The sequence below is a fragment of the Butyrivibrio sp. ob235 genome (assembly GCF_900109475.1).
In the GTDB taxonomy this organism is placed as follows: Bacteria; Bacillota; Clostridia; order Lachnospirales; family Lachnospiraceae; genus Butyrivibrio.
In genome coordinates this window covers 1-115,343 of the sequence record NZ_FOBE01000004.1, presented here as the reverse complement: position 1 = coordinate 115,343, position 115,343 = coordinate 1, and the positions used below count along the sequence as shown (strand labels likewise).

Below are 115,343 nucleotides of genomic sequence, written 5' to 3'. Positions count from 1 at the left end.
CTCATATAAAAAAAAGAGAAGTAATTGTGAACAGGGGTCTGTCAAGTAGATAGGCCAAATAAACAAAATAAGTCAAGAGAAAAGGTGATCACTTCATTAGAGGTGGTCACCTTTTTAGATGCTGAAATCATATAGATTTGGAAATGGTGACAGTTTGAACTGTCACTATAATCCTTGGTCTGCTTAATGACTACTTTATCTGTCATGGAATGCCAGTCAACCCTGCGCTATGCGCACCGCGAAGCGGCTGCAGGGTTGACAGACATTCCATGGCAGATATTCTGTAGTCAAGCAGATCAAGGATATTTGTGCGCTTGGCGCACTTTATTCAAGGCCAGTAGCCTCTTGATTCATTTCTATTCTTTTGTTAAGCTGCCCATTTAGCTTTATACTTCTGGATACGCTTATTCTCAGGAATGGGATAATCAGTAGGCTTATCTGTAAGCATTGCTTCATTACGTACCTGGGCAGGCGTCTTTCCACCGAATCTTTCCTGTGGCCTTTCGTTGGTATAATAGTACATGTATTTCTCTATGGCATTCCTTAGTGAAGTTTCATCAGTTATATCAAACATGCAGTACATTTCAGTCTTGATGATGCCCCAGAATCCTTCAGTCGGTCCATTATCTATGCAGTGTCCTACTCGAGACATTGACTGTTCCATTCCTTGTTCTTGTAACTTCATTTTAAAGACTTTACTGGTGTACTGAAATCCACGATCCGAGTGAAAAAGTGGGGCGGCATCAGGATTTTCAGCTATTGCTTTGTCAAACGTTTTAAATACGAGTGCATTATCATTTCTTGTACTGATAACATAAGATACCGGCGTTCTGTCATAAAGATCAAGGATGGCACTCAGATACAGCTTCTTATTAGCTTCAGGGATCTTAAACTCAGTAACATCAGTTGTCCATTTTTCATTAGGTTTGTTTGCGTGAAAGTCTCTTTTGAGCGTGTTCTCTGCAACAGTTTCTGGAGTTGAAGGTTCATACTGCTTTCTTTTCGCACGAATAATCGCATGAACTCCAATAGCCTTCATGATCCTGTGTATGCGCTTAACTTTATAATCAGTCCCATTGAAGTGGTTAATCCAGAGAGTCATCCGTCTGTATCCAAGGATATGACCAAAGCGATCATCGTATTCTCTGATAAGCTCAGCAATTCTATGGTCTTCCAATTCTTGTTCTGGAACTTCTCTGTGAAACCATTTGTAATAAGCTGCGTGTGATACACCCAGCGTCTTACACATCCATTTTATACTCCAATGTTTATCATTAGAATAAGCCTGTATAGCTAAATATTTACATTCAAATCGAGTCTTACCGAGCCTCACATCCCTTCTAATTCTCTCACTTTTTTTAACAGTTCTACTGTCATGTCCCTTTCCTGAAGTTGTCGCTTTAGTCTTAGGTTCTCACGGCGTAAGCGCTCCAATTCATCAACTTCATCATCTGTTTTATGATGACCGCGTCTATCAACAAGCGCATCTTCTCCATCTGCGTCATACTTTCTTACCCAGCTATAAACCTGTGTATAAGAAACATCATACAAAGAAGCAGTGCCTTTATAATCGCGATTGTGCTCTATGCAGTACTTGACGATTTCTTTACGTTCCTCGATAGTGGTTTTTCTTCTAGCCTCTGCCATATAGACCTCCCGCTTAGGATCATAGTCCTTAAGCTCTCTATTGGCATTATACTCTGAAATCCATCTTCGGAGTACACTCTCACTAGATATCCCAAACTTTGCAACACACACATTTACACTTAACTCACCTTTTATAACTGTATCTACACAAGATGTTTTAAAATCTTTGCTATACCGCTTGTTTCCAGCCCCTTTAGTAAATGCGTCTGCTCCATAATTACGGTAAGCAGCCACCCATCTTATAAGTGTGGCTTGAGCTATATCGTTAGCATGGGCAATTGAATCATATGAGCCCATTCCGCTAAGGTATTCATTTACTCTATCAATCATCCATTCTACGGAATGTTTCCTTTTAGCCATAAAAAATCCCCCTAAAGGAGACTTTGGTTATTTCCATTGTCTACTTTAGGGGAATCATATCATTGTTAGCTTACTTCCCTTTTTTATTCATTAGCATTTTTCGATCACTAATATAGCTCTTTATAATATTATTTTAAAAAAACAAATTATATATTATTAGTTTATTATTCAGTAAATGGATTTGTTGTATCTGTAATAATCGGCTTTACATATCCATCTACTTCTGTTACCTCAATCTTGTACCATTTTTCAGGACTGATCTCATGCAGGTAATAGGTTCCGAGACTGAGCTTACCGATATAGAATGCACCGCCATCTCCCGATTTGCGCTTCTGCATCGTTCCGAGCGCTCCGTTGCCTGACTGATATTTCTTAAGTTCCTCAAGACTCGACGCTATCACGGTCTTATCGGGTCTAAGTATCTCAAACTCTTTACCACTTAGAGGATACTGCTCACCATCAACTTTCTTAAGAAGAAGCTTTCCTCTCTTCAGGTTGATGTTGATTATTCCGTACTTTGCAACATCCAAAGTAGTGTCTGCAGTGTCTTCATCGATCATCCTCTGGATAACGAAAGTCTCCTCGGAATTCTCATATCCCTTAAGAAGTTTAACATTATCATTACCTACTGTAATTCTGTATACATACTTGTCATGATACTTGTACTTCTCACCTTCCTTCAGGTCGGGATCTGCACCCTTCGGCATATCCTTATCAAGATAGTAATCTGCCTCGTAGTCCTTAGGCGCTGCTGTCTCAACCATGTAGTAAGTACCTACAGGAACACTGAATATTACATTAGCCTTCTTGTCCTCGGTGGAAGTTGGTATAGCTTCACCGATTGATACAACTTCATCGGTTGTTACATCCTTATCTCCATCCTTGATTGTAATATTCTCGTAGGCTTTTCCGTTGCCGGCAAGTACATCGGCAAACGTATTATTATCACCGGTCTTGGCAGTATCATAAATCTTGAATTTTGCTCCGGCTATTACCTTTCCGTCTCCGTCGATCTTCTTGAAGAATACCTCTTCGGTTCCACCGTTGATAACCTTGATGTAATTTGTGATGACCTTATCGTTTTCATAGTCAACACGCTTCCAGTCCTTATCGCAAGGTTCAATCTTTCCGTAAGCAGGCTTAACCTTGACATCATCCTTCTTCAAAGTAATCTTGCTGTTATCGTCAATTGTGATCTTGAACTGCGGCGGATTTACGTAATCCTGGTAACCTACATAGCCTTCAGGAATTGTCTCCTTGATGACATAAGTTTTAACTTTATTTTCCTTAGCGGAAGCTGCCATGGTGATATCAAGCAAGCCGTCCTTGTCTGTCTTAGCCTCGTTAACCACTGTAGCATCATTCTCAAAGAAAATCGTATACTTTCCATCATCAAGCTTATAAAGTTTTAGCTGGTCCTCCTTACCATCTCCGTCAACTTCAAATACCCTGAACTCAACATTAGCCATTGTCTTTTCAGAGCCATCATCGTTCTTTTGGTTTCCGTCGACCTTCTTGATGCTTAGTATCGAGCCCGGTGCATAAGTGTTGAACAGATTGTTCGCTACGCTTGTTTCCGGATTAAATTCAACATCAGGTGTATGCGGCGATGTCGAGATGGTATCTGTTTCAGGATCCCAGTCCTTAAGCTTCTCATCATCAGCATTACCTGTTCCGGTCTTGTTGTGCTGAAGCTTAATTCCATAGCTTACCTTCTTTACTTCATCAGTGAAGTTGTAATTCTTCTCTGTTAATGTAAAGGTGTGATCCTTCTCATACTCATCGAAAGCTACTACCCAGGTGAGTTTTACCAGCTTATTGCCATCAGCATCAGTGGAGTCGTTTCGCCTGATATAACCGAATATATTCGAATAAGCTCCAAGTTCTCCTTCAGACACCCTGGCCACATCTTTGCCCGTATCATCTTTCCTGGTTCTGTCGTACAAGGCAAGCTTAACAACATGATTTTTATTTTGATTGTCATCAAGTCTGATATAGAAGCACTTATTATTATCATTTGTAAGCTTTTGACCTATTGTTTTCAGGCTATCATTATTATCGTAGCTATTCTTGGCATTATCCATGATACCTTCTATAGCATTAATAGTTGCCGGCTCTTTGAAGGTTTTTGTTATGGTAATATAGCTCTCTTTTTTGGTCAGCTTTCCATCGATATGGAATCCAATCTCATCACTGGACTGATACTTAACAAAATACCAGCGAAGCGTGTAGTTATCAGGTGTGAGCTCATCAAATGGTATGTAGTTGTCAGCATCAGCATCTGCCTTACTCAGATATATTTTTTGCTGTTTATTTCTAAGAATACTAAGTGCTTTCTCATCCGATGGCAGATATGGAACCGACCATTTATGTATCTCATTATTTCTTAAGGTAGTCGGATTTGGATCGTAGTTATTGGTTCCTCTTACATCCGAAGACAATCTCGGCGCAAGTTGATGGAACTTATTCTCCATGTATCCGTCATCCGTATATCCATCACCATATAGTTCATATCTGATGGCATTATCGGTCTTTAATACCTCTCTCTCTGTCGACAGATCCCTGTCTGAATACGGTGCAATCATCCAATATTTCACGTTTGGATTAGTAGGTGATTTGAACTCATCCGGATACTGAATGCTTCCATCGGGATTTACACCATGCATAATGGTTCCGCCCACATGAACAGCATACTGATTCAGTTCCTCACTGATAGCAACAAGTTCGTCCGCGTCAGTATATGTATTATCCGGAACATCCGCAATCCTTATGATTGAGAAGCTGACATTAGCCATTGTTCCATTCTGGAACTCATATACCCACTGCGCGGTAAGTGTGACTACGCCTTCATCATTCATATATTTTTCAAGACTGATTGTATCTCCGGGCTTTATAATATCGCCGTTATCTGCCTGCCAATATTTAAACTCATACGTGCGATAATTATCATTACCAGCGGTCTTCAGCCTTTGATACATGTGATATAATCTGGAATCACTCTCAGTGGTATTTCTTATATCACGAACTTTATAGTTATGAGTTTCCGCTTCACCGATAATCATCTCAGTATTATCAGGGATTGCATTGCCGCTATCATCAACTGCAGCCATAGGCAACTCATTAATTCTGTTACCGTTAGCATCAATCAGATATCCATAGTTAGTCTGGGCATGCGGAATCACATATTCAACGATTACGGTATCGGGATCATACTCCCATAACGCCTCGAAATCGAAGACATTTTCCGTCCTTGCGGAAATATCAACTGTATCGCCCGGATTATATATTGTTCCGGTTGCGGTATCTCTCCAGCCCTTGAAGATATACGCATGGGTATACTTCTCGCCCTTGGAGATATACTTAGTAACCTTGGGCTCCTTTAATACAATACTGTCTCCCTGGAACACAATTGTCTCAACAGGCGGCAACTTGTCCGCAGTTCCTTTATCCCCGGGATCCTGGTTATAAATGTAGTGAACTGTTTTCATAGGTTGCGCGGAAGAAATATAATGCCACGAAAGAATATCTTCAATACTTGTACTTGTTTCATAATATGGCTTGTCTCTATTACTTGCATTAAATCTCAGACACTGATCCGTAATGGTTGTACTTAGTATTCTATAGGTTCTCGTAGTCGGAAGTCCCTCTGTACCAATCACCAGTCGAGGTGCCATTACTAAAGCTTCCGGTGCGTCTGATAAAGAAACATTACCGTTCTTAATTGAAAGATATTTTGTACTTCCACCTACGTTACAGGAAATATAATGTTGCAGTAACTGCCCTTCAACTTTCTCAAAATGCCAAACCGTAAGCACCTCATTTGGATCATTGATAGTTGTTGCTGTAGATGTTGTTTGCTTAAATGGCGGATCTGATATATTTATTCCTTTAAGTGCACCAGCTTTATACGGAGATACTTCTCCAAGCAAAGCTCTATAAAACTCGTTACCAGTCTCTCTTTTGGTGAAGATAATAAAATCACCATTTAAGCTGATATCATCTACCAGCAAAAATCTAGCCTCTTGAGAGTCAAATGCTGCACTGGCATTAATAGACGCTTTGTTTACTGCCGCTGCCTGTAAAATATTATGTCCAAGATAATTATTGTTAGTATCCTTAATCAAATGATAAGACCCCATATCACTAACAATAAAAGTTGATGCTGCTGTCGTATCATTCACAATACTTAGTGTTTTATCAGCATTCACAGCAAAATACTTATTTCCATTATGTATATAATATCCACTACCGGAAGAAGTAAATGTCCATCTTGAAACATATGACTTATAATTAGGAACTGATTGCTGATATCGCTTTTCATTAGTTCCTCCGTTATAATTGGTTAAATACCATCCATCATAAGTAATTACATAGAATTCCTTTCCATCCAATGCCTTATCAACGTTGTCAATAACATTCGTTGACAGTATCAGCTGGGCATTAGTCGAAGTCGCACCAGTCTCCGTCATGTTGAATGAACTACTTGAATATCCCATAAAGTTGGTAGCGGTCTGCGCATTACCAATAATGTGATATGTTCCCATATCACCTACTACAAACGCATCAGCTGATGCTTCCGTTGTAGTTATTCCCAGTGCAGCTGTCGTACCTGTAAGGTAATTGCTTCCCTGATGGATAAGGTATCCACCCTTAGCGTCATTAAATGTAAATGTCCACGGTGCTGCCGCAAAAGGATTATCTGTTCCGTTTGTAGTTGTATCTAAGTACTTTTCACCTCTTGAGATATAATACGTCTTTCCATCATATGTCTTATCTATGAAGTCTGCTCCGTCAGCTGTTTCCGATACAATCAGCTGATTATCCGCAATAACACCACCCGTATATCGTCTTGCAAATCCGTCGGTGGCATTATATCCCAAGAAGTCTCCTGTGATTTCTGCAACATAATGATATGTTCCCATATCACATGCAGTAAATACGGCAGCATCGTCACTGTTAGTGGTTATAATCCACTTATTTGGATCAGCCGGATCCTTTCCGATATAGTTTGTATCCTTACGGATTTTATATCCGTTTCTTACAAATAAGAACTCCCAACTTGTGGCATCAGAAGCGGTCGCAGTACTTCCAAGAGATGTTCCGTCAATCTTAAGGTAGTTACTTCCGCTTGAATCTCTTATGAAATATGCGTCACCATTTATACCGGAATCGGAAACATCTTCTGCCTCATTAAGAAGAAGGTCATTTCTTCCACCAAGAGAAGTATAGCCGGTTATAGTATTAAAATCGCTTGTTGCTGCTGTATAACCAATATATTTCTGGGCATCTGTGCTGTTTGCCTTGCAAATCCAGTGGCAATTGCCCATATCACTTGCTGTAAATACAGTTGCACCGCTCTTATCTGTAATGCCCCACGCTGTGCCAACTACTCCGATATAGTTATCACCATAATGAATGTGATACCCATCTGCATAAGTTGTAAATTCCCATGGAGTTACATTATCTTTATTTGTATCGCTGGTCAGAGTAGTTCCGGTACGTGAAAGGAACTGTGTATTTGCTCCGTCATAAAATGAAATGTAGTACTTCTTATTTGCAAGCGAAGCATCGAAAGCATCCCACTCTATTTCAACCATTGTATAGACTGAGAAACCATCGGTATTAAACTCAATAACATTTTCATTTACACTTGAATCTACAACCTTGGTCTCATCACCAAAGTGAACGATTCTTATTTCTTCATTTTCCCGGCAAACCTCATCCTGCATCAGCTGGATTGAAACTTTGACATCCTTGCTGGGCTGATATGTATCTCCGCTCTCCGGATCCACAAAGGAGATATCAAATACTCTTGCAAGCTTTATGAGCTCACTGCCGGCTTCTGCTGCCTGCGCACTCTCCTCCACATATCCTGCATATTCTTCTGTATCACTTTTAACTTCAGACACCACAAGTTCTGCATTCGCAGGAATTCCGGATGCATTATCATAGTCCACAGTGATTGTGTAAACATTGTCATCTGTGGTATAGACTTTCTTCTGCTGAATCGGCTGTACGATAACATAGACAGAGAATCCGTCAGTCTCAAAACTGAGCGAATCTGCCGCGTCGTTGGAGGCCGGGTTATCGGACACTATTCCTTCCTCGATAGCCTCATTTGTCACCGTGGTTTCAATAAGCTCAGGCTCATCGTCAGTCATGTGAACCGCTGTTATCTGGTCATCCACAAACAGCTCATTATTCTGATAAAGCTGCTCTGTTTTAATCTCCAGGGTTACAGGTGCCTGAGGCTGAATCTCCTCGCCGTCCTTTACAATTGCGATATCCAGTGCTCGCACGCTTGCGACATCTTCAGTCGTAATTTCCATCGCCTCTGTCGCATCATTAACAAGCTGAGCATAGTCGTAATCCTCGCTATCCTCCGCGATATCTATAACCTCAAGTTCAGCGCCTTCAGGAATCTTTGCATCCTTTCCGAATGAGATACTGATTCCCTTATCCTCATTAACAAGAACGCCTTCAACGCTTTCGTCTTCTTCCTCTTCTATTTCCGTTTTGATTTCTCCGGAATTCGTCAGTGCCTCTTCAGCATTGGGGTCCGATTTCTCTGTATTATCAGGAATAATATCACTGACAACTTCTTCAGGATTTACAGCCATCTCCTCTGTACTTTGAGCGTTCTCCTCAGCAGCCGGATTCTCCTCGGGAGTAACTGCCTCTGCTGCTTCTGCTTCACCTGCATTTTCGCTGCTTCCGTTTTCTTCTGCGGGCGCCTGTTCCTCTGTGTTTTCTGCGCTTTCTGACTGCGTACTTTCAGCCTCGGCCGGTGCCGCTTCATTCTCTTCTACTGAAGCTTCGGTAGAGCCGCTCTCCTCAGGTGTCTCGGCAGCTTCCTCGTTTGAAGGAGCTGCTTCTTCAGTAGATTCTGTTCCGCCGGCTGTGTTCTGCTCAGCTGTGTTCTGTTCAGCTGTGTTCTGTTCAGCTGTGTTCTGTTCGGTACTTTCCTGTGTTGTTTCTTCCTTCTCCGTTTCAGGAATAGGTTCGGTAATCACAGCCTCGGCAAGAGTTCTTATCAGATTGCTATTACTGATATCGCTTGCCATTGCCTTTATCTTTGCAAAGGGATCAATATGTCCCTTAGGACGCTCTGCTATACTGGTTCCTGAATTTATAACAAGCTGCTCAACTATAGGCCAGTCTCCGTAATGACTGTCTGTATAGAAAAGTTCATTGGATGTAATGTTACTGAGCTGGGACGTAAACTTCATTGTGTAAATTGCAGGCTGAAGTTCCATCTCATATCTGTGAGTCTTCTCACCTCTTGCTATCGTCAGGTCAGAACGGGGTATCATGAATTTGTTGTATTCATACTCACCGTTTGCACTGTCGTCAAGAATCTCGTCATCTATTGCTTTTGTCTTATCCTTGTCATCCTTCTCTGTTCCGCCTATACCCTTGAGATATTTTCCGTCTGTAGTAGGATTTATTATTTCAAAATAGTGATTGGAAACAGCTCCACCACCGCCACTTCCGATAAAGCCGCCTGCGGTTCCTTCATTTTCAAAGAATACCTGACAAGCCGCATAACAATTTGCTATGTTTCCGCCGTCAGCACTGCCTGCAAATCCACCTACAGTAGCTGCTGATACAGAACAGGTTGTATAACTGTTCTGTATTGTAGCTCCGCTTGATGTACCGACAAAACCACCTGCGGAAGATGCTCCTATTACATTAACTCTTCCTCTGGTATTTGCTGCCGTGCTCTTATCATATTTTCCTGCCTGTCCGTTACTGTCTGTAATGGTATGTCCACCGGACTGACACATATTGATGGATGCGCCGGATCCTGCTTTACCGATAAGTCCGCCGGTATTTCCTGATGCTGCTCTTACATAAAGTGCAGCTGAGCATCCGATCAAAGTACCGCCTTCCATCTCACCGATAAGACCACCGACGTTCTGACTTCCCGTAATCTCATACGTCGAATCATCAAATCCTGCTGTGGTTGCACGGGCAGAGTCTCCGCCTGTAGTACTCAATTCTCCGTTATAGGCAAGTACATTTCTGATTTCTCCGCCGCCGGATACTTTTCCTGCAAGTGCTCCTGCATTTCCTGCAGAATCAACAACAATATTCTTAATGACGCAGCCGTCAACCGAGGTGCCGGTCATTTCACCCACAAGTCCTGCGGTACTGCCGGTACCTGTAACCTTCTTTGCTACAGCATCCGAGAAAGTGTTATATACAAAAATATTTTTTACGGTGGAATTTTCAAGCTTGCCGGCAAGCATACCGGTAGCCTGATTTCCAACAGTGTTTTTAATGTCAAAATCAGTCAAAATGAGATTGGCTACAGTCAGATGCGGCTGCACACCGAAAAGACCGATATTCCTGTTGCTCCCTATAAGAGCATAGGACGAATCGGAAGTATCTATTCGAAGTCCCTTAATAAAATGATATTTGCTTTCTTCATTCTCTACCTGGCCATTTTCCTTCTCGGGATCTTCGGCCTTGATGCTGTTTGCATCACCAAGAGGAACTGCTTCCTCCGGGTCATCGAATCTGAGACCGTTAAAGGATACCAGCTCTTCATTGTTAATCGGAGTAAAGTTCCTAACCTTGTCTTTAGAGAGATTTTCCTCTTCATCCCACTCAATATCCTCAAGAAGGACTGCTGCTATTTCTCCGCCTGTTCCCTCACCTGCTGCCATATTTGCCTTAACATGTGAGAACTCATAGTCAAGGTTCTGAAGATGGCGGGGGTATACAATTTCTGCTACAGAGATTCCGTTTTTGACATCAAAATCAGCAAAGAGGCTGTTCTCCGGCGCTGATATAGCACTGGCTCCTCTCACGTTTTCCGAATATTTTGCACTGCCGTCTCCGGAATCCCAAACCTTTACGGACAGAGTGATATCGTCACCGGGTGTAATGCTTGATCCAAGCTTTCCGCCTGTTCCACCTGCCTTGATATCCTTGAACTGGAGCTTTTTATCAAGGGAATCAAGTTTTACATATCCTATAAGGGCATATCTTCCATTATTATCAGTAGCTGCACCAAAGCAGGTTGCCGGGATAGTGGTTCTTATATCGGAAGTTGTAATAACAATTCCTGTCTTACCGTCAGTCTCCAGGAAGTTGCTGTCCTCATCCTGGGCATAGTTCTGCCAGAAAATCTCGTTTGCAGAGATATCTATATCTTCACTCTCACTCTTTTCACCGCTAAGTGATACTTTAAATGAGAGATTCTCTATCGCTCTTCTTGTCTTCTCATCAGCGGATATCTTTATAACTCCGAGAAGCTCTCGTCTGTTAAGGATCCATGCTCCTACCCTGAGGCCGCTCTTCGCCGCTGCTCCGGCTCCGTTGTTAGCACCTTCGGAGTAGTAGCCTACATATGAATTGTAAGCAGCTATTCTGTCCTCGGGTGTTCCGCGCAACGGCGCGCTTGCACTCTGACAGGTCAGGGAAGCAAGATCTGTTCCTGCCTTTTCGAGATTTTCACTCAGAATAACCGCATAAATATCAAGGCTTACGGGGTCATACTCAATTATCCAGTAATCAGAGCCAAGCTCAACTTCCAGTGTTCTGTCATTTGTGAAAAGCGCCTTGGCTGCACTGTCTTCGTCGGAAGTAATATATGCAAAGGTTCCATCTTCATTTGTGAACCTTCTTGCACTGTAAAGGGTCTCAACAACTGCTTTTGTTACTTCCTCACCATCATCATTCTCGGTGACTTCCGTCTTATTCTCTGTTACGAACAGTTCCATCATCCGGCTCTCAGCGGCATAATAAACAGCCTCAGCTCTTTTATCAAGGTGAGACTGTCTCATATTTCTTATAATCCTGATCCCGGCCACAACGCCAAATGCAACAAGCGCAAGCAGAATAGCAACTACTATCAGCAACTCTGCAACTGTGAATCCTTTTGATTTGTTTCTTCCACGTAAAATATTTCTAGTTGACCCAACTTTTTTCATAAACAACTAACTCCCCGATCGTTATATTTTTTATCCTTTCAGACTTAATTTTCTATTGTAAAAATATTACCTTTTACCGTGTATCTTCCTGTCGCAAGTTCTTTCCCCGTTTTATCGGATACTGCTATCGAATAGCTGAATGTCCCTGCTTCTTCGCTACCTTCACTGTAATCTATGTTAAAACTGCTTACATACAATCCGTTCGCATATTCAAAAGGCGTTCCGCCTTGGCTTCCAACTATCGGATAATAGTTCTTTCCGGTTTTTGCATTTTTCAGGCATAACGTTGTACCTTCAAGTCCCAGTGTGCATCTGCCGCCCAGGCGTGCGCTTCCGTCAATAAAAGAGACTTCCCCGCCCTCAACAATGACATCACTTGCTACTGTCAGTTCGGATCTTACAAAATCTGCCAGCGTAGAAACTATCATCTGAGCCTTGGATCTGTTGGTGCTTTGAATATAATGCTTACTTGCAAGACTTATGGATTCAGCCACAAGCTGCGTAGCCAGGAGCAGAATAATAATGGCAAGGAGCATTTCCAAAATAGAAAATCCGCCACTGCTCCCTTTTATCCTTTTTCTGTAAAGTTGTCTTAACTTTAATTGTACAGTCTTCATAGTGTGTTTGGCTAGTCTATACTAAAACCTGTTACTGTAACCACATTGTTACTATTACCTTCAGTATATACCGAATTCTCTGCAGACTCCTTATTTGCCCTGGTTGCAGCCACAATTGCACCCGGCAGCATTATAAGTGCCAGCACTCCTATAAGAAGTGCAAACAGCGTTTCTATAAGCGTTTCACCGCTTTTTGACTTAATCCTTTTTCTTAGTTTTAGGAACATCTTTAACCTCAACCATTATCCGTACCGGTTACATACATACCATCCTTCGACCAGGATACGTAGGTTATTCTCTTGGTCTTTCCCTTATTCTTTCTACCCGGTATTTCCTGTTTCACAGTCTGAGCCGATCCCGGAATTGTAAGTGTAAGCGGATAGTCCGCTTTATCGGAATCCACCCATACATCCACTGTTATGGTGTAGGAATCATCCATGGTCATCTGTCCGGAAAGGCTTCCCATATCATCAAGACCTGAATATGAAAAGCTTATATTTCTTGTAACTGAATCACTTCCACCGGTTATGCTGTCCGCCATCTGTTTAACAGCATCCCCGAAGCTTCCTTCGAGTCCGGTCAGTTCTGAATCTTTTCCCTCTTTTTTTGTATAAGCCGCGTCTTCCTTCATGCAGCCCTGAACAAGCGCTATCGCCTGAGTTGTAGCAAGATAGGCCTTTTCCTCATACCTTTCGGCGTCGGTTCGTTTTGCATTAAGAATTGACGCATTTACAATCGCGATCGATACAAACGTAACAATAATAAAAATTAACAGTGCGATTATCATCGAAGCACCGCGTGTATTTAGTTTTTCGCGGATCTTCCTGTTAGTTGTCATTAGCATCCTCCGGCAACTCCTTGTCGGGAGTACCGCCCTGCAACGTCTCATAGAAAGTTCCTGTCAGGTTGACATCCACATCCTGATCCTGAACCGTAAGTTCTCTTTCCACAGGTGATACAACAATGCCTCCCACAAGGCATCTTATCTCGCTCTCTTCAAGAGCCTTAACTACTTCCTGTGCCTGCGCATAATTTCTTGCTGTAAACTTCATGACGAACTCTCTTCTGATGAGATCGCCTTCCCTGGTAAGATTAGTGAAATTCACAGAGTAATCTGTTGTATTGCCAAGAATCTTATGCAGAAAATCAATTTCCGACTTGCCTGCATTATAGCTTGGCATATAACCTGTCAAAGCTCCGCCGCCCGCATCATATTCTTCTGCCATGGCTTTTATCTTTTCGACTCTTGCCTTGGTAGCTACGAGCTCGGTTTCAAGAGCCTGCTGTTCAACCCTGGCGGAATGGATTCCATTCTCGATAGGAGTGAATACAAACAGGTAATACAACGCTCCCACAATTACCAGTACAAGTATCACAAGAAGCGTCTTTTCATTTTTGGTGAAGTCTTTATTAAGTATGTTCACTTTCAATTCTCCTCTTCAGAAGATCCTTTTGTAAGATGCACCTTTATCTGTGCCGTCACACCGGCATCTGTTTTAACTCCATCCGTTTCTTCAGTCAGTGTCTTCGCAGATACTACAGAACAGCTCTCAACTATATCCTCTTCTTCCATAACTGTCGTAAGTTTGCTTACACTGTCCAAATCATTTGCTAAGAGATCAATCGTAAGTGTCTCTGACGAGAGATCCATGAACTTAACCTTCATTCCCTGACTGCCTATCAGGTCTATAAGCTTAAGTGTGTCGACTCTGCTGACCCTGCTCTTTTCCTCATCACTCATCTGATCCCAGCTGTAATGATAGTACTCCTGTGTCAGTTGCTCCGACTCCTTGATAAATTTGCTCTGCTCATTAATCTGCTGCTGTAGTTCGTTTGCTCTCTCCCTCTCATTTGCGAGAGTATTAAGTCTGTCAACAAAACCGAATTTTCCTATGAGCAAAGCTGCCACTAAGATTGCTGCAATTGTCCCGAAAACAGCCTTGAGATTTGTCTTCTTTTTCTGTCCCGCAGATGCCAGATTGCTGTTTGTGGCAACTCCTAATGCATCACTTAGAAGCACTCCGACTGACCCGTAAGTAACATTGATTTCTTTCTCTTTATTGTAATTGGGATAAAGCTCATCCATTGTAACAACGGTTTTATCGAGTCGCTCCTTGAGCATTTCCACAAGCGGCTCTGTCATTGCTCCCGTTCCGCAAAGGACAATATCCTTAAGTCTCGAAGTCATATCGGACATTTCATAGAAATTCAGTCCCTTAAGAATTTCAATCGAAATATCCTTGTATGCATTTACTGCTGATGGAAGCTTGTCGCAATCCTGATACCGACTTCTTAAGTAGGTTATCGCAAGATGGGTATCCACGTTCAACTCATCGGCAATTGCGCGGATAACCTGATCTTCACCGACATCTATGAAGTGCGAAAGCTTAAACTCTCCGTTTTTGAATATCATCATTCGTATAGCTCTTCTTCCTATATCCATGAAGCAGCGCTCTTTTTTAATCTCTTCTTCATTTCCAAGGGCACCGATCAGTGCTTCATATACAGAGGTTTCGGGAAGTGCCTTAACAAGTTTAAGTCCCGCCTGTTTAAGGGTTTCACGTATATTTGCAAGCGAATTAACCGGGACCGCATAAGCAAGCAAATTTATGGTGTTTTCATCATTGCTGGCGCTTTCTCTTTTTACATAATCAAACACGTACTGATTGAGTTCTCCCTGTATGAGGTCCTTGAACTCAAAAGGCACGTTGAATCTCAGCTGATCATCTGCAATCTTCGGCATCGTGATATTTTTTACAAAAATATCGGAATCCGGAATTACATAAGCAGCCGTTTTGCACTTAATGCCTTTTTCCTTTATCTGCTCTCTCAAAAAATCCGCAAAGAGATTCTGGGAAATTATTTTAGTACCTTCAACAATATTGTCAGGTATCTCTTCCCACTCCGATTTACGTACTATTCCGCCCTTCATAAGCGTCAGAGCAAGTCTACCGTGTGTTACACTTATTCCCAATACTCCGTCATTCTTTGGCATTTTTTTACCCTCTCATATTAGTTTAAAATACCAGGCTGCTACTAAGTCTCCGAATAACAAAACAATGTATGCTGCTACTGCTATCGCCGGCCCCAGCGGAAACTCCTTTGAGGAACCTGGCATTAGCTTCTTTCTTATCAGTGCAAAAACTATTCCCAAAACACAGGATAATATAAGCAGTTCATATGAACGGACAGGTCCCATATATAACCCGAGGAGTGCAAATAATTTAATGTCACCGCCTCCAAGACTTTCCCGTCCAATAAGCTTATCTACAAGGATGCTCATTATGAGCATCAAAGCTCCGAAAATAAGTCCCGTAAGAATCCTTATTCCAAGCGTATATAAATCGATTCTTCCGGTAATAATTTTTATCACGGAAAAGATTACCCAGCTTACAGCTGCCGAAAGAATCAGTAAATTCGGTATTTCCAGAGATTCTATATCAGTGATCGCCATTGCAAAAAGCAGACCCACCAATATCCAGCTTTCGGCAAATAGTACGGGATCCCTCTTCATAAAAATGTACAGGACCACCGACAGTACCATAAAGGCCATCTCGGTCAGGGGATATCTGATCGATATCTTCTGTTTGCAGTATCTGCATTTACCACCGCTTATCACATAGCTGAATACCGGAATGAGATCTATGGCTTCGAGCTGATGGTAACAGCTCATGCAATGACTTCTGCCTGTCACAAAATCTTCATTCCTGACTATGCGCATGGCCATGCAGTTTAGGAAGGAACCAAACAACAGCCCAAATAAGGCTACGCATATTGTGTAGTAAAGTTCCACTTTTTTACATCCCCTGATACATGCTGAACATCGCCAAATAAATTGCAATTACAATAAAGCCTGCAACAATTGCTATAAATATCAAAAGCGCCGGTTCAAGCATTGCTATGGCTTTTGTAACTGCCTGTTCAAGTTCACTGTCGTAATAGGCAGCAACGATGTCCATGGTGTGCTTCATCTCTCCGGTCTCTTCACCGACTCCCACCATGTCAGTCAGAATATCTGGCATTACCTGCGTCTCTCTCATCGAATCGACAACGGTTCGTCCCTCTTCTATCTTCGAAACCATTCCGGCAACTTTTTCCTTATATACTTCATTGGTCATAACCCTTGAAGTAATACTGACTGCCTTTGTCATCGGAAGTCCGGATCCGATCATGGTAGCCATTGTATTGGCAAACAGGCTTGCTGCGTTCAGCTCTGCTATATTTCCGAAAACCGGAAGCTTTAGCTGGAGCTTTGAAATATTCATCGCACCTGCCGGAGTCTTTTTATACATAACATAGCCAACTATGATTATGCCGATAATTGCAGCAATAATAAGAATATTCCTGCTGAAAAAATTGGATATTCCGATCAGCATTCTGGTCGGAAGAGGGAGCTGTCCCCCTATCTCATCAAAGATTGCCGTAAATGTCGGAACAACCTTTACCATGAGGATTATTACAACTACAATCGCAACCAGGAGCACAAACATGGGATAAGTCATAGCACTTCTAACCTTAGCCCCCATCTTTGTCTGCTTATCGAAATGTTTAAAAATCGACTCAAAAGCTCCTGCCAGATCTCCGGCTTCCTCACCTGCCTTGATTGTTTCGCAGAATGTCGGAGGAAGTGCTCCCTCTCCGTGATCATCGAAAGAGGATGACAACGCACGTCCGGCCTCCACATCCTCAAAAACATTCATAAGAAGTCTTTTCAGGAATTTGTTCGTGGTCTTATCGCCGATAAGCTTTACCGCTCTGGCAATCGGAATTCCCGCAGTAAGGATTGTGGCAAACTGACTGCACATCAGGGTGAATGCTTTAGGGTCGATTTTTGACCCACCTATGTCCGCATTTAGAAAAGCAGGCATTTTAAGACTGCTCCCCTGAACCTCTTTTACGGAAAGCACCGCTTTATACTGTTGTCTGATCTTGGCTGTTGCTTCAAGCTGGTCTATGGCTTCGAGCATTCCAGTGACCTTTTCGCCTGAAGTAGAGAGCGCTGTGTATTTGTAGCTGTTCATGAGTCCCCCTGTTACATCATGTTCCTACTTACAAAATCCTTGTTAACTGCATAATGCAAAGCATTCTCTCTGGATATAAGTCCATTTCTTACAAGCATTACTATGGACTGATCCATAGTCTGTCCGCCGATTTCCGCACTTGTTGCTACAGCATTGGCAATCTGCGGTGTATTTCCGGTTCTGATAAGATTCCTTATCGCATCCGTTACTATCATATATTCTGCAGCCAGTGCCCTTCCGCCATCTTTTTTCTGAATGAGCTGCTGGGTAAGTACTGCCTGAAGAACCATTGATAACTGCAATCTGATCTGCTGCTGCGCTGCTTCCGGGAATACCTGCACCATTCTGTCTATAGAATCTGCCGCACTTCCTGTATGAAGTGTTCCGAATACAAGATGTCCGGTCTCAGCTGCTGTAATAGCAGTCTCGATGGTATCCCTGTCACGCATCTCACCGATAAGAATTACGTTGGGGTCTTCACGAAGGGAAGCTCTAAGTCCCATCGCAAAGCTCTGTGTATCTTTTCCGACTTCGCGCTGATTGATTGCGCAAAGATCAGGTGTATACATGTACTCTACAGGATCTTCCAGAGTTACGATGTGTCGTTTGTAATGATGATTGATGTTGTCCAATATAGCTGCAAGTGTTGTTGATTTACCGGATCCGGTCTCACCGGTTACAAGCACTATTCCTTTATGGAGCTTTGGCAGATCAAGAACGCCTATGGGAAGTCCCAATGTGGATAGCTCCGGAATACGTTCAGCCAGAATTCTAAGCGCCAGTGAAGGAACTCCCTGTTGCTTGAACAAATGAAGTCTGCATCTGCTGTCAGCAAAAGTATCCGCTGCATCAAGCTCACCGGTCTCCATCAGTTCGTTAAAAGCTTCATCCGTCTTTGCAAGCTGCTTGGCGAGACTGATACATTCTTCCTTAGTTACGGGCATATCCTCCATGTTTTCGAGGTCACCGCTTTTTCTGTACTTTGGCGGAAGGCCACAGATAATATGAATATCGGATGCACCTTCGGCTTTAGCTTTTGCTACTAATTCATCAATACTTCTCATATTAAATCCTCAATCGCTTTCATTAGTCACTCTCATAACTTCATAGGCTGTGGTTACGCCCTCGAGCACCAGCTTAATGCCGGCCTCCTTAAGTGATACGAAATCACTGCCTTCCTTCTTAAGTTCCTGTTCAATGGCAGAGCGTCCTGCCTTTTTATAGATCAGGTCTCTGATTTCGGGGGTTACCATCATGATTTCAAATATGGCAATTCGTCCCGAATAGCCGGTATTGAAGCAGTGCTGACAACCTCTTCCGAATTTAAACTTTGTTCCGGGCTGAATCTTTATTCCGAGCTTGTCAATCTCATCCTGCTGGGGTTCGTATTCCTCTGCGCAGTAGGGACATACTCTCCTGACAAGTCTCTGCGAGATTACACCTCGAAGTGTTGCTGAAATAAGATAAGGTTCTACACCAATATCCTCAAGTCTGTCAATTGCACCAATTGCGTCATTGGTGTGAATTGTACTCATAACAAAACGTCCGGTAAGCGCTGCTCTAAGGCATATCTCTGCTGTCTCTCCGTCACGTATCTCACCTACTGATACGATATCCGGGTCCTGACGGAGAATCGCTCTAAGACCGTTTGCGAAAGTCATGTTCGTCTTTGTATTAACCTGTACCTGATTCAATCCGTCAAGGTTATACTCGATAGGATCCTCAAGCGTTACCAGATTGACATCCCTGGTGTTAAGCTCATTGAGCATAGCGTACATGGTTGTTGTCTTACCTGAACCGGTAGGACCTACGAGAAGCATTACACCATTCTTGTAGTGAATGAGCTTTTCGTATTTCTCCATGTCATCCGCACGAAGTCCCAGCATTTCCTTATCAATTTCGGTATTGGATTTATCAAGAAGACGACATACTATTTTTTCACCCCAGGCGATAGGAAGGGTAGATACACGCATGTCGATACTCTTACCGAGAACACTTACCGCAAAACGTCCGTCCTGCGGAATTCTCTTCTCTGCAACATCCATACCGGACATTGTCTTGATACGGGCAATTACTGCAGCAGTGATATCCTTCGGAACCTTAAGAATGTCCCTCAGAACACCGTCGATACGCATACGAACGTCCATATCCTGTTCTCTTGGTTCAAAATGGATATCTGATGCGTGCTCAGAAACGGCACGCTCTATAATAGAATTAACCAGCCTTATTGTAGGCGCACTATCACCATCTCCGCTGATAGTATTCGATGTTATTACGAAATCAAAATTGGAGAGCGAGGTATCGGCAGCCTTTTCCGATTCATTAAGTCCAAGCTCCTTTTTATAATCGGCAATGGCCTGTTTCGCATTCTCATTGCCATACAGCGTATTTATTGCACGCTCCACCGCCACATTTGTGGCAATAAGCGGAACAATCTTAAGATTAGAGGCTTTTCTGACCTCATCAAGCGCATAGAAATTCAGGGGATCATCCATTGCTACCAAAAGTGAATCCCCCTGCTGACGAACAGGAACCAAGTGATTTTGCTTGGCAGTATTTTTCTGCACAAGCTTAGTAAGTTCCTGGGGTATATTAACCTTGGCAAGGTCTATATAATCAACCTCCAGCTGAACGGCAAGCGTTTTTGCCATGTCCTCCGGAGACACAATTCTGTTATTTATAAGGACTTCGCCAAGCTTTTCATGGGTTTGCTTCTGCATATCAAGAGCAAACTGCAATTCCTTGTCGTTAATCAGACCACGCTCTATAAGCAGGTCACCTATTCTCTTCTTTGGCATGTTTCCCCCTACATAGAAACCGGTTCACATCGTTTACGGAGTTACCCATTTTGACGAAACGGTCTCATCATTGCCTATAGTTATCAGCAGATACTTACCCCTGTTCTTTTTTGAGGATCCGTATGGCTCTACTGTGCTTTTTGCCATTGTCGGATCTACAAAGGTTTTGTTTTCCGCATCATACACCACTTGTGTGATGAGATCATTTTGCATATATTCGAGACGCGCCTCGTGCTCAGCTGTAATAACCAGCTGTTCATCCACATCCTCAAGTGCGCTTTCGGTACTACGGCCGAGCTTTATAAAAACGATTATTGCTATCAGACAGACAGCAATAACAGCGACCAGCACCACCATTCTCGATATTCCTCTTTGATTTTTAATTATATCCATATAAAAATACCTTTAATCTATGGAAATCCTAAAAACACAAAGCTTATGTTATGCCTTTATATTCAAAATGATTATGTGAATTTAATTAATAGACACTTCACCATCAGCACCGCATGAAACGGACCAACTTCCCGAAGTCTTCGCGCCGGGAGCAGTAATGCCGCTTGGCCATGCAATGTCTGACTGCCAGCCGTCTTTTTTCTGCTGTACAGGCATAGTTTTTGCAGCTACAGGATTTCCCGTCTCGAGATACTCAGCGACGACCTCTGCATAAAGAGCTCTTATATTCGCTGCATCCGTAGCTTCTCTTGCTTTCTCCAGCTGATTGGTAAATGTAGGAATTGCGATTGCAACCAGAACTGCTATAATAGCAACTACAATCAGAAGTTCAGCTAGTGTGAATCCCTTTCTCTGTCTAAGTCTCTCCCTCATCTGTCTAATCATTTCAGTTCTCCTTCTCATAAGTGGATAAAACAATGAAATAATATTTCAGTATAATTATTTTACGCCTATGCATTCCCCGATTCAAGAAAACTTGGGCTTATTTTTCTAAAAATCCTATAAATTCTCGAAATTGTTTAGCAAAAAAGTATAATTATTCTCATTCTCATAAATTTTAATAAGTATATTTATGCATAAAAAATCCGGCAGCCGCTTAACCGGCTGCCGGAACTTTTTCTTCTAAAAGTTATGTCTGATGAAGTATTACTGAGCTGCTTTTCTTGCATCGAGCATAGGCTGATACTTTTCTGTATCAAAAGCTACAAGATCGTCAAATCCAAGACCTGTCAGCTGGTTGACCATCTCATCCCACTGTGCATCGAAATCAGCATCATCCTTTGCGAATACCATTCTCCAGGAAGAATCCTTGATAACATCGCCGCACTGCTTACGGATAAGGCTGATGTCTGTAGTATCGATTGCAAGAGCGATATTGATTGAAGGAACTACTGTCATCATACCATTGTTCTTGAGATACTCAACATCGTCAGCTGCGCCAAACTTCTCTGACCACTCCTTGGTTGTCTTTGTCTGGTTCATCTCGATTGTTGTTGACCACATATCAGAAGCATAAGGCTCGCCTGTCTCAGGGTTAACATCACAGGATGCTACGATCCACTGGTTGATCTGGTTGTTACCGTCGTTCCAGTTTCCGCCGCCCATTTCCTCGGGAACGAGTACTTCTGCTGAGAATCTGTTAAGACCATCCTCTGTAAGTGTGTACTTGCCATCTTCGATTGTGTAAGTAAGACCTTCTGTACCTGCATGCTGGATCTGAACACCCTCGGGTGAAGCATACCAGTCAAGGAACTCCATAAGTCTGTCAAAGTTCTCGTCAGAAACCTGAGAACCTACGCAGAGAACACGTCCATCACCATAGTAGGTGTCAGATGCCTGGTAAAGGTTTGTGTCTGCTACAGGAATCTCAACATAGTTGGTTCCCTCTTCGCCTCTTGCAGGGCTGTTCCAGAAGCCATACTGCCAGCTGTACCAGTAGAGGTAAACTCTCTTATCCTGCATCTTGGAAACGATTGAGTTCCAGTCCTGAGTTGCGGAATCAGGATCAACAAGTCCCATCTGATTTGCCTGATAGAAGAACTTAAGCATCTTGTAGTAAGCGCCATCCTTATCTGTGATAGGAGCTATGCTGTTGTCTGTACCGATAAGTACGGAACCGTTAACTTCCTGTCCATACCACTTTGTAAGCTGAGCAACGTTCTCCATGTACTGAGAATCCCAATCCTTCCACATGCTGATTGCATATGCGGGATCGCCGTTCTCGTTTGTCGGATGAGCATCCTGGATCTTCTTTAAGCAATCAAGAAGGTCATCAAGATTCTTAAGCTCGGGAGCACCAACTTCGTTGTACATATCCCATCCCATACGAGGGTAAGAATAAACGTGAAGCTGCTTGTAATCTGTAGGTCCATTGTTGTTCATTTCAAGCGGGATACAATAAATCTTGGATCCGTCGCCAACCTGTGAGTTGAAGTCTTTGATCTGCTTCTCATACTTCATAAGGTTAGGATACTTTGAAAGTGCATCTGTAAGGTCATGGATAAGTCCTGACTCTACGCACTCTGCTGCATCTGCGTTATCAAGAATGATGAGATCACCAAGTGCTCCAGCTGCACATCTTGTCTGATAAAGAGCAGCTCCGTCACCTGATACCTGAGGTGCGATGATGTTAAGATCCATGTTGAACTTGTCCTTAACGATCTTGCCGTACCATCCGGGCTGAACACCCTGGAAGTTAGCTGCTACATTGTAGAAGTCTACAGTGTAGGTCTCGTCATGGTTTGCTGCGGGAGCTGCTTCAGCAGTATCGCCTGCCTCTGTGCTCTCACCTGCATCAGTAGCCTCAGCAGCGTCTGAGCCGCCTGCTTCTGTGCTTGTCTCTGCGCCGCCTGCACTGCCGGTATCTGTGCTACCGCCTGTGCTTCCACCGCCGCATCCGGCGAGCATACTTACTGTAAGCATTGCAGTAAGTGCCAGAGATGAAAGTTTTTTCAGTTTCATAATTTTTTCCTCCTTCACTTTTTTCATAAAGTTTTATCTATACCCCCATGGGAGATATTTTCGAAACCCTCATCCGTCAGCTTCGCTGACACCTTCTCCCAAAGGGAGAAGGCATATTACATTAGCCCTTCACAGCTCCTATCATAATTCCCTTTACAAAGTATTTCTGGAAGATCGGGTATACGAGCATGATCGGAAGTACTACGATAACTGTAATTGTCATACGCACACTGGTTGTGGTCTGTGCAGTAGCTGCAGCAGCTGCAAGTGATGCTGTACTCGATGTGCTCTGAGCCAGCGATGCAAGTGAGCTCGCCTGATTCAGGTACTGATAGAGCACAAACTGCAAAGGATACAGCTTGGTATCTGTCATAAGGAGCAGGGTATCCTGGAATGCGTTCCACTGACTTACTGCAGAGAAAATCGCAACCGTTGCCATAATGGGCTTGATTACAGGAATAATGACTCTGAAGAATACCGTGAGCACTCCTGCGCCATCCATCTCAGCTGCTTCCTGAAGTTCCTTCGGAACCGACTCAACAAAGGTCTTTGTAAGAATCAGATTAAAGGGCGATACAATCGCGGGAAGGATGTATCCGAGGAAGTTATTTGTAAGGTGCATCTGCTTCATAACAAGGTACCAGGGTATGATACCTGCATTGAAATACATAGTAGCAACCACAAATCTGTACCAGAATTTTCTGGCCCACATTTTTTCCTGGGTGAACATAAATCCCAGAAAAGCAGAAGCAAAAACAGTAAGGCCGGTACCGAGAACTGTTCTCATAAGCGAAATCTTGAAAGCCTGAGGCAGTCCTTCAATTCTGAATGCGGATATGTAGTTGTGGAAGTGAATGCTCTGTGGAAGGAAAAGTACATCACCTCTCGCACTTATATCATTCGCACTTATTGTATTGATTACGATGTAGTAAAAAGGATACAGGCAAAGGAATGCAGCTATTGCAAAAATTATGTAGCATACAATCTCTACCGCTCTGTCTCCGGCACTTACATGCATCTTACTCTTCTGCTGAGGAATTTCTTTCTTTTTATCTGTCATCTTATTCACCAATCCTGTCATTGTATGTGTGATAGCCATCTTCCACCTCCGATCACAGGATGCTCTCGCCGCGAATTGTCTTGGAAGCTCTGTTAACTATGAAAAGAAGCACAAGGCTGACAAGACTCTTCAGCATACTGATTGCAACCGATACGGAGTAGCCACCACTACCCATTGCCATGTTATACACGTACAGGTCGAGAACCTGGATGTAATCCTTGTTAAATGCGTTCTGGAATACGTAGTACTGCTCCATTCCGTTATTCAGGAAGTTTGCAACGTTCAGAACCAGAAGAACAAAGTATGTCGGTAACAGACTCGGGATTGTAATATGCCAGATAATCTGCATTCTGGTCGCACCATCAACTCTTGCGGCCTGAATCATCTCATCGTCAATACTTGAAATCGCTGCGATGTACATAATTGCCGCCCAGCCCAGGTTTTTCCAGGTAAGCCATAACCACTGCGTGAACCACACATGCTCTGATGACTGAAGGAAAAGTATCGGAGTACTGATGACACCCATTTTCATAAGAAGGGAATTCATCATACCTGTACTGTTAAATAATGAAAATGCGATGGAATATACCATAACCCAGCTGACAAAGTTAGGAAGTGTTGTGACTGTCTGTACAAACTTTCTGAACTTCACGCCCCTGATCTCATTGAGAAATACTGCGAACAGCATGGGGAGCCAGCTTGTTCCGAGCGTAAGTCCGCTCATTGCAAAGGTATTTTTCAGAACCTGAATGATCTGTTTGATCTTTACATCACTGCTTACAAGAGATTTAAACCACTTAAAGCCTACAAACGCACTGTTTGCCAAAGTCTTCGGCGGTTTGTAATCATAGAATGCGTAGAGCCATCCATACAGCGGGTAATAACAAAAGAGCATAACCAGCACTATAAACGGCAGCACCATCAAAAATAACTTTAATGAATAAGCTTTTTTCTTAGTCAACTTGCACCTCCACCCAAATCATCTTCTACATACAGATTTTCTTATTTCCATCGAACACGGTATCCTTACAACCTTAGGCTCCGCAGGTAATTCTTCAGGCTGATCATTCTCAAGCATATCTATCAGCAAATCTGCGCTTATCCTTCCTATCTCCGCAAGCGGGAGTGTCGTAGTTGTAAGCGGCGGATAGAAGTATTCCGAAATACTCTCGTTATCAAAACCGGCAACTGCAATCTCTTTTCCTATCTGAAGTCCGCACTCGATAAGATAATCATAAATTCCACCGGTCATCTTATCTGAAATACCAAAAAATGCTGTCACTCCCTGAGGAAGAAGTGTCTTAGCACCCTCGTACCCCGACTCTCTGCTCCAATCTCCGTAATACACAAGATTAGGATCAAAGAGAATGCCGTTTTCAAAAAGTGCTCTCTGATATCCCAAAAGTCTCTGAGCTGTGTGTATATTCTCAGCCCTTCCTCCAACGAATCCGATGCGCTTATGTCCGTTCTTTACAAGGTAAGATGTTACTTCATAGGCGCTTTTCTCATCCTCGATAACCACCGACGGGATTGCCGGTGAATTCGACAGTGAGTAGCACATGACTGTAGGAAGATTAAAATTTTCGTTGTAAAAATTGATAATTCTTGTATGTCCCGCAAGGTAAATCACGCCTTCAGCCCTGGCCGAAAGAACATCCTGCAACACCGGATCCAGAACAGAATGATAATCTTTATCCTGGTCATACCAGGTATCCTGCCATCTGTCATAGAGACGAAGGTTATGAACGTATACATGGTAATCATGTTTTTCACACTGTTCCATTATGCTCTCAATTATCGGGGGAGACGTGAACTGTGCTATATCCTCGGTAACAATCGAGATTATTTTCGTACGATTGGTCCGGAGTCCTTTTGCCATGTAGTTTGGTTTATAACCTGTTTCCTCGATAACCTGTAAGATACGCTTCCTGGTTGCTTCACTCGTCTTCGCTTTACCGTTTATAACATTTGATACCGTGGCCGCCGAAACATTGCATATTTCTGCGACTTCTTTGAGAGTTACCATTTGAGCTCCAGTCAATATTGTTTGGGTTATTTGACGAAAACTTTTTAAGTAAATCGTTTAACTACAGGATAATTTTATTAACTTTTTTAACTTATGTCAACTACAACATTTGGTAATATGTATAAAATTATTGCTCTTTTTCATAATTTGTTGTGCATATTATTGACAATCCGCTCTGTTAATCGTAACATGAAAAAAATTAAGTTTAACGTTTAATCAAACACATTATTGGAGGAAAAAGGAATGATTTATTATGTTGACGCATCCGCTTTCCGCGACGGCGATGGAAGCGAAAAAAGGCCCTTCAGACATATAAACGATGCAGCAAAGATTGCTGTAGCAGGAGATGAGATACTTGTCAAACCCGGTATCTACAGAGAGCAGGTCATCCCTCAGAACAAAGGAGAAAAGGATGCCCGGATTACTTATCGCTCCACCGAGCCTCTGGGAGCAGTGATCACCGGTGCTGAACCGCTTACAGGCTGGAAGAAGGTAAAGGGAAATGTCTGGAGCGCAAGAATAAATAATGCTATTTTCGGGAACTATAACCCCTATATAGAGAGGGTTTACGGGGACTGGTATTTTTCACCGAAGATCCGTCATACAGGCTCCATTTTCCTTAATGACGTAATGATGCACGAGACAGACTCTCTAAAGGAGTGCGAGAAAGCCGAAGCCAATCCCTTTGCCTGGAATCAGGAGGAGGCATCATTTCTCTGGTACACAGAGCAGGATGGCGATGATACAGTTATCTATGCCAATTTTCATAAGCTTGATCCCAATAAGGAAAAGACTGAAATCGTTGTAAGAAGAAACTGCTTCATGCCTGACAAAAATCATGTGGATTATATAACCGTCAGCGGATTTAATATCAACAAAGCAGCTACCACCTGGGCTCCGCCTGCAGCTTACCAGGATGGTATGATAGGCCCTCACTGGAGTAAGGGCTGGATAATCGAGGATTGCGAGATCTGGGGAAGCAGATGCTGCGGTATCTCTCTCGGAAAATATCTCGATCCCGAAAACGACATGTACTTCACCAAGAATCATGTAAAGAGTCCCACTCAGATGGAGCGCGACGCCGTTTGCCGCGGTCAGTTCCACGGATGGCTCAAGGAAAAAATCGGTCACCATATCATAAGACGCTGCCACATTCACCACTGCGAACAGACCGGTATCGTCGGTCGTATGGGTGGAGTATTCTCCATCATCGAGGATTGCCACATCCACCACGTATGCAATTCACAGCAGCTTGGTGGTGCGGAAACCGCAGGAATAAAGCTCCATGCTGCCATCGATGTGACTATAAGGCGAAACCATATCCACAATTGTATTATGGGTGTTTGGCTTGACTGGCAGGCTCAGGGTGCCAGAGTAACCCAGAACCTCATGCATGACAACTGCCGTCCGGAAGGTCTTGAGCAGGCTCCCGGTGCCATGTTCAACACAGATGTGTTTATTGAGGTGGGTCACGGTCCTACTCTTATTGATAACAATATCCTCCTCTCACCAGTTGCCATAACAATTCCGAGTGAAGGTATTGCTGTAATCCACAATCTGATACTTGGCGGCTTTTCACTTATTAACTCAGGTGTGGACAGTATTGTTTCAGGGCAGAGAGAGCCTCGCTACACACCTTACCACATCCGTCACCGCACCGAGGTTGCCGGCTTCATGACGATTCTCCACGGCGATGACAGAATTTACAACAACATCTTCCTGCAGCAGTACAAGATTCATGATAAAAAGAAGACCGCTGCGGATGCCGACTACGAGGCAGTTGGAACAGCACCTTTTGATATCTTCCCCACCTATGAGGACTGGATGGATCAGTTTGATTTTGAGAAACACCCCGACATGGGCGGACTTGCAGAAGCGCACTTTGGCCATCTTCCTGTTTGGATTGACGGCAACGCATACTTCGGTGGCGCCAATGTTTACAAGAAGGAAAAGAATAAGCTGGTAGATAAAAAGTCCAAAGTGTCCGTTTCAGTAGTGGAGAAAAAGGGCAGCTGGTATATTAAGTCAGACCTCTTCGGAAAGCTCGGAGATTTCTCCTGCAATATTCTTACTACCGAAGCACTCGGAAAAGCTTTTGAGCCTGAACAGTACTTTGAGAATCCGGACGGAAGCCCAATCACCTTCGACAAGGATTACTTCGGAGCACACAGAGACCCTGCTGCGATTCCGGGTCCCTTCGCAGAATTTGAAGGGAAAGAAATTAAGGTATTCTAATGTCTTCCCCTCATCCGGCGCTTCGCGCCACCTTCCCCCCAAGGGGAAGGCGAGGAAATTATTGCTCCCCAAGGAGAATGCGAGAAAAATATTGCCTTCCCCCTCTGGGGAAGGTGTCAGCGAAGCTGACGGATGAGGGTTTAAAAGAGGCTGCCACACCTGTGACAGCCTCTTTTTTAAATCCATCAATTATATCTTTGTCTATACAGCTAAATGCAGTAATTGGGTTGCAATTGTGAAGTATGCAAGAAGTGAGATCGCATCCACAATTGTTGTGATCATAGGTGACGCCATTACTGCGGGGTCGAAGCCAAGCTTGTCTGCACACATAGGAAGAAGACAACCTATACTCTTTGCAATAATTACTACAATAACAAGTGTCAGGCAGACAACTGCAGCTACAGGGATTGCAAGTCTGTCTATGACAAGTAGCTTAACAAAGTTTGCAACTGAAAGCGTAACGCCGCAAAGTACCGCAACTCTTGCTTCCTTCCACCAAACCTTGAAGAGGTCCGCAAATTCTATCTCTCCAAGCGACAAGCTACGAATAATTGATACGCTCGCCTGCGAACCGGCGTTACCGCCCGTATCCATCAGCATAGGGATATATGCTGTAAGTACCACATAAGCGGATAACGCATCCGAGAACTTTGTAATTATAGCTCCCGTGAAGGTTGCACTTATCATCAAAAACAGAAGCCATGGCATTCTGTTTTTATATACATCCAAAATACCGATACGCGAATATGGCTTATCGGAAGGGATGATAGCTGCCATCTTCTCGATATCCTCGGTAGCCTCTTCTTCAATGATGTCGACAACGTCATCGATGGTGATGATACCGATCATTCTGTTCTCGTTATCAACCACGGGCATCACTGTGAAGTCGTACTTCTTGAACATGTTGGCAGCTTCTTCCTGGTCAGTCATAGTGTTAATACTAATGACATGGGTATTCATGATGTCACCGATTTTTTCATCGCCGTCCTTAATGAGCAGATAGCGAAGGGCTACGGTACCGACCAGTATCCTCTGATTTGTAACAACGTAACAGGTATTTACTGTCTCTGAATCAAGACCGATTTTCTTAATTCTGGCAATAGCCTGTTCAACCGTCATGTATTCCTTGAGGTCAACATACTCCACTGTCATTATGGAGCCCGCGGAATCCTCAGGGTATCTGAGCAGATGGTTTATATCCGCTCTTGTATCAGGTCTTGCGTTCGCAAGAATCTTCTTTACAATACTTGCAGGCATCTCTTCCAAAAGGTCTGTCGCATCATCGGCCATCAGGTTATCGATGATGTTGCCGGCTTCCTTATCGGACAGAGATTGAATAATGTACTGCTGATCCTCAATTTCGAGGTTGGCAAATACGTCCGCAGCCATGTCCTTTGGCAGGATGCGGAACATTTTTAATGAGTCTTCATTTTCCATGTCGTCCATGATAGCAGCGATATCCGCAGTATTCATCTCAGCAAAAGTCTGACGAAGCTTGGTATACTGCTTGCTCTCAAGGAGTTCACGGATTACGTCAATGATTGTATTTTCTTCCATGGGAATCTCCTTTCGGTGTGGTTTTTATTAAGTTTGTACTTCGAGGCAGAGGATTATCGCTACTTACATGTTTAATCTTCTTCATAAAACCACCACCTTTCCTTTGGAGATTTCCCGAATTTGCGGGATTTGTCTTTAAGAAACTTTTAGAACAACCTTTAGTTTATCACATTTTCATCAAAAATTGATATGCCTTATATAAAAAAACATAAAATCGCATCTTTCTTTACCCCTCATCCGGCGCTACGCGCCACCTTCCCCCAAAAAGGGGAAGGCAATATTATTTCTAGATAAACAGGCGCCCCGGACATATATGTGGATTTAAACCGATTCTTGCGTTCTTTGCAATGAGGTTTAAAAACACATATATGTCCGGGGCGCCGTACTCATTCGATTATTACATGGATTCGTGGCAAGTTCTGTTAATTACGTCCATCTGCTGCTCACGAGTGAGGTCGATGAACTTAACTGCGTAACCTGATACACGGATTGTGAAGTTAGCATACTCAGGCTTTTCAGGATGCTCCATAGCGTCCTTGAGCTTCTCAACACCAAATACGTTAACGTTGAGGTGGTGTGCTCCCTGATCGAAGTAACCGTCCATTACGTTTACAAGTCTGTCCGCACGCTCATCGTCGTCGTGACCAAGTGCACCGGGATTGATGGTCTGTGTATTTGAGATACCATCAAGCGCATACTCGTAAGGAAGCTTTGCTACTGAGTTAAGTGAAGCAAGGAGTCCGCTCTGCTCTGCGCCGTAAGCCGGGTTAGCACCGGGTGCAAAAGGAGCAAATGCAGGTCTTCCATCCGGAAGAGCACCTGTAGCCTTACCGTAAACAACGTTTGAAGTAATTGTAAGGATAGATGTTGTAGGCTCTGAGTTTCTGTATGTGTGGTTCTTCTTAACCTTCTTGAGGAAAGTCTTGAGGAGCCATACAGCGATCTCGTCTGCTCTCTCATCGTCGTTACCGTACTTCGGGAAATCTCCCTCGATCTTGTAATCTACAACAAGACCTGACTCATCTCTTACAGTCTTAACCTTTGCATACTTGATAGCGCAAAGTGAGTCAACTACGTGTGAGAAGCCTGCGATACCTGTAGCGAATGTACGACGTACATCTGTATCGATAAGAGCCATCTCAGCTGCTTCATAATAGTACTTATCATGCATATACTGGATAAGATTGAGGATATTTACATAGAGGCTTGCAAGCCAATCCATCATCTTATCGTACTTCTTCATAACCTCATCATAATCAAGGTACTCAGATGTGATAGGTGCATATTCAGGACCTACCTGCATGTGGTTACCCTGCTTGTCAAGGAACTTCTCATCCTTACCGCCGTTGATAGCGTAAAGAAGACACTTAGCAAGGTTAGCTCTTGCTCCGAAGAACTGCATCTCCTTACCTGTCTGAGTAGCTGATACACAGCAGCAAATGCTGTAATCATCACCCCATACAGGGCGCATAACATCATCGTTCTCGTACTGGATAGAAGATGTTGTAACTGAAATCTTAGCAGCATACTTCTTGAAGTTCTTGGGAAGTCTGCTTGAATAGAGAACTGTAAGGTTGGGCTCAGGTGAAGGTCCCATGTTCTCAAGTGTGTGAAGGAATCTGTAGTCGTTCTTTGTAACCATGTGACGACCGTCCATTCCCAGTCCGCCAACCTCAAGTGTTGCCCAAACCGGATCTCCTGAGAAGAGCTGGTTGTAGCTGGGGATACGAGCAAACTTAACCATACGGCACTTCATAACAAGATGGTCGATAAGCTCCTGAGCCTCAGACTCAGTAAGTGTACCCTCCTTAAGGTCTCTCTCAATATAAATATCAAGGAATGTAGAAACACGTCCAACTGACATTGCAGCACCGTTCTGTGTCTTGATAGCTGCAAGGTATCCGAAGTATAGCCACTGAACTGCTTCTCTTGCATTGTTAGCAGGCTGTGAAATATCGAATCCGTAAACAGCTGCCATCTCCTTCATTCCGCGAAGAGCTCTCATTTGCTCTGCGATCTCTTCTCTCTGACGGATAACATCATCAGTCATAACGCCGCATCCGCAAAGTGAGAAGTCTTCCTTCTTCTGCTCGATAAGGAAGTCGATACCGTAAAGTGCCACTCTTCTGTAGTCACCGACGATACGTCCGCGGCCGTATGTATCCGGAAGTCCTGTAACGATGTGGCTGTGACGAGCTGCCATCATCTCAGGTGTATATGCATCAAAAACTGCCTGATTGTGTGTCTTGTGATACTCAGTAAAAATCTTGTGGAATTTCTCATTTACCTTGAAGCCATAGGTATCAGCAGCCTGCTCAGCCATTTTGATACCGCCGTAAGGCATGAATGCTCTCTTAAGAGGCTTGTCAGTCTGAAGACCTACAACAGTCTCAAGATCCTTCATGGACTCGTCGATATAGCCGGGGCCATATGCTGTAAGACCTGATACAACCTCTGTCTCGCACTCGAGAACGCCGCCATTAGCACGCTCCTCTTTCTGCAATTCCTGAAGTCTGCCCCAGAGCTTATCTGTAGCCTCTGTAGCGTCAGCAAGGAAGCTCTCGTCTCCCTCATACATTGTATAGTTATTCTGGATAAAGTCTCTTAAGTTAACTTCGTCAGTCCACTTATTGCCTTTAAATCCTCTCCACTGTTCTCTCATAATATCTGCTCCTCTCTTTCTTGAAAACCGATACCACCCTCGAAATCTATTGCAAGTTGCAAAAGCAACATAATAGGAAAGAATTGCATGCCAAAATCAAAACCACTATATATTGTGTATTATAAATCATAAACCACAATATGTATATTTAAACTTTGACACCCGATTGGTATTTTTACACATACCGTTATATATTTCAACCTAAAACCGCGAAAAAAAGCCAAAGTTGATAACTTTTGTCAACTTTGGCAATTTTTTAACATATATTGTATTTCTATTGTGTATTTTTATCCCCTCATCCGGCGCTTCGCGCCACCTGTCTCCGCTCCGCTCCGGTCCGCGCAAAGCCGACGTCCCCCGGACGTCGTGCGCCCCCAAGGGGAAGGCGTAGATCATTCTCTTAGAATTCTAACCGCGTTCTCGACACGATCGGGGCTTGGCGCTTCCACGCCTTCAAGCTGATAAGGGATTCCCAGTTCTTCCCATTTATACTGTCCAAGAGAATGGTACGGAAGAACATCTACTCTCTTAACATTTGTAAGCGTATCAAGGAATTCTCTCGTTCTTTTCAGATAATCGTCATTATCCGTGATTCCCGGAACAAGCACATGTCTTATCCAGACAGGCTTACCTGTTTCCGAGAGATATCTTAGGCATTCAAGAATATTCTCATTTGGTTTTCCCGTGAGTTTTATATGCTCTTCATTATCTATGTGCTTGATATCCACCAGGAGAAGATCGGTATACTCCAAGAGCTCCTTGAACTTCGAAAAAAATGGTTCCTCTTTGGTAAACGGCTGCGCAGCAGTATCAATGCAGGTATTTATTCCTCTTGCCTTTGCCTCTTTGAAAAGCTCCAGAAGAAAATCCAGCTGTAAAAGCGGCTCACCTCCACTGACTGTGATTCCGCCCTCATCTCCCCAGTAACCTTTATAGCGCTCAGCTTTATCCAGGATTTCAGTTGCCGTCCTCAGATCATTGGATTCCGGATTCCAGGTGTCCGCATTATGGCAATACTTACATCTAAGATTGCAGCCTTTTAAAAATATGATAAAACGAACCCCCGGTCCATCAACTGAACCGAAGGTTTCTATTGAATGAATTCGTCCTTGTGTCATTACTTCTTCCAGTCTTCAACTTGAGCGCTGAGCCACTCTGCAAACTTATCCACTCCCTCACCTGTCTTGGCGCAGATAGGAATAATCTCAGCCTTAGGATTTCTCATGTGAATGTATTCCTTACATTTCTCAAGATCAAAATCAAAGTAAGGAGCAACATCGATCTTGTTAATAAGAACAACGTCGCAGATGCTGAACATAAGAGGATACTTGAGGGGCTTGTCGTGACCTTCCGGAACAGAAAGGATCATCGCATTCTTGGAAGCTCCTGTATCAAACTCTGCAGGACATACAAGATTTCCTACATTCTCTAAGATAGCCAGATCAACATCTCCCTCTACAAGGGCATCAAGGCCCTGTCTTGTCATATCAGCATCAAGATGGCACATACCGCCTGTGTGGAGCTGAATTGCTTTTACTCCGGTCTCTGCAATCTTCTTGGTATCAACATCGGAATCGATATCAGCTTCCATAACACCGATTTTATACTTGTCCTTAAGTGCATTGATTGTTGCCTTGAGAGTTGTGGTCTTTCCCGATCCCGGTGAAGACATAAGGTTCAAAAGGAAAATCCCTTTATCCTTAAGCTCTTTTCTAAGGAGATCGGCTCTCTCATCATTACTTTCAAACACGCTTCTTTTTAATTCAATAATTCTTGTACTCATTTTTATTCCTTTTATTCCTTTTCTTCTTTTACATCGTCTTCATTAACTTTTTCTTCTTTTGACTTCTCTTCTTTCGACTTCTTCGATTTTTCTTTCTTATCTTTTTTATCCTTGGATTTACTCTTATCTTTTCCGGATTCTTTGTCCTTTGACTTCTCTTTGTCCTTGGGCTTGCCGGACAGCTTATCCTTAACCTTTTCGGACAGCTTATCCTTCTTCTTGACGCCTGCTGCCGCAAGAGCCTCATCTATGATCTCTTCGTCCTCAGACTTCATGATATCCACAAGTACTGCATGGTTTTCAGCGAACGAAGGATCTATTTCATCCTCATCCTCGAAGCCCTTCTTCATAGCGGGAAGTCTGTACTTTCTCTCATATAGATCAACGGCTTTCTCAAATTCCTGATTCTTCTCTTCCTTGAGGTGTTCGATATACTCATGCGTATCAAACATTCCCTCGCTGACTTCAAGGAGACATACGGCAATATTACTGCAGTGATCCGCAATACGCTCATAGTCCGTACCCAGCTCGGACAAACTAAAGCCCATATCTATAGTACACTTTCCTTTGCGAAGACGTCTTACATGTCTCCTCTTAACTTCCATATTCAGTCCGTCAATTACCTCCTCAAGAGGCTCAACCGACTGTGCAAGCTTGAGATCCTGATTCTGGAAAGATGTAAAGGACAGGTCAACAATCTCCCTTACAGCATTGGAGAATATCCTGATCTCCTCGCTGGCCTTTGATGAAAAATGTTCCTTCTTTTCATTCATATTGCGGGCTATCTGCGCAATATTTAAAGTATGATCGCTTATTCTCTCAAAATCCGTTATGCAGTGAAGAATAATGGACAGAAGCCTTGAATCCATCTCGGCCAGATGGTGGTTATTTATCTGCATAAGATATGTACCAAGCTGATCCTCATAGCGGTCAACCTTTTCCTCAAGTCGTCTGACCTCATCCGCAACCTCAGGGTTGTAGTTCTCAAGAAGCGGTATAGCTTTTTCCAGACCCTCTCTCGCAAATTCTGCCATATCCATGGCAACCTGCTTACTCTGCTCCAATGCAAAGGGCGGATTCGTAAGGAATCGGGGATCCAACTTGGTGATTCCCTGCATCTCCTCCTGCTCCTCTCTCTCCTTGTCATCTATCGGAATAGAGGCATATGCCATCTTCACGAGAAGTCCTGCGAACGGAAGCATAAGCGGAGTAGCTACCAGGTTGATCAGCGTATGAATAGAAGCTATTCCAACCATGCCCGCTGTGCGATCCATAAACGCAAAGTGAACAAACGAATGAATAATATAGAAAATAATCATGAAGGAACCGGCTTTTATGATGTTGAAATACAAATGCATAAGAGCCGTTCTCTTACCGTTCTTGTTAGCTCCCAGTGATGACAGAATAGCTGTGATACAGGTTCCCACTTCCGCACCTACTACAACGGGAAGAGCCACGCTGTACGGAATATGCACCGACGCGGCGAGAGCCTGCATGATACCGATGGTCCCGGCGGAGCTTTGAATTACCATAGTAAAAAATACACCGACCAAAAATCCGATGAAAGGATTGCTGAAAGTCATGAGTACACTCTGGAATCCCGCATTATTTTTAAGCGGAGAAACAGCATCGGACATCATGCTCATTCCGAACATCAGCACAGAAAAGCCGATGAGAACAAGACCTATGTTGTTCTTCTTATCGCTCTTGGAAAACATATAAAGAACGATACCGATAATAGCCAAAAACGGTGTAAACGATGTGGGTTTTAACAGATTGATAAGAAAGTTATCACTGCTTATGGCATTCAAGCTGAGCAGCCATGCCGTAAATGTTGTACCAAGATTCGCACCGAGTATAACATTAACCGCTTCCTTAAGTGTCATGATTCCGGAGTTAACGAGACCGACAACCATAACCGTTGAAGCTGATGAAGACTGAACCAGTGCAGTGACTCCCACACCAAACAGATATGCAATGACAGGATGGCTTGTCACCTTACTGAGGGCCGCCTCAAGTTTACCGCCGGCCGCCTTGGTGAGCCCACCGCTCATTACATTCATACCATACATAAACAGAGCCAGTCCTCCGAGCAGCCCTGCAATTAACGAAAACAAATCCATAGAACTCATCCATACCTCCTACACATCCTGGGTACTACGTAATTTTTTATCCCTTTTCTTCAAATGTATGGTAACTGAAAAAAATTCAAATAGCAAGCACCATTCTTATATATTTACCAAACTGAGCCCTTGACGGAGCCACTTTTACCCCATCATGGTACTCCTCCCCATATATGTTCTCTTCTATATCAACCTCTTCTTTTTTCTCAAAGCCGAGCTTTTCGCAAAGATGTATGGAAACCAGATTTTCAGCCTTCACAAAAGCAATTATCCTTTCAAACAAAAGAACTTCCCTTCCGTATTTCAGGATTGCCTCGCACACTTCATAAGCATAGCCCTGCCTCTGATAATCCGTACCAATAAGGAAGCCCAGCTCCACGTCGTCAAAGCCGTTCCTGACACTGAAACCCGCTCTGCCTATTATTTTGCCGTCTTCCTTTCTGACAACAGTCCAGGTTCCGAATCCCAATAGGCCGTATACCTTTTCTATATAATCCGCCTGATATTTCTTTTCGTCCTCGGGATTTTTGAAAAGTCCCTCCATATATCTTGTCATCTCCGGATCGGCATATATCTCATAAAAGGCGTCCACATCCTCAACTGTGGTCTCCCTGATTATGCATCTCTTCGTTTCGAGTATTGTCCACGGAATACGCGCATATCTCTGATAGGCCTTCTCATAGGAATCAAAGCCGACTTCATCAATATCCGTAAACACATATTTTAAGCCCGGAAAACCTTCACCGGGATTCTCCTCATGCTGCAAACCCACAACATAGGCTCCGCTTCCAAGGAGTATCTCCGAGAGTTCCGAGGAATCCGACAAAAACAGGATATCCTTAAGGGAATGCTCTGAATCGTTTTCCATTATTCCGAGAAGAAGCCCCTCCTTTGTCATTATCTCAGGCTCAGGATATACTATCTGGCAGCGAATCCCCTCACCCTCAAGATAATCAGCGGCGCCTCTTATCTTCTCGCTTATACTTACATCTGTATGATATTTTAAGCAAAAAATGATTTCCCTAAGCAACTTTTCTATACCTCATCTATATTGTATAATTAATCGCACATTTCTACCACGAAAAACCAAAAAGGAGAGAAAAATGGCTGATACAAAAAATCCTATCGTAACTATTACCATGAAAGGCGGCGATGTGATCAAAGCCGAGCTTTATCCTGAAATTGCCCCCAACACAGTAAATAATTTCATTTCACTTATTAACCACAATTTCTATGATGGTGTTATCTTCCACCGCGTGATCAAAGGTTTCATGCTTCAGGGCGGAGATCCCGAAGGAACAGGTATGGGCGGCCCGGGTTACTCTATCAAGGGTGAATTTTCACAGAACGGCTTTAAGAATGATCTTCTTCATACAGAAGGTGTTCTTTCCATGGCGCGTACACAGATACCTGATTCCGCAGGCTCACAGTTTTTTATCATGCACAAGAACGCTCCTCACCTGGACGGCGCATATGCTGCATTCGGAAAAGTTATCGAGGGAATGGATGTCGTAAACAAGATTGCCGAGACCGAGACTGACTGGATGGACAGACCTACAACAGATCAGGTTATGGAAAAAGTAACAGTTGAAACCTTTGGTGTGGATTATCCTGAACCGGAGACATTATAAAGACCCCATAAAAGGGAGGAAGCCAAGGAAACTTTTGTTTCCTTGGCTTATTATGAAAAAGTTATTTTTTAATTGGTATTGCCTTTCTTCATCTGACATCTTTAGTATACATAAAAGAAATGTCCAAGAAATAATCTGGCGTTAATAGTCTTTAAACGTTTTATGAACAAAAAATGAACGGGCAAATTCCTTACCCGTTCACAGAACCAATCACTAATTCTTATTTGGCACCATGATTTTCAGTGCCTTATTCTCATTTTTAATATCAACATAGGTATGCTCTCCGCCAAACTCACCATCTCTTGTCCAGGCTATACTCTCCTTGGATTCCAAGACAAGATGGCTCGTCTTAAAGCAGTACATCTGCTCCGTATCTATATCACGATTTAACAGCGCCGCCATGAGATTACTCATATCAAGCATATTGTCGGGGAATTTTACCAGAGTAACTTCGAAAACGCCATCATCAAGCTTTATATGCTTCCCGGTAATATCCTTAAATCCTCCTACCGAAATGGAATTGGTCACCATTCCGAATACAAAATCATCCTCTATGACCATGTCATCCGCCGTAACCTTCATATGATATGAACGGATCTCCGAAAGCCTTTTGGCCCCCTCAAATATATACGCCATATGTCCGAGAACATTTTTTATATCCTGTTTGGTTAAATAGGATACATCCGTAAATAATCCAAACGCAGCTATGTACACAAAAGTATCACCATTCATAACTCCGATATCACAGGCATATTCCCTACCGGTGACAATTGCCTCGGCAGATGCATGCATAGCAGCCGGAATCCCAAGGCTCATTGCAAAATCGTTTGTCGATCCTGCAGGAACATATCCTATGGGCACACGAGTCTTAGACATCCACATGCCGCTGACAACTTCATCGAGCGTGCCGTCTCCTCCGCTGCAGGTAACAATGTCAAATCCCCTATCTCTGTTTTTAACAGCCTCTATAGCGTCACCCTGCTCCTGCGTAGGATGAACCGTCACTTCGTATCCGGCCTTTGCAAATATATCAATTATGTCCAGCAGATTACTTCTGATACGCTCTTTGCCTGCTTTGGGATTGTAGACAAAAAGCATCTTTTTTTTGTTCATACTGCCTCCACTTATGTTTATAAGTAAACCCCGATTACTTTCATTATAATGAATGTAACCGGGGCTTTCCATAGGATTCAAACAATATTATCTTATGAGAGCTGTAAATTTCCCATAAGGAAACTTTCCATTCCTGCAACTGCATCTGCCTCATCAGAGCCATCAGCAATCACTGTAACCTCTTCACCTGAATTAAGGTTAAGTGTCATCATGCCCATGATACTCTTGGCATTCACCTTCTTGGACTGTGCCTCGATGTGAAGTGTGCTGTCGTAGCGGCTTGCAAGCTGAACCAACTCGGCAACGGGACGTGCCTCAAGTCCACCCGGAAGCTTGATCTCGATAGATTTTGTTGTCATAATTTCCTCCTCTTAACTGCAAAGAACGCAGCTTCGCTCAGCCTCGTATTTTCTCCGCGAGTTCGCTGAGCTTTCTTAGCCTGTGATTAACCCCGGATTTGCCTACCGGCGGATCCAGATATTTTCCAAGCTCTAACAATGTTGCATCAGGATATTGCAGCCTGACCCTGGCCATATCTTCGAGTCCCTTGGGAAGATTCTCAAATCCGTAATGGTCTCTCAAAAACAATATATCCGCGGTCTGTCTCGATGCTGCATTGACTGTTTTTGTGATATTGGCCGTCTCGCAATTAACCCTTCTGTTTATGGAGTTGCGCATCTCTTTAACTATACGCTCGTTTTCCATATTCATGAGACTTACGGGAGCCTCCATAACATTAAGGAGATCTACTATAGCAGTACTCTCTTTAATATATACGACATAGTATTTTTTGCGCATGACAATTCGCGCCTCTATGTCAAAGCTCTCTATCATCTCTTTTAAGTCATCCGCCATTCTCTCGGATGTACATACAAACTCGAGATGGTATGATTTACTCGGATCACTTACTGAACCAATACACAAAAAAGTGTCTCTTAAAAATGCTCTCTTACAACAGGATTGTCTAACCAGTCTGTGACTGATTCCATCATCTGCTGTCCTGATTTTTCCTGTATCATCTATAAGATGAATGGACTTAAGAATTGATGAAATCTCCTCTGTTCCGCTAAGAACAGGCAGGTAAACCTTGCCTCCTGCATGCTCCTCGGGCATTTTATCAAGCACGCTAGCCTCTATATTAAATGCTTTTTTTAGGATTGTAAAGAACTTTCTCGACTGCGCCGCAGCATCTGACTGCAAAAACACAGTGTACATGCCGCTTTCCGAGCACCGTATCAAACCGGAGCCCAAAACAATCGCCGCCAGTTCAGAAAGCTGACAATGCCTCGATGTCGCTATCTGCTTTGCAAGTTCATTTTTAACATCACCGGAAAATGACATCCATATCACCTTGCATGCTTCAAATCTCTGTGATAAATCTTTACCCCGAAATTCTCCGCTTCTTTTAATCTCTCATATATTTCATTTGCTATTGTAACAGATCGGTGCTGACCACCGGTACATCCGATGGCAACCACCAGCTGATATTTTCCCTCATTAATATAACCGGGAACAAGGAATTCCAGCATATCCTTCAGTTTTTCAAGAAACTGTTCGCACTCCGGAAAGCTCTTAACATAGTCCTGAACAGGCTTATCATTTCCTGTAAGATGCTTTAATTCATCAATATAAAACGGATTGGGCAAAAATCTAACATCAAATACCAGATCGGCATCCGATGGAATTCCGTGCTTAAATCCAAAGGACAATACCGTCAAAATCAGGTTACCGCGCTTTTCATTTGCAACGAACAGCCTGTCCATTTCCGTCTTGAATTCACGGGTAAGCAGCTGAGAAGTGTCTATAATATAATCTGCCTGCGAACGAAGCTTCTTAAGAAGCTCCCTCTCCTTCTTGATACCATCTTCAATTCTTCCTTCAGGAGAGAGCGGGTGCCTTCTTCTTGATTCTTTGTATCTCTTTACTAAAACCGCATCCGAGCACTCCAGGAAAAGCACCTCCACAGGAAGTCCTCTTTCCCTGAGTTCTTCAATAACTCTCGGAGCATCCTCAAACCTCTGGCCGGATCTTACATCCAGACCAACTGCAACCTTCGTGATCTCGCTGTCTGGCTGCGTTATCAGCTCTGAAAATTTCTCAAACAGTGCCGGAGGCAGATTGTCTACACAGTAGAACCCCGCATCCTCAAGCATATGTATAGCTGTAGATTTTCCTCCCCCGCTCATTCCCGTTACGATTACAATTCTCATGCCTTAAATTCTCCCAAAAGTATTACCTCCGGAGATAGTTCAACTCCGAAAGACTCCATTACCTTTTTTCTGACGTCGCATATAAGCTTATATACATCATCCGAAGTAGCATCACCGGTATTTATCACAAACCCGCTATGCTTCTCGGAGACCTGTGCTCCCCCTACACTGTAGCCCTTAAGTCCGGCATCCTCTATAAGTTTTCCCGCAAAGTATCCCTCAGGTCTCTTAAATGTTGATCCTGCACTTGGATACTCCAGCGGCTGCTTGGAGACACGCCTGTTCTTAAGATCCTCCATCAGAGCTTCAATATCTGCTCTGTTTCCTTTTTCAAGTTCAATAAGTGCATCGGTTATAACGCAATTAATTCTCTTAAATACACTTGTCCTGTAATCAAACTCGAGCTCATCACGGCTAAAAATTTTCTCGGTACCATCCTCCATAATAGCAGTTACAGAGCGGACAACCTGCTTCATCTCACCGCCATAAGCTCCGGCATTCATCACAAGTGCACCGCCGATAGAACCCGGTATACCGTGAGCAAATTCAAAGCCTTTAAGTTCTTTATCTCTGGCAAGATTAGCAACAGCTACATTAAGTGCTGCCGCTCCTGCTCTTATAACAGTGTCACTCTCGGGAACAACTTCCGCAAACTCTCCCTCCAGAGACAAGATTATTCCTCTGTATCCTTCATCAGAAACAAGGAGATTGCTTCCGTTTCCGAGAATATAATAGTCCTTGGAAAAGGTCAGCCCTTCCTCATGAAAAAGCTTTATCAGCTTTGAAAGAGCCTCTTTTGTTCCTACCTTTACAAAATAATCGGCAGGCCCACCCGTGCGAAACGTGGTGTGCCTGCTCATAATCTCATTTTTTATAATGTTTTGCTTCGGGATAATCTCCGAAAGTTTTACATCCAAATCAATTTTCATTTTTTGAAACCGAATCCAAAACCAGTTTAGCTGCTCCGAAGATTCCCGCATCATTTCCAAGCTTTGCAAGAGCAAACTTTGTTCTCTTTGCGCCGGGGAATACATACTTCTCAAATGAAGGACGAACAAGATCAAAAAGAACGTCTCCTGCCTTTGAAACTCCGCCGCCAAAAACGATGATCTCAGGATTGATAGTGGATGCTATCATTGCAAGACCTTTTCCGAGATATTCGCCATAGCGTGTAATTGCTTCATTAGCAAGCTTATCTCCCTTCTTTGCTGCATCGAAGATGTCCTTGCACATGAAGTCTGTACCGCGAAGAACACACTCCTCATCGCTCTCTTCAAGTAATCTATTCATGAGAAGAACTGCGCCTGTCGCACTTGCATACTGCTCAAGACAGCCTTTATGTCCGCATCCGCATACTAGAGTCTCATCGTCATTGATATGAATATGACCGATTTCTCCGCCGGCACCAGTAGCACCGTTAAAGATCTTGCCGTTGTGGATGATTCCTCCGCCTACACCTGTTCCGAGTGTAACCATGAGCATATCCTTGTAGCCCTGGCCGCCGCCCATCCAGTATTCTCCGAGTGCAGCTACATTGGCATCATTACCGCACTTAACGGGAATCTTAACAAGATCGTGAAGCTCATCCTTCATATTGAACTCACTCCAGCCAAGATTAACTGCCTTGAAGATTGTTCCGTCATCGCCGAAGGGTCCGGGTGCACCTGCTCCTACTCCGACTACCTGTGAATCCTTTATTCCTCTCTCGGTCATCTTATTTCTGATTGCCTCAGCGATATCCGGGAGAACATTTTTTCCCTCGTCCTCTGTTCTTGTAGGAATCTCCCACACTTCGATCTTGTGACCGTCCATATCAAGGAGTCCTATTTTTACGGTAGTTCCGCCTATATCAACTCCGAATATATATCTTTCTACTAAACTTGATGTCTGGTTTTCCATTAACACTACTTCCTTTTTATTATTCTTAATTATTTTCTATGTTTCAATCGTCGTCATCATGACCCTTGGTGAGCGAATTCTGCACTCTGTTATAAAGCTCCTGAGCAGCATTGTAGCCCATCATCTTCTGTCTGTGGTTAACTGCTGCGGACTCACAGATAATCGCAAGGTTTCTGCCGGGACGAATCGGAATTCTGTGACAAACTATCTTGTTTCCAAGATACTCTGTATATTCCTCTTCAAGACCAAGTCTGTCGTATTCCTTGTCCTTATCCCACTCCTCAAGCTTGATAACAAGGTCAATGTTCTGTGTGTCGCGGACGCTGGATACACCGAAAAGTGTCTTTACATCCACGATTCCGATTCCTCGAAGCTCAATAAAATGCCTCGTGATATCGGGAGCTGTTCCTATAAGTGTCACATCACTTACCTTACGCAGTTCCACCACGTCATCGGACACAAGTCTGTGACCTCTCTTAATAAGCTCAAGCGCAGCCTCGGATTTACCGATTCCACTTTCACCTGTTATAAGAACGCCTACGCCGTAAACATCAACCAGAACTCCGTGGATGGAAATGCAGGGAGCAAGCTCCACATTAAGCCATCTGATGATCTCAGCCATGAATGATGATGTAGGCTTTTTAGTTACCATTATCGGAACCTTCTCCTCAAGCGCCATCTTTACGAACATCGGATCCGGTATCAGATTTCTGCAGAAAACGACACACGGAATGTCAAAGGATAAAAATTCGCGATATACCCGCTCCTTATCTTCTGCGGGAATGGATTCCATATATGAATATTCTACGAATCCTATAACCTGAAGTCTTGTAGCCTCAAAATGCTCAAAGTAGCCTGCGAGCTGCAGAGCCGGTCTGTTGATATCGGGCTGATGAATTCGAATCTTGGAAACATCGAGCTCCGGGGTGAGGTTTTCAAGCTCCATCTTTTTAATGACAGTTTTTAGCTTTACCGTTGCCATGAGATACCCCCTTTTAACTTACCACAGTTTAGCACACCCACTGGGCTTTTACAATTATTTCATGCCTCCCCGCATCCTTAAGAATGGAAGAAATCATATATCTGTTTCGCGGCATTTTCAGGAATTTCCGGAACCTGCTTAAGCGTCTCTATATCTGCATTTCTGATATCTTCTATGGATTTAAAATGGCGCATAAGAGCTTTTCTTCTGGCAGGACCCACTCCGGGAATCTCATCCAGGGAGCTCTTTACCTGAGATTTACTGCGAAGAGAACGATGGTACTCTATTGCAAATCTGTGTGCTTCATCCTGAATTCTTGTTATGAGCTTAAAGCCCTCCGAACGTCTGTCTATCGGAAGCTCTTCATTATTGAAATAAAGTCCTCTGGTCCTGTGGTTGTCATCCTTAACCATTCCGCACACCGGAATAGTAATTCCCAGTTCTTCAAGAACCTGCAGGCAGATATTTACCTGGCCTCTTCCACCATCCATCAAAATAAGATCGGGAAACTTTGTAAAGCTGCCGTATCTCGCATCTATCTCGCGCACTTCAAGCTCGTGCTTTTCCTCTAGGCCATGCATAAGTCTTCTGGTGAGTACTTCCTTCATGCATGCATAGTCATCCGGGCCTGTGACGGATTTAATCCTGAACTTCCTGTAATCACTGCGCTTTGGTTTTCCCTTCTCATAGACAACCATCGATCCGACATTGGCAAAACCGCTGATATTGGAGATATCGTAGGCCTCCATTCTGATAATTCCATTGATCCCCAGAAGTTTTTCTATCTCTTTTACAGCTCCTATTGTTCTGCCTTCTTCGCGCTTTAGTCTCTCCTTGTCCTTACTCAGAATCAGCTCTGCATTTTGAGCTGCAAGCTCCATCAGCTTTTCCTTCTGCCCTCTCTCCGGGACACTCAGATAAACCCTGCTTCCTTTTCTCTGGGTGAGCCACTTTTCAATTACTTCCATGTCCTCTATGGCTTCGGGGAGCATGAGCTCTCTTGGAATAAAAGGCGTTCCGGCATAGAACTGTTTTACAAAATTCAGCAATATCTCATTTGTGGGATTCTCGGACACATGCGTCATGTAGAAATGCTCTCTTCCGATAAGCCTTCCGTCTCGGACAAAAAAGACCTGCACCACAGCATCATTCTCATCTGCTGCAATGGCCAGTATATCCTTGTCCTCCATGGCTGAATCAGTCATCTTCTGCTTCTGTGCCACCTGTTTTACACTGGTAAGAAGATCCCTGTAGGTTGCTGCTTTCTCGAAATTCAGCTCCTCCGCCGCTGCCTCCATCTTCTCAGTCAGATCCCTGATTATAGGGGTATAATTTCCTTCCAAAAAGTCCAAAGCACCGCGTATCCTCTCAGCATATTCTTCCTTCGAGATTTTTCCGTCGCATGGCGCAGAGCATCTGTTCATATGATAGTTAAGGCAGGGTCTGTCCAGACCTATGTCTCTTGGCAGAACTCTGTTGCAGGTTCTGAGGCCGTATATCTTGTTTATCAGCTCAATGGTGTCCTTAACTGCTGCCGCACTGGTAAACGGACCGTAATACTTGGACTTATCCTTCTTCATAAGTCTGGAGAATAAGATTCTGGGAAAGTCCTCGGAAACAGTGACCTTTATGTAGGGATAGGTCTTGTCATCCTTCAGCATCGTGTTGTATCTGGGGCAATTTTCCTTGATCAGATTATTCTCAAGGACAAGCGCTTCCAGCTCCGAATCAGTGACGATATACTCAAAGCGAGCAATCTGCTGGACCATGCGGTCAATCTGCGGCCCGCGGCCCACGATTTTCCTGAAGTAGGAGCGCACCCGGTTATTGAGATTCACTGCCTTCCCAACATACATTATCGTGTCATTCTGATCACGCATTATATAAACCCCCGGCTGTTTCGGGAGCTTTTTCAGTTCTTCCTGTACATTAAATTTCTCTTCCATAATTACATCTTATCAAAAAGGCTGCCGCTACGCGACAGCCCTCTGGGTTCTTACAAACATTTTCGTCTTTTCACGAAAATTCTTAGTTCTGATTATCAAAATTGTCAGGCATATGTGAGAAGCGTCCACCACCTGTAGGTGTATCCTCATTCTCTTCCTTCTTCTCAGGCTGAGCGGCATAGGATGCTCCGCCCGGGCCATATGTAGGCTGGCCGTATGTAGGAAGTCCGAAAGATGTCGTGCTCTGCTGCGACTGACCATTGGTAGCGTCTTGAGGCTGCTGCCAGTTTATATATCCCTGCTGGGGCTGTGGCTGCTGCTCAGAAGTAACAGGAACGGGTTCCGGCTCCTTCTCTGCAGAAACAGACTCCTTCTTCTCCTTCTCCTTGATCGGAACATTCTCTCCAACCGCTGCGGATTCGGGGCGTGTAGCATAGATTCTTCCGTGCTTTGCCTCCTCCATCTCTTCCTCGGTGGGTTCGGGAATATTCTCTACCTCGCGATAGATCTTCATGAATTCCTTACCGGTGATGGTCTCTTTCTCTATAAGGAACTGTGCGATCTTATCCATGGTATCAATGTGATCTCGAATGATCTGCTTTGCCTTTTCGTAACAGTCGGCAAGAAGCTTTTTCACCTCTTCGTCAACTTCATACTCTGTCTGCGGGCTGCAGTTGAGCACTCTGTTTCCGTCGAGGTATCTGTTCTGTATTGATTCAAGCTGCATGAGTCCGAACTTATCACTCATACCGAACATTGTTATCATACTTCTGGCCATTGAGGTAGCTTTCTCAATATCATTCTCAGCACCTGTTGTAACTGTGTTGAAAATAACTTCCTCAGCCGCACGTCCACCGAGAGAAACAATGATATCATCAATGATCTCATCCTTGGTCTCGAGGTATTTCTCATCCTCCGGAACCTGCATTACATATCCGAGTGCACCCATAGTTCTGGGAACAATTGTGATCTTCTGAACAGGCTCAGTATTCTTCTGAACCGCACTGATAAGGGCATGTCCAACCTCATGATAGGAGACGATTTTTCTCTCCTCCTTACTGAGGATTCTGTCCTTTTTCTCTTTTCCTACAAGTACCTGCTCAACGGCCTCCATAAGATCCTGCTGGCAAACATACTCTCTGTGCGCCTTAACCGCATTTATGGCTGCCTCGTTGATCATGTTAGCGAGATCCGAACCTACCGCACCGCTGGTAGCCAGAGCGATTCCCTTAAGATCAACGGTCTCATCCATTTTAACGTCCTTGGAATGAACCTTAAGGATCTCTTCACGGCCCTTAAGATCAGGCTTATCAACGATGATTCGTCTGTCGAAACGTCCGGGACGAAGAAGCGCTTTATCAAGAATCTCAGGTCTGTTTGTAGCTCCGAGAACGAGGACACCCTTTGAAGAATCAAAACCATCCATCTCTGAAAGCAGCTGGTTCAGTGTCTGCTCACGCTCTTCATTTCCGCCGCCGTACTTACTGTCACGGCTTCTTCCGATAGCATCAATCTCATCTATGAAAATAATACAAGGCGCATTTTTGCTGGCCTCTGCGAAAAGTTCACGAACACGGCTCGCACCGACACCGACATACAGCTCAATAAAGTCAGATCCTGCAAGTGAATAAAAAGGAACGTGTGCCTCACCCGCAACCGCTTTGGCAAGAAGTGTCTTACCTGTTCCGGGAGGTCCTACCAAAAGAGCACCTTTCGGAAGCTTCGCGCCGATCTTAACGTATCTGCCGGGATTATGAAGGAAGTCAACGACCTCAACAAGAGATTCTTTTGCTTCATCCTCGCCCGCTACATCCTTGAAAGTAACTCCTGTCTCACGCTGCATGTAAACCTTAGCGTTGTTTTTACCGATACCGAGCGGACCGCCGCCCTTCGACATGCGTCTGAACACAAATGAAAGAATCAGCCACATGAGCAAAATCGGAAGAACATAATAAACGGCAAAGGAGATGATCGCACTCGAAGAATCCGGAATCTCACTGCTTACCGGAATTCCTGCATCAAGAAGTCTCTTCGTAAGTGTGGAATCATCCTCGGCTTTACCCGTATAATATGTCAAAACCGTGGTCGAACCGGAGAAGGGATTGAACTTAAGCTCATCAGAACTTACCTTGGGGATAATGTTGATGCGGTCACTCTCGATCACTACGCTCTCAACCTTCTTATCCTCGATCATCTGAATAAACTCGGAATAAGTTACTTCTTTATTACTGGAACCTGTAACCGCGCGCATGAAATATGTCATGAAAAGCACTGACACAAGCGCAGCAACAACCAGCAGTAATATATTTTGTTTCTTGGGACCGCCTTCTCCGCCTGCCCCATTATTGTTATTATAATTGTTATCCATTGCTTACCTCTTAATCTCGTTTCGTGGTTCCTATCGTTCTATTATAAGTATAACAGATGCATAAATCAATTTATAAATTCATAGCTGAAATAAAACTCTCTCCGAAGGTATCTGTACCTGCCAATGAAATCTCACTCGAACGGGCTGCAATATCAGTGATCTTTTTTTGATAATCACAATCTCCGAGCGCCTTTATACAGCCCTTTAGCGAAGTGTTACCTACGCACTCTGTTATGTTTTTATTTATAAATCCCTCCGGTAACATCTTTAGTGCTTTTATCATATCAATATCAAGATGTTCACTGAATCCTCCGGCAATATATACCTTATCCACATCTGCGGAAGTAATGCCATGTTCCGAAAGCAGGGTATCTATCCCGCTTCTTATCGCAGCCTTTGCAAGCTGCAGAGCACGAATATCATTCTGCGGAAAAGAAATCGTCTTTTTTTCATCCTTATATAATATAAAACCTTCTTCGAAATATTCATCCGCCAGAAGACCTGTTTCATCGACGATATCGCATCTTCTGAGTTCGGATACAAGTTCAAGTACTCCGCTTCCGCAGATTCCGAGAGGTTCTGTATTTTCTATCGTCCTGTAATCCGCGGTTTTTTTCTCTTTATCAATCTTTACATGCTCTATGGCTCCCGAAACTCCGGCCATACCGCAGGATATACCGCCTCCCTCAAACACCGGACCTGCTGCCGTCGAGCAGACAGTTATTTTTTTGGAGTCCGCAACTGCCATCTCTCCGTTTGTTCCAAGATCAATAAGCATATAGGTTTTACCCTCAGGTATCTTATAAAAATCAAGGGCATACATACCGGATACGATATCCGCTCCAACAAAAGCAGATATACCTGGCATTATTCTGCATTCGGTTTCATCATAAATATCTTTCTCTTCGAATGTGACTCCAAGTACCTCAGAAAAGCTCATCTCCGGATATGAAAGTCTTACGGGTTTATAGGGAGAAATTCCCAAACCCTCACAGGAATCCCCCACCAGTAAATGAAGCATGGTAGTATTCCCGGCAATCACGACCTCCTTTAAGGCTACATTTTTAAGAAGTCCCTTCAAATCATCCGTTACCAGCTTTCTCAAAACATCAGCATTGCCCTCATTTGCCGCCTTGATCCTGCTTATAACATCGGCGCCGTAACTTCTTTGATGATTCATGGTTACTGCCTTCTTTATGATGTCATTCCCGTCCTTTGGCGATATGATTGCTGCTGCAATCGTTGTGGTACCGATATCTATGGCTGCAACAAAGTTTCCGGACGAAAGATCCTCGCACTTATCCTCTCTGCTCTCCTCCTTTATACTGAAAGCCTTATCTTCTTTTGCAGCGGAAAGATCAGTCTCAATCTCAGCATCCTCTGTAATTACAGCTCTGCAAGCCAGTCTCCAGCCACTTTTTATCTCATCCTCACTAAAAAACGAGCTGTCAGCTGAAGTCGCCCTGGGGGCACCGCTGACAAACCTCACCTTGCACTTTCCGCATCTTCCCATACCTGCGCAGACCATAGGAATATCCATATTTTCGCGCTTAAATAGCTCGGAGAGTAGCGTCCCTCTGCTGATATTGTATGTTTTTCCATTGTATAACAGTTTCATATGTTCTTTCATCGCTGCAATTGGCAACTTAACCCCATTTAATTTGTACATCTTATTTTATAATTATATCTTAATTGTGGTATAATTTTTATCAGTATTCAATAATGGTCTGACAAAAAAGACCACAATATAAAAAGGTAAAACTTAATTTAAAAGGAGGAAATTTTTGTATGGGTATTTTACAAGCTGGAGTCGGAGCTGCTTCAAGTGTTCTCGCTGATTCCTGGAGAGACTATTTCTATTGTGATGCTATTCCTGCTGACACACTTGCCGTTAAGGGCGTTAAGCGTACCGGCAGAGGAAGCTCCAACACCAAGGGTAATGATAACATCATTTCCAACGGTTCAATAATAGCAGTTGCTGACGGGCAGTGCATGATTCTCGTTGATCAGGGAAAAGTAACTGAAATCTGCGCTGAGCCCGGTGAGTTCGTATATGATGTAAGCACAGAGCCTTCTCTCTTCTACGGAAGCCTCTCTTCCAATATCAAGGAAACCTTTAAAAAGATCGGTAAACGTATCAGTTTCGGCGGAGATGCCGCAAACGACCAGCGCATTTACTATATTAATACCAAGGATATCATCGGCAACAAGTACGGTACCGCTAATCCGGTTCCTTTCCGTGTTGTAGATAAAAACATCGGCCTCGACGTTGATATCTCCATCCGTTGCCATGGTGAATACAGTTACAAGATCGTAGATCCCATTCTCTTCTATACCAATCTCTGCGGAAACTTCACAGGAGAGTACAAGAGAGAGAATATCGAATCTCAGCTTAAGAGTGAGCTTCTCACAGCTCTTCAGCCCGCATTTGCAAAGATTTCAGAGACAGGCGTTCGTTACAGTGCTCTTCCCGGACACACCACAGAGATCGCTGATGCACTGAACGAAGTTCTTTCAGCTAAATGGGGCGACACTTACGGAATCAGAATTTCCACATTCGGTATCAACTCCGTAAACGCTTCTGAAGAAGATGAAAAGATGATCAAAGAGCTTCAGAAGAATGCTGTTCTTTCAAATCCCAACATGGCAGCCGCTACTCTTGTAGGCGCACAGGCACAGGCTATGCAGGATGCCGCTAAGAACACATCAACAGGTCCTATGATGGCATTTGCAGGAATGAACATGGCACAGCAGGCAGGCGGCGCAAACGCAGCCGGACTCTTCGCTATGGGGCAGCAGGCACAGCCTGCACAGGCAGCTCCTCAGATGCAGCCTCAGAGCCAGGGTGGTTGGACATGCGCATGCGGAACCGTTAACAACGGCAATTTCTGCTCAAATTGCGGTAAGCCCAAGCCCAGCGCAGACTGGACATGCTCATGCGGAACTGTTAACAGCGGAAAATTCTGTTCAAATTGTGGTCAGCCCAGACCATAATTATCGGCAGAAATAATAGTTTAGGAAATTATCTATGGGATTAACCGAATATGAATGCCCCTCGTGCGGAGGGGTAATGAATTTTGATGCCGGCAGTCAGATGCTGCTTTGTCCTTATTGCGACACCAAAATAAAGGTTAGTGATTACAAAGCCCCCAGACAGGAGGAACAGGACAAAGATGCAAAAGCAGACAGCAATGAATGGCTTTCGGAAGGCACAGAATGGAAACCCGGCGAAACCGATGGTATGGTGGTGTATTCCTGTCAGTCCTGCGGAGGTGAGATAGTCGCCTCTGAGACTGAAGGATCCCTCACCTGCCCTTTTTGCAGTAACAATGTTGTTGTAAAAGAAAAGTTCGCCGGTGACCTTCGCCCCAACTATGTCATCCCGTTTAAGAAAAGCAAGCAGGACGCCATGGACAGCTATGCCGGCTATGTTAAAGGAAAATTGCTTTTACCCAGGGTTTTCTTTGCGCAGAATCATATAGACAAAATTCGCGGAATTTATATTCCGTACTGGCTTTATGATGCAAAGATAGATGCTGACTACAGATTCGAAGCAACAAAGGTCAGAACCTGGAGTGACAGTGACTACAATTACACGGAAACCAGCTTTTACGAGGTTGACAGATCCGGTCACGAAGAATTCAGTCATGTACCCCATGACGCTTCAAAAGAGATGCCCGATGATCTTATGGAATCCATCGAACCCTTCAACTTTTCCGAGGCGGTTCCCTTCAACAGCGGATATCTTGCAGGATTTCTTGCAAACAGATACGACGTTGATGTAGAGGAAACCAAGACGCACATCGTGAATCGTATGGAGAACACGGTTGAAAACGATATCAGAAATACCGTAACCGGCTATTCATCAGTAACACCCATTACCAGAAACAAACAGGTGCGCAGTCTTTCACACAAATATGCGCTCTATCCGGTATGGCTGTTAAACACTTCCTGGAACGGAAACAACTATCTGTTCGCAATGAACGGTCAGAGCGGTAAATTTGTCGGCAACCTTCCTGTAAGTAAGGGACGAGCTGCCGTACTCTATATCCTTTCAGCGCTTGGATTTACACTTATTTCCATAATCATCTGTCTCATCATTATCAGCTAATAATACATTAAGGGATAGGAATATGAATCATAAAAAACAACTGAATATTATTACGGCCATGCTGATATGCTTCATTCTGGCATTGCCTGTCATCCTGTCGTTTAATGTTAAGGCCGGCACCGAGGGTCTTGTGGATCCCGTTTATACGGTAGACGGATCACTTTTCCCTGTAGTCGATGCCGCCGATCTGCTGACGGATGACGAAGAGAACGCTCTGGCAACTCATATCTATCAGGTGGAAAACGAGTATAATTCCGCCATTGTCATTGTTACCGTAGACAGTCTCGGAAGCCGCGATGTAGAGGCCTATGCCGACGATTTTTACGATTATAACGGCTATGGCATTGGAGAAAAACACGACGGAATTCTCTTCCTGATTGATATAACCTCCAGACAATGGCATATTACAACAACCGGCTCTGCAATACAGGTGTACTCGGATTCAGATCAGGAAGACCTTATTGATGCCTGCAAGAGCGATTTATCGGCAGGAAATTATTACTCCTCCTTCGATAAATTTATCTCTGCTTGCAGCAGAAAGCTTCAGGATGATATTGACTCCCACACCTTCACAGCAGGGAAACTCGGAATCTGTATTCTTGCAGGTCTTTTACTTGCACTGATTCCGCTTTTCATATTTATTGCGCAGCTCCACACGGTTCACAGAGAAACCGGAGCTTCGAATTATTCACAAAATGGTCTGTCCCTAACCGGACACCACGACAGATTTATAAGAAAAACTCTGTCAAAGCATGCTAAGCCAAAGGATACCGGCGGTTCTTCAACCCATACAGGTTCTTCGGGAACAAGCCACGGCGGAAGCAGCGGAAGCTTTTAAAAATCCTCGGACCTCATCCATCACTCGGATGAGGTCTTTTTACTTCTTCTGGTAATACAAAATTCAGAAATATAACTGTTTTTTTATAAAAGACTGCTTTTTTTATTGATATACTTATTATCAGGAGAGAGCTATGCGACTTCGCGATTATTTACATATAAACGTGTGGCTGCTGCCCATTTTGCTGGTAATAATACCGGTAATTTTAATTCTTTTTGGCAGCTCATTTATGACCACGCCAAACACCTATCATATGACCACCCTGGAAGACGGATGGTCTGTAAAGCATGGAAATTTTCATGCAGATGATGCATCTCTTGAAGATCTGAATATAGGAGATTCCCAAAAGGGCGATGTTGTAATCCTAAGTACAAAAATGCCTTCGGAGTCGGTGCCATCAGCCTGTATCATGTTCAGGACAATCCTTTCCGTAGTTACTGTATACATAGATAATGAAGTAATCTATACCTATGGAAACGAATATTTTGATTCCGGTCGGCTCCTCCCCAAGCACTTTAATTTTGTTCCAATTAAAAATCCGCAACAATATGCCGGAAAAACTCTGACAATCAGACTCGATGTCACAGAAGATGATGCATTCTCCGGTCTTTCACCGGTCTACTACGGAAACAGATTTGAGCTCGAGCGGCACTTATTGCAGAAAAAGCGCCTCCCTCTGTTCATAGGCGGTTTCCAGCTAGTCTTTGCTTTTCTTTTACTGACACTTTCCTCGTATCTGTATATGTACCACGGACATGATCTGTCACTAATCTTCACTTCACTGATAGCATTTTTCCTTGGTGCCTACAACCTTGCTTTTAACGACCTGTTTTGCTTCCTTTCGGATTATGAAGCCTTCTTCAATTTTCTTGAGTATTTTTCGCTGTACTCAATACCTTTTGCTATTATCGCATTTCTTATCTCATCACATCCCAGCCTTAACAATAATTTAAATAAGATCCTCATAGCGATAAATGCTCTATTCCCGATTATTACCACCGTTTTGCATGTCTGCGGAATTATCCATATTAACATTTTTGTGCCCACACTTCATGTCCTGGCCATATTAGAAACTGTAGTAGAGCTCCCTCAAATTATATCCGATGTTATAAGGCATTATCAGGAACGAAGGAACAGTCCGGAATACGTCGGTATGACTTCAGACAGCATCCTTATACTCGGTCTTGCCCTTTTCATAGTATGCTCGGTAATTGATATCATAAAATACAATGTGCTCAAATTCCTTTTGGCCGGCGGCGAAGCTTACGCTGATATAAACTTCATGACAATCGGTGCACTGTGCTTTGTTCTTTGTCTGTTTGTATTCTATTTCTATCATGGAATTGAGCATATAAACTCCGTCTACATGAAGGAACACCTTGAAGGTCTGGCCTATACAGACTCTCTCACAGGACTCATGAACCGTGCAAAATGCATGCAGTACATGGCCTCGGTACAGGGAAAATTCGCCATTATTTCGATCGATATGGATAATTTGAAACCGGTCAATGACACACTGGGACATCAGGAGGGTGACCGAATGTTAAAGACCTTCGCAGACATCATGAAGCAGGCTTTTTCCGGTGCAGCTTTGATAGGGAGAACCGGCGGTGATGAATTCCTTGTGGCAGTAGAGAATCCCGAGGAAGGAATATGCGAAAAAATGATAAATGACCTGTGTGAAAGACTTAATGCTTTCAACAGTCATGAAACAAACCTTAATCTGTCCGCATCCTGTGGTTTCGCCTACAGCCGTGAAGTTCAGGGAAGCGATGCAGGTGACGTTTTTGTGCTTGCCGATAATCGCATGTATGAAGAAAAAGACAAGCATCATTCTTCCAAGATCGGAAGATTTGTAAATGACATAATGGGCAATACACCCTCGAAGGAAGGAGGTGTACCTGCAGATGATTAAACGAATCAAATTCCTTATAATTGCACTTCTTACCTTCCTGCTTCTTGTAACTATATGCCACTTTTTATTCTATCCGGCTAATGCAGGAAAGATATACACATTTGATAAAGAATGGTCTGTTGAATTTAACGAAGAAAGCTTCGAGAATATCACTCTTTACGATATCCCGAAGGCTCTTAACTATGCATCAAAAAAGGGAGATACCATTGTTCTCTCAAGGACCATTCCCGAGAGCAGTTCCTTCGATTTTCCTACGTTGATGTTCCTCTCAAGATATTCTGCATTTGACCTGTTTATTGATAATGAACTCGTCCATTCCGAATATAAAGATTTGCTGAAAAACGGGGATTACATTGGCTGCAGTTACCACGTTGTTCCTGTTCCGGAAAAGGATCATCCTATGGAGCTGCGGCTCGTCCTCTATGTTGAAGAAGACAGCTTCTATAATTTTTTCTTGCCGCCTGTATACGGCGATTATCACGATGTCATGCGCTCCTACATATTCCATAATATGTTCCCTCTTGCTTCGGGAATTTTCCTGATTATTTTTGGTGCTGCTTTTCTGATTATCACCTTAAGTTTTTACAAAACTCTGCCCAATATTCTCTCCCAGCTCTTTGCATCAGTCCTGTTTATTAATCTGGGATTATGGCTCTTGGGTTACTTCAGGCTGATCGACTTTTTCATCGACACCAAAAGCAAAGCGACCGAAATCGAGTATGTCTCTCTTTATCTTATGGTGCCTCTTACTTACCTTATTGTCGGCTGCATCCAACAGCACTACCGCGATTGGATATTTATGGTAGTGTCCTGCACCAGTTCCCTCATTTGCCTTGGACTAATTGCACTCCATTTTACTGGTGTCATGCATATGAATCGTACGTTACCGTATTTTCAGTGCATATCCATAATATGTTCCTTCTTCATGCTTATCATCTTCTTTAAAGATTTTAAGCAAAAAAAGCTTGCGCCTGCCGAGGTAATACAGTTACTCGGTCTTTCTGTTTTTGCTCTGTCATACATAATCAACTATTCCGCTTTTTCTCTGGAAATAAGGAATATTGTTCCCTCATCATTCCTGACAACACGCATGATTCCAATGGCAGGACTGATATTCGTTTTCGCAAACCTCATTAACTATTTCATTTACTTGTCGGAATCCTTCGCCATGAGAAAAGAGTATGCGTCTCTGACACACCTTGCTTATGCAGACGGACTGACAGATCTTCCAAACAGATCACGCTATGATAAGTATCTGGAAGATTTGGACAAAAGCGATGACGACTACTGCATAGTAAGTCTTGATCTTAACGGCCTTAAGGAAATTAACGATAGCGACGGACATGCCGCAGGAGATAAATATTTATTGGAATTCTCTCAGGTTCTTAAACAGTGTTTTGATGACAAAGCTTTCATCGCCAGGATAGGTGGCGATGAGTTTGTGGCAATTCTCAAAAAGGAACATTTTGATGAAGTGGATACTCTTTTAACAAGGCTTAAAGACGCGCTTGAGGTGAAAAATGTTCTGTATCCCGGCTACAGAAGAAGCGTAGCTTCCGGTTATGCCTTCAGCACTGAAGTGGAGCAGAAAAACTCTCACAGTGTTTATCTGCTTGCCGATAAGCGAATGTATGAAAACAAAAAGCTCATGCACGCAAAGCTCGGCATAGTTGCAAGGATATAGATTATTTACAGAGCATCTCCTCAAGCTCTGCCTGTGCCTCAGAAAGCCCTTCGTCTATATCTTTCTCCCCGTTTATGATAAGCTCCATCTTATTTCCGAGTATTGTATAAAATTCGGTCCACTCTTCCATATCAGGTCTGTAAACACCGTTTTCAAGAGCAGCACAGACCGCTTTTAGCGGAGGATTATCTGCCAGAATCTTCTCATCAGTAAGGCATGAGTATCTGCAGGGAACGCCTCCGTATTCTATTGTACTTTTTTGCACTTGAGGGTCCATCAGATACTTAACAAGCTTCACTGCCAATTCCTTATTTTGGCTATTTACAGGAACACCTATGGTCCATATACCATATACATTTGCATTATACCCTTCAGAGTCACTGAACGCTTTTCCCGTAAGTGCAATGTAGTCAGATGCTGATCTCTTTGTAGGCGTATACCACCCCGGCCAGCCTACCGCCATAGTAGCTGCTCCGTTGTCGATCGCCATTATAAGGTCATCTCTGCTTTCCGATTTTCCTGTAGCAATCAGCTGCATATAAAAATTGAGCGCTTTCTTGAATTCCTCTGTATTTACCGTGGGCTTGTTATTTTCATCAACAACCCACCCGCCGTAGGATCTGAGAATCGGGAGAAAATCCACCACATAATTGTTCTCGGAATCGCCCCTGTACATGAACCCCAGGTTCCCTTTATCCTGTGAAGCCTTGCACACCTGATATATCTCTTCAAGGGATGAAAGTTGTTCAACATTATATCCCGCTTTCTCCACGTTATATTTATTGAAAAGAAGAACGGTCACATTGCCGTAAAAAGGCGCAACATATATATCATTTCCATCGTAGCAGATAGTCGTGGTAGCTTTTATAATGTCATCGTCCAGTTCATATCCTTCTTTGGAAAGGTTTAACAGTAATGAATTTGCGGTCATCTCTGCCTTCCAGGATCCGTCTATCATACAAAGATCATATTGCCCTTCAGTCTTCGATGCATTTTCAAGAATACCTTTGTGAAGCTCTTCTTCTCCAAGTTCCAGCACATCACAAATAACCTGGTTCTCTTCTTCAAACTGAACAAGGCAGGATTTTATCGCATCGGAGTAAATACCGGCTCTTAGCGCCAATGTTATATGAGGCGCCTTCTCCGGATCCACTCCCGATACTTTTTGATTATTCTGCTGTTTCCCGCAGGACATCGCACATATAAGCACCATGACTGTCAGTATAGCGGAAAGCATTCTCTTCCACTTCATACACCTATACTCCCCTTTCTGGCGTTGGGATATCTCTCCATTTTAAGATTGACATCCTCCATACAGGAATCAATTTTACTCATCGGTATATTACAAAAAATGTTTACAAGATTCTCATCAAGCTGTGTACCGGCTGCTAATCGAAGTTCGGATGTAGCTTCAGCGTAGGGCAAAGTAGCTTTGTACAAGCGATTCATTGTCATGGCAGAATAAGCATCTGCCACCGCAATCATTCTGGCTCCGAGGGGAATCTGTTCCCCTGTCAGCTGGTGATAGCCCTTACCATCAATTCTTTCATGATGATACAGAATGTAGGAAAGAGTTTTCCCCATCCCGGGCACATCCTTTAACATATTTACTCCTATATCAGGATGCTTCTTTACTATCTCCCACTCATTTTGTCCAAGCTTCCCCGCATGTTCCATTATCGAATCAGGTATGCCATTTTTACCTATATCCAAAAGAAGCGACGCATAGTGAAGGTCAATCTGGCTGACCTGTAATCTGTATCTGAAGGGCATAAATTCATATAATACCATCGTCAGATTATGCACATGGAGAGAATGTCCGTCGAGATTAGGATTTCCCGCTTCAATAATTCCAACCAGTATCTCAAGAATTGCTGCCGTGCGCTTTTTCCTGGTATAGTTTTCATGCAGAGTAATTGCTGTGAGCATTAGCAGTATTATTATGAAAAATATCAGCAGGTTGATCTCATTTGAATTCATAATCTACCTCCCTGCCTTTATTCTTCTGCGTCCATAAAACGTATCTGATTTTTTCCTGCCCGCTTGGATTCATACAGGGCCTCGTCAGCACGCTTATAAGCAACATCTATGTCTCTGTCATTTTCTGTTATCTCGGTCACCCCAAGAGATGCATGTATTCCGTGAAGATCTCCTACTTCTACACTGTTAAGTGATCTGAGCATATTTTGAAGAAGCTCCGTAACTTCCTCTCTGTTCTTCTTCCCTCTTATAAACACTATAAATTCATCACCGCCAAGCCTTCCGGGAAAACTGATTCCTTCCTTCAAAACCTTTTCCTGAAAAGTCCACTTCTTTGTCATATCCACTCCGAGGCCCTCGATAATTGTCTGTCCCGCTATCTGGATAGCCTTATCGCCCATCTGGTGCCCAAGTTTATCATTTATCTGTTTGAACTCGTCGAGGTCGAGAAGACATATTGCAATATATTCATCATGTGGATTTGAAAGGATATTTCCTGCAAGGGAGAAGAAACGTCCTCTGTTTAACAAAGACGTAAGCGCGTCAAAACTTGATTTTATCTCCAGCTCGCGCTGAATCTGTATATTTTTCTGCATCGTGACAAACTGCTGCATTCTGGTCCTCTGAAAGGCAAAGTGCAGCACGATTGAAAGTGAAACAAAAATGATTACATTATATAAATCCTGCTCTGCGATGGAAATAGCTTTGATTTTAAAAGAACAATATAGAAAACATCCGCAGCACAATGCTATGCCTGCCAATGTCCTTAGCATGGTGGAAATGAAAGAAAAAGACAATACAACCAGCATGACCATGAAAAGTGTAGCTGCCATGTATGGCTGATCAATTGATATTTGAATGGAATAGGCCATCCATATAAGCATATTTACGACTACCAGAACCGTCACTCTTCCGGTAGTTGGTTTCGCTCCATAGGTCTTGCACACCACAAAAAATACAGCTGAAACAACTGCATAAGCGATATATAGTCTCATCTCGCTCTGGTTTACGCTGAAGATATCAAACGCCGAGAATATAATACACAGCACGTTCACTATAAAGAACCATATATTCAGAATCATCACATGTTTTCTATTGGTTCCGTTTATAAGCTCTGTGCATTCCTCTTTAGTTTCTTTATCGTAACCGTAATGATTTATACTTTGTGCTCTCATGCTCCAATCCTCATTATTGAAATCGCATAGCATGCCACAATACGTATATTATTACTGTAACAGATAAATCTAATAATTATCTAAAGATAGCATTATATTTATATGATAAGCTTTTTCACAGCGCTCAGTAATTCTTCATCCTTCATGGGAATCTGCATTCCGAATAAGTCCGGCTTCTCCGGTTCTATAAGACCTCTTTCAATTACCTGTGCAACAGCATTAGCACAGATGCGGCAATCATAGATATCCTTTAGTTTCTTGGCCTTATCCCAGTCAACATCCTTTATATTAAGTGAATCCCTCATCATGGCGTGCAATATCAGAGCCGCTTTTTTCTTTGTGACAGGTTGCATCAGCATCTCTTCTGAATTATCCGCCATCATATGCTTCCAAAAAGCGGCTGTATCGCCATGGTATTCTTCTGTTAAATAATCTATGAATGCTTCAGTCGTCATTTTACCTATTTAATCAGCCTTTAGGAGTCACAACAATCGTAACCTGGTCACAGGCTTTAAGTCCGTCTACTTTAAATACACCTGTGTCATTCTCGGTTTCTTCTCCTGTCCAAATATCTTTTACAAGATATTTATCTGCTGATTTTATCCTATCTCCCAGGAACTTTTGAATTTCCTTATGGGTAATACTGTAAGAGTCCTTCTTATCTTCCTCGCTGACATTTACAAAGGTTATTGCAAATCTGTCCCCGCTAAGCGGTTTAACAAGAATATCCACACGGTTTATATCGCGAATATATTCCTTGTCAGGACACTCCTTCGCCAGAGTTGAAAATACCCTCTTTGCCTGAACTCCGAGAGAGTCCTGATTAATTGCAATAGCATCGTCATTGGCGATTATGTTATAGATCCAGTCACCTTTTTGTACTCTTCTAAGATCAAGTCCCAGCATAAGAGGCGAATTCATCATGCACCACAGTGTCATATGTGTTCTGCACTGAATCTCATCAAGTCCGTCCATGCCTATCATCAGCATATCGGGATCGTTCCAGCCCTTATCAAGACCTGCGAACTCATCCATTATGACTGCCTTGTTATACTGCGTCGTCACACTTGGAGTATAATCATCCTTCCAGTCGCCGTGCCCGGGATCTCCATCACTTCCTACCCGGAATGTTATATCATTCAGGATTCTCCAGCTGTCACATACTTTGTAAGCCCAGTTCTGCGGATGACTCTTACCCCATTCGCAGGCAGAATAGATGATATCGTGTCCGGGAGCAGCTTCATTAAGTGCCTTCAGGATTCTGGAATATGAATTAAGAGTGTTTTCCTGTCTTCTGTGATTCATAATCCTGATATGATTAATACCATCACCAAGCTTGACTGTAACAGGCTCACTCCAGATGAATTCCTTATCTGCAGCCTCTTTATTTTCTTCCCCGTCCAGATCCGGCATATTGTTATCCACGGGATTATTTCTGTTATCGGGATCATTCAAATTCTTATCAGAGAGCTCCGCATCAAGTCCCTTGGTAAGAAAATCGTCATAATAATACTCATCCCCTACCGCAAGCTGAAGCCAGTCACCACGCCCCTCCTCTTTTGAGGATCTGTATTCCACTAAGATCTGGTATTCATTATTATCTGTCTTATTATCAGCAGAGGGCTCATAATCAAAAATGAGTTCACTGCTTCTAACTCCCACGGGAGAAGCATCAGGTCCCGTTCCATCGAAGGTTCCGAGCCCCGTCACATAATCCTTTTCTGCATGAGCACGATCACCGGTTATTCTGCCATCGGATACGGCGCTAAGAATCTCGCTTTTCTTTCCGCATATTTTTATTGCTCTGATATCAGGCGTAAAGGTGTATGCAGCATTCTCTGAATTTGAAAAAGTAGCGTTATCAAAAGGATAATAGCAATTATCAACCTTCATAAAATCAACGCCCCATTCAACATAGCTTTTTGCATCCACATCCTCGTATCCGCAAATGCCAACCCTTGCTCCGGAGCAGGTCTTTACACCTATATCATTGTACATGCCAAACTTAAGACCTTTAGCATGGACATAATCGGAAACAGACTTAAAACCACCCGGGAACTTCACCGGTTCCGCAGCTAGCTTTCCGTCAATCCTCTCGGGGTTATAACAGCCATCGTCCAAAACTACATACTGATAACCTTTCTTATCAAGGCCCAGCTCTACCATTTTATCTGCCATTGCCTTAGTCAGTGCTTCGGTATTACAGCTTCCGAAGGCATTCCAGCTGTTCCACCCCATTGCAGGAAGGTGGTTTTTCTTTTTTCCAAGTAATATTTCGTTATTATCAAAACTGTTAAAGCGTCCGGCCTCTGTTATTTTGTCAGGTCTAAGCATAGGTCCTCCCGTGAAAAGAAACTTATCTGTATTTACATTATTAACTTATCCTAGTTTTGCAAAAAACTCTTCTCACTATTTGCCTTGCTACTGTCAAATAATGCTTTAAAAGTGCGCTTTTCTTTTATAACTCAAATTCCTCACCCGGCTGCAGGATCATCACTTTTTGACCCGGATATTTTATTTCCACATAGTCCTTAAACTCGTTTGGATCAGCACCATTGAACTTAAACATATCGTAATGTCCCGGAACAGCAAGTGCCGGCTTTAAAGTACCCACCAGATCTGCTGCCTCCTGATATGTCATATTTCCTATGCAGTTATCGCGAAGTCTCACTGCATCACGACCGTTTATCGGAGGGAACATGACATCAAAGGGTCCGCTTTTCCTTAGCTTGTCATATACCCCTTCATACAAGCAGGTGTCTCCCATGTGGCAGATTTTTTTACCACCGAAAGTAACTATATACATCAGATACGGATGTAGCCCCTCCGGCGCAGTATCAAGAAATTCATGCGCAGCAGGAATTGCCTCTATGTGCAGGTCATCTACATCCGCAGAGTATTCTTCATCCACAAAAATAAACCGTTCTTTTTCTATTCCAAGCTCAGAAGGCAAAGTCTTTTCAAAGTACTTAGGTGCTACAAATTTTGCCTTGGAGTTTAACCCCGCAATTTTTATCCAGGCATCTCTGTCAATATGATCTATATGGTCATGGGTTCCGAAAAAGAGGGAAACATCCTTCAATTCTTCGATATCGAACGGGTTCTTTACCTGTCTGTCATCCAGATCAGATAAAAATAAATCTATACCGAACCTGTAGCCTGTCTCCTCATCCCATACGAGAATTCCCTGTTGTCCTGTACGCATGAATTTAACTGCCATGATGAACCTCCTCTTAGCACATTATTTCTTCTGCATATCACTTACTATTTTCCCATTCTCAACGTAAAGTCTCTCTGTCGCTATCCTGTCCACAAACATCTTGTCGTGCGATGTAAAAATCAAAGTACCTTCATACTCTATGAGCAGCTTTTCAAGCGCCTCAACCGACGGAATATCCAGATAATTTGTAGGCTCGTCAAGAATGAGCAAATTGACATCCGACACAAAAAGCATCGCAAAGGAAAGCTTCATCCTCTCTCCTCCGGATAACTGTGATGCCTTCTTGTTCATGTCTTTTTCAGTAAGCAGTAACCTGGATAATATTATACGTGATAAGCTTTCTGTCTGTATACTTACCCTTCTTATGTTTTCAAGCACTGTCCGGTCATAATCTATCTGCGACATGTTCTGCTTGGCGTATCCGATCTTAGCCCCCGGAACTACGTAGACCATATCTCTATTTGCTATGAGTTCCAGCAGTGTTGTCTTACCGGCACCGTTACTTCCAAGAAGCGCCACCTTACTTCCGTTTTTTATCATGAAGTCCGCATCATCAAGTATCACATTGTCATCGTATGAAAAGTTAATATGCTCGCCTCTTATGACGATTGGGTTCCTCGGAGGGTTTGTCAGCCTGAAATCCGGTCTTGCTGTTGGTTCCTCCTTTGGCTTCTCCTTTACCTCCATGTGTTCTATCCTTTTTAAGACATTGGATGCACTTTTCTCAATTCCTCTCGCCTTATCCTCAGGTTTCCTGTTTCCGCAAAGGGCCCGTGCCTTAGCTTCACTTGCAGTGATGTTCCTTGGCTTTTTCTCAACCTTCTTTGCCTTGGCTTTCTTCTGAGTGTAAACATTCTGCAATCTTTTCTTTTCAGACTGATAGTTTTCATATTCCGAGAGCTGTGTTTTATACTGCTCTTCCTTCTGAACAACATAATCATCATAATTGCCGTTATAGCTTTGAAGCTCACTAAAGGATATCTCAACAATCCTGTCGCATAGCTCATTGAGTACGGTTCTGTCATGGCTGATGATAACCATTGTTTCAATTTCTCTAAGTCTTTTCTTTAAAAGCTCCACCCCATCAAAATCAAGGTTTGAGGTTGGCTCATCAAGGAAAGCTACCGCCTGAGGGCTTGAAAAAAGCTGCGCCAGTCTGATTCTTGTATTCTCGCCGCCGCTGACATTTTCTTGCCAGAGCTGATCGCTGACTCCCATTTTTCCTGCTTCCTCATAGTCTGTATCATAAACTTCCGTCATTCCAAACTGCTCAAAATAAAATGGCTCACAGTCTCTGTAAACTGTCCCTTTAGTCGGTTCTATTTCTCCTGATAGAATTTTCAAAAGAGTGCTTTTCCCTGCTCCGTTTACACCAACAAGACCTACCTTTTCACCTTCGTATAAATAAAATCTGTCAAAATCAAGAACAGTCTGTTCGCCGTAGGAATGAACTATATTTTCTGCTTTTATAAGTAATCGTCTGGGCATAGTACCTCCTTTTAATTACATGTTTCTGTTATAGATTGGCTTTACATATTTTCTGTTAGTTCCCACAAAAGCTATGGCCGCAAACACACTTAGAAGCTCAAACAAAAGGAGCACAGCCCTCTGATCCATATAGACTGTAAGAACACCGGCCATCAGCTGCGCTAGAAGTGCACCTGATGTACTAAGAACCTGAAAAGCCCCGTTAAATCTGCCCTTTGTCTCATCCGGAACATAGCTCTGAGTTGAAGAGATTCTGATTGTGTAACTGGTTACTCCTCCGATTCCCACAATAAGGCCAAGCCCCATCGCAATTTTCACAGGCACATATAGATATAATCCCTCAAAAACGCCTATGATTATGTACACCAAAAGAGCTATATAAAACTTGTATTTTGCAGGGAGCTTCCTCCTGTAGTGGAACATCCCTCCAAGTCCTCTTCCTAAAAAGCTCATCCCGAAAATACACATGAAAAGGTATTCTCCGTTTTTGTAGTGACTCTTCAAATATGGGAGGCATATTACATCAGAAGCCCCTCCTGCCATAGCACTAAACAAGAAATAAACAGCAATGACAAGCAGTCCTTTTTCCGAAAAAAGATATAAGAAACCCTCCTTGATATCAAAGAGCATTCTCTCTACATGCCCCATATCCTTAGTATCCTGTCTCATGCTCTGCTTTTCTATATATTTCTCCTCAGCCTTTATATTTACTTCAAGTGTTGCTGCCATTAGGAAGCACACTGCGTTTGCAAGAAGTAACGGGCCAAGGCCCACGAGATTATATAAAAAGGTTGCTACAGGAACCATGAACATCGCCAGCGTCTCAAGCACACTTGCTATAGAGTATGCCTTTGAATAATTCCCTTCCGTTATAAGAAGCGGATAAAAGCTGTCATAAGCCACCATGTATATACTGCTTATCGAGCCTATTAGCAGACTGAAAAGTGCAAATAATGGAAAGCTGAACCACCCTCTCATAAGAAGAATGCCAACCAGCAGATAGATAGTTCCCATAGTGTAGTCCAGGGTATATATCATCTTTTTCCTGGAAAATCTGTCGAGTACTGCACCTGATATTATGGGTACAATCAGCTTTGGCACAGTATAGGTCATAAGATATACTGCATACAGCATTGTTGAACCTGTATAATCAAGCACCATAAGACTCATGGCAAATCCTGCCATACTATTTCCAAACATTGAAATCACGCTGCCTATAGTTATTATTGTAAAATCCCTCGTCCATAAGGGATTCTTTGTTTTCGTTTCCATACGTCCTCCTGTCATAAATTGCAACTTCCGCGACACAAAAAAACCGCCTGCATTATGCAGACGGATCCATTATCCCTTAACATCGCATGCAGCTATAGTATGAGCAGCATGCTATTTTCACTTAATATATCAGAACTAAAAACACCCCTGATAAATCAAGGGCCCCGGTACTGATAATCTATGACCAATCGGCTCTATGAAAAATGTGTTCAAGATAATATGATCCGTGCTTAAAAAAGCCATTCTCTGATGACCTTTTCAATCTGCATATTGCAAATTTATGAATCAATATTACCTATTCCGCATTCCTTTCATACCTCCGATAGTTTTTGTCAAACGCTAAATATTATTCAAACACCAAACATTTTTCTTGTCAACAGTTTCCACTAAAAATATCCTGCCACATTTCTTCGTGCTGTTTGCAAAACAAAATCGGCTTATCCTCTTTTGAAAAATACCTAAGCTCCAATGTCTCTTCCTGATCACAGAATAATTCTCCGCCTACGACTTTTAACTCATAGGCTATGCAAATACTGTGAGCCTTATCTCCGTTGGGATATTCAATATCGCTATCCGTATAGATTCCGATTATCTTACCTACTTCAACATCAAGTCCGGTCTCTTCTTTTGCCTCGCGTACTGCTGCCATTTCAGGTGTTTCACCAAGTTCAACAGCACCTCCCGGAAATCCCCATTTGTTACTATCTCCTCTTCTCTGAAGGAGAACTTCTCCCTTATCGTTGAAGATACAGCCGCCTGCAAATACGAGCATTATTTTTTCATGGCCGACTTTGCTTCTGAGCCATCCAATGTAGTTGTGAGATTTGTCAAAATGCATTGCTCTCCTCCGCCAGTTAGCCTCTGTTAACCCACTCAAGGATAATTTTCCTATCGTACTCATTTAGATTTTCAGGCAACTCAGTTTTTCCAAAAAATCTGTGCTCCATCACCTCGCCGGGATCATTCACGATATCACCGGTGTATTCTTTTGTGATGAAAACTATTCCCGGGCCAAAACATATGTCACTGTTAGGATATTGTATTATGCGGTCCTTCCCCGAATAGAGCTGAAACACCTCAAGTTTTCCAAGCGTAAGACCGGATTCCTCCAAGGCTTCCCTTCTGATGGTTTCTTCAAAAGTCTCACCCATTTCCATGGCTCCGCCTATAATGGCCCAGCACCCGTTATCCTGCCTCTTTTGCAAGAGAATCTCTCCCTCGACATTTTCAATTATCACTCCGCAGGCACAAGTCATCACGGGAGCATGACCGACATGCTTTCTCATTTCCTTAATGTAACCATCTTTTTTGTATAACTCGATATAGTCATCAATATTCATAGGAGACCTTCCCTGATGTTTATATTTTTAGAAAATGATAAAGCCTGCCCCAAGGGCTAAGTCAAATACTGATTATCTGTCTTTTGTAGTTTTTTAGACCTTCATAGCCTCGGTTTCCACCCATGCGTGTCTGAAGCCGCTTTTAATGGCAACGTTTTGTGACTGAATATTTGCTGTCGCTGTCCCATAGAAAGGAACATCGCCCATTTCAATAATCTTGTTCTTAAGCAGAGTCACAAGATAGGATCCGATCCCTCTTGACCGGTATTCAGGTAAAACATCAATTCCTACCTGCTGCCAGTGTGGTGCATCTTCAGAACAGCCTGCCATACCCATAATGGTATCCCCATCAAGCGCAATGACTGCGATTCTGTCAGGCCGAACCGGACAAGGCTCAGGATAAGCAATTGCGTTCGGGAAGCGTGAATCACCGTAAAACCGGCTGATTTCATCGTCATATAGCCACTTAACGCGGAAACGCTCTTCCACCCTGATATCACAGCAGGGCAGGAACATGTGATGCGTATGATTCATTTGGTAGGCATATTGCTTCAGTTCTTCGTCTAACTTCAGAAGATTATCAAATTCAAACAGACGATGCGCCTCTTTATCTTTTATCAGTCCCCTCAGGAACTCGTGCAGGCATTCATCTGCCATGATGACAGTACTGTCTCCGAGCGTAGCCATTTCCAGAAATGGCATACCCGGGCTGTAACTCCTTCTCCCCTCATTCAAAGCGGGCTGCGTGATAATAATCTTCTTTTCCCTTAAATCTGCCGGGGTACAGTTAAAATCAATGGATATCCGCTCCAAAAGCTTTTCATAGTATTCTTTGAACATGATTAGTTCTTAATTTTCCTTTCTCAATTCTCTATCTCAGAAGCGCTGTAAATGTATCCCGAAACGCCACTATATGTTTCTTCAAGGGCATTAGGATAATACTCCTCTAAGCAAAGACGCCCCTCCTTATCAAAACCATATGGCCCCCACTTTTGCCAGATTCCACAAAAATCAAAGCCTGTTTCTCTGCAATACTTCTCGATAGCATTACTAAGATAGACAAGCACATTTTCTCTTTTTCTTGAAAAATAGATCAAAGGGATTCCATGATTAGAAATTCTAGGCTCCAGTCTGGAAATGTTCCCCAATGATGATGCGTGATAATACATATTTTAAAACCCGCAAAGTCTTAGTTTCATCTCATTATATTTTTCCGAGGTCATAAGCGCGGTTTCATCGGTGTCTTTAAGAGTTACTGTATATGTCCACCTGCCGTATACCTCAAGCTTTTTGACCGCTTCTACTCTTATGATATATGACTTGTGACATCTCATGAATTTGTCGGGATCCAGCTTATCCTGAATAGAGGATAGAGACGTTGATGTAAGAAAGATCTCGTCCCCGGTCACTATTCTGCAGATGCCATCGGTACGTTCTATCATTATGATATCCTTAGTATCTATGAGGTTTATCTCTTCCTTGCCACGAATAACAAGTTTCTCATAACCGGTCTCTGTTTTAGCCCCATTAGAACCGGTAGCATTCCCGGACGTCATACTCTTTATTTTGCCAAGTGTCTTACCGATCCTCTCCAGATCGAATGGTTTTACAAGATAATCAAATGCATATATTTCAAAGGCATTAGCCATGTACTCGCTGTGAGCTGTTGCAAAAATAATCTTCACCTTCGGATCCACTTCGGTGATAGCCTTGGCACAGTCAAGGCCGCTTTCACCCGCAAGGTCTATGTCCATGAAAACTGCATCGGGGCGAAGTCTGATAAAGTCGCTGATAGCTGCAGCAAAATTTCCGCAGGAGGATACAACTTCACAATCAGGAGTCTTCTCTATCATCTTCTTTAAAATATTCCTGATCTGCTCCTCGTCCTCAACTACCATTACTCTTATCATATCTTCGCCCCTTAATAGTTCTTTTCCGGATTACCCGGTAAGCTTAGTTCTTATCCTTCTTAGTCTCGACATATTCGGCAATACCGCTTCCTATGTCATTCTTCATCTTAGTGTCTGCCTGAACATTCTTGAGATTGTAGTAATCAAGAACCCCAAGATTACCTGACCTGAGAGCTTCTGCCATCGCTCTTGGAATATCTGCTTCCGCCTTAACGACTTCTGCCTTCATCTCCTGTTCAAGAGCTACAGCCATTGCCCTTCTCTCCTCTGCCTTGGCCTGTGCAATCTTGGTGTTGGCCTCCGCCTGAAGGCTCTGCAGGTTAGCACCGATATTTCTTCCAATATCGATATCAGCAATATCAATGGACATGATCTCATAGGCTGTACCGGAATCAAGTCCCTTTTCGAGAACAACTTTGGAAATATCATCGGGATTTTCAAGAACACTGCTGTGCGTTGTAGCCGAGCCAACAGTAGTTACGATACCTTCTCCTACTCTTGCCAGCACAGTTGCCTCTCCGGCGCCACCGATAAGCTGATCAATATTGGTTCTGACAGTCACACGGGCTTTAACAAGAAGCTCTATACCGTCTTTTGCTACGGCTGAGATCTGAGGTGTCTCAATAACCTTCGGGGTTACGCTCATTGTTACCGCTTCAAAAACGTCACGTCCCGCAAGATCAATTGCCGATGCCTGCTCAAAAGAAAGGTTCATGCTGGCTCTTTCTGCTGCAATAAGAGCATTTACCACACTGTCTACGTTTCCGCCTGCAAGATAGTGCGCTTCAAGCTGATTGGTTGTAACGCTGATTCCTGCCTTTGTTGCCTTAATAAGGGGGCTTACAATCTTAGCTGGTTTAACCCGACGAAGCTTCATTCCCACCAGGGAAAAGATACTTATCTTTACTCCGCTGGCTACTGCCGAAATCCACATTCCTACAGGTATCACTGCAAAAAACGCTGCTATCAGTATGATTACTATTGCCGCTATTATTATAGTTGCCATCATTTTACTTATCCTCCTCAACCATTATCCTGTTGTTTTTTACTTCTGTTATAACAAGGGGTGAATCCTTTTTTATATAATAATTTTCAGAAAGAATATCAAACTTAACTCCGTCAAATTCACCTTTTCCGGAGGGTTTTAAGTCCGTTATGGCAACACCTCTTTTCCCGATAAGATACTCCATGTCCTTCTCATCGATAAACAGGTTTTTGCCCCGCAGGTCCTCATCAAGCTTAATCGGTGATTTTATCTTTTTTGAACTGAATACTATGATGCTTATCACCAGCATTACTGCTATAACAACGATAGCTATCACGCCCACAATAACTCGTTCCTGAACATTTCTTCCGGTTAAAAAGATACCTGCTGCGGTAAAAATGATGCCGGCAATCCCCGGAAATCCAAAGCCCGGCATATAGAATTCGACACCTATCAGAAGTATCCCTATTATCAGGGCTAGCACTCCCAATATCTGAACTGCTCCCATAACTATTCTCCTTTTTCAAAGCTTACAGTAAAGACAGTTTCTTCTTCGTCTGACGAAAGTTCAATGTCTCCACCGCTCTTATTCAAAATTTCGGATACGATTGCGAGCCCCATTCCATGGCCCTCTTCTTTCCTGGTAGAAAATCCCTTTTTAAAAATACTCTCTCTTATGCTCTCCGGAATCTCAGGGCCATTATCCTCCACATCGAAAATATATCTCTCAGGCGTTTCCGTAATGTTCACTCTGATCGTCTTTTCTCCGCTGTCAAAATCCTCAAGCGCCTTAACAGCATTGTCTATCAGATTGGAAAGGACTTTGCACAGCTCCCAGTCTTCAATACTCAGCTTTTTAAGATCAGATTTGACTTCAATCAGAAACTCAATCTCTTTTGCTTCTGCCTCCGCCGACTTGGCTGCCAGAAGTGCATTTATCGCAGGCTTTGACGTCTTTACAGCTTTTCCTGTTTTAAGCAACTCCTTGTAAACCTTCCTGAGATATGAATTCATTTCCTCATATTCCTCAAGCTCCATCAGACCATACACAATCTGCAGATGATTCAGATAGTCGTGTCTGTCCATTCTAAGTTTGTCATTCAGCCTGCACAGGTTATCGATACTTTCGCGAAGAGCATCGTTCCTGGCTATCAGCTTCATATAGTTCCTTATCAGAACAGCAATGCAGCCTATGAGTATTACTGCCAATGTGACACTTAAGATAAGATATAAATGTGTATCTCCCACAACCGCCTCCGTTTTTCTATATACTCATGTTAGCATCGCCAGATTTTCCATCAATCCATATCTTCTCAATTATACAAAAAACAGACTGAAATGACATTTAGCTCATCATAGGCATCCCATTGTTCCATTTTCATTTTTCCTTCCAAGTGTTTTCATTCTCATTTTATGAGGCTCTCACAAACTGAGCGGAGTACAGCTCGTAGTAAGCGCCTTTCTTGGCCATGAGGCTCTCGTGGTCACCCCACTCCAGAATTCCGCCATCGTCGATGACAAAGATCTTGTCCGCATTCTTAATGGTTGAAAGTCTGTGGGCCACCACAAAGGAAGTCCTCTTTTTAAGAAGCTCTTCGATTCCCTGCTGAACCAGGATCTCTGTTCCGGTGTCAATGCTGGCTGTGGCCTCGTCCAGGATCAGTATCTTGGGATCCGTCAAAAGAGTTCTCGCAAAAGCCACCAGCTGTCCCTGGCCATTGGAAAGTCCGCCGCCCCTTTCGGTTATGACGGTGTCATAGCCCTTCTCCAGCTTGCTGATGAAGTCGTGCGCGTGAACCGCCTTGCAAACTTCTATCATCTCTTCATCAGTGGCATCGGGTCTTCCGTACTTGATGTTGTCCCTGATAGTTCCCGAGAACAGGTAGTTGTCCTGGGTCATGATGCCAAACTGATTTCTCAGAGACTGGATGGTAACCTTGCTGATGTCATATCCATCCACCAAAATTCTTCCCGCCTTGGTGTTGTAAAAGCGGCTAAGAAGGCTGACAATGGTTGTCTTCCCTGCACCGGTTGGACCAACAAGTGCGATGGTCTCACCCTGCCCAGCTGTAAAACTCACATCGTGAAGAATGTCAACATCGGGCTCATCAGGATAAGCAAAGGTTACATGATCAAATTCCACATTGCCCTTGATCTCAGGAAGATCAATAGCATTTTCGCCATCCTTTACCAGAGGCTCCATGTCCATTATCTCATAAACTCGCTCTGCAGATGAGAGGTTGGTTATGAGCTTGTTGTAGTAACTGGCAAGGTTCCTAATGGGACTAAAGAACATTCCCAGATACAATACGAAGGCCGACAGAGTTCCCAGTGATTCCTGTGTCACACCGAGTTTTGTCACAGCCAGGTAATACAGAGTTGCTGTTCCAAGGCCGCCTGCAATCTCAATGGTGGGACTGTATAGGTCGGCGATGAGAACTGCGGATCTGAAGGCATGGATGACTTCGTTTACTATTCCGTTGAACTCTCTGGAGGATTCCTCCTGAGCGTTGAAACTCTGAATTACCGACACGCCCTCTATACCCTCGTGGATAAAGGCTGTCATGTTGGAGTCCTTCTTCTTCCATTTCTGCCATCTCTTGTGGGCAAGAATCTCGCAGAAGAACAGTCCCAGCATGATGATGGGAACTGCCACTGCCGCAGAAAGAGAAAGGACAGGGCTCTTGATGATCATTATTGCCAGGATCACCACAAGGCTTATGGCCTCGGGAGCCAGGGTTGTAATAGTGCTGGAGAGAACTTCCTTAAGAGCATTTACGTCTCCGGTTACCCTGGCCAGAATCTTGCCTGAAGGCCTCTGATCAAAGAAATCCACTCCCAGCTCCTGAATGTGAACATAGAGCCTTCTTCTGATGTTCTTTATCATATCATTGGAAATGGTGGCCATTATGCGCCTCCATATTCTGGTGGCTACGTAGTGTATGAGAGCCATGGCTACCATAATACCTGACATAATGAACAGGCCTTTTACATTCTTGTCTATGATCTCGTCATTTATTACTTTTTCAATCAGCAGAGGATAGGTGGTTGAGATTGCTACTGTGATCAGTATAAGTATTGTTACCAGCGCAATCTTTCCCTTATATTCCAAAAGATTTTTAAGAAGACGCCCCAGTACATCAAGCTTTAGGGTCTCCTTTAAATCCTCATCCTCTCTGGTGCTGTTTATTGCCATATAATATGCACCTCCTTATTCGCAGGCAGCCATAGCTTTGTGGTAGTCTCCATACTGAGCCTCATATGTGCTGTAATACAGCCCGCCTTTTCTTATGAGCTCAGAGTGGGTTCCTCTCTCGGCCACCCTTCCGTTTTCAAGTACAAGGATCTCATCGGCATCCTTCACTGAAGAAATACGGTGTCCGATGATGATCTTGCTCATATCATTCTTTTCCTGAAGCTCCTGTTGAATTGCTGCTTCAGTTTCCATATCCAGTGCGGATGTAGAATCATCCAGCACCAGAAGATCTGCCTTCTTGGCAAGAGCTCTCGCAATGGAAAGTCTCTGTTTCTGCCCTCCGGAGAGGCCGATGCCTCTTTCTCCGATGACAGCGTCATAGCTGTCGGTTATCTTCTCGACAAACTCCTGAGCGTGAGCACTCTTGATGGCTGACTTAACGGTTCTTAAGTCCATTGTGTCCTTGAATCCAAGTCTGACGTTCTCAGTGATGGTATCCGAGAAAAGAAATACATCCTGCGTTACAACCGAGGAAAAAGCTCTTACATCACTAAGGGGCATCTTCTTGATGTCTTTTCCCTCGATCTTTATGCTGCCGCTTGTGACGTCGTAGAACCTCTCAATAAGGTTTACGATGGTGCTCTTTCCGGCACCGGTGGCACCCATGATTCCAAGGGTCTTACCTTTTCCTAAGTTAAAGCTGACATCGTTCAGGATTGTCTTGCCGTCAATGTTGAAGCTCACATGATCGAAGCTGATCTCACCCGACTTGTTACCCTCCTTATGCAGCTCTTTTGCCCAAGTATCTGTGATCTCGGGCTCGGTCTTCATAACCTTGTTAATTTTTTTGTAGCCTGCAAGACCCTGAGAAACCAGGGAAAGCATCCAGCCAAGGTTTTCAATAGGCCATACTACCTGGATTGAATATGACACGAATGCAACAAGTGTTCCGTAGGTGATGCTGCCCTTGATGGCTGCGTAGCCGCCAATGGCCACCACCAGAACCTGCATAATCTTGGGGATCAGGCCGATAAGAGGATCGCTGTCCGCAAGATCGGAAGCAAACTGCTTGTTCGCATCGCCGTAGGCTTCGTTCTTTTCATCGAACTTTTTCATCTCAAGGCCCTCGGCAGAAAATGCCTTTACAGTTCTGACACCTGAGATGTTCTCTTCAACAACTTTGGTGAGATCGGCATTTCTTTCGCTGATCTCGTCGTAGTCCTTGCCGAGCTTTTTCTCAAGGTGAAGGGCCACATATGCAAGAGGAGGCATAAATGCCAGCGGGATTATGCTGAGCTTCCAGTTTAGTGTGATCATACAGATTACAACGCCTATGAAATAAACGGTTGCTTCAGTCAAAAGCATGCCCACAAATCCCGTAAGATCCCATACTGATCCGGCATCGTCCTTGACTCTTGCCATGAGCTCGCCGGTGTTGTTCTTGTCAAAATAGCCCTTGTTCAGGGAGAATATGTGCTTCATCATGTCTTTTCTAAGGCCCGATGCCACGCGGCATCCTGACATGTCGCACAGGAACTCCTTAATAAACTGGAAGAAGGCTCTTCCAAGACCTGCTGCTACGAAGAGAATAATGTCTCTCCTGAATATATCCATATTTCTGCCCACGATGACGTCGTCAACCATGGACAGGGTAACGAAAGGCAGCATTACATCAATTGCGGTGCTGCAGATCAGAGAGATTCCTCCGATCAGGTATCGCCACCAGTTTTTTATCAAATACTTTTTCATTGTTTCACCCCTATATCTACAAACGCACAGTTGTGCGCAAAACAAAAAGCGACAGGATCGGAGACCCTATCGCCTAGTTATCGCCTGCAGCACATCGCGCGCATGTGCCCAAAAATATAAAAGGCGTGGTCTCCTGAGCGGATACCACGCCAAAATAAGCCTTATAGAATTACTTGGCAAACTTCTGCGAGGTAACCACAATTACCATGTTCAGTACATCATTATGTCTAGTCTTAATCATTGCGTTTACCTCCTTCCTGAAAAATAGTTTACAGTGTCACAAGCAACTACTACATTATGCTAATTGAAACTCTTTGTCAATACAATATTTGAAATTTACAGAATTTTCACTCAAGTTCCACCGTTCCCGGAGGCTTACTTGTAAGATCGTACATTACTCTGTTGACACCCTTGACCTCGTTGATGATACGGCTCATAACACGCTGTAATACCTCAAAAGGAATCTCTGAAGCCTCGGCTGTCATAAAGTCGATTGTCTCAACGGCACGGAGAACTACTGCATAATCATAGGTTCTCTCATCACCCATAACTCCGACAGATCTCATATTTGAAAGAGCTGCAAAATACTGATCGGGAAGCTTTTGCATCTTGCCTTCCTTGAACGCCTCAGCAAGCTCTGTCCTGTAGATATAATCGGCATCCTGAACGATGCGAACCTTCTCGGCTGTAACCTCTCCGATTATTCGAATTCCAAGTCCCGGTCCGGGGAAAGGCTGACGGAACACAAGATACTCGGGAAGTCCAAGCTCAAGTCCAGCCTTACGAACTTCGTCCTTAAACAGTGAACGAAGAGGTTCGATAATTTCTTTAAAATCGACATAATCCGGAAGTCCGCCCACATTGTGGTGAGACTTAATCACAACGGACTCACCGCCAAGGCCTGATTCAACAACGTCGGGATAAATAGTTCCCTGAGCGAGGAAATCAACCGTTCCAATCTTCTTGGCCTCTTCCTCAAAGACTCTGATGAACTCTTCACCGATAATCTTGCGCTTTCTCTCAGGCTCTTCAACGCCCTTGAGCTTTGCATAATATCTTTCTGCCGCATTTACGCGGATAAAGTTAATATCGAAATTTCCATTAGGGCCAAATACGCCCTCGACCTCATCGCCTTCATTCTTACGAAGAAGACCGTGGTCAACGAACACACAAGTAAGCTGCTTGCCGATAGCTTTTGCAAGAAGTGCTGCCAAAACTGATGAATCAACACCGCCCGATAAAGCAAGAAGCACCTTGCCGTCTCCGACCTTTTCTCTTATCTCTTTTACTGTATTTTCCACAAAAGAATCCATTCTCCAGGATCCTTCTGTCTTGCAGATTCCTCTTACAAAATTGTAGAGAATCTCTTTACCCTTAACTGTATGGAGAACCTCAGGATGGAACTGGATAGCATAGAGTTTTTTCTCTTCACAGGCTGCTGCAGCAACAGGGCAGTCCGCTGTATGCGCAACAATCTCAAATCCCGGTGCAGCCTTGCTGATATAGTCAAAATGGCTCATCCAGACAATGGTTTCATCCTCAATTTCTGCAAAAAGTGTATCTTTTGCACCATCTATAAAGGTATTCGTCTTACCGTATTCTCTTACAGGTGCCTTCTCAACCTTTCCTCCGAGAACATGCATCATAAGCTGAGCACCATAGCACAATCCCAAAATCGGAATGCCAAGCTCAAACAATTCCTTAGTGTAGGTCGGTGCTCCCTCCTCATAACAGGAGTTCGGACCACCCGTCAGGATAATTCCCTTGGGATTCATCGCCTTAATCTGATCGATAGGCGTTCTGTAGGAATAGATTTCACAGTAAACGTTACACTCTCTGACACGACGGGCTACAAGCTGATTGTACTGTCCGCCGAAATCCAGGACCACTACCATTTCTTTATCCATATTTTCCTCTTTCATCATTGATGTGAAAAATTCTGTTTATCGCTTAAATTACAATAAATGCAATAGCAAAAAAAAGCAAGCCTGCAGATATATCACAAATCTATATTAGTCCGTTCAATTCCTGATACAACCTCTTCGCATAACTGTCAGTCATGCCGCATACATAGTCAGTCACAAGAAGAAGCCTCAAATAAAGCTTTTCATCCTCTGTCTTTCCCTCAGAATAAATGTGATATATCTTTTTATAATTATCCGATATGAACGACATCATCCTGGAATCTATAGGACGCAGCTTATTTCCGGTATCATAGCCTATTGCCGCGGGCACAAGTCTGTCCAGAAGATAGGTCAGAATCTGATCCGCACTCACTTCAATCTTCAGAATCGGCTCCGAATTAAAAGCATATTTTACGGCAATTTCTCCCAGGGCATCCACAATATGTTTCCCTTCGGTACCCTCAAGGAGTTCTGAGCCAAAGGATCCATCCATGATCTCTTTATAATGTGTCTCAAAGCTCTCTGTCGCGAGATAAATGAGCTTACCCTGAACCGCAACGATCCAATTCTGTACCGCATACTCCCCGGGATCACTCACTCCGTGCTCAATTCCCTTGCCATATCTGTACTTGAGAGTTTCTATAAGCGACCTGTATGCCTTATCGGACTGATTTTCATAGCATCTCTTCTCAAGCTCCCTTACCAGCATGTCAAAGCTGATTCTTCCCTTTTTATAAGAATCCTCTATATCAGCTGTCCTATATGCTATATCATCAGCTGCCTCAAGAATATATGTCAGCGGATGACGTCTTCCGCCTAAGCCGCATGAATCCTCTATGTTCTTAAAAAGCTCTCTGTCCGCATAGTAATAACCCATCTTGTGACAGCATATATCAGGGTTCTTCTTATCAACATCCAGCGATGAAACGGGATACTTTATAATGGTAGCCAAAAGAGCTTTCGTAAGGTTCATTCCGTGCTCATCAACTAAGTAATGCAGTTTACTTACCACTCGAAGCGCCTGGGTATTACCCTCGAAATTATAAAAATCGTTCTGCATCTGAGGATTCAGAATCTCGGTAAGCGGTCTCCCTTCTTCAAAACCTGTACCACTCCCATCAGTGTCTTTTGAAAAACGAAGTTTTGGCAAATTATCTTTAAACCACTCCCTTATCACGGTCTCTCCGAAGTGACCGAAAGGCGGATTCCCTATATCATGCAAAAGTCCTGCGCATTGCAAAATGTCACAGATATCCTGTTGGTAGGACGGATCAAAGCTCTCGTCCTTTATCTGCGTTAATATTTTCCTTGCTATGTTCTGTCCAAGAGATTTGCAAAAGGAGGAAACCTCCAGAGAGTGCGTAAGTCTTGTCCGCACAAAATCAGACTGATCCAGCGGAAATACCTGGGTCTTGTCCTGAAGCCTCCTGAAAGAAGCGCTTCCGATTATTCTGTGATAGTCTTTTTCAAATTCACTGCGAAGATCCTGTGAACCCTCTCGTTTTTGTATAGGGCGGATTCTGTCTCCGCAAAGAAGTTTATTCCATTCCACGTTTTACCCTCATCCGTCAGCTTCGCTGACACCTTCTCCATAGGAGAAGGCTTATTTATCCCACAAACCTACGAATTGTAAGTATTGTTCTGTAAGTTGCATTCTCGTATTTTATTCCGGTTCTGGCGGTACTTGCATGAACAATTCTTCCGCCGCCCAGATAGATTCCGACATGTCCGCCGTAATAAATTACATCCCCGGCCTGGGCATTCTGATATGAAACCTCCCGGCCATAGGTTGCCTGAGAATAGGAAGTTCTCGGGACAGTGATTCCAAATGCTTTGTAAACAGCATAAACAAATCCCGAACAGTCTGCACCGTTTGTAAGACTGGTTCCTCCCGGAACATAAGGATTGCCGACAAACTGACAGGCGTAATTTGCTATATTCTGTCCGCTTGCAGAACCGGCAGGAGCAGGTGCTGTATTTGAAGCCTGGGCTGACGGAGCTTCACTGCTTGCTGTAGATGCACTACTTTGTCCGGCATCATCATCGTCATCATCCTCATCATCGTCGTCGGTGGCAGTATTCTTTGCGAGTTCTTCCTGCGCCTTCTTCTTTGCAGCCTCTTCTGCTTCCTTCTTCTTTCTAGCCTCTTCCACTTCCTTGGATGCGGCTTCGTCTGCTGCCTTCTTTGTCTTTTTTACTTCAGCATCCTTTGCATCAATCTTAGCCTGCAAATCCCTTATCTGCGAGGTCTGCTGTTTTAGCTGTTCGGAATATACGGCTGCGTTCTGTCTCGCCTTTGCAAGCTGCACATCAAAGTTTGCATACTGCTTCTTATATTGGTCTATAACTGTCTCAACATAAGCCTGTTCCTCTTTAAGCTCATACTGTGAGGTCTCAAGTTCAGACTTTGCTTCTTCAAGCTCCTCTCCGTATTGCTGAGCAGCCTCCTTTACCGCAACAAACTCTGACAGCTTTGTTCTGTCATAATCATAGAGTTCCTCGGCATATCCGGCTTTGTTGAGCATATCTCCGACGCTCTGCGCCTGTAACAAAAGCTCAGCATAGGAGAACTCTCCCTTTTCATACATAAACTTTATGCGCTTTTTCATGGCATCATAAAGTGTTTCTTCCTGAGACTTCGCCTCATCATATTCCTGTTGAGTCTTCTCTATCTTTACCTGAGTATCCTCAATATCGGACTGAATCAGATCTATACTTGTGAGCAGGCCTGTAAGTTCCTCATTTGCAGCATTAATGCCTTCCTGGATTTCAGCCTGCTCTCCCTGAATATTGCTGATATCCCTGTTTGCATTGTCAAGACCGCTCTGGCTTTGCTGCTGTTCTGATTCAATGGCATCCTGCTGCTTTTCCAGAGTTTTTTTCTCCTTTTCCAGCTCCTTTTGCTGCTCCTTAAGTTCCTTACTGGTCGTAGCGAAAGCGGTGCTGCCGGAGCTCAAAACAAAGACTGCCGCCATAATTGCACAAATATATTTTTTATATGCTTTAAATGTGTATTTTCTCATTTATTCCCCATAAAAAAACAAAACTCTTATTCTATTTTATTATATCAAAAAAGCCGCCTCATTTTCTTATTTTTCATAGAAAATGAAGCAGCTTGATTATTCAGATAATATGCTCGAATTACAGCTCACAGTTTCCTACTGTACGAGGGAAGGACTCAACGTCGCGGATATTGCCCATACCTGTAAGGTACATTACGCAACGCTCGAAACCAAGTCCGAATCCGGCGTGACGAACTGAACCGTAACGGCGAAGATCAAGATAGAACTGATAATCTTCCTTCTTAAGGCCAAGTTCATCCATTCTCTTTTCAAGAGTCTCGAGATCATCCTCTCTCTGGCTTCCACCGACAATCTCACCGATTCCGGGTACAAGACAGTCAGCAGCTGCAACAGTCTTGCCATCCTCGTTAAGTTTCATATAGAAAGCCTTGATTTCCTTCGGATAATCAGTTACGAATACAGGCTTTTTGAAAATCTCCTCTGTGAGATATCTCTCATGCTCAGTCTGGAGGTCACAACCCCAATCTACCTTGTAATCAAACTTATCATTGTGCTTCTTAAGAAGTTCAACCGCCTCGGTATATGTAATTCTACCGAAATCGCTGTTTGCAACATTCTTAAGTCTTTCGATAAGTCCCTTATCTACAAATGTGTTGAAGAACTCCATCTCAGCAGGTGCATTCTCAAGTACATAGTTGATAACATACTTAAGCATAGCCTCTGCACAGTCACAATCATCCTTAAGATCTGCAAAGCACATCTCGGGCTCGATCATCCAGAACTCAGCAGCGTGACGTGTTGTGTTTGAGTTCTCTGCACGGAATGTGGGACCAAATGTGTAAACATTCTTAAATGCAAATGCATAGGTTTCAACGTTAAGCTGTCCTGAAACAGTAAGGTTTACCGGCTTTCCGAAGAAATCCTTTGAATAATCAACTTCTCCGTCCTCAGTCTTGGGAACATTGTTCAGGTCCATTGTTGTTACCTGGAACATCTCACCTGCACCCTCACAGTCACTACCTGTGATAAGCGGTGTGTGAACATATACGAAGCCTCTCTCCTGGAAGAATGAGTGAATAGCATATGCTGCAAGTGAACGAACTCTGAAAACTGCCTCAAATGTGTTTGTTCTTGCACGAAGATGAGGAAGTGTTCTCAAATACTCAAGAGAGTGACGCTTAGGCTGAAGCGGATAATCGGGAGTTGAAGGTCCCTCGATCTCAATACCTGTTGCCTGCATCTCGAAGGGCTGCTTTGCATCAGGAGTCATTACGATCTTACCTGTAGCAATGATAGCTGCTCCTACATTGAGCTTGCTTACTTCTGCAAAGTTGCTAAGCTCATCAGAATAAACCACCTGAAGGGGTGAAAAATATGTACCGTCATTTAATACAACAAATCCGATAGTCTTAGAATCACGAATATTACGGATCCAGCCGCCAACCGTCACTTCTTTATCTGCATATTTTTCCGGAGCTGCAAAGAGCTCTCTGATATCTGTCAGTTCCATATATACCTCCGTATCTGTCCGTTATTCGGATCAATCTGCGCTTTCTGCTTCCTCTGCTGCGTCTGTCTGTGCTGCTTCATCAGTCTCTGCTGAACTGTCTGCCTCTGTCGCATCGGCTGTAGGCTCTGTAACAACTGCATTTGCTGCAAGGAACTCAATAACTTTATTTGTAAGGAGATTCTCCTTCACATTCTCAACATCAACTGTCTTCTTGTACTCATCAAGGCTGGCAACCGACTTACCTTCTTCGGCAGTAGCATTTGCATTAGCCATATCGGTATTAAGCTTCTCGTTGAGTTCGTCCTCTGTTACCTCAATACCCTCAGCCTCAGCAATTGCTCCAAGCATTATGAACTGATTTGCAAGTTCAACCGACTTATCTGCAAGATACTCTTCCTGCTCTCCTGTAAAGCCATCCTGTGACATCAGCATTGAAAGAACCTGGTCTGTTGAATAATTGGTACCGTAATTTGCTGAATAATATGATGCAACAAGATTTGCCTGATCTGTGTACAATCCCTTAAAGCGCTCAAGGGCTGCAGCAGGAGTCTCTGAAAATTTACAATTATTGGTAACAGCTTCAAGAATCTTATTATTTACTTCATTCTGATAATCTGTCTGCTTTTCCTCGAGAAGTCTGCTCTTAAGATATGCCTTAAGTTCATCAATAGTAGATACATTCTCTATTCCAAGTGAAGCTGCATAAGCATCGTCAAGATCGGGCTTAACTTTTATGCTGTTGACCTTTACCGTGAAAATAACATCTGCACCGGCAAGCTCGGCAGCGCCGTAATTCTCAGGGAAAGTAAGATTCAAATCTCTTGTCTCACCGATCTGTGCGCCGATAAGACCGTCCTCAAAACCATCAATAAAAGAATGTGAACCTATTGTAAGATCATATCCTTCAGCAGTACCACCATCGAATACCTCGCCGGTATCTGCTCTTTTACCGGAATAATCAATATTTACCGTATCACCCTCCTGAACTGCTCTGTCCGTTACCTCAACAGTAGCCTTCATGGAAGAGCTTATATACTGCATGTACTGCTCAACCTCTTCGTCTGTAACTTCAGGGGATGCAACTTCTATGGACAATCCCTTGTACTCTCCAAGCTTTACATAATCTGTAAGTTTAATATCCTTAAGGTATGCAGCATCGGCGTTTTTGCCTGCCTTGGCACATCCTGTAAGTGCTCCCGCAGCAATTACCGCAGCCATCATAACTGACACTATTTTTTTCATATAACATTTACTCCTTGAAAACAAAAATCAAACTTTTTTAATACTAGCACAGTTTCTACTTATGTTAAAGTATTTTGTTGCCTGTAACCGCATTCAATGATAAAATACTTTTTGCGCGATGTTTTTCGCTAGTCGCAACAATCAGTTTTTTGTATAGTTTGGAGGAATGTTTTGAATCCGGTATTAATCGTATTATTAGTAATTATTGCAGTTCTTATTATAGGTCTTGTTGTACTGACTATTCTCGGTAAGAAAGCCCAGAAGCGTCAGGAAGAGCAGCAGGCACAGATGGAGGCTATGAAGCAGAGCATTTCCATGCTCGTCATTGATAAAAAGCGTATGAAAATCAATGAGGCAGGTCTTCCTTCTGCTGTTTTGGAGAACACTCCCAAGCTTCTTCGTCGTTCCAAGCTTCCGATCCTCAAGGTTAAGGTTGGTCCTCAGATCATGAATCTTGTCTGCGATGAAAAGATCTTTGATTCTGTACCTGTTAAGAAGGAAGTTAAGGCCGATGTGAGCGGAATCTATGTTATAGGTGTTAAGGGTATCCGCGGCGGTGTTGCTCAGAAGGAAGAGAAAAAAGGTTTCTGGAAGGATCTCATTTCCAAAGCTCAGGAGAAGGCCGGCGCAAAGCCCCTTAAGTAATCCGATACTTTAATAAAATACTACAAAATAAGGACTGTGGCATATGCTCACAGTCCTTTTCATTATTCAATATTTAATTTGTAAAAATCATGCTTCAATTTCACCGGTCTCAGCAGTTGTTTCATTATTCTTTTCAGCCATTTCGTCAAATCCCTTCATGACTGCATCGTAGGTCTGCTTTGAAATATCCGGCAGTTCTTTGCCCCAGGCCTTGGTTGCTTCCTTAAATCCCTTTTCAAATGCTGAGCGCATCTTTTCGATCTGACTGGGATCTCCGCCTGTAAGAGCATTTGCAAAATCGAGAATACGCTGTGAGGTCTGCTTTACGCCCCAATAGCCATCCTCAGATATCTCTTCCTGCGCTTTCTTCTTTGCAAGTTCATCAACCGTATAGTCGCCGCTTGCAAGGAAAGACCAGATATCATCAGCTTTTCCGATGGCATTTCCCTGTTTGGAAATCATCTGGGATACAATATCCTTCAGCTGATTGGTTCTTTCCTCCAGGTCGCTCTTAAGCATATTGACAACTGCTTCGTTCTTTGTGTAAGTCTTATTGGTTGTAGGTGCTGCCACACTATCCGACTTCTCATAAACCGCAGCTTTTCCGGTATCTTTTGCTTCAGCGGTTTTCGCTGTTTTATCCTCAGATGTTGATTCTGCTACCTTTGCGGTCGTCGTCGGCTCGTAATACGTGGTTTGGTCTACACCCGTAACTCCGTTTACGCCCATATGAACTCCTTTTCTACGCCAAATGATCTGACGCCGATACGACTGGTATGCCAAGGCATACTTACAGTATTACTCATCTTATTTATCGACTCTTTTCAATTTAACCTTAAGTATTTTTTTAGCTATTTTCAATTAAATAATTATAAAATTTGTACTATTACCATATACTTCTCCGCAAAATGTAAACTATTTATAAAGTATGGTATGATACTTACAGTTTGATGATTGAAGGAGGATATTCTATTGATCACAAGAAAAGCATACGCGAAAATAAATTTAGGCCTCGACGTAATCGGAAGACGCGATGACGGCTACCATCTCGTGCGAATGATCATGCAGAGCATTGACCTGTCAGACGATCTTTCTTTTGAAAAAAGAGACGATAATAAAATAGTAATAGAGACATCGGATCCCAGAATTCCCACGGACGAACATAACCTGATCTATAAGGCTGCTGATCAGCTTCGTTCTCACTGTAATGCCACAGACCTGGGTGTAACTATCCGCCTTGAGAAGCACATACCCATGGCTGCCGGAATGGCCGGTGGAAGTACCGATGCCGCTGCGACATATATCGCACTTAGCGAGCTCTGGAATCTCGGTCTTAATACCGAGGAGCTATGTGCTCTTGCAGTAAAAAAAGGTGCGGACATTCCCTACTGCATAAAGGGTGGTACTGCCCTCTCAGAAGGAATAGGAGAAGAGCTTACGGCTCTCCCCGACATGCCCTCCTGTCATATTGTAATTGCAAAGCCACTTCTTGATGTATCAACCGCTTGGGCTTACACGACTCTTGATTCGGCACCCATTGCAGAGCATCCGGACATTGACGGAATAAAATCCGCCATAGAAGAGGGCGACCTTACCGGAATAACTGATCGCCTCGGCAATGTTTTAGAGCCTATTACATCAGGAAAATATCCTGTTATAGAGGAAATAAGGCAGATTCTTCTGGCAAACGGCGCGAAAGGCGCACGCATGAGCGGAAGCGGTCCTACAGTATTCGGTATTTTTGAGAATAAGGATCTTGTCAGCGCAAATAACGCTGTAAAGGAACTCCAAGGCAGAGGCATTGCCCCTGAGCTTTTCCTGACAAAGCCCATTAACTCAAATTTATAAGTCCATTACAATTATATTTTTATAAAGCGGAGTATGAATGAACGGAACACTTAAAATCGTCGGCTCCCATGATCACGGCGACGGAACTCCCGAAATAATAAAGCAGGAGTTCCCGGCAAGCTGCGACCAGCAGGGAACCACCTACATAATCACATATACGGAAGATATGTCAGATACTCCCGGAGAGGCACCTGCAGTTACTTCCCACAGGCTTGAGATCGGCGAGGGCTTTCTTCGCATGGTTCAGACCGGTGCTTTGGATTCGGAGCTATATTTTTCACTGGGAAAAACCTGGGACACCGACTATAAGACTCCCTACGGCCTGATGAAAATGACTGCCATAACAAGGCATCTCATGATTGAAGAAAATCCAAAAAAAATCACCGCCCATGTACAGTATGAACTGCAACTGGACGGCGATAAAATCTCGGATTCAAAGGTAAGGATATCCTTTACTCCGGATAATATGTAATTATTTAAACTCTACCGGCGTGGTGAATACTTATTTCACTGCGCCGATTATTTCATTAATATCCGATATATTCTGCTCTTCCATATATCTCTCAATACCTTCTATCACATTTATCGTGGTATAAGGATCATGGAAATTCATAGCTCCTACTGCTACCCCGGATGCTCCTGCAAGCATGAATTCGATGGCATCCTCTGCTGTCGCTATACCACCCATTCCGATAACCGGGATTTTTACCGCATGTGAAGCCTCATATACCATGCGAACAGCAACCGGCTTTATGGCAGGCCCCGACAAACCGCCGGTTTTATTTGCTATGGCAAAGGTTTTCCTGTAAATATCAATCTTCATTCCGGTAATTGTATTTATTAGTGAAATAGCATCCGACCCTGCTGCCTCTGCAGCCTTAGCCATCTCTGAAATGCTTGTGACATTCGGGCTGAGCTTCATTATGATCGGCTGTTTTGCATGCTTTTTGATTTCTTTTGTGATTTCAAATAAAGCATCCGGATTCTGCCCGAAAGCTATTCCGCCCTCCTTAACATTGGGGCAGGATACGTTGATTTCAAGCATATGAACCGAATCCTGATCTGAAAGCCTCTCGACAACGTCCACATAGTCCTGCGTACTCTTCCCACACACATTGACAATAACTTTAGTATCAAAGTCCTTAAGAAAGGGCAGATCTCTCTCTATCATTACATCCACTCCGGGATTCTGAAGTCCAATGGCATTTAGCATTCCGCCATATACTTCCGCCACTCTCGGTGTTGGATTTCCCGGCCACGGCACATTGGCAACACCTTTTGTAACAACGGCGCCAAGTCTGTTCAGATCTACAAATTCCGAGTACTCCATGCCGGATCCAAAGGTACCGGATGCGGTCATTACGGGATTCTTAAAAGTAACTCCTGCAATTGTAACTGCTGTATTCATTCTAATCTTACCTCGTGAAAATTTTTACATTTTAAAGTTCAAGATCATCTGCGTTAAACACCGGTCCATCCGTACATATTCGTGCGTTGTTTACATGTGAATGCTCATCTGTATTCTTCGTCTTGCATATACATCCAAGACAAGCGCCTACTCCGCAGGCCATACGCTCCTCCAGGCTTATATAAGCCTTTGCACCTATTTCCGCAGCATAAGCTGCCACTCCCCTAAGCATGGGCATAGGGCCGCAGGCATAGATAATATCTGCCTGAACCTTATTCTCTCTGCAGGCGTCTATGACATTACCTTTAGTCCCTACGCTTCCGTCCTCGGTGGCAATAAGGAGATTTCCGTACTTTTTAAATTCGTCCGCAAGAAAATTGTCCGAATTCCTGTAGCCCATTACCATAGTAACCGACCCGGCTTTTACTCCCTCATTCCCTTCATGAAGGGCTTTTGAAAGACCAAGAAGCGGCGGAACACCGATTCCTCCGCCTATGATAAGAACCCGCTTTCCTTCTGCCTTATCAAGCGGAAAGCCATTTCCCAGAATCCCAAGAATACTTATGCTTTCTCCCGGCTGATAGAGTGCAAATTCTGCAGTGCCGCTTCCTGCTATTCTGTATACTATTCTGAGTTTTCCGTTTTCCCTGTCATACTCACAGATACTTATGGGCCTTGGAAGAAGAGTGGACTTATTCTTTGGATAAATCCCGACAAACTGGCCCGGATTTGCATCCTCCGCCAGGCTTGTTTCAATAGTGATATCCATTATTCCGTCCGCAAGCACCCTCTGTTCCAGCACTACCGCGTCTATTTTTTTCTTTTTAGACATTTCTTTCCTCCGTATATTAAGCGTATACTTATGAATTTGAATTTATGTCGTACACCCTGCCTCCGCATATGGTGTAATATATTTTTCCAGGAAGTTCCTGACCGATAAACGGAGAATTTGAAGCTTTTGAAGCAAATTTCTCCCCAACCTTACGGGTCTCATTCTCAGAAAAAATGACCAGATCAGCCGGGCCGCCTTCAAAGATCCTGCCCACGGCTCCAAGTTCATAAATATTGGCAACCTGATAGGTCATTCTGGATAGCAGCGTCATAAGATCCAGATGTCCCTTTTGTACCAGTTCTCTTATGCCAAGCCCCAGCGATGTCTCTAGACCTATTATTCCGCTTGGCGCTTTTGAAAATTCCGCCGCCTTTTCCTCGGCAGTATGCGGAGCATGATCTGTTGCTATCGTCTCAATCGTTCCGTCTGCCAGCCCTTCTATAATAGCAAGCCTGTCCTCCTCTTTTCTGAGGGGCGGATTCATTTTAGCCATGGTTCCCCATTCTCTTACCGCGTCATCTGTTAATGTGAAATGATGGGGCGTAGCCTCAGCATGGATTCTCGGATTGGTTTTTCTTGCTTCCCTCACCATATCCACGGCTTCCTTCGTGCTTATATGCTGGATTGTAATATGTGCTCCGGTCTCACCTGCTATTTCTATATCCCTTTTTACCATGGATATCTCTGCTTCTCTGGGTGAACCCTTAAGTCCCTGAAGCTTAGCAGCTTCTCCCGCATTTATTCCGTTGTCGGTTATAAACTCCGGATTCTCCTCGTGAAGGCTGAGCACTTTTCCGAGTCTTGCAGATTCAAGGCAGGCCTTTCGCATGATGTTTTCATCAGTTATCGGCTTCCCGTCATCGGTAAACAGTACTGCACCTTCCTTAAGAAGACCTTCCATATCCGTCAGTTCATTACCGTTCATCCCTATTGTAATATTTGCGCAGGTGAAGACGCGTATACCTGTCTCCATCCCCTTTTCAAGAGCATATCTTATAGTCTCGGGGTTATCCATGTGCGGCTCAGTGTTACCCATCATTACAACAGAGGTAAATCCGCCGTGTTTTGCTGCTTCCGCACCGGTATGAATATCCTCCTTCTTTGTAAAACCGGGATCCCTGAAATGGACGTGCGCATCCACAAGGCCGGGTGCAACTATCATTCCTCCGGCATCTATTTCACACAGCTGTCCCTGAGGATCGCTATCGGCATAATATGCCATAGCTTCAGCAGCCATATCATCCAGAGTTCCGCAAAACCCTATCTTGGCTATTCTGCCCTCATGAATAAGAATATCTCTGTATCCGTCTGTTTTACTTGCAGGATCCATAAGCCTGCCATTTTTAATAAGAATCATGTTATTTCCTTTATTATGATATAATATCTATACTATACACTAATCGGAGAGTTTTTATGATACGTTTTATTTTAGTTCTGTTGTTTTTAATTATCTTTTTTCTCTGCAGCATTGTCATGCACCTGGTGCTGTGGATTGTCGGCAAATTCAATCTGAATGCCAAGAAGGTCGCATCCCTTCGCATAGTAAGCTGGGCATTTAGATGTGTCGCATTTCTTTCAGGCGCCAAGCTTACCGTGATAGGAGAAGAGAATGTCCCGAAGGATACAGCGGTTTTATATGTAGGCAACCACAGAAGCTATTACGATATAGTTCTAAGCTATTCCAGAGTTCCGCGAATTACAGGTTATATAGCCAAAAAAGAAATATTAAAAGTTCCGATTCTCTCGCAGTGGATGAGAAATATGGACTGTCTCTTCCTTGACAGAGACGACATAAGACAGGGCCTTCAGGTAATTCTTTCTGCAATTGATAAGGTGAAAAACGGCATATCAATAACGATTTATCCCGAAGGCACCAGAAACGGCACCGACGAGATGCTCCCCTTCCACAAGGGAAGCTTTAAGATCGCTCAGAAAACCGGATGCCCCATAGTTCCTATGACAATCAACAACTCAAATGCGATCTTTGAAGACCACATTCCTTTTTTAAGAAAGTCACATGTCGTTTTGGAATATGGCGAGCCCATCTATCTGGATAAGCTCGATCCCAATGATAAAAAGAACATTGAGACCTACTGCTACAACATAATTAAACAAACATATGAAAAAAATAAGGCGCTTGTATAAAGCGTCTTATCTTTTTTTATTCATTATGAGGTTTTGCTTCCCTTGGAACCGCCGCCAAGCTTAACACCCTCAAGAACATTCGTCTCAAAGGAGAATACAAGCTTGTGATTCTCTCTATCCTGTTTGATCGCTATGTCGATCATGTCGTCAAGAAGCTGGGAATACTTCTTGCCAAGAGGCTCCCAAAGATAAAATGATAATGATCCCGGGATAGTATTTATCTCATTGAGATAGATTTTTCCTGTCTCTTCGTCAAGCATAAAGTCTATTCTGGAAACTCCGCTACATCCAAGGCACTTAAATGCATCAACTGCCATCTTGCGAACTTCACTTCTCTGTTCATCGGTAATCTCAGCGGGGATCTTTCTCTTAAGGCTGGCCATTCCCTTGGAACCGCCACTCTTTGCTCCACCGTTCTTTGCGCCTTTTGCTCCTGAGCCGCCGATATATTTATCCTCAAATGAAAGAATCTCGTCTGAGTTTACAGGCTCCTCACACTCTGAAGCCTCTGCCTCCTCGTAGTCACCGAGAACTGAACAGTTTATCTCCTTAAGCTTCACTATTGCGGGCTCAACAAGAATCTTCTTTGAAAACTCAAAAGCCAGCTCCAGTGCTTCTGTAAGCTCTTCTCTGTTGCTCGCTTTGGAAATACCGATACTTGATCCAAGGTTAATGGGCTTTACAATAACGGGATACTTGAATACACCCTCAATCCTGTTCATAAGGGCATCGGGATCCTCATAGTCAGTCCATGTATAGCATTTACAATCAAGAACAGATATACCGTTGTCCTTAAGAACGGTTTTCATAACGTACTTATTCATGCCGACAGCGGATGAAAGAACATCACATCCTACAACCGGCAGACCAAGCGTCTGCAAAAATCCGGTAAGAACGCCATCCTCAACATTGGTTCCGTGCACAATGGGGAACGCGATATCAACACTTGTAATAACGTTGTTACCAAACTTCTTCATGGGGTAACGGACAAGATTGATCTTATTGCCATCCTTAATCCAAACTACCCTTGTGCTCTTCTTTAAAAGCTCCGGAATATGTGTGTATTCCTCGATCTTATCAATATCCTCACCAATATAAAAATCGTTCTCTTTTGTCATATAAACAGGCACAATATCATACTTATCTCTGTTCATATAGCCTATAGCCTGGATTGCAGAGATGATTGAAATCTCATGCTCCGTACTTTTTCCTCCAAAGAGAACTGCCAGCTTTAATTTCAAAATTAACACTTCCTTTCAAAAATCCAATTAACACTCTAAATCATTATATAGACTTGAGAAAATATTGCAAATCCGTCAGGTGTAATTATCCGGAAGGTCATTCTCAAGAAGGATTACCTTGGGTTTTCCGGCATCAATCTCATACATCAGATCAGTAGCCTCTTTTAAGGTAGTCTTCACAAAAAGTCTGTCCTCTGAAAAACCGGCTTCGAGCGCACCCTCTTTTATGGGTTTTACATGATCCGCTCCGACAAGAATAATATAGTCCGCTGCATCTGCTGCCTGTCTGCCGAATTCCTTGTTATACTCGGCTTCCTTCTCTCCAAGTTCAACCATACCCGGTGTCACAAGGATCCTAACACTTCCCTCAAATTTTGAAAGTGTATCAAGAGCCATTTTCGCTCCCATGGGATTTGAGTTATACGCATCATCAATAATCGATACGTTTCCATGCTTAAGTAGCTCCTGTCTGTGCGGAGCAGGAGTAATTCTTCTCACCGCCATCTTGAGCTTTGTCATCGGAATACCCATTGTATGAGCCATGGCTATCGCTCCGACAACATTGGTAACATTGTGCTCTCCTAGAAGCTTCATCGAAAATTCTGCTTCTTCTCCGTTAGGTGCAGTCACTTTAAACGATGCTCCGTCAGGTGAATATTTAACCTCTGTGGCTCTGTAATCACAGCCTTCACTCACGCCGTAAAGCACGACATTCTCATGACGCATATTATTTCTGATAAGCTCATTGTCGCCGTTTGCAAACTTAAGTCCCTGTCTGCTCTTTTCCTGAACAGCGTCAAACAGTTCATATTTTGTATCAATTATATTCTCAATTGAATGGAAGGTCTCAAGGTGCTGTGGCCCTATTGAAGTCAATATTCCGTCATCGGGATGTACAATATCGGTTATCTCCTTAATATCATGCACATGTCTTGCTCCCATCTCGCAAATGAAAATCTCGTGCATAGGTGTGAGTTGTTCTCTTATTGTACGAACGACTCCCATAGGCGTATTAAAGCTCTCCGGCGTCATTAAAACACGAAAGCCCTCTGAAAGAAGAGTCCAGAGATAGTATTTTACGCTGGTTTTTCCATAGCTTCCGGTAATTCCGATTATCCTTAATCCGGGATGCTCCTGAAGCATTCTCTGAGCATCATGAATAAACCAGTCATTAACTCTTTTCTCAATAGGCTTATTTATCAGATTACACAGGGCCGTAACGAGAGGAAGAAGTCCTACAAATGACGCAAAAATGATACCTGCAGCAATCCTCTTTTTACTGCCTTCAACAGTAAAATTGGATACACTTTTTGATGTTGCTATAAAAATAGAGGATATAGTCTGTACCCCGGTAAAATAAAGATATACCGCTATCACTCCCAAAATCAGGAAAAGCACCGCATAGGTCACAAAAAGTCTCTGTACCCTCTTTGTTACCACAAACTTCTTCTTTGCAGGCTTTGGAATATACTGAAAGATCAGGAAAATAAGAAATAGCAGGGAAAGAATTCTGAAAGCGCTTCCTGCCTTATTACTTCCAAGCATTCCGCCTATTATTGTCACACATAAAAAGCCCACATGAAGTCCGTATCTGTGGGGCTTTGATCTGAGGAACCTGAAATATCCCTGAAACTGATATGATGAAAGCTGTAACATGTGGGTATAATATCTAAGACCCAAAACCGTTACCGCAATATATGCTGCAAAATATAGAATAAGTAAAAATGTATTCATATAACCCCTCATCCGCCGGTTTTATCGGCAAGTGTTATTTACATCTCAATTTTCAAAAAACTTCCCAGAATCTTATTAAATAAATACTGGTTATCAAGGAAAGAATAATGTCCTGCTCCCTGAATAACTGCAAGTCCGGCCTCCGGCATAAGCTTCTCCATCTGTTGTCCGTCAGAAAGCGGGGTTGCCGTGTCCTGATCTCCCCATATAAGAAGTGCCGGCATAGTCACCTTGGGCATGTAGGGCGCAAGATCCTCGTTTACAACCTTTACCAGACTGTTCCTCATTACGGGCGATGCCGCAGCATAATCCGCCGAGCCGAATTTCTTCTTAAGGTTCTCAAGTGTACCAGGAGATATCTTTGCTATTCCTGTCTTTATAAGTAAGTTCTTGTAAAACTTGTATCTCCTTGTTTTTGCCGACTGTTTTCCTGACGGCACAGGCTTTATTCCCGCACTGTCCGTGAGAATAACCCTGGGAATCTTAAATCCAAGCTCCTCCTCACTCTTAGTGCCTATCATTTTTATGATAACTCTGCCACCCATTGAATGTCCGAGGAACATTATCTCCTTTTCATCGGGAAAAAGCTTCTTAACAAAATGTATAACAAAGGTGACAAAATCACTTACTTCCCAGGGCTCAGCAGGCTCATCGCTTTTTCCGAACCCCGGCATGTCCATGCCGACTACATGGTACTTCTTGGAAGCAAACTTGAAAATACCATCAAAAAGATCCACATTGGAGCCCCATCCGTGGAGAAGGATAAGAAGAGGACCCTCGCCCTCATCGCGGTAATTAATATTTAATCCATCAATTTCTGTATTCATAAAATCCTCATGCTTTTACTCTTTTATAACATTGAGCATAAATATAAACATCGCATTTAAAAGCGGCTGGTTCATGATTCCCATGCCCTCATCCGTGTTCAGATAAGTACGCTCCGTCGTGTCAGTAATATAATTCACCGCCTCGGGATTGCGTCCCATAAGGTAATGGGCGTGGTTCTCAATGATAGTAGTATACTCATAATTATATATTATATGGTCGGTAATTGTTATCGTTCTCATATCATCGAGAAGCTGTGCATGGTCCCTGCTTGTGACCATGAATCCGGAACTCCTTGCTGCATCAACTATACTTGTTGTCTTTTTCATAAGGAGCTTCATTATTTTTGAGCAAATATCCACATTTACTTTCTGATTGGTTGAAATATATGTGATACATCCAAGGAAAATATCCTCATTCTCCTCAAATAAAGATGAGTATTTCCCGCTTTCAAAATATGATGTCAAAACCTGCTCATAATCCGAACTTCCGGTAGCACGATACAACTGAGCCGCAGCATAGAAGCCTTCGGTTTTTTCCCTGACATTCTCTGTCCCTGCATACAGGCTGTAGGCTCTGTCGGCACACTTCAGACATTTGGTTGCAAAATCAGAATCATAGCTCTGATATAAAAAGCTGAATTCAGCAAGCAATGTAGCAAATCTGATAGTTGCATCCATGGTTACAGGGGTAACCTCAACCTGCGCCTGCATCAGATCTTCAGACTCATTTCTTACGGTAAGCGCGGCACCATAAACTCCTCCGGTGCGCTCATCCTGCATTTTCATGAGCCACTCGATTTCATACCTCACTTCATCAAGAATGTCGGGAATACCATTCCCGCTCTCCGGTATTCCGGTATCATCCGGAATGGATTCAGGCTTCATCTCGTAGGCAAGCAGAAGATTCTGAGCAATTTTACAGCCAAGTTCAACCTCTCTGTCTGCCTCGGCATTGAGGTGCCATCCCCCCGATACGTCCAGTGTTTTATCCGGATCCTCCTGAAGATGAGCCTCTTTGGTGTGACAGGCAGCATGTGCATCCTCTCCCGCAAGTTCCTCCGAAAGTGACATACCACATCTGTTGGTGTAGTACGTTCTTAAAGCCTGACGAAAAATGTCACCATATAGGTCATTCTTAATCCTGAAAGAGTAGGAACTTCCTATATTATCAGCATAAATATAGTATGTTCCGTCCTCAACCAGATCCGTAAAATAACCTTCTTTTATCTCCTCACCGTCTTCTTCATAGTTTGTGTCACGCATCTGCCCCGTATAGGCAAGTTCGTCGGTTTCAAGATTATATATATAGAACAATTCAGGCAAATCGCTGCCTTTAAAGGTCACGACTTTTTCAGCGCCGGTTCTGTACCCGTTCTGATCCACCAGGGCGCTTGGTACTATAGTGGGAACATCATATACGACATTTGGAGCAGGGTCGCTGCTTTGCGCCTCCTGCTCCGGTTTAACGTTATTTGTATTTTTAGTACTCCCGCATCCAACAGCCATGAACGCCAGTGAGACACTCATGACTATCGCGGTAAGTCTTCTAAAACAATTCATTATTTCTTTCCTGCACGGTTATAGTTTATAAGACATCCGTCTAAAATTATCTCTCTCTCATTGTCGGTGAGATCACCAAGTGTCATTGTAAACTCAGTAAGCTTTCCACCGGACACGGCAACAGCCTTGATTGTATCAGCCTTGTTCTCAACAGCGGTTCTGATACCGGGAAGGAAGATGTAATCCTTATTTTTAAACGGAAGCTCTCCCTTGTCAATAACAAGCGGAAGCATACCCCAGTTGATAAGGTTTGAGCGATAGCGTTTTGTCGCATACTCATTGGCAACGTTAGCCCAACCTCCGAGAACCTTCTGGCAGGAAGCTGCCTGTTCTCTTGCGGAACCATCGCCGGGTTTAACTGCAAAAATTGTTGAGCCAAAGCCGACGTTAGAGTTATTTACATCAGCATACTCTTTTACTATAGAAGCCATAACCTCCTTGAGCTCAGGCCATGCTGCCTCGGGATCACTGCCCTCCATAAGTGCGGTCTGAGCTTCTCTGATTTCCTTGGCAAGTCCTACGTATGCAGGATCCTTTCTTGAGAGTGTGAACTCAGCAAGTCCAAGAGGATTTGAACGGTAAGAACTTGTCTCACCTGAAGGGATGAGCTCGTCAGTTGTGGTAACCGGATCGTGGATCTCGGAAACAACTCGAAGAACAAGGTTCTCCGGAAGTGCTGTCATCTTCGGCCAGTCCTTGATATTGGGACCAAACTGAAGCTCTGCACTGGGATCAGCCTTACCCTTTGAATCAAATACACGGTTTGCATATATTTCCTTATCAAAGTGATATGTATATTTATTGAACTTACCGTCAAATGCTGTAGCAGGTGTAAGTACACCCTGGTTAGCAGCTGTTGCAGCAATTGATCTTGCATCCATAAGTGCAACCGAAGCAATCTGGCCGCTCTGAACCTTAGAGCCTTCTCTGTTGGGGAAGTTTCTGGTGGAGTGTCTGATACTGAACGCATTATTTGCGGGTGTATCTCCGGCACCAAAGCAAGGACCGCAGAACGCAGTCTTAAGTATTGCTCCTGTCTCAAGGATCTTAGCTGCTACTCCGTTCTTCACAATCTCCATGAAAATCGGGGTTGATGCAGGATATACGCTAAGTGTAAATCTGTCGTTACCTGTATATCTTCCCTCAAGAATATCAGCTGCAGCACAGATGTTTTCAAATCCGCCGCCGGCACAGCCTGCGATGACACCCTGGTCTACCATAAACTTACCATCTTTTATCTTTTCCTTAAGAGAATATTCTATCTTATCTCCAAAGCTTACCTTTGCGCGCTTCTCAACATCCGCAATAATGTCAGCCAGATTAGCATTTACTTCCTCAATCTCATAGGTGTTGCTGGGATGGAAAGGCATAGCGATCATGGGCTTTATAGTGCTGAGATCAACCTCTACCACGCCGTCATAATAAGCAACATCACCGGGCTTAAGCTCCTTGTAATCTCCGCTTCTGCCGTGAATATCATAGAAATTCTTTATCTCATCATCTGTCTGCCAGATTGAAGACAGGCATGTGGTCTCTGTGGTCATTACATCGATTCCAATACGGAAATCAGCTGAAAGAGATGCAACTCCGGGACCCACAAACTCCATTACCTTATTCTTTACATAGCCATCGCCGAATACCTTGCCGATAATTGCGAGTGCCACATCCTGAGGTCCCACGCCATGCATGGGCTCGCCCTTAAGGTAAATTGCCACTACTCCGGGCATATTTATATCATAGGTCTGATTAAGGAGCTGTTTTACGAGCTCAGGTCCGCCTTCACCCATAGCCATGGTTCCGAGAGCACCGTATCTTGTGTGCGAATCGGATCCAAGAATCATTCCGCCGCCTGTTGCAAGCATTTCTCTTGCGAACTGATGGATAACCGCCTGATGAGGAGGTACATATATTCCGCCGTATTTCTGAGCTGCGGTGAGACCGTACATGTGGTCATCTTCATTAATTGTACCGCCAACCGCACAAAGCGAATTGTGACAGTTTGTAAGTACATAGGGAATAGGAAACTTTTCAAGTCCCGATGCACGTGCTGTCTGGATAATACCTACATAAGTAATATCGTGGCTGGTAAGCTTATCAAACTTTATCTCAAGCTTATCCATATTGCCTGATGTATTATGATTACTTAAAATTCCGTAAGCAATTGTATTTTTTCTTGCTTCATTTTTGTCAGTTTCTTTTCCGGTCTTAGCTGCAACGCTTTTTAAAGCCTCGGCATCATCAGCAATAAGCTCTGTTCCGCCAACCAGATAAGCACCGCCATCGTACGTCTTGATCATTCCCGTTCCTGCCTTTCCTTTTAACATAGCCATTTATCTCTTAGATTTTGAACCATTGTACCACTAGAATGCACCTTTTGGGTATATTTAATTACATTAAAAACCGACTGGCCAAGATTTAGCCAGTCGGTGTGAATATTTATTCAGACTTTTGACATATCCAGTTTATCTATATGCCATATCTCATCAACATATTCCTGAATGGTTCTGTCTGATGAGAACTTACCGCAAGATGCAGTGTTCATAATTGCCATCTTAGCCCACTTCTTGGAATCTCTGTAGGCTTCCGATACAGCTCTCTGTGCTTCAATGTAGGGCTCAAAATCCTTCAAGATGAAGTACTGATCTGCCTTATTGGAATTGATGGTATTAAGAAGCATGTTGTAAAGCGGTCTGAAAAGTTCCCTATCCTTGGAATAGGTTCCGTCTACAAGGTGATCAAGCGTCTTTTTAACGTTTGGATCCCTGTCATAAATCTCTCCGGGATTATATCCGCCGTTCTTTTCATATGCTATTACTTCCTCAGAGGTCAGTCCGAAGATAAACATATTTTCCTCTCCAACCTCCTCAAGCATCTCCACATTTGCTCCGTCAAGGGTTCCGAGTGTGATTGCTCCGTTAAGCATCATCTTCATGTTACCCGTTCCGGAAGCCTCCTTACTAGCTGTGGAAATCTGCTCGGAAATGTCCGCTGCAGCAAAAATCAGCTCGGCGTTTGATACCTTGTAATCTTCTATAAATACAACCTTCAGCTTTCCATTAATGGAAGGATCATTATTGATCACATCGGCAACGGAATTTATAAGCTTGATTGTGAGCTTCGCTGTCTGATATCCTGCTGCCGCCTTTGCACCGAAAATATAAGTCTTGGGCGTATAATCCATCTCGGGATGAGCTTTAATCAGGTCATATATATACATTACATGAAGTATATTCAGGAACTGTCGCTTATACTCATGAAGTCTCTTAACCTGAACATCGAAAATTGACTTCGGATCTACATCAACACCATTATGTTCCTTGATATATGCTGCAAGACGCTTCTTGTTCTGGAACTTAATATCCATGAACTCCTTTTGAGCCTTCTTATCACCGGCGATACTCTTAAGTCCGCCGATAAGTGACAGATCGGTGATCCAGTCCTCACCCACATGCTCTGTAACCCAATCGGCAAGAAGAGGATTTGCATGCATAAGGAAACGTCTCTGGGTAATACCGTTGGTCTTGTTGTTGAACTTTTCAGGATACATCTCGTAGAAATCCTTAAGTTCTCTCTTCTTAAGAATCTCTGTGTGGAGCCTTGCAACGCCGTTAACTGAATGACCACCGACAATTGCAAGATGAGCCATTTTTACCTGGTTATCATAAAGGATAGCCATACTGCGGATCTTTCCCTGCACATCTATGCTGGGAAGATTTGAATACTGACGCATGATCTGGTCAACAAATCTTCTGTTGATCTCGTCAACAATCTGGTAAATTCTGGGAAGAAGTCTCTGGAAGAGATCTATCGGCCACTTTTCAAGAGCCTCTGCCATAATCGTATGATTGGTGTAGCAGCAGGTCTTCATGGTTACATCCCATGCCGTATCCCAGGGCAGATAATACTCATCCATAAGAAGTCTCATCAACTCTGCTACCGCAACCGTCGGGTGTGTATCATTAAGCTGGAAAACTGCTTTCTCATAGAACTTACTTATATCATCATGGTGTCTTAAATATCTCTTAAGGGCGGTCTGCACAGAAGCTGAAATGAAGAAATACTGCTGTTTAAGTCTGAGCTCTTTTCCCGCAATATGATTATCATTGGGGTAAAGAACCTCGCAAAGCTGGCTGGCAAGGTTTTCCTGCTCTACAGCCTTCTGATAATCACCTTTATCAAAGGAATCCAGCTCGAAGCAGTTGATTGGCTCCGCATCCCAGATTCTGAGAGTATCAACCACGCCGTTTCCATAGCCTACGATAGGAAGGTCATAGGGAATAGCCCTTACGGACTGATAGCCTTCCTGGCGGAAAACATTTCGTCCCCTGTCATCCACAAATACATTGACATAGCCGCCAAACTTAACTTCCTTAGCATACTCCGGACGGCGAAGTTCGAAGGGATTACCAAACTCAAGCCAGTTATCGGGCACCTCAACCTGGTAGCCGTCTCTTATCTTCTGCTTGAACATTCCATATTTGTATCTGATACCGCAGCCGTATGCCATGTATCCGAGAGAAGCCAGCGAATCAAGGAAACATGCGGCAAGTCTTCCGAGACCACCGTTTCCGAGCGCGGGATCCGGCTCCTGATCCTCTATCAAATTTATATCTACGCCAAGTTCATCGAGTGCTTCCTTTACGGGCTTATATGCCTGCAGGTTTATAAGATTGTTACCAAGCGCACGTCCCATCAGGAATTCCATGGACATGTAATATACAATCTTGGGATCCTGCTCATTGGCAGCCTTCTGTGTTGTCATCCAGTGATCAACAATCGCATCCTTTATTGCATAAGCCGAAGCCTGGAATATCTCCTGAGGTGAAGCCTCTTCGATAGTTTTACGATAAAGTGTTTTTACATTATATAAAACACTTCGTTTGAACAGTTCCTTGTCAAAAGATAATTGCTTTTTCTTCATAAAACACCCTCCTCTGATAGATGTCATTACCCACTTATTGTATCGCAAAATCATACATCTTACTAGTTAAGGAAAAATAAACATCATATAAACACTGTATTTATACAAAAATTATTATAACTTGAGAAAAATAAGATATTTGCTTATAATGAATTTAGCTGTGATTTTATTTCACAGTTACACGTTTATAATGTTTAATTATTTTAAAAAGAAAGGGAGAAAAACATTATGAAAAAGTTACTTGCTATGATGCTTACAGCATCACTCACGTTCAGCCTTGTTGCTTGTGGCGGCTCAACCGCAAATGACGCAGCAGACACAGCACAGTCAGCTGCTGAGGAAGTTGCTGATACTGCAGAAGAGGTAGTTGAAGAAGCTACTGACGCTGTTGAAGAGGCAGCTGAAGAGGGTACAGACGCTGTTGAAGAGGCAGCTGAAGAGGGTACAGACGCTGTTGAAGAGGCAGCTGATGCAGCTACAGAGGCTTCAGGAGACTATTCGATCGCTATGATCACAGACTCCGGTGACATCACAGATATGTCATTCAACCAGACAACATACGAGGCTTCAAAGGCATTCGCTGAGGCTCAGGGTGTTGATTATCAGTACTACAAACCCACAGAAGATTCAAACGAAGCACGTGTTGCTGCTTTTGACAACGCTGTAGCTGACGGTTACAACGTAATCATCGTTCCCGGCTATCTTTTCGCTGAGATGATCGCAACTGTTGCTGAAGAGAACCCCGATGTAACAATCATCGCTCTTGACTGCAGCGCAGGTGATTTCGAAGGCGCTGGCATGGACGAGCTTCCTTCAAACGTTTGCTCATTCACATACCAGGAAGAGCTTGCTGGTTACATGGCTGGCTACGCTGTAGTTAAGGAAGGCTACACAAAGCTTGGTTTCCTTGGCGGTATGGCAGTTCCTGCAGTTATCCGTTACGGTTACGGTTTCGTTCAGGGTGCTAACGATGCTGCAAAGGATCTTGGCAACACATCTGACGTAGAAGTTAACTATGTATACGGCGGACAGTTCTTCGGTGACGAGTCTGTAACAGCTGTTATGGATACATGGTATCAGGGCGGCACAGAGATCGTATTCGCATGCGGCGGCGGTATCTTCACATCTGCAGGCGAAGCTGCTAAGAAGACAGGCGGCAAGGTTGTTGGTGTTGACGTTGATCAGTCCGGCACAATCGATGGTCTCTATGGCGACGGTGTTTGTGTAACATCTGCTATGAAGGGTCTTGCTGCAACAGTTAACTCAACTCTTACAGACCTCTTTGCTGGTAAGTGGGATTCTTATGCCGGAAAGATTGAGAACCTTGGTCTTGTATCAGGTGATGATGCATCTCTCAACTATGTACAGCTTCCTACAGATACATGGTCAATGAAAAACTTCACAGTTGATGATTACAACACTCTTGTAGCTTCTATGTATGCTGGTGATATCACTGTTTCAAGCGATATCGATGCTATGCCCGCTACAGACATCACTGTAAACGAGTTTGATAACATTCACTAATTGAATAAGCACTAATTTAAGGCGTCTTTCCCATTTGGGGAAAGGCGCTTTTTTATTACCCAAAGGACGCCAAAACTCTTTTTTCGCACACTAAAAAATGATAAACTATATTTTAAGAACGGATTCCGGTCGGAATTCATGTTTTTCATGCAAAAAATACAGAAAGGTGTGCTACTTATGGAAGATTATGTAATTGAAATGTTGCATATCACGAAGGAATTTCCCGGCATAATAGCTAACGACGATATTACTCTGCAGCTAAAGCGCGGCGAAATCCATGCACTTTTGGGGGAAAACGGCGCCGGAAAGTCAACACTTATGAGTGTTCTTTTTGGTCTCTACACACCTGAAAAAGGTGTGATCAAAAAAGACGGCAAGGAAGTTAAAATTGCCAATCCCAACGATGCTACTGCTCTCGGCATCGGAATGGTTCATCAGCACTTCATGCTGGTTGAGATTTTCTCTGTTTTAGACAATATCATTCTTGGGTCCGAGCCAAGCAAATTTGGTTTTCTGACAAAAGCGGATGCCAGAAAAAAGGTTCTCGAACTCTCGAATAAATATAATCTTAAGGTTGATCCCGATGCCCTTATTGAGGATATTACCGTAGGAATGCAGCAAAGAGTTGAAATTCTGAAGATGCTCTACAGGGACAATGAGATTCTGATCTTCGATGAGCCCACTGCTGTTCTGACTCCTCAGGAGATCGACGAGCTGATGAAAATCATGAAGGAACTTGCCGCTGAAGGAAAGTCCATTCTTTTCATCACCCACAAGCTCAATGAGATCATGCAGGTAGCAGATCGCTGCTCGATTCTCAGAAAAGGTAAATATATCGGAACTGTAGACGTTAAGAGCACTACTAAGGAAGAACTCTCTTCCATGATGGTTGGCCGCGACGTCAAATTTGCTGTTGAAAAGAGCGAAGCAAAGCCTGCAGAAGAAGTACTTAAGGTTGAAAATGTTTGTGTAAAAAGTAAACTCCACTCCAACGACTCTGTGCACAATGTATCCTTCAACGTTCGCGCCGGTGAGATTGTTTGTATTGCCGGTATCGACGGTAACGGACAGACAGAATTTGTTGGTGCCCTCACGGGACTCGATAATATCTCCAGCGGTAAGATCACTCTTCTTGGCGAGGATATCACCGACAAGTCCATTCGTTACAAAAACACACATGGTATGAGCCATATTCCGGAGGACAGACATAAACACGGATTAGTCCTCGATTATACCCTTGAGGAGAACATGATCCTCCAGAGATACTTCGAGCCGAAGTTTTCTCAGAACGGTCTTTTAAAGAAGGCTGAGATGAGAAAATATTCGGATAAACTTTCCGAGGAATTTGATGTTCGCTCCGGACAGGGTTCTTCAACTATCGTAAGATCCATGTCAGGTGGTAACCAGCAGAAAGCCATCATAGCCCGTGAGATGGATAAAGACCACAAGCTTCTTATAGCGGTTCAGCCCACCAGAGGTCTTGACGTAGGTGCTATTGAGACAATACATGAAGAAATCGTAAAGGAACGCGATGCAGGAACTGCTATCCTTCTTGTTTCTTTGGAACTGGATGAAGTCATGAATCTCTCTGACAGAATCCTTGTTATGTACGAAGGTGAAATAGTCGGTGAAGTCGATCCCAAGACTACGACCCTTCAGGAACTCGGACTTTACATGTCCGGCGCTAAGCGTGACACAAGAAAGGAGGCATAATCGTGGACGAAAAGACAAGTATATTTAAAAAACCCGGATTTCAGACTCTGCTTGCATCCGTTCTATGTGCAATACTCGGTATTTTTCTCGGATATATAATTCTTCTTCTGATGAATCCCGAGCATGCGGCAGAAGGAATGTTTGCAATCCTTCGAAATTTCTTTAAATTTGCCGGTAACCAGAAGAAACTGATGAGTGCACTGGGATCGGTGCTGGTAAAATCCGTACCTGTAATCCTCTGTGCTGAAGCTATTCTGTTCGCATTCAAGACAGGTCTTTTCAATATAGGATGCGCCGGTCAGTATACAGTTGGCATAATTGCCTGCCTGTACACCGCACTTGCCCTTCATTGGAACTGGTTTTTATGCATACTCTGTTCAATTCTTGCAGGAGCTGTATGGGGTTGTATCTGCGGTTTCTTCAAAGCATATTGCAATGTCAACGAGGTTATCGCCGGTATCATGCTGAACTGGATTGCACTCTATATATGCAACATTATTCTCGGCAATAAGACCGTTATGGATACTACTAAATCAGAGACCCATAACGTTAAGGGGGCAAGTCTCCTGCCTGCCTTTATGAGCGGATTTTTCGGTAAAAACAAATATATGACAATTGCCGTTCCTCTCACAATTATCATAGCCATTCTGATTCTCTTTGTACTTAACAAGACCACCTTCGGCTATGAGCTCAAGGCAACAGGTCACAGCAAGGATGCTGCTAAATATGCCGGAATGAATGCTAAGAGAAATATCATCCTGAGCCTTATGATTTCAGGTGCCATCGCCGGACTTGCTGCAGGGCTTTACTATCTCACAGGAATTGAGCATTACAAGATCGCTTCCTCAGTTCCCGGAATGGGCTTTTCAGGAATAGCTGTTGCTTTCCTCGGCGGTCTTCATCCTATAGGAACAATATTTGCCGGTCTGTTCGTAACCTATATAACTCAGGGCGGACAGTATCTTAATACAAATTATTACAACCCTCAGGTTGCAGATCTGATGATAGCAATAATCATTTACCTGTGCGGCTTCGTACTGTTCTTCAAGACAATACTCAATAAGCCCGCAAAAAAGACTAGCAAGAAGGAGGTGTAAGGATATGGCATTACTTATTCAGTACACACTTATATTCTCCGCCGTTTTGATTCTTGTTGCTCTTGGCGGTATGTTCTCAGAACGAAGCGGTATAATCAACCTGGGTCTTGAGGGTATCATGGTATTCGGTGCCATGGCAGGTGCTATGGTAATGGTGCTTCTTCCTGAAGATGCATCAAAGTTCACTATAATATCACTTACTCTTATCGCAGCAGCATTGGCCGGCATGGTTTCATCACTGCTTATAGCTGTCGCTTGTATTAACTTTAATGCGGACCAGACTCTTATCGGTACAGCGCTTAACATGCTTGCTACAGCCGCTGCAACAGTTATTATCAAGGCATTTAATACTGCAAGATCAAACGGTTCTGATTTCTCAGCAAAACTTGACTATGTAAGAGGACATGATGCCTTCATGTTTAGCATTGGACCTTTGCAGCTATCATGGTTTGTTGTTGTAGCCGCATTACTTCTTGTAATTGCTATAGTTGTCTTTTACAAGACCAAGTTTGCGTTAAGACTTCGTGCCTGCGGTGAGCATCCTCATGCAGCAGATTCAGTTGGTATTAATGTATACAAAATGAGATATGCCGGTGTAATCATTTCCGGATTCCTTGCAGGAATCGGCGGTATCATCTACATCGCTGCCGCAAACTCAACCTGGCATTTTGATTACGGTGTTGCAGGTGCCGGCTTCCTTTCTCTTGCGGTTATGATCTTTGGTCAATGGAAGCCCGAGAGAATAGCATGGTCAGCAATTCTGTTTGCTGTTTTCAGATCCTTATCAAACGTATACATGGGTATCGGTTTCCTGCACGCACTTCCGATTTCAGGAACAGTTTATAACATTATGCCTTACGTGATTTCACTTCTCGTTCTTGCATTTACTTCCAAGAACTCCAGAGCTCCTAAGGCTGAAGGTATCCCTTACGATAAGGGACAGCGCTGATGCCCGCTGTTATGTCCCAATAATTTAGGGACATGACATTTAATAACATAATACAGAGGTACTGACATGACACATGAAGACCTTATCTCAAAGGCACTTGAGGCCAGAAAAATGGCCTATACACCCTATTCACACCACGCCGTAGGAGCCGCCCTCCTTACGAAGGACGGAAAGGTTTATCTTGGCTGCAACATTGAAAATGCTGCATACACACCAACAAATTGCGCAGAAAGAACAGCACTGTTCAAAGCAGTAAGTGAAGGAGAACGGGAATTTTCAGCAATAGCTATTGTAGGCGGTCCGGATAATCAGGAAGAACTTCCGATCTGCGCTCCCTGCGGAGTATGCAGACAGGCCCTCAACGAATTCGTTGATCCCGAGACCTTTGAGGTAATACTTGGTACAAACGATCCAAAAAACTACAAAATATTCAAGCTTGCTGAATTACTGCCCCTGGGCTTTGGTCCTAAAAATATGAGTTTTTTGAAGGATTATCAATAAAGAAAGAAGGATATGAAATGGATATCAAAACAATTTTAAATCACTGTGATCACACACTTTTAAAGCAGGAAGCAACCTGGGATCAGATAAAAGAGATTGCTGATGACGGCATGAAATACGAGACAGCTTCTATCTGCATTCCTCCCTGCTACATCAAGCGCGTTCATGACTACACAAACGGAAAGCTCAATATCTGCACAGTTATCGGTTTCCCCAACGGAAACATGACAACCGAGACAAAGGTATTCGAGACAAAGGATGCTATTGAAAAAGGCGCAAATGAAATCGATATGGTTATCAATATCGGTGAACTTAAAGCTAAGAATTATGACTATGTTCTGAATGAAATCAAGGCAATCAAGGCTGCCTGCGGTGACCACATCCTTAAAGTTATCATCGAGACCTGCCTCCTTACAGATGAGGAAAAGATCAAGATGTGCGAGCTTGTTACAGAGGCTAAGGCTGATTACATCAAGACTTCCACTGGCTTCTCTACTGCAGGTGCTACATTTGATGACATCGCACTCTTTGCCAAGCATGTTGGTCCTGACGTAAAAATGAAGGCTGCAGGCGGAATTGGAAGCATCGCTGATGCTGAAAAGTTCATGAAGCTTGGCGCTGACAGACTTGGAACCAGCAGAATCGTTAAGATAGTAAAGGACGAAAACCTGATATAATAACCCGACATAAAAAAGCCCCCCGACGGTGTAATTCCCACAAAAAGCTCGTTGCAAAATACGCATAATCGCTTTTTGTGGAAACCACACTGCCGGGGGCTTTTTTATTTACAGTTTCTCAACACCGATAGTTACTTTCTCGCCGTTGATATCCCATTCTTTAGCGTTTGCTACATCATTGTCATATACGATTTCAGTAGCAAGAACCTTGGTTGAAATAGAATCAGCATTATCCTTAACGATCTGAGCAATCTTGTCATTACCGTTTACAGACAGCTTGATGTGATCCATAACTTCAAAGCCTGAATCCTTACGCATTGTCTGAACCTTACTGATAACCTCATACATGAAGCCCTCGTTAAGAAGCTCCTCTGAAAGATTGGTATCAAGAACTACTGTGATGCCATGATCCTCTGTACTCTCGAAGCCTTCCTTCTGAGCCATATCGATGAGGAGATCTTCCTCAGTAAGCTCAACTGCTGTTCCGTTAACTTCAAATTTAAGAGCTCCGTTAGCCTTAAGCTCATCCATTGCATTATTTCCGTCGAGTGATCCCAAATACTCCTTAATTCCGCCGAGTACCTTACCGTATTTAGGTCCTACTGTCTTAAGCTGAGGCTTGAAGGTGTATGTTGTGAAATCTCTTACATCATCCGCAAAGACTACCTTCTTAACATTCAGCTCATCCTCGATGATCTCCTGATAGAACTCAGAAACTGTCTTCTCAGCCTTAACATACATCTGTCCGATAGGCTGACGGTTCTTGATTGCAGCTGCATTTCTGCAAGCACGGCCAAGAACTACGATCTGAAGTACTTCATCCATGTTCTCCTCGAGTTCCTTATCGATGAAGCTGCTGTCAACCTCAGGGAAATCGCAGAGATGGATTGACTCAGGAGCTGAAGCATCACTTGTTCTTACAAGGTTCTGGTAAATAGACTCTGTCATGAAAGGAACCATGGGAGCTGCTGCCTTAGATACGTTTACAAGTGCTGTGTAAAGAGTCATGTAAGCAGAGATCTTATCCTGCTCCATTCCCTTAGCCCAGAAACGCTCACGGCATCTTCTTACATACCAGTTGGAAAGATCATCAACAAATGCATCAAGTGCCTTTCCTGCTTCAGGAATTCTGTAATTCTCAAGGTTCTTATCAACCTCACCGATCATGGTGTTCATCTTGGAAAGAATCCACTTATCCATTACAGTGAGCTTGTCCTTCTCAAGTGTGTACCTGGAAGCATCAAATCCGTCGATATTTGCATAAAGCACGAAGAATGCATAGGTATTCCAAAGTGTTCCGAGGAACTTTCTCTGTCCTTCCTGAACTGTCTTACCTGCGAATCTTGAAGGAAGCCAGGGAGCAGAGTTTGTATAGAAGTACCATCTGATTGCATCTGCGCCGTATTTCTCAAGAGCCTCAAACGGATCAACCGCATTGCCCTTTGACTTACTCATCTTCTGTCCGTTCTCATCCTGCACAAGGCCGAGTACTATAACATTTTTAAATGCAGGCTTATTGAAAAGAAGTGTTGCCTCTGCGTGGAGTGAGTAGAACCAACCTCTTGTCTGGTCTACAGCCTCTGAAATGAACTGAGCAGGGAACTGCTTCTCGAAGAGCTCCTTATTTTCAAAAGGATAGTGGAGCTGAGCGAAGGGCATTGCACCTGAATCGAACCAGCAGTCGATAACTTCCTTAACTCTGTGCATCTTCTTGCCACACTTAGGGCAGGTGATTTCAAACTTATCGATATAAGGCCTGTGAAGCTCTGTAGTCTCAGCAGAAGGATCTCCTGAAAGCTCAGCAAGCTCTTTTCTTGATCCTACTGAAAGCTGGTGGCCACAGTCATCGCACTCCCAGATATTGAGAGGTGTTCCCCAGTATCTGTCACGGGAGATACCCCAGTCCTGAATATTCTCAAGCCAGTCACCGAAACGTCCCTTACCGATTGATTCGGGAACCCAGTTGATCTCCTGGTTGTTTCTGATGAGATCATCCTTAACCTCTGTTACCTTGATAAACCATGAGGAACGTGCAAAGTAAAGAAGGGGTGTATTACATCTCCAGCAGTGAGGATAATCATGCTCCATCTTAGGTGCTGAGAAGAGAAGACTTCTCTTATCGAGATCCTTAAGTACTTCAGGATCCGCACTGATAGCACCCTCATCCATTTCCTTCTGTGTGGGTTTGCAGCGCATTCCGGCAAAAGGTGTCTCAGGTTTAAGCTTACCTTCGCCGTCAACCATCTGTACAAGAGGAGCATCGTATTTTCTTCCGACACGAGCATCATCTTCACCGAATGCAGGAGCGATATGTACGATACCTGTACCATCTGACATCGTTACATAGTTATCGCAGTAGATGAAGAACGCCTTCTTGTGCTGTTTGTCTGCTTCATCCTTTGCACACTGGTAAAGAGGCTCGTATTCCTTATACTCGAGGTCAGTACCTACATAAGTCTCAAGAACTTCGTAAGCCTTCTCACCCTCTTCCTTGGCAAGTGATCCAAGTACTGTATCAGCAAGTGCCTCAGCGAGGTAATATGTATAGCCATCTGCTGCCTTAACCTTGATATACTTCTCATCAGGGTTTACGCAAAGACCGATGTTTGAAGGAAGTGTCCAGGGTGTGGTTGTCCATGCAAGGAAATATGCATCCTCATCCTTAACCTTGAAGCGAACAACAGCTGTGCGCTCTTTGAGCACTTTATAGCCCTGTGCAACCTCGTGTGATGAAAGAGGTGTACCACAGCGAGGGCAGTAAGGAACTACCTTGAAGCCCTTGTAAAGAAGACCCTTCTTCCAGATCTCATTAAGAGCCCACCACTCGGACTCGATGAAGTTATCATCATAGGTGATGTAGGGATGATCCATGTCTGCCCAGAAACCAACTGTTCCAGAGAAATCTTCCCACATTCCCTTATATTTCCATACGGATTCCTTACACTTCTTGATGAAGGGCTCCATACCGTATTCTTCAATCTGCTCTTTTCCGTCAAGACCGAGGAGCTTCTCTACCTCAAGCTCAACCGGAAGACCGTGAGTATCCCAGCCTGCCTTACGGGGAACAGTGTAACCCTTCATTGTGCGGTATCTCGGGATCATGTCCTTGATAGCACGTGTGAGCACGTGTCCGATATGCGGCTTACCGTTTGCAGTCGGCGGTCCGTCATAGAACATATACATCTCACCCTTGCTGCGAGTATCTACGCTCTTCTGGAAAATATCCTGATCTTTCCAGAATTTCTCGATCTCTTTTTCACGGGCGACAAAATTCATATCAGTGTCAACCTTCTTATACATTTGAGACTCCTTTCGATTAAAAAAGACCCGTCCTGTAAAAAGGACGAGTCTGAACTCGCTGTACCACCTGTTTACGCATACTCCCCGAATTTACGGTTTTATATGATTCTCCGTAACGGGGAGACTCCGTCATGACTTACTGTAGTTCAGTCATGCAGCTCAGAAGTGATTTTCTATATTCTGTACTTGCACCTGCTCGCACCATCCGCAGGCTCTCTGAAGCTTTCCATAAATATATACTGTCTTCGTCACAGCTTTTTCTATACAATTAAAAATTATTTTATTCATAGTATTAAAAAAAGTCAATAGGATGTATCGATTTTATTCATTATAATAAACGCTTTCCTTTTCATAGAATAAAACTGCCCCGTCTTTATAAGGTGAGCCGTCATGGGGATAAAGAATATCAGGATCGACTGTTATAGGCAAAATCTCGACATTCTGCTCATCACCCGTAAGTCTTCTCATATTTTCCTGCATAATCTCCCCGTACTGCTGCGCTGTATTATCCTTCAAACTCGTAATCGCCGCGGATGTAAGATACCTTCCGGGAAACAGAATTATCACTCGGATACACGCTGCAACTATCACGAAAACTGTTGCCGCACTTAACGCTCTTACCAGAGTTCTATTATATCCCTGCTCTTTTCTTGCAAAAATCCATCCAGTGAAATAAAACACATTCAGAACTATAAGCAATATGAAAACATAGAAGACCGAATTCGATACCCTGTTAACAGAGAGTTGCTCCTCTATGTACACTTTTGAAATCTCTGAGTTTCCAATATATGCAAAAGGCGAATACAGAGCTGAAATCAGGCAATAACTAAGTACTGTAATCACACCGGGCAAAGGAAACTTAAACTTTACCGCATCCTTTTTCTGCAGCTCCAGAAAAGTTCTCCATATAAGGATTCCTGCGAGAATCGCAAATCCCAGAACTTCAATACTTATATGACGAAGAACAAAATGAAATCCCAGTACAAAAGAATTCCTTACTGTGACAAATACGCTGTTTTTTACGGAGTTTGCCATTGCCATGCGGTTTTTATTACCCGGCGAAAGAAGATTCAGGGCTGTCCCCACAAAATAAATCAGTGAAGGAATAATCGCTCTTTTAATATGTGAGCAGTCCTTGTCACCAGACAGGAGCTGGCTTAACAGCGCAAACAAAACTGCCATGATGATAAAAAGAAGTCCGCCAAAAACAGTTATATTATTAACTCCTGCAGCCAGAAATCCCGCAAGAGATGAAAGCACTGTTAATGGCACGGATTTATCACAAACAAAGGAATTCTTCAGAAGAAGTGCCAGAAAAAGCACAAATAAAGCATGTCCAAAGGTATAATGAACGGCGCTGTTATACCAGGTAAAACCCTCTGCCTTTCCATCCACAAGTTCAACAGTGATAAGAAATGTCAATAAAAATAACGGATAATTCATCCTGTCTGTTTTTAAGACATCTTTCCCTATCACCTTAAAAAGCGCAAAGTACGATAAAAACATCGCTCCAAGCATAATAAATGCAGTCAGGTGATAAAACTCAGTCTTGAAAACCGCAGGCTGAAGCTCCATCAGAAAGCAGGAGATATAAGTCCCCTGCCATCCAAAATATGTATCAAATGTATCTTCAAAAGCTGCCCCTATAGCCTTAAGCACAGAACCTGTATGAACAAATGCCCTATGAGGCAGCGCACCGTAAGTAAAATCATCCGCCCAGGGAAAGGCATACCTTGCGATATAGATAACGGGAACAATAAGTGCCAACGTGATTACGGTCAATAAGCAGCATTTAAATTTATATTTTGATTCCGATTCAATAGTATAATCAGACTCTCTCATTTATATCTCCGGCTTCAGTTTTCTTTTTTCTTAAAGAACTTGAAAAGCATTGGATAAACACCAAGCATCACAAACACAACTATCGTGTACCTGATAAATCTCACCATAAAAGCACCCGTGGTGTTGGATGCAAGAAATTCCTTTGAAAAAGGAAGCTTAAGAGCAGTATTTAGTACCAGATAAACAGCCGCTCCTCCCACAAGCCTTATAATTATTTCAAGCGGTTTTCTTGTCTCTTCAAAATTAACAAATCTTTTCTCAAATTCTATAGCCAGATAAAAGCCGGCCATAACTCCCATAGCTGTATAGTAATCCGATGTTTTGCAATAGAAAAATCCAATTGAAGATACCGCAAAGAATATAAGATTTAACAGTGAGCGTCTCTCTTCCCCGACCTTTTCGTAGATAAGAGGAACGATGAATACAATTGCAATACCGGTGGCCCATCCCGTCAAAACATCCGTAGGATAATGAACTCCGACAACTACTCTAGATATTCCTACAAGAAAAGGAATTATAATAGCAATTATTAGAACAAATCGGTTTTTCAGATACCCTGCAAGTGATCCGTACACTGTTGCCGAATTCATTGAATGAGCACTCGGAAAAGAGTAACCCTGCGCAGAAATATCATCCAGAGCTCCCGATTTTTCCACAGGCCTGAAGCACTTAATATTTTCATGAACCATATAGGGCCTTAGCCTTAGTGCAATATTTTTTATCAGAGGATTGAGCACCCCTCCTAATACCGCATTTGTCCCGATATAGATTCCAAACTGCTTGTCATAGCACCAGTAAAGAAATCCCAATATAAAAAGAAGGACCGTCTCTTCTCCAAGTGCTGAAAAGTGCGAAATAAAACCGGCTCCGGCCTCTCCTAATAAATTTTGAAGCCATTCCATCAGCTGTGGCTCAAAACCAAAATAAAAAGTATTCCCCATAAGAAAAAGTCTCCTCAAATTACTTATTAACTTCTTTATTTTATCAGATGAATTCCGCCATTTCCAATTTGTGCTATACTTTTTTATTATTGGTCAGGGAGAAAAAGATGATCCAAATAATTGAAACAACCAATCTTGAATCAGCCGGGCTTTCAGTTTACAGCGAGCAGTCCGAAGTACAGCTATACCGCATAAATGAACCTGCTCCGGGCATTTTTATTGCTGAGAGTCCGAAGGTAATAGAGCGCGCATTGATCGCCGGCTATGAGCCGGTTTCTGTGCTGATCGAAAATAATCAGATCAGAGGTGAAGCCTCTTTGGTCTTAGAAAAACTTGCGTCTCTTCCCTTTAAAGTTCCTGTATTTTCTGCAAGTGACAGTATTCTCACATCCATTACCGGTTTCCACCTCACACGCGGTGTGCTTTGTGCTATGAAAAGAAGGCCTCTTCCGTCTGTAGACGATGTTTGCAAAAATGCGCGAAGAGTAGCCGTTCTTGAAAATGTGACAAATCCCACCAACGCAGGTGCAATTGTTAGAAGCGCCGCTGCACTTTCCATGGATGCTGTTCTCTTTTCTCATGGCTGTACGGATCCCTTATATCGCCGCGCAATACGCGTAAGCATGGGCACGATATTCCAGATTCCCTGGACGTTTCTTCCGGAAACAGGAAGCATGGAGGTCTTGAAAGCTCTTGGCTATTCAACCGTGGCCATGGCTATTCGTGATAATTCCAGATCCATAGACGATCCGGAGATAACCGCTTCCGAAAAACTTGCTGTATTCCTCGGTGCTGAGGGAGACGGACTCTTACCTGAGACCATAGATGCCTGCGATTATTGTGTGAAAATTCCTATGTCACATGACGTTGATTCCCTCAATGTGGCTGCTGCCAGTGCTGTAGCATTCTGGGCTCTGTCTCGTTAAAGCAGCCCCTTTGTCCTTCTGTTTAAGGTATTTAGCACATTCTTTTTATCAAGACTCCAAAGCGGCTCTACAAGTAGTCGCCTTGGACCATCTCCGGTCATTCTGTGGATTACCGTATCTCCGGGAAGCATTTTCAGACTTTCCGAGATTAATTCCGCATGTTCATCCAGTGTCAAAATATGAAAATGATTCTCTTTGTACTCCTCATACATCTGAGTTCCTTTCAGTATCTGAAGATTCTGCAGCTTTATTCCGTCAAGAGGAGGCTCTAAATCCGACAGATAGCGTACAGTTTCGAGCATATCTTCCTTAGTTTCACCCGGCAATCCGAAAATCACATGAACAATTACCTCTATACCTGCTTCTTTAAGATTTTTATATGCTTCCTCAAATACCTCTAGCGTATATCCCCTGTGAAAATGCTCAGCAGTTTCCTCATGAATCGTCTGTAGCCCCAGCTCAATCCACACAGGTTTTATCTCCTTTAGCTCCCTCAGCATTTGAAGCACTTCTCTTCCAAGGCAATCAGGCCTTGTCCCTATAGAGAGAATCTCAATGTCTTCTCTTTGGATTGTCTCAAGATACAGCTTTTTTAGTCTGTCTACATCTCCATAGGTATTGGTATATGACTGAAAATATGCTATGAACTTCCTCGCATCAGTTTTATTTTGTATTCGTCTTTTAGCATCTTCTATCTGTTCATCCACAGAAGCAATGTCAGCTGCAAACTCTCCGGAGCCGCCCTCCGAGCAAAAGGTGCATCCACCTGTGAGATGCGTTCCATCAGGCAAAACAATGCTTCCGTCTCTATTGGGGCATGTACAGCCTGAAGTAAGAGATAATCTGTAAACTTTCTCTCCGTATTTATTTTTTAAATAATCGGATAACCTGATAGCCATTATCAATACTCTTCTTTTAATCTATTTATTTATTATGCATATAATATCAAGCTAGCGTAAAGTTTTTGTAGGATTAATTGAAAAAGGGGATTTCCTTCGTGATATAGTTATTTACGGTGTCCAAGCCAAAATAACCAAACGGAGGAGTCCCCTTGTGTTAAATAGTATACAGCATTTTATTGAGAATGGAGTACCAAATCTTCAGAAGGCATCAAAAGATTTCTCGGAGGATCCAAGAGACTTTGCAGGTTTTGTTTACAGAGTTAGGAATGAAGCACTACAGATGGCATTGGACTACATCTCAGAAACGCTTACGACTTGTAACCAGATATTAAAAGACAGTCCTGTAAGAAAGGAAAGATGGGAAGTGGTAAGGACT

General features: G+C 43.4%; 90 protein-coding genes and 1 other annotated feature. Of the genes, 19 read left to right on the top strand and 71 right to left on the bottom strand.

The window, feature by feature from the left end; translation table 11 throughout:
- Positions 1-367 precede the first annotated feature (367 nt).
- From BMW61_RS05465 to BMW61_RS05380, 18 genes are all read right to left on the bottom strand, one after another.
- Positions 368-1,333, bottom strand: coding sequence for an IS3 family transposase (locus tag BMW61_RS05465; RefSeq protein ID WP_175475105.1), 966 nt, complete (start codon positions 1,331-1,333; stop codon positions 368-370).
- On the bottom strand, positions 1,330-2,007 hold the full coding sequence (locus tag BMW61_RS05460) for a helix-turn-helix domain-containing protein (protein ID WP_091820231.1): 678 nt from the start codon (positions 2,005-2,007) through the stop codon (positions 1,330-1,332). The genes BMW61_RS05465 and BMW61_RS05460 overlap by 4 nt, the downstream gene beginning before the upstream one ends.
- Positions 2,008-2,171: 164 nt before the next feature.
- Entirely contained in the window at positions 2,172-11,948 is a 9,777-nt protein-coding gene (locus tag BMW61_RS05455) for a SpaA isopeptide-forming pilin-related protein (RefSeq protein ID WP_091820229.1), read from the bottom strand.
- A gap of 44 nt (positions 11,949-11,992) precedes the next feature.
- On the bottom strand, positions 11,993-12,490 hold the full coding sequence (locus BMW61_RS05450; RefSeq protein WP_155831968.1) for a hypothetical protein: 498 nt from the start codon (positions 12,488-12,490) through the stop codon (positions 11,993-11,995).
- 86 nt (positions 12,491-12,576) lie between these two features.
- Positions 12,577-12,792 carry a type II secretion system protein gene (locus tag BMW61_RS05445; protein WP_022761125.1) on the bottom strand — a complete coding sequence of 72 codons (216 nt, stop codon included), beginning with the start codon at positions 12,790-12,792 and terminating at the stop codon, positions 12,577-12,579.
- Between the two features lie 8 nt (positions 12,793-12,800).
- Positions 12,801-13,403 carry a hypothetical protein gene (locus tag BMW61_RS05440; RefSeq protein WP_022761124.1) on the bottom strand — a complete coding sequence of 201 codons (603 nt, stop codon included), beginning with the start codon at positions 13,401-13,403 and terminating at the stop codon, positions 12,801-12,803.
- Positions 13,393-13,989, bottom strand: coding sequence for a type II secretion system protein M (locus tag BMW61_RS05435; RefSeq protein WP_091820228.1), 597 nt, complete (start codon positions 13,987-13,989; stop codon positions 13,393-13,395). The genes BMW61_RS05440 and BMW61_RS05435 overlap by 11 nt, the downstream gene beginning before the upstream one ends.
- Positions 13,990-13,991: 2 nt before the next feature.
- Entirely contained in the window at positions 13,992-15,560 is a 1,569-nt protein-coding gene (pilM, locus tag BMW61_RS05430) for a pilus assembly protein PilM (RefSeq protein WP_022761122.1), read from the bottom strand.
- A 12-nt stretch (positions 15,561-15,572) separates the two neighbouring features.
- A complete protein-coding gene (locus BMW61_RS05425; RefSeq protein ID WP_081646667.1) occupies positions 15,573-16,358 on the bottom strand; it encodes a prepilin peptidase in 786 nt (261 codons plus the stop codon).
- 4 nt (positions 16,359-16,362) lie between these two features.
- Positions 16,363-17,586, bottom strand: coding sequence for a type II secretion system F family protein (locus BMW61_RS05420; protein ID WP_022761120.1), 1,224 nt, complete (start codon positions 17,584-17,586; stop codon positions 16,363-16,365).
- A gap of 11 nt (positions 17,587-17,597) precedes the next feature.
- Complete coding sequence (locus tag BMW61_RS05415) at positions 17,598-18,650, bottom strand: type IV pilus twitching motility protein PilT (RefSeq protein WP_022761119.1); 1,053 nt, start codon at positions 18,648-18,650, stop codon at positions 17,598-17,600.
- Between the two features lie 9 nt (positions 18,651-18,659).
- Positions 18,660-20,384: a GspE/PulE family protein gene (locus tag BMW61_RS05410; RefSeq protein WP_022761118.1), complete on the bottom strand. Its 1,725-nt coding sequence runs from the start codon at positions 20,382-20,384 to the stop codon at positions 18,660-18,662.
- Positions 20,385-20,417: 33 nt separating this feature from the next.
- Positions 20,418-20,777, bottom strand: coding sequence for a hypothetical protein (locus BMW61_RS05405; protein ID WP_139176218.1), 360 nt, complete (start codon positions 20,775-20,777; stop codon positions 20,418-20,420).
- A gap of 81 nt (positions 20,778-20,858) precedes the next feature.
- Positions 20,859-21,221, bottom strand: coding sequence for a competence type IV pilus major pilin ComGC (locus BMW61_RS05400; protein WP_022761116.1), 363 nt, complete (start codon positions 21,219-21,221; stop codon positions 20,859-20,861).
- A gap of 261 nt (positions 21,222-21,482) precedes the next feature.
- Positions 21,483-23,297 (bottom strand): type 2 periplasmic-binding domain-containing protein, encoded by a 1,815-nt coding sequence (locus BMW61_RS05395; RefSeq protein ID WP_022761115.1) that lies wholly within the window; start codon positions 23,295-23,297, stop codon positions 21,483-21,485.
- Between the two features lie 121 nt (positions 23,298-23,418).
- The gene (locus tag BMW61_RS05390; protein WP_207650175.1) at positions 23,419-24,357 is read right to left on the bottom strand and encodes a carbohydrate ABC transporter permease; all 939 of its coding nucleotides are present in this window, start codon (positions 24,355-24,357) and stop codon (positions 23,419-23,421) included.
- A gap of 52 nt (positions 24,358-24,409) precedes the next feature.
- On the bottom strand, positions 24,410-25,318 hold the full coding sequence (locus tag BMW61_RS05385) for an ABC transporter permease subunit (protein WP_022761113.1): 909 nt from the start codon (positions 25,316-25,318) through the stop codon (positions 24,410-24,412).
- A gap of 18 nt (positions 25,319-25,336) precedes the next feature.
- The gene (locus tag BMW61_RS05380; protein WP_091820226.1) at positions 25,337-26,383 is read right to left on the bottom strand and encodes a LacI family DNA-binding transcriptional regulator; all 1,047 of its coding nucleotides are present in this window, start codon (positions 26,381-26,383) and stop codon (positions 25,337-25,339) included.
- 243 nt (positions 26,384-26,626) lie between these two features.
- Here BMW61_RS05380 and BMW61_RS05375 point away from each other — a divergent pair, with 243 nt between their 5' ends.
- On the top strand, positions 26,627-28,618 hold the full coding sequence (locus BMW61_RS05375; RefSeq protein WP_091820224.1) for a right-handed parallel beta-helix repeat-containing protein: 1,992 nt from the start codon (positions 26,627-26,629) through the stop codon (positions 28,616-28,618).
- A gap of 201 nt (positions 28,619-28,819) precedes the next feature.
- Here the strand turns inward: BMW61_RS05375 and mgtE are convergent, their stop codons facing one another.
- From mgtE to BMW61_RS05345, 6 genes are all read right to left on the bottom strand, one after another.
- Positions 28,820-30,175 carry a magnesium transporter gene (mgtE, locus tag BMW61_RS05370; protein WP_026498528.1) on the bottom strand — a complete coding sequence of 452 codons (1,356 nt, stop codon included), beginning with the start codon at positions 30,173-30,175 and terminating at the stop codon, positions 28,820-28,822.
- Between the two features lie 397 nt (positions 30,176-30,572).
- Entirely contained in the window at positions 30,573-32,837 is a 2,265-nt protein-coding gene (gene pflB / locus BMW61_RS05365) for a formate C-acetyltransferase (RefSeq protein WP_026498527.1), read from the bottom strand.
- Positions 32,838-33,229: 392 nt separating this feature from the next.
- Positions 33,230-33,955 (bottom strand): pyruvate formate-lyase-activating protein, encoded by a 726-nt coding sequence (pflA, locus tag BMW61_RS05360; protein ID WP_091820223.1) that lies wholly within the window; start codon positions 33,953-33,955, stop codon positions 33,230-33,232.
- Entirely contained in the window at positions 33,955-34,620 is a 666-nt protein-coding gene (gene hypB / locus BMW61_RS05355) for a hydrogenase nickel incorporation protein HypB (protein WP_022761106.1), read from the bottom strand. Before hypB ends, pflA begins: the two co-directional genes overlap by 1 nt.
- Before the next feature lie 11 nt (positions 34,621-34,631).
- Positions 34,632-36,752, bottom strand: coding sequence for a Na/Pi cotransporter family protein (locus tag BMW61_RS05350; protein WP_330388409.1), 2,121 nt, complete (start codon positions 36,750-36,752; stop codon positions 34,632-34,634).
- Positions 36,753-36,828: 76 nt separating this feature from the next.
- Positions 36,829-37,773, bottom strand: coding sequence for a GNAT family N-acetyltransferase (locus BMW61_RS05345; protein ID WP_091820221.1), 945 nt, complete (start codon positions 37,771-37,773; stop codon positions 36,829-36,831).
- 73 nt (positions 37,774-37,846) lie between these two features.
- On the opposite strand from BMW61_RS05345, the gene BMW61_RS05340 reads away from it, so the two are divergent.
- Entirely contained in the window at positions 37,847-38,374 is a 528-nt protein-coding gene (locus BMW61_RS05340; protein ID WP_022761103.1) for a peptidylprolyl isomerase, read from the top strand.
- Positions 38,375-38,587: 213 nt separating this feature from the next.
- Here the strand turns inward: BMW61_RS05340 and BMW61_RS05335 are convergent, their stop codons facing one another.
- From BMW61_RS05335 to BMW61_RS05290, 10 genes are all read right to left on the bottom strand, one after another.
- Positions 38,588-39,487 carry a diacylglycerol/lipid kinase family protein gene (locus BMW61_RS05335; protein WP_091820220.1) on the bottom strand — a complete coding sequence of 300 codons (900 nt, stop codon included), beginning with the start codon at positions 39,485-39,487 and terminating at the stop codon, positions 38,588-38,590.
- A 92-nt stretch (positions 39,488-39,579) separates the two neighbouring features.
- A complete protein-coding gene (locus BMW61_RS05330; protein ID WP_022761101.1) occupies positions 39,580-39,846 on the bottom strand; it encodes an HPr family phosphocarrier protein in 267 nt (88 codons plus the stop codon).
- Positions 39,847-39,883: 37 nt separating this feature from the next.
- A complete protein-coding gene (gene whiA, locus BMW61_RS05325; RefSeq protein WP_022761100.1) occupies positions 39,884-40,828 on the bottom strand; it encodes a DNA-binding protein WhiA in 945 nt (314 codons plus the stop codon).
- A 5-nt stretch (positions 40,829-40,833) separates the two neighbouring features.
- Positions 40,834-41,697: an RNase adapter RapZ gene (rapZ, locus tag BMW61_RS05320; protein ID WP_022761099.1), complete on the bottom strand. Its 864-nt coding sequence runs from the start codon at positions 41,695-41,697 to the stop codon at positions 40,834-40,836.
- Complete coding sequence (gene murB / locus BMW61_RS05315; protein WP_091820219.1) at positions 41,694-42,626, bottom strand: UDP-N-acetylmuramate dehydrogenase; 933 nt, start codon at positions 42,624-42,626, stop codon at positions 41,694-41,696. Before murB ends, rapZ begins: the two co-directional genes overlap by 4 nt.
- Complete coding sequence (locus BMW61_RS05310) at positions 42,616-43,596, bottom strand: ROK family glucokinase (RefSeq protein WP_091820217.1); 981 nt, start codon at positions 43,594-43,596, stop codon at positions 42,616-42,618. The genes murB and BMW61_RS05310 overlap by 11 nt, the downstream gene beginning before the upstream one ends.
- A 43-nt stretch (positions 43,597-43,639) precedes the next feature.
- Positions 43,640-44,578 carry an HPr(Ser) kinase/phosphatase gene (gene hprK / locus BMW61_RS05305; protein WP_026498524.1) on the bottom strand — a complete coding sequence of 313 codons (939 nt, stop codon included), beginning with the start codon at positions 44,576-44,578 and terminating at the stop codon, positions 43,640-43,642.
- 77 nt (positions 44,579-44,655) lie between these two features.
- The gene (gene uvrC, locus BMW61_RS05300; RefSeq protein ID WP_022761096.1) at positions 44,656-46,524 is read right to left on the bottom strand and encodes an excinuclease ABC subunit UvrC; all 1,869 of its coding nucleotides are present in this window, start codon (positions 46,522-46,524) and stop codon (positions 44,656-44,658) included.
- Between the two features lie 82 nt (positions 46,525-46,606).
- Complete coding sequence (gene ftsH, locus BMW61_RS05295) at positions 46,607-48,892, bottom strand: ATP-dependent zinc metalloprotease FtsH (protein WP_091820216.1); 2,286 nt, start codon at positions 48,890-48,892, stop codon at positions 46,607-46,609.
- A 70-nt stretch (positions 48,893-48,962) separates the two neighbouring features.
- Positions 48,963-50,510: an ASKHA domain-containing protein gene (locus BMW61_RS05290; RefSeq protein WP_175475104.1), complete on the bottom strand. Its 1,548-nt coding sequence runs from the start codon at positions 50,508-50,510 to the stop codon at positions 48,963-48,965.
- Positions 50,511-50,680: 170 nt separating this feature from the next.
- Between BMW61_RS05290 and BMW61_RS05285 the strand changes: the two genes are divergently transcribed.
- The 5 genes from BMW61_RS05285 to BMW61_RS05265 all read left to right on the top strand — a co-directional run bounded on the left by BMW61_RS05285 (position 50,681) and on the right by BMW61_RS05265 (position 57,440).
- The gene (locus BMW61_RS05285; RefSeq protein ID WP_091820213.1) at positions 50,681-51,886 is read left to right on the top strand and encodes an SPFH domain-containing protein; all 1,206 of its coding nucleotides are present in this window, start codon (positions 50,681-50,683) and stop codon (positions 51,884-51,886) included.
- Positions 51,887-51,962: 76 nt separating this feature from the next.
- Positions 51,963-53,003 carry a TFIIB-type zinc ribbon-containing protein gene (locus BMW61_RS05280; RefSeq protein WP_242876630.1) on the top strand — a complete coding sequence of 347 codons (1,041 nt, stop codon included), beginning with the start codon at positions 51,963-51,965 and terminating at the stop codon, positions 53,001-53,003.
- Between the two features lie 22 nt (positions 53,004-53,025).
- Complete coding sequence (locus BMW61_RS05275; protein WP_022761091.1) at positions 53,026-53,841, top strand: TPM domain-containing protein; 816 nt, start codon at positions 53,026-53,028, stop codon at positions 53,839-53,841.
- Between the two features lie 133 nt (positions 53,842-53,974).
- On the top strand, positions 53,975-55,756 hold the full coding sequence (locus BMW61_RS05270) for a GGDEF domain-containing protein (protein ID WP_091820189.1): 1,782 nt from the start codon (positions 53,975-53,977) through the stop codon (positions 55,754-55,756).
- On the top strand, positions 55,749-57,440 hold the full coding sequence (locus BMW61_RS05265) for a GGDEF domain-containing protein (protein WP_091820187.1): 1,692 nt from the start codon (positions 55,749-55,751) through the stop codon (positions 57,438-57,440). The genes BMW61_RS05270 and BMW61_RS05265 overlap by 8 nt, the downstream gene beginning before the upstream one ends.
- Position 57,441: 1 nt before the next feature.
- On the opposite strand, the gene BMW61_RS05260 is transcribed toward BMW61_RS05265, so the two are convergent.
- The 23 genes from BMW61_RS05260 to tig all read right to left on the bottom strand — a co-directional run bounded on the left by BMW61_RS05260 (position 57,442) and on the right by tig (position 83,434).
- Positions 57,442-58,692: an extracellular solute-binding protein gene (locus BMW61_RS05260; RefSeq protein WP_242876628.1), complete on the bottom strand. Its 1,251-nt coding sequence runs from the start codon at positions 58,690-58,692 to the stop codon at positions 57,442-57,444.
- A complete protein-coding gene (locus BMW61_RS05255) occupies positions 58,689-59,420 on the bottom strand; it encodes an HD-GYP domain-containing protein (RefSeq protein ID WP_022761087.1) in 732 nt (243 codons plus the stop codon). The genes BMW61_RS05260 and BMW61_RS05255 overlap by 4 nt, the downstream gene beginning before the upstream one ends.
- 17 nt (positions 59,421-59,437) lie before the next feature.
- A complete protein-coding gene (locus BMW61_RS05250) occupies positions 59,438-60,595 on the bottom strand; it encodes a GGDEF domain-containing protein (RefSeq protein ID WP_175475103.1) in 1,158 nt (385 codons plus the stop codon).
- A gap of 98 nt (positions 60,596-60,693) precedes the next feature.
- Positions 60,694-61,050, bottom strand: a complete 357-nt coding sequence (locus BMW61_RS05245) for a hypothetical protein (RefSeq protein WP_139176216.1) — start codon at positions 61,048-61,050, stop codon at positions 60,694-60,696.
- 13 nt (positions 61,051-61,063) lie between these two features.
- On the bottom strand, positions 61,064-62,929 hold the full coding sequence (locus tag BMW61_RS22395; protein ID WP_242876626.1) for an alpha-galactosidase: 1,866 nt from the start codon (positions 62,927-62,929) through the stop codon (positions 61,064-61,066).
- A gap of 124 nt (positions 62,930-63,053) precedes the next feature.
- Entirely contained in the window at positions 63,054-63,815 is a 762-nt protein-coding gene (locus BMW61_RS05230) for an MBL fold metallo-hydrolase (RefSeq protein ID WP_091820184.1), read from the bottom strand.
- A 21-nt stretch (positions 63,816-63,836) separates the two neighbouring features.
- Positions 63,837-65,303: a ribosomal protection-like ABC-F family protein gene (abc-f, locus tag BMW61_RS05225; RefSeq protein WP_091820183.1), complete on the bottom strand. Its 1,467-nt coding sequence runs from the start codon at positions 65,301-65,303 to the stop codon at positions 63,837-63,839.
- Positions 65,304-65,318: 15 nt separating this feature from the next.
- On the bottom strand, positions 65,319-66,575 hold the full coding sequence (locus BMW61_RS05220) for an MFS transporter (RefSeq protein ID WP_022761082.1): 1,257 nt from the start codon (positions 66,573-66,575) through the stop codon (positions 65,319-65,321).
- A 373-nt stretch (positions 66,576-66,948) separates the two neighbouring features.
- Positions 66,949-67,413, bottom strand: a complete 465-nt coding sequence (locus BMW61_RS05215) for an NUDIX hydrolase (RefSeq protein ID WP_091820181.1) — start codon at positions 67,411-67,413, stop codon at positions 66,949-66,951.
- Between the two features lie 16 nt (positions 67,414-67,429).
- A complete protein-coding gene (locus BMW61_RS05210) occupies positions 67,430-67,915 on the bottom strand; it encodes an NUDIX hydrolase (protein ID WP_091820180.1) in 486 nt (161 codons plus the stop codon).
- Between the two features lie 93 nt (positions 67,916-68,008).
- Complete coding sequence (locus tag BMW61_RS05205) at positions 68,009-68,755, bottom strand: GNAT family N-acetyltransferase (RefSeq protein WP_091820178.1); 747 nt, start codon at positions 68,753-68,755, stop codon at positions 68,009-68,011.
- Positions 68,756-68,778: 23 nt separating this feature from the next.
- The gene (locus BMW61_RS05200) at positions 68,779-69,084 is read right to left on the bottom strand and encodes a hypothetical protein (RefSeq protein WP_207650174.1); all 306 of its coding nucleotides are present in this window, start codon (positions 69,082-69,084) and stop codon (positions 68,779-68,781) included.
- Between the two features lie 3 nt (positions 69,085-69,087).
- Positions 69,088-69,825, bottom strand: coding sequence for a LytR/AlgR family response regulator transcription factor (locus BMW61_RS05195; protein WP_091820176.1), 738 nt, complete (start codon positions 69,823-69,825; stop codon positions 69,088-69,090).
- A gap of 43 nt (positions 69,826-69,868) precedes the next feature.
- Positions 69,869-70,834, bottom strand: a complete 966-nt coding sequence (floA, locus tag BMW61_RS05190; RefSeq protein ID WP_091820175.1) for a flotillin-like protein FloA — start codon at positions 70,832-70,834, stop codon at positions 69,869-69,871.
- Position 70,835: 1 nt separating this feature from the next.
- Positions 70,836-71,318: an NfeD family protein gene (locus BMW61_RS05185; RefSeq protein ID WP_022761075.1), complete on the bottom strand. Its 483-nt coding sequence runs from the start codon at positions 71,316-71,318 to the stop codon at positions 70,836-70,838.
- A 2-nt stretch (positions 71,319-71,320) separates the two neighbouring features.
- Positions 71,321-72,058 (bottom strand): sensor histidine kinase, encoded by a 738-nt coding sequence (locus tag BMW61_RS05180; RefSeq protein WP_091820173.1) that lies wholly within the window; start codon positions 72,056-72,058, stop codon positions 71,321-71,323.
- Between the two features lie 163 nt (positions 72,059-72,221).
- Entirely contained in the window at positions 72,222-74,006 is a 1,785-nt protein-coding gene (locus BMW61_RS05175; RefSeq protein ID WP_091820172.1) for an ABC transporter ATP-binding protein, read from the bottom strand.
- Between the two features lie 15 nt (positions 74,007-74,021).
- Positions 74,022-75,755, bottom strand: a complete 1,734-nt coding sequence (locus BMW61_RS05170) for an ABC transporter ATP-binding protein (RefSeq protein ID WP_022761072.1) — start codon at positions 75,753-75,755, stop codon at positions 74,022-74,024.
- 347 nt (positions 75,756-76,102) lie between these two features.
- Positions 76,103-77,662 (bottom strand): glutamine-hydrolyzing GMP synthase, encoded by a 1,560-nt coding sequence (guaA, locus tag BMW61_RS05165; RefSeq protein ID WP_022761071.1) that lies wholly within the window; start codon positions 77,660-77,662, stop codon positions 76,103-76,105.
- 100 nt (positions 77,663-77,762) lie between these two features.
- Positions 77,763-79,211, bottom strand: coding sequence for a deoxyguanosinetriphosphate triphosphohydrolase (locus BMW61_RS05160; RefSeq protein ID WP_091820170.1), 1,449 nt, complete (start codon positions 79,209-79,211; stop codon positions 77,763-77,765).
- A 55-nt stretch (positions 79,212-79,266) separates the two neighbouring features.
- Positions 79,267-80,682: a C40 family peptidase gene (locus BMW61_RS05155; protein ID WP_022761069.1), complete on the bottom strand. Its 1,416-nt coding sequence runs from the start codon at positions 80,680-80,682 to the stop codon at positions 79,267-79,269.
- Positions 80,683-80,800: 118 nt separating this feature from the next.
- The gene (asnS, locus tag BMW61_RS05150; protein WP_022761068.1) at positions 80,801-82,192 is read right to left on the bottom strand and encodes an asparagine--tRNA ligase; all 1,392 of its coding nucleotides are present in this window, start codon (positions 82,190-82,192) and stop codon (positions 80,801-80,803) included.
- 30 nt (positions 82,193-82,222) lie between these two features.
- On the bottom strand, positions 82,223-83,434 hold the full coding sequence (gene tig, locus BMW61_RS05145) for a trigger factor (protein WP_022761067.1): 1,212 nt from the start codon (positions 83,432-83,434) through the stop codon (positions 82,223-82,225).
- A 171-nt stretch (positions 83,435-83,605) separates the two neighbouring features.
- On the opposite strand from tig, the gene BMW61_RS05140 reads away from it, so the two are divergent.
- Positions 83,606-84,079: a hypothetical protein gene (locus BMW61_RS05140; protein WP_091820168.1), complete on the top strand. Its 474-nt coding sequence runs from the start codon at positions 83,606-83,608 to the stop codon at positions 84,077-84,079.
- A gap of 87 nt (positions 84,080-84,166) precedes the next feature.
- On the opposite strand, the gene BMW61_RS05135 is transcribed toward BMW61_RS05140, so the two are convergent.
- Positions 84,167-84,808, bottom strand: coding sequence for a hypothetical protein (locus BMW61_RS05135; protein WP_022761065.1), 642 nt, complete (start codon positions 84,806-84,808; stop codon positions 84,167-84,169).
- A gap of 243 nt (positions 84,809-85,051) precedes the next feature.
- On the opposite strand from BMW61_RS05135, the gene ispE reads away from it, so the two are divergent.
- Together ispE and BMW61_RS05125 are read left to right on the top strand one after the other, a co-directional pair.
- Complete coding sequence (ispE, locus tag BMW61_RS05130) at positions 85,052-85,927, top strand: 4-(cytidine 5'-diphospho)-2-C-methyl-D-erythritol kinase (RefSeq protein WP_330388408.1); 876 nt, start codon at positions 85,052-85,054, stop codon at positions 85,925-85,927.
- Positions 85,928-85,964: 37 nt separating this feature from the next.
- A complete protein-coding gene (locus tag BMW61_RS05125; RefSeq protein WP_022761063.1) occupies positions 85,965-86,399 on the top strand; it encodes a YwiB family protein in 435 nt (144 codons plus the stop codon).
- A 30-nt stretch (positions 86,400-86,429) separates the two neighbouring features.
- Here the strand turns inward: BMW61_RS05125 and BMW61_RS05120 are convergent, their stop codons facing one another.
- From BMW61_RS05120 to BMW61_RS05110, 3 genes are read right to left on the bottom strand one after another with little or no spacing between them, the layout of a single operon-like run.
- Positions 86,430-87,335 (bottom strand): dihydroorotate dehydrogenase, encoded by a 906-nt coding sequence (locus BMW61_RS05120; RefSeq protein WP_022761062.1) that lies wholly within the window; start codon positions 87,333-87,335, stop codon positions 86,430-86,432.
- Between the two features lie 31 nt (positions 87,336-87,366).
- On the bottom strand, positions 87,367-88,167 hold the full coding sequence (locus BMW61_RS05115; RefSeq protein WP_091820165.1) for a dihydroorotate dehydrogenase electron transfer subunit: 801 nt from the start codon (positions 88,165-88,167) through the stop codon (positions 87,367-87,369).
- Between the two features lie 28 nt (positions 88,168-88,195).
- On the bottom strand, positions 88,196-89,524 hold the full coding sequence (locus BMW61_RS05110; protein ID WP_091820163.1) for a dihydroorotase: 1,329 nt from the start codon (positions 89,522-89,524) through the stop codon (positions 88,196-88,198).
- A gap of 56 nt (positions 89,525-89,580) precedes the next feature.
- On the opposite strand from BMW61_RS05110, the gene BMW61_RS05105 reads away from it, so the two are divergent.
- On the top strand, positions 89,581-90,312 hold the full coding sequence (locus BMW61_RS05105) for a lysophospholipid acyltransferase family protein (RefSeq protein ID WP_022761059.1): 732 nt from the start codon (positions 89,581-89,583) through the stop codon (positions 90,310-90,312).
- Between the two features lie 23 nt (positions 90,313-90,335).
- On the opposite strand, the gene BMW61_RS05100 is transcribed toward BMW61_RS05105, so the two are convergent.
- The 6 genes from BMW61_RS05100 to BMW61_RS05075 all read right to left on the bottom strand — a co-directional run bounded on the left by BMW61_RS05100 (position 90,336) and on the right by BMW61_RS05075 (position 100,595).
- Positions 90,336-91,553: a D-alanine--D-alanine ligase family protein gene (locus tag BMW61_RS05100; RefSeq protein WP_091820162.1), complete on the bottom strand. Its 1,218-nt coding sequence runs from the start codon at positions 91,551-91,553 to the stop codon at positions 90,336-90,338.
- A 75-nt stretch (positions 91,554-91,628) separates the two neighbouring features.
- Positions 91,629-93,287 (bottom strand): Mur ligase family protein, encoded by a 1,659-nt coding sequence (locus tag BMW61_RS05095; RefSeq protein WP_091820160.1) that lies wholly within the window; start codon positions 93,285-93,287, stop codon positions 91,629-91,631.
- A gap of 38 nt (positions 93,288-93,325) precedes the next feature.
- Positions 93,326-94,114 carry an alpha/beta fold hydrolase gene (locus tag BMW61_RS05090; RefSeq protein ID WP_022761056.1) on the bottom strand — a complete coding sequence of 263 codons (789 nt, stop codon included), beginning with the start codon at positions 94,112-94,114 and terminating at the stop codon, positions 93,326-93,328.
- A gap of 15 nt (positions 94,115-94,129) precedes the next feature.
- Positions 94,130-95,674, bottom strand: coding sequence for a glycoside hydrolase family 9 protein (locus BMW61_RS05085; RefSeq protein WP_091820158.1), 1,545 nt, complete (start codon positions 95,672-95,674; stop codon positions 94,130-94,132).
- A complete protein-coding gene (locus tag BMW61_RS05080) occupies positions 95,674-97,971 on the bottom strand; it encodes a hydratase (RefSeq protein WP_026498448.1) in 2,298 nt (765 codons plus the stop codon). Before BMW61_RS05080 ends, BMW61_RS05085 begins: the two co-directional genes overlap by 1 nt.
- 143 nt (positions 97,972-98,114) lie before the next feature.
- Complete coding sequence (locus BMW61_RS05075) at positions 98,115-100,595, bottom strand: glycogen/starch/alpha-glucan phosphorylase (RefSeq protein ID WP_091820156.1); 2,481 nt, start codon at positions 100,593-100,595, stop codon at positions 98,115-98,117.
- A 228-nt stretch (positions 100,596-100,823) separates the two neighbouring features.
- Between BMW61_RS05075 and BMW61_RS05070 the strand changes: the two genes are divergently transcribed.
- The 6 genes from BMW61_RS05070 (at position 100,824) to deoC (ending at position 107,056) form a co-directional block, all read left to right on the top strand.
- A complete protein-coding gene (locus tag BMW61_RS05070) occupies positions 100,824-102,119 on the top strand; it encodes a BMP family ABC transporter substrate-binding protein (protein ID WP_330388407.1) in 1,296 nt (431 codons plus the stop codon).
- A gap of 177 nt (positions 102,120-102,296) precedes the next feature.
- The gene (locus BMW61_RS05065; protein ID WP_091820154.1) at positions 102,297-103,832 is read left to right on the top strand and encodes an ABC transporter ATP-binding protein; all 1,536 of its coding nucleotides are present in this window, start codon (positions 102,297-102,299) and stop codon (positions 103,830-103,832) included.
- Positions 103,833-103,834: 2 nt separating this feature from the next.
- The gene (locus BMW61_RS05060) at positions 103,835-104,929 is read left to right on the top strand and encodes an ABC transporter permease (RefSeq protein ID WP_022761050.1); all 1,095 of its coding nucleotides are present in this window, start codon (positions 103,835-103,837) and stop codon (positions 104,927-104,929) included.
- Positions 104,930-104,933: 4 nt separating this feature from the next.
- The gene (locus BMW61_RS05055; protein WP_091820152.1) at positions 104,934-105,878 is read left to right on the top strand and encodes an ABC transporter permease; all 945 of its coding nucleotides are present in this window, start codon (positions 104,934-104,936) and stop codon (positions 105,876-105,878) included.
- A 66-nt stretch (positions 105,879-105,944) separates the two neighbouring features.
- A complete protein-coding gene (locus BMW61_RS05050; RefSeq protein ID WP_091820150.1) occupies positions 105,945-106,379 on the top strand; it encodes a cytidine deaminase in 435 nt (144 codons plus the stop codon).
- 17 nt (positions 106,380-106,396) lie between these two features.
- Entirely contained in the window at positions 106,397-107,056 is a 660-nt protein-coding gene (gene deoC, locus BMW61_RS05045) for a deoxyribose-phosphate aldolase (RefSeq protein ID WP_091820148.1), read from the top strand.
- Between the two features lie 108 nt (positions 107,057-107,164).
- Here the strand turns inward: deoC and ileS are convergent, their stop codons facing one another.
- The 3 genes from ileS to BMW61_RS05030 form a co-directional block, all read right to left on the bottom strand.
- Entirely contained in the window at positions 107,165-110,356 is a 3,192-nt protein-coding gene (gene ileS, locus BMW61_RS05040; protein WP_091820147.1) for an isoleucine--tRNA ligase, read from the bottom strand.
- A 36-nt stretch (positions 110,357-110,392) separates the two neighbouring features.
- Positions 110,393-110,617, bottom strand: a binding site (T-box leader).
- Positions 110,618-110,677: 60 nt separating this feature from the next.
- The gene (locus BMW61_RS05035; protein WP_091820145.1) at positions 110,678-112,198 is read right to left on the bottom strand and encodes a hypothetical protein; all 1,521 of its coding nucleotides are present in this window, start codon (positions 112,196-112,198) and stop codon (positions 110,678-110,680) included.
- Positions 112,199-112,212: 14 nt separating this feature from the next.
- Complete coding sequence (locus BMW61_RS05030) at positions 112,213-113,139, bottom strand: phosphatase PAP2 family protein (protein WP_091820143.1); 927 nt, start codon at positions 113,137-113,139, stop codon at positions 112,213-112,215.
- 107 nt (positions 113,140-113,246) lie between these two features.
- On the opposite strand from BMW61_RS05030, the gene BMW61_RS05025 reads away from it, so the two are divergent.
- Positions 113,247-114,065: a TrmH family RNA methyltransferase gene (locus BMW61_RS05025; protein WP_175475102.1), complete on the top strand. Its 819-nt coding sequence runs from the start codon at positions 113,247-113,249 to the stop codon at positions 114,063-114,065.
- Here the strand turns inward: BMW61_RS05025 and BMW61_RS05020 are convergent.
- Positions 114,062-114,964, bottom strand: coding sequence for a tRNA modification radical SAM protein MnmL/YtqA (locus BMW61_RS05020; protein ID WP_091820142.1), 903 nt, complete (start codon positions 114,962-114,964; stop codon positions 114,062-114,064). The two genes, BMW61_RS05025 and BMW61_RS05020, sit on opposite strands and share 4 nt — an antisense overlap.
- A gap of 154 nt (positions 114,965-115,118) precedes the next feature.
- On the opposite strand from BMW61_RS05020, the gene BMW61_RS05015 reads away from it, so the two are divergent.
- Positions 115,119-115,343 (top strand): hypothetical protein (locus BMW61_RS05015; RefSeq protein ID WP_139176214.1); only part of this gene is annotated, 225 nt, incomplete at its 3' end.

What these genes read in the sequence shown, in the direction of transcription:
- BMW61_RS05375 (WP_091820224.1), top strand. Translation starts at nt 26,627, where the DNA reads ATGATTTATTATGTTGACGCATCCGCTTTCCGCGACGGCGATGGAAGC.
- ftsH (WP_091820216.1), bottom strand. Translation starts at nt 48,892, where the DNA reads ATGGATAACAATTATAATAACAATAATGGGGCAGGCGGAGAAGGCGGT.
- BMW61_RS05020 (WP_091820142.1), bottom strand. Translation starts at nt 114,964, where the DNA reads ATGGCTATCAGGTTATCCGATTATTTAAAAAATAAATACGGAGAGAAA.
- BMW61_RS05055 (WP_091820152.1), top strand. Translation starts at nt 104,934, where the DNA reads ATGGCATTACTTATTCAGTACACACTTATATTCTCCGCCGTTTTGATT.
- mgtE (WP_026498528.1), bottom strand. Translation starts at nt 30,175, where the DNA reads ATGGAAGAAAATACAATCATTGACGTAATCCGTGAACTCCTTGAGAGC.
- BMW61_RS05085 (WP_091820158.1), bottom strand. Translation starts at nt 95,674, where the DNA reads ATGAATTGTTTTAGAAGACTTACCGCGATAGTCATGAGTGTCTCACTG.
- BMW61_RS05410 (WP_022761118.1), bottom strand. Translation starts at nt 20,384, where the DNA reads ATGCCAAAGAAGAGAATAGGTGACCTGCTTATAGAGCGTGGTCTGATT.
- BMW61_RS05105 (WP_022761059.1), top strand. Translation starts at nt 89,581, where the DNA reads ATGATACGTTTTATTTTAGTTCTGTTGTTTTTAATTATCTTTTTTCTC.
- BMW61_RS22395 (WP_242876626.1), bottom strand. Translation starts at nt 62,929, where the DNA reads ATGCTTAGACCTGACAAAATAACAGAGGCCGGACGCTTTAACAGTTTT.
- BMW61_RS05215 (WP_091820181.1), bottom strand. Translation starts at nt 67,413, where the DNA reads ATGCATTTTGACAAATCTCACAACTACATTGGATGGCTCAGAAGCAAA.
- BMW61_RS05065 (WP_091820154.1), top strand. Translation starts at nt 102,297, where the DNA reads ATGGAAGATTATGTAATTGAAATGTTGCATATCACGAAGGAATTTCCC.
- BMW61_RS05255 (WP_022761087.1), bottom strand. Translation starts at nt 59,420, where the DNA reads ATGAATTCAAATGAGATCAACCTGCTGATATTTTTCATAATAATACTG.
- BMW61_RS05135 (WP_022761065.1), bottom strand. Translation starts at nt 84,808, where the DNA reads ATGGGCGTAAACGGAGTTACGGGTGTAGACCAAACCACGTATTACGAG.
- BMW61_RS05025 (WP_175475102.1), top strand. Translation starts at nt 113,247, where the DNA reads ATGATCCAAATAATTGAAACAACCAATCTTGAATCAGCCGGGCTTTCA.
- BMW61_RS05195 (WP_091820176.1), bottom strand. Translation starts at nt 69,825, where the DNA reads ATGATAAGAGTAATGGTAGTTGAGGACGAGGAGCAGATCAGGAATATT.
- BMW61_RS05415 (WP_022761119.1), bottom strand. Translation starts at nt 18,650, where the DNA reads ATGAGAAGTATTGATGAATTAGTAGCAAAAGCTAAAGCCGAAGGTGCA.
- BMW61_RS05185 (WP_022761075.1), bottom strand. Translation starts at nt 71,318, where the DNA reads ATGGGAGCAGTTCAGATATTGGGAGTGCTAGCCCTGATAATAGGGATA.
- BMW61_RS05125 (WP_022761063.1), top strand. Translation starts at nt 85,965, where the DNA reads ATGAACGGAACACTTAAAATCGTCGGCTCCCATGATCACGGCGACGGA.
- BMW61_RS05035 (WP_091820145.1), bottom strand. Translation starts at nt 112,198, where the DNA reads ATGAGAGAGTCTGATTATACTATTGAATCGGAATCAAAATATAAATTT.
- murB (WP_091820219.1), bottom strand. Translation starts at nt 42,626, where the DNA reads ATGAAAATTGATTTGGATGTAAAACTTTCGGAGATTATCCCGAAGCAA.
- BMW61_RS05285 (WP_091820213.1), top strand. Translation starts at nt 50,681, where the DNA reads ATGGGTATTTTACAAGCTGGAGTCGGAGCTGCTTCAAGTGTTCTCGCT.
- hypB (WP_022761106.1), bottom strand. Translation starts at nt 34,620, where the DNA reads ATGAGTACAAGAATTATTGAATTAAAAAGAAGCGTGTTTGAAAGTAAT.
- pflA (WP_091820223.1), bottom strand. Translation starts at nt 33,955, where the DNA reads ATGACACAAGGACGAATTCATTCAATAGAAACCTTCGGTTCAGTTGAT.
- BMW61_RS05155 (WP_022761069.1), bottom strand. Translation starts at nt 80,682, where the DNA reads ATGAGAAAATACACATTTAAAGCATATAAAAAATATATTTGTGCAATT.
- floA (WP_091820175.1), bottom strand. Translation starts at nt 70,834, where the DNA reads ATGATGGCAACTATAATAATAGCGGCAATAGTAATCATACTGATAGCA.
- BMW61_RS05275 (WP_022761091.1), top strand. Translation starts at nt 53,026, where the DNA reads ATGAATCATAAAAAACAACTGAATATTATTACGGCCATGCTGATATGC.
- BMW61_RS05420 (WP_022761120.1), bottom strand. Translation starts at nt 17,586, where the DNA reads ATGAACAGCTACAAATACACAGCGCTCTCTACTTCAGGCGAAAAGGTC.
- BMW61_RS05280 (WP_242876630.1), top strand. Translation starts at nt 51,963, where the DNA reads ATGAATTTTGATGCCGGCAGTCAGATGCTGCTTTGTCCTTATTGCGAC.
- deoC (WP_091820148.1), top strand. Translation starts at nt 106,397, where the DNA reads ATGGATATCAAAACAATTTTAAATCACTGTGATCACACACTTTTAAAG.
- rapZ (WP_022761099.1), bottom strand. Translation starts at nt 41,697, where the DNA reads ATGAGAATTGTAATCGTAACGGGAATGAGCGGGGGAGGAAAATCTACA.
- asnS (WP_022761068.1), bottom strand. Translation starts at nt 82,192, where the DNA reads ATGGAACTGACAGATATCAGAGAGCTCTTTGCAGCTCCGGAAAAATAT.
- BMW61_RS05115 (WP_091820165.1), bottom strand. Translation starts at nt 88,167, where the DNA reads ATGTCTAAAAAGAAAAAAATAGACGCGGTAGTGCTGGAACAGAGGGTG.
- guaA (WP_022761071.1), bottom strand. Translation starts at nt 77,662, where the DNA reads ATGGATAAAGAAATGGTAGTGGTCCTGGATTTCGGCGGACAGTACAAT.
- whiA (WP_022761100.1), bottom strand. Translation starts at nt 40,828, where the DNA reads ATGTCATTTTCCGGTGATGTTAAAAATGAACTTGCAAAGCAGATAGCG.
- BMW61_RS05120 (WP_022761062.1), bottom strand. Translation starts at nt 87,335, where the DNA reads ATGAATACAGCAGTTACAATTGCAGGAGTTACTTTTAAGAATCCCGTA.
- tig (WP_022761067.1), bottom strand. Translation starts at nt 83,434, where the DNA reads ATGAAAAAAATAGTGTCAGTTATGATGGCTGCGGTAATTGCTGCGGGA.
- BMW61_RS05405 (WP_139176218.1), bottom strand. Translation starts at nt 20,777, where the DNA reads ATGGATATAATTAAAAATCAAAGAGGAATATCGAGAATGGTGGTGCTG.
- pflB (WP_026498527.1), bottom strand. Translation starts at nt 32,837, where the DNA reads ATGAGAGAACAGTGGAGAGGATTTAAAGGCAATAAGTGGACTGACGAA.
- BMW61_RS05075 (WP_091820156.1), bottom strand. Translation starts at nt 100,595, where the DNA reads ATGAAGAAAAAGCAATTATCTTTTGACAAGGAACTGTTCAAACGAAGT.
- pilM (WP_022761122.1), bottom strand. Translation starts at nt 15,560, where the DNA reads ATGCCAAAGAATGACGGAGTATTGGGAATAAGTGTAACACACGGTAGA.
- hprK (WP_026498524.1), bottom strand. Translation starts at nt 44,578, where the DNA reads ATGGCAACGGTAAAGCTAAAAACTGTCATTAAAAAGATGGAGCTTGAA.
- BMW61_RS05350 (WP_330388409.1), bottom strand. Translation starts at nt 36,752, where the DNA reads ATGAGTTCTATGGATTTGTTTTCGTTAATTGCAGGGCTGCTCGGAGGA.
- BMW61_RS05230 (WP_091820184.1), bottom strand. Translation starts at nt 63,815, where the DNA reads ATGGCAGTTAAATTCATGCGTACAGGACAACAGGGAATTCTCGTATGG.
- BMW61_RS05245 (WP_139176216.1), bottom strand. Translation starts at nt 61,050, where the DNA reads ATGACGACTGAAGCATTCATAGATTATTTAACAGAAGAATACCATGGC.
- ileS (WP_091820147.1), bottom strand. Translation starts at nt 110,356, where the DNA reads ATGTATAAGAAGGTTGACACTGATATGAATTTTGTCGCCCGTGAAAAA.
- BMW61_RS05445 (WP_022761125.1), bottom strand. Translation starts at nt 12,792, where the DNA reads ATGTTCCTAAAACTAAGAAAAAGGATTAAGTCAAAAAGCGGTGAAACG.
- BMW61_RS05175 (WP_091820172.1), bottom strand. Translation starts at nt 74,006, where the DNA reads ATGGCAATAAACAGCACCAGAGAGGATGAGGATTTAAAGGAGACCCTA.
- BMW61_RS05340 (WP_022761103.1), top strand. Translation starts at nt 37,847, where the DNA reads ATGGCTGATACAAAAAATCCTATCGTAACTATTACCATGAAAGGCGGC.
- BMW61_RS05110 (WP_091820163.1), bottom strand. Translation starts at nt 89,524, where the DNA reads ATGATTCTTATTAAAAATGGCAGGCTTATGGATCCTGCAAGTAAAACA.
- abc-f (WP_091820183.1), bottom strand. Translation starts at nt 65,303, where the DNA reads ATGCCCAGACGATTACTTATAAAAGCAGAAAATATAGTTCATTCCTAC.
- BMW61_RS05080 (WP_026498448.1), bottom strand. Translation starts at nt 97,971, where the DNA reads ATGATCAAGACGTACGATGGCGGTGCTTATCTGGTTGGCGGAACAGAG.
- BMW61_RS05265 (WP_091820187.1), top strand. Translation starts at nt 55,749, where the DNA reads ATGATTAAACGAATCAAATTCCTTATAATTGCACTTCTTACCTTCCTG.
- BMW61_RS05270 (WP_091820189.1), top strand. Translation starts at nt 53,975, where the DNA reads ATGCGACTTCGCGATTATTTACATATAAACGTGTGGCTGCTGCCCATT.
- uvrC (WP_022761096.1), bottom strand. Translation starts at nt 46,524, where the DNA reads ATGGAAGAGAAATTTAATGTACAGGAAGAACTGAAAAAGCTCCCGAAA.
- BMW61_RS05070 (WP_330388407.1), top strand. Translation starts at nt 100,824, where the DNA reads ATGAAAAAGTTACTTGCTATGATGCTTACAGCATCACTCACGTTCAGC.
- BMW61_RS05310 (WP_091820217.1), bottom strand. Translation starts at nt 43,596, where the DNA reads ATGGAAAACCAGACATCAAGTTTAGTAGAAAGATATATATTCGGAGTT.
- BMW61_RS05095 (WP_091820160.1), bottom strand. Translation starts at nt 93,287, where the DNA reads ATGAATACATTTTTACTTATTCTATATTTTGCAGCATATATTGCGGTA.
- BMW61_RS05200 (WP_207650174.1), bottom strand. Translation starts at nt 69,084, where the DNA reads ATGTATTATCACGCATCATCATTGGGGAACATTTCCAGACTGGAGCCT.
- BMW61_RS05250 (WP_175475103.1), bottom strand. Translation starts at nt 60,595, where the DNA reads ATGAGAGCACAAAGTATAAATCATTACGGTTACGATAAAGAAACTAAA.
- BMW61_RS05210 (WP_091820180.1), bottom strand. Translation starts at nt 67,915, where the DNA reads ATGAATATTGATGACTATATCGAGTTATACAAAAAAGATGGTTACATT.
- BMW61_RS05220 (WP_022761082.1), bottom strand. Translation starts at nt 66,575, where the DNA reads ATGGAAACGAAAACAAAGAATCCCTTATGGACGAGGGATTTTACAATA.
- BMW61_RS05390 (WP_207650175.1), bottom strand. Translation starts at nt 24,357, where the DNA reads ATGACAGATAAAAAGAAAGAAATTCCTCAGCAGAAGAGTAAGATGCAT.
- BMW61_RS05380 (WP_091820226.1), bottom strand. Translation starts at nt 26,383, where the DNA reads ATGGTAACTCTCAAAGAAGTCGCAGAAATATGCAATGTTTCGGCGGCC.
- BMW61_RS05395 (WP_022761115.1), bottom strand. Translation starts at nt 23,297, where the DNA reads ATGAAACTGAAAAAACTTTCATCTCTGGCACTTACTGCAATGCTTACA.
- BMW61_RS05455 (WP_091820229.1), bottom strand. Translation starts at nt 11,948, where the DNA reads ATGAAAAAAGTTGGGTCAACTAGAAATATTTTACGTGGAAGAAACAAA.
- BMW61_RS05050 (WP_091820150.1), top strand. Translation starts at nt 105,945, where the DNA reads ATGACACATGAAGACCTTATCTCAAAGGCACTTGAGGCCAGAAAAATG.
- BMW61_RS05290 (WP_175475104.1), bottom strand. Translation starts at nt 50,510, where the DNA reads ATGAAACTGTTATACAATGGAAAAACATACAATATCAGCAGAGGGACG.
- BMW61_RS05460 (WP_091820231.1), bottom strand. Translation starts at nt 2,007, where the DNA reads ATGGCTAAAAGGAAACATTCCGTAGAATGGATGATTGATAGAGTAAAT.
- BMW61_RS05205 (WP_091820178.1), bottom strand. Translation starts at nt 68,755, where the DNA reads ATGTTCAAAGAATACTATGAAAAGCTTTTGGAGCGGATATCCATTGAT.
- BMW61_RS05170 (WP_022761072.1), bottom strand. Translation starts at nt 75,755, where the DNA reads ATGAAAAAGTATTTGATAAAAAACTGGTGGCGATACCTGATCGGAGGA.
- BMW61_RS05260 (WP_242876628.1), bottom strand. Translation starts at nt 58,692, where the DNA reads ATGAAGTGGAAGAGAATGCTTTCCGCTATACTGACAGTCATGGTGCTT.
- BMW61_RS05335 (WP_091820220.1), bottom strand. Translation starts at nt 39,487, where the DNA reads ATGAACAAAAAAAAGATGCTTTTTGTCTACAATCCCAAAGCAGGCAAA.
- BMW61_RS05400 (WP_022761116.1), bottom strand. Translation starts at nt 21,221, where the DNA reads ATGATTAGACAGATGAGGGAGAGACTTAGACAGAGAAAGGGATTCACA.
- BMW61_RS05090 (WP_022761056.1), bottom strand. Translation starts at nt 94,114, where the DNA reads ATGAATACAGAAATTGATGGATTAAATATTAATTACCGCGATGAGGGC.
- BMW61_RS05330 (WP_022761101.1), bottom strand. Translation starts at nt 39,846, where the DNA reads ATGACAACAAAATCTATCGAGATCAAGCTTCCGGGTGGACTTGAGGCA.
- BMW61_RS05440 (WP_022761124.1), bottom strand. Translation starts at nt 13,403, where the DNA reads ATGACAACTAACAGGAAGATCCGCGAAAAACTAAATACACGCGGTGCT.
- BMW61_RS05030 (WP_091820143.1), bottom strand. Translation starts at nt 113,139, where the DNA reads ATGGGGAATACTTTTTATTTTGGTTTTGAGCCACAGCTGATGGAATGG.